The organism is Edaphobacter bradus (assembly GCF_025685645.1).
In the GTDB taxonomy this organism is placed as follows: Bacteria; Acidobacteriota; Terriglobia; order Terriglobales; family Acidobacteriaceae; genus Edaphobacter; species Edaphobacter bradus.
Genome location: NZ_JAGSYF010000001.1, coordinates 458,839 through 574,181, shown reverse-complemented (window position 1 = coordinate 574,181; position 115,343 = coordinate 458,839). Strand labels below are relative to the sequence as shown.

Below are 115,343 nucleotides of genomic sequence, written 5' to 3'. Positions count from 1 at the left end.
GCCAACTCCAACATCCGCTCAATCGGCTGCCGCCACGAATGCATTGCCAGATCGAACAACCCCCAGTGGATCGGCATCATCAGCCCCTTGCCTCCCAGCGCCTCAAACGCCCGCACCGCGTTGTCCGGCCCCAGATGGATCGCCTCCCACAGCTCGTTGAACGCCCCGATCTCCAACATCGTCAGGTCAAATGGCCCATACGCTACCCCGATCTCCTTAAACCCCGGCCACCATCCTGAGTCGGCGCCGAAATAGATTTTGTGCGTCGGACCCTTCAGCACAAACGACGACCACAGCGTCTCGAACCGGTTGAACATGCTCCGCCCCGAGAAGTGCCGTGAAGGCACAGCGGTAATCTCCAGCGACGTGTCGCCTACACACTCGGTCCAGTCGAGCTCCGTGATCCGCTTTCGCTTCACCCCATACTGCTCCAGAATCTCGCCCACCCCCAGGGACGTCACCCACTCCGTCTCTTTCATCGACACCATTCCCGCCAGCGTCCTAATCGTCGACTCGCCCAGGTGGTCGTAGTGATCGTGCGAGACCAGCACGACATCAATTTGCGGCAGTTCCTCCAGCTTCAGGGGTGCCGCAAAGAACCGCTTCGGTCCTGCCCACCGCACCGGACTTGCCCTCTCGTCCCACACCGGGTCAATCAGCACCCGAACCCCATCGATCTCCACCAGCAGCGACGAGTGTCCTATCCACGTCACACGGAGCCCGCTCTCCGGCACCGTGTCATACTTCGCAACATCCGTTCGGAACGGCCCCAGCTGCCGCCTCGGAGTCTTCTCTTCCTTGCTGCTTAGGTAGAGAGGAAGCACCTTAAAGATCGTGCTCCACTCGCCCACTGTCGTTGGGACGGGATTCAGAAACCTCCGCCCCTCCCGCTCGGCGCGCCGCAGCATCGTTCCCGCTTGCTCAAGCTCCGAAGCCGCCGTTGGCCCCATCCCTCACCTCCGCGTCACGGCAGATGCGTGCCACGGGCAAATGATAAATGGATCGGTCAACGGCGGCTGAGCAACTCCCGCGAGCTCCTCCGCCGGCTCGCGCAGCCTTACGCCTCGAACCCCTCCCGCCTGGCGTCATCCGCGTCCTCTGCCAAGTCGACTATCAGCGCGAAGAACTCCTTCGACTGCCCAATAAACAGCCCATCTGCCGACAGCGCCTTCACGGCCCCCATCGCAGCTCCCTTCGTCTCGGTCGGCCGAATGATTGAGCATACCGGGAACTTAGTCTTATTCAAAAACACTGTTGGCTCGGGCATGATCAGGTTCGTCTGCAGGTCTTCGTTACCCTTAAATTTGCTGAGGTCCGGGAAATCCACCGTCTTCCCGCTCACCGGGTCGAGCACACCTGTCAGCGGAGGCGAATTTCCCGCCTTGTCGTGCCAGGTCTGGAAGTGCGCCGTCTCCGTCGGCCCGATACTCAGCAGAATACGCAGCACCTCCGGCGAACTCACACGCTGCGCTAGCGACGGATACAGGCTCGTCCCGCCCTGCTCAATAAAGGCAAAGTGAAAGCCGGCAGTATTGGCGATGAATTGCGTCAGATCGGTGACGCCGTTCGGCGAGGAGGCGTCCAGTTGCGCTTCGCTGTCATTTCTCGGAATGGCAGTGTGCTTGCCCGTTCCGATCACGCCGATTGCGTTAGGAAACGAATCGCCGAAATCAGGATTTTGGGTGCGGCTGCGATATCTGGTCCACCACGACGTGTCAACTGTCAGCTCCATCAGGTTTGTGAGCCGCCCAATTTGCTGCGCGCCGGTGGCCTTGCTGCTGGGCAATGTGCGGAATTGATCGAGATTCACAGTGTCCGCGCCCTTTGATTTGAGGAACGCATTGATGAACGCAGCATGGCTGAATTCATCCTCCGTATTGTCGTGAATGTACTGAGGCATGTCCCCATCAAGATTCATGAGGGCTTTGATGTAAGCAGGGTTTCCGCCTGTGAGCCCTGTGATTTGTGGCGGTTCATTCGTCTGATCGCCACCGAGTTCCGCGTACTGCGACCACAGATCGGTTTCAAGGATCTCTGCGGCAGCCAGAAACCGCAGGATGGCAGCATCTCCCCGGCTCAGACTTCCGCTTTTCTCCTCCTGGCCCGCAAGCAGCGCGGCAGGTGCCAGCGCTCCTGCCGCCCCGACGACTCCCATCCCCTTCAGGAAGGATCGGCGCGCCACCCTCCCCTGCACCTCCGTTGTCTTACCTTGACGCGTTGACGATACGCCTGTAGCTGCGTGCTGTTCACTTCTCATGACTGACTCCATTCGGTTGATGTTGCGTTGGCATCGAGTTTCGGAGATAGGCCCGATTTACAAACCAAACGCTACGCCGCGGCGGCCGCCGCATGTGTCATGGGCACGAAATACTATTGTCAAAACATTTCATTGTCAAAGATGTGTAAAGACACTGCCCCGCAAAGCAATGCCCATTCACGTCTTACTTGTTCCCACATAATCGCAAACAAGCAGAGTACGATCGTCATCCTGCCTGACCGACCATCGCTCTACGGCGGCAAGAATCAGGTCCGCAATCTCTGCCGGACTCATCCCCGCGCTCTCTCGTACAAGCGAGCACAGCCGCACCGGGCCAAACTGCTCCTCACGCCCGTCCTCTGCCTCGACGATCCCGTCGGTGTACAGCACCAGCCGATCGCCGGGAGCCAGTGGATGCACTACGCTCGAATAGCTTGCCGAATCGAACGCCGCCAGCATCAGCCCGTTCTCGACAACCTCCCTTACCTCACCATCGCGCAACAGCAGCAGAGGAGGATGCGCCGCAGCTGCGTACCGCAACTCCCCGGCGCGCGCATCAAGATACACATACGCCGCTGTTACAAACTGACTTTGCGTATTACCGCAAAGCGTCGCATTCATGCCAGTCAGCAACTGTGCCGGATTCGCGGCGTTAGCTCTCTGCGAGGTCGCCGCCATCTTCACCATTGACGCGATCAGCGCCGCCGGTACACCATGACCCGAAACATCGGCGATTAGAAGCCCTGCCTCAGTCTCATCCGTAACCACAAAATCGTAAAAATCGCCGGCCACTGATGTCATAGGAACATAACGCGCCGCCACTTTAAAATTCGGTGAGTAAGGAAACGCCTGCGGCATAATCGAGAGCTGAATGCTCCAAGCTACCTCAAGCTCTTTCTGGATCTCGCCCAGTTCCTGCTCCTGCTGAATCGTCCTGCGCGCAGCCACATACCCGAGCGTCCCCAGGAAGAGCGCAAAACCATACGGTTCAAGCCTCGATGCAACCCATAAACGTCCCGCGATATTGTCCCAGAGTGCTAGGCACACAAAGATCACCAGACCGCGACGCACAATCACGAAATCTCTATCCGCCTTATGCCGTATTGACCAGACCAGAAGCATCAGCAATCCCGCGACGATCACTATGTTGTTAACATCCTGGAATATCTGCCGTGGTCCGTACACTAACGTTCCCACCACCAGGCAAGCCATCACTGATGTCATCGCGAACGCGATCTGCTTCCCCCACCGTCCGATAAAGCCGGCCGCTTGAAAAAAGAAAAATGCCGGAACAGCCACGACGAAACTCATTGTGGCTCGCAAATCAAGAAAGAGCTTCGAATGCGGAACAATCAATGCCAGCAATCCGGACCACAGCCACAGCCTGTTTCCATAGAGCAACGCAAATACCGCTAGCCAAAGCAATAGAGCGTCCGCCTTGCGCCGGATCACGCAAAGAGCTGCCGCGATGATACTCACCGTCACAAAGGCTGCTCCAAGAAACAGGATCGCCTCATCACGATGAAAAATATGCAGCACCTGGCTGGCCGTCATCTGCGGATCAGTCGCACTCATGCGACACGATGCTACATCATGCGCCTCTCCGCGCCAGACTATCCCCTCGTCAGCGTCACCTCATCGGCATAGAAGGCGCCGATCTCCCTCGCGTACCGCTCTCCCACCACGCGCCGCTTCAACTTCATGCTCGGAGTCAGCGTGCCATCCTCCACGCTCCACTCCTCCGGCACAATGTGTATCCGCTTGATGCTCTCAAAGTGCGCCAGGCCCGCGTTCACCTTGTCCACAATCTCCTGATACGCCTTTACCACCCGCGCATCCTTCACCAGCGCCTCGCGGTCGTCCGTGGCAATCCCCTGCCCCCTTGCCCATCCTTCCAGCGCCGCAAAGTTTGGAGAGATCAGCACACTGGCAAACTTGTGCTTATCTCCCACCATCGCCGCCTGCCCGATCATCACATTCGCCTTCAGCTTATTTTCGATGGGCTGTGGCGCAATAAACTTCCCGCCGCTCGTCTTCAGCAGCTCCTTCTTCCTGTCCGTAATCGAGATAAACCCATCGGCATCCACGTGCCCGATGTCGCCCGTCTTGAACCATCCATCGACCGTGAAGGTCTCCCTCGTCACATCGTCCTTCTTCCAGTACCCCACAAAGATGGATGGCCCCTTCACCTCCAGTTCGCCATCCTCGGCAAACCGGCACTGAACATTCGGCAGCGCCTTGCCCACTGTGCCGATCCTGTGCGCGTCCGGATAGTTCAGGGCGATCACCGGAGAGGTCTCCGTCAGCCCATAGCCCTCAAAGATTCGGACCCCCACATCTGCAAACCATCCCGCCGTATCCATCCCCAACGGCGCCCCGCCCGAGATGAACACCTTCACCTTTCCCCCAAATGCCTCGCGAATCTTCCCAAACACCAGCTTGCTCGCCAGCTTCCAGGCCAGACCGCCCGGTTCCTTGCCAGTCAGCGTCTCCGCACGGTGGTCCTTGCCCACACCCAGCGCCCACTGCAGAACCCGCGACTTCACCGGCGACGACACCGACTTCCCCTCCACTGCCTGCCGGATCTTCTCGTACACCCGCGGCACCGCCACAAAGATCGTCGGCTTCACCGCCTTCATCGCCTCGGGCAGCCGGTCGAACTTCGAGCAGTACGCCAGCCTAACTGACTGGCACAAGAGCGCATAGTCCAGGTGCCGCGCTGTTACATGCGACAGCGGCAGAAAAGAGATGCAGCTATCCCGGTCATCAAACCCCAAAGGCCCGGTCGAATAGTTCACGTTGCTCGCCAGATTCCCATGCGTCAGCATCACGCCCTTCGGCTCGCCCGTCGTGCCCGAAGTGTAGATGATCGTCGCCAGGTCCACCGCTTGAGGCGCCCTCACCATCGCATCGAACTCCGAGTCGCGTTGCTGCTTCTCCGCCGCCTTCTCCATCAGCCTGCCGAAGCTCTTCGCCCCGCTGAACTCCCCGGCATCCATCACAACTACGTGTTCCAGCTCCGGCAGTTCGCCCGCCGCGATGACCTTCTCATACATCTCGCGCGAAGAGACTACCGCCACCTTCGCCCCCGAGTCCTTCAGCATGTACCCAATCTGCTCTGGCGTCAGCGTCGGATACAGCGGCACATCCACCCCGCCAATCCCGAGCACTGCGAAGTCCGTCACCTGCCACTCCCACCTGTTCTCTGCAAGAATCGCCACCCGGTCACCCTTGCCCACTCCCCATTCGCGTAGCACATCGGCCAGAGCCCGCACCCTGCCATACAAGTCTGTGGAAGAGATCGTCTGCCACTGCCCAGCGGCGTCCTGCCCCATCATCACTGTCTGGTCGCCGCGTCCCGTAGCCCGCACCAGAACATCATTCACCGTCTGCAGATCGAACATGCCTCACCCTTCATCCTTGCGCCAGAAACACCAAGTCATCTCGACGGAGGCAACGCTTTGCCGCCGCAGAGGAGAGTCTCTGAATTTTGCTCGAAGTAACACGACCTCTGAAGGAGGCCAGGCAACTCCCTAAACACCAATCCCGTTTAGCAGCACATCGATCACCTGCGCCGCCGTTGCCTTCGAATCATAGACCCGCCCTGTAAATACCGCTGAGCTCAGCAGCTCATCGATTGCTCCAAACATGCAGTGCGCCACCACGCCGTCGGAAACGTCGCGCCGGAAGATTCCGTCCTGCTGCCCCCTCCTCACCACTTCACGTACCAGTTGGATGTACCGCACCAGATGATGGTGCGAAAACTCGGCGATGAACTTCGCGCTCTGCCGGATCTCCGTCTGCATCAGGATCGCCATGTTCCGGTTCAGCGAATGGCTCTCCAGGTGCACCTGCGCGATGTACTCCAACTGCTCTCTCGGCCCTGTCAGCGTCTTGAACTGCTCGTCAACCTGCCTGTGAAAGCGGTCGAACGTCGCATCGATGGCGGTCCGCAACACATCGTCCTTGCTCTTGAAGTAGAGATAGATGGTTCCGTCGGCCACTCCTGCCCGCTTGGCGATCGCACTCACCGGCGAGTTAAAGTACCCTCGCTCGGCGATCACGTCCACCGCCGCATCCAGGATGCGCTGATACTTCTCGCTCCCCGGCCCGGTCGCCGGCACCTTTGCGTCTTTTGCCACCGTTGTCATCGTTGTTCGCTTCAGTTCGGGCCCCGCAAATCGGAAGTCTCCGTAAAATCTCCAGCCACGCCACTCTAATGAAACGACCCGGCTTTGCCAAGAATGAATTGCTATTCACTTCTTCTGCATCTTTATACGCTTGTGGCATCTCCTCCGGCGGTCTCCAACAACCTCCCCGGCATCTCTGGGAACTCCTCACACCAAAAAGATACCCCTGGAAAGATCCCAGGGGCGATCCTACATAAACAGCCACATGGTTGGGATCAGGCTTGAGGCTTCGGGGTCAGCCGAACAAATGCCTGAGCACTTGCTGGCCAGTTAGCCAGCATCGCCTTGCCAAGGCTGCTGTCCGAGCGCGCTACGTGCGACTCAATCAGAGCCTTCAGGCTCGCCTGCGACTCTGCATCAACGCTGCTAAAGTTTTCTGCATCAAGAAAATCGTCATGATACTTCTTGTCCGAAATGAGACTTCCATCGGCGTCATACACCCAGGCGAGTCCGCCAGTCATGCCAGCGCCAAAGTTGATTCCGGTCTTACCCAGAATCACCGCGACACCGCCTGTCATGTACTCGCAGCCGTGGTCGCCAACACCCTCAACGATCGCCGTTGCCCCAGAGTTACGAACAGCAAACCGCTCGCCAGCCCGTCCCGCAGCAAAGAGCTGGCCGGACGTCGCGCCATAGAGCGCAACATTACCCAGGATTACGTGCTGCCCGCTGTCCTTCGCTGCAAGGCCGCAGGGACGAATCACAATCTCGCCCCCAGAAAGTCCCTTGCCGACAAAGTCGTTGGCCTGCCCGTCGAGCACGAGCTTCATCCCTTCGACCATGAAGGCGCCAAAGGACTGTCCAGCGACGCCGCTCAAGTTGAACGTCACGTCCGCCGGGAGATCGGTCTGTGCCCTGCGCAGAGCGATCTCTCCTGCCAGCCGCGTCCCCACGGAACGGTCTCGGTTCGCGATCGTCGAGGTAATTACGTACGATGCGCCGTTCTCGGCGGCCTCAATGGCCGGTGCAACCCACTGCTCGTCCAGCGGAGGCCCGGCGACAGGCTGGTCGTTGCGGCCCCCCATCCACCGGCGATCGCCTTCGATCTGCGCCAGCATCGGCTGCAGGTCGAGGTTGCCGTCGAACCGCACCTGCTCGAGCAGGTCCGAGCGCCCCACCGCCGCCTCAATCGAAGGCAGGCCGTAGCGGGCGAGCAGATGTTGCAGATCGGCCGAGAGCTGCTCAAAGAACCGGACGACATGCTCCGGTTTGCCGCGGAACTTGGCCCGCAGCTCAGGCTTCTGCGTCGCAATTCCCGTCGGACAAGTGTTCAGGTGGCACTGCCGGGCCATGTCACAGCCCAGCACAACCAGCACTGCCGTGCCGAAGGCGTACTCGTCGGCGCCGAGGAGCGCAGCGATCAACACATCGCGAGCCGTCGCCAGGCCGCCATCGGTGCGCAGACGAACCCGCCCGCGCATGCCGTTCTGGATCAGGACCTGCTGCGCCTCGGCGAGTCCAAGCTCCCACGGATTGCCGGCGTACTTGATGCTCGAAAGCGCCGCCGCGCCTGTGCCGCCGGTGTTTCCAGCGATCACGACGTAGTCCGCATAGGCCTTGGCCACGCCCGCCGCAACCGTGCCGACACCACAGCCGGAGACCAGCTTCACACCGACTGCCGCCTTTGGGTTGACGCGCTTGAGGTCGTAGATCAACTGCGCCAGGTCTTCGATCGAGTAGATATCGTGGTGCGGCGGAGGCGAGATCAGCGAGACACCGGGCTGCGCGTGACGAAGCCGCGCAATGAGGCCGCTCACCTTGTGGCCTGGAAGCTGTCCGCCCTCGCCGGGCTTGGCTCCCTGCGCCACCTTGATCTCGATCTCCTCGGCATGTGCCAGATACTCCGCGGTCACACCGAAGCGACCTGAGGCAATCTGCTTAATCTTGTTGTTAAGCGAGACATGCACCGCCGGAGCCTCTACAACAGGTTCCGCAACCGCAGCCCCTGCCTTGGCGCTCGCCCCAAAGCTCAGGTCATCGGAGGGTCCGGGCTTGGCTGCATCGACGGAATGGACCCGATACACAGCCGAGTCCTCACCGCCCTCGCCCGTGTTCGAACGCGCGCCGAGCATGTTCATCGCAGCCGTAATGGTCTGATGTGCCTCCGGGCTCAGTGAGCCCAGCGACATCGCGCTGGCGACGAAGCGCTTGCAAAGGCTCGAAGGCGATTCAACATCGCTCAAGGCAAGCTCAGGCCCCGCAGGGCGAATCTCGAGAAGATCGCGCAGAACCGACGGATCGCGCGCGATCATATCGCGGGTGAAGATTGCGAACGCACCCGCAGGATCGGCCGGCTGCGGAACGTTGCGCGCGCTGCCAACCACCGACTGCAGCGCCTTGACCGTCGGCGGCTGCCAGGCGTGAGGCTCCGAGACATCGGCCTTGCGGAAGCGAACCCATCCGTAGTCCGGCAGATCTGTCGTGGCCGCTTCACCGGCCTCGGTCGGCTGCCATGCGTGCCGTAGTTGACGCTCCACCTCGGCGAAGCCGATGCCCGACAACGGCGCCGGGGTTTCGGGGAAGCACCGCTCAACAACACTCGAATGCAGACCGAGAATGTCAAAGAGATGCGCGCCACGATAACTGTCGACCACCGAGATGCCCATCTTCGACATCACCTTGGCCAGGCCAGCGTTGAGCGACTTCAGCATCTTGCTCTCGCACGCAACCGGGTCTGCATCAGCAGGAGCAAGGCCCTTACCCGTCTCAAGTGCCAGCCACGGGCAGACTGCGCCAGCTCCATAGCCGATCAGCACTGCAGCGTGATGAATATCGCGGCAGTCGCCTGCCTCAACCGCAAGCCCGGCGAGCGTACGCAGGCCGGCCGCCACAAGGGCCTGGTGAACCGCGCCCGTCGCCATTGCCATCGGAACCGGCAACTTCTCGCTGCTCGCGGAGCGGTCCGTCAGCAGAAGGATTCTGGCACCGTTGCGCACTAGCTCGATCGTCTGCATGCAGATGTCATCGAGTGCCTGTGTCAGCGAAGTCTCCGGCTTGAAGACGCAGTGCAGTTCTTCAAGGTGCAACTCAGCCTCGTGCGGATACTCGCGGCGCCGGAGGGCCTCCACCTGTCCCAGCGACAGGAATGGCGATGGCAGCGAGACTCCGGGCAGCGGAGCGTTCTTGTCCAGCATGTGAGGCCAGGGGCCGAGGCGCGTGTGCAACGACACCACGCAGGATTCGCGCAGGGAGTCGATTGGCGGATTGGTCACCTGAGCGAATCGCTGTCTGAAGTAGGCATAGACCGGCCGCGGCGAACGAGCCAGAAAGGCCAGTGGGGTATCGTCGCCCATCGACCAGACAGCGTCCTTGCCTTCAGTTGCCATGGGCTGCAGGATCATCTTCACGTCTTCGCGTGTGTATCCGAAACCACGCTGCAGAGCCGCCAGGGCAACGGCATCGCTCGCGGCTTCCACAGGAGCAGGAGTGAGCGGTGTGTCCTCAACCAGCTTGGCGTAGGTCGCGCCTGCATCGAAGAGCTCGTGAAGCGCCTCGTCCTCGTAGATCTTGTGTTGCTCCAGATCGACCACGAGCATCTGGCCTGGCCCGAGCCGGCCGCTGTGCGTCACCTCTTCGGGGTCGAGATCGACGAGTCCAGCCTCCGATCCAGCTACGACCAGTCCGCCCCTCGTCACCGCAAAGCGGCAAGGACGCAGGCCATTGCGGTCGAGCACGGCGCCGATGAGCTTGCCGTTGCTGAAGGCAATCGCCGCAGGGCCATCCCACGGTTCGGCGCAATCGGAGTGGTAGCGCAGGAAGGGAGATGCGTGCGGCCCCGATGAAGCAGGAGGCAGCAGCATCCGAATCGCTTCGGCGAGCGTCCTTCCGTTCTGCGACAGCAGCTCGATCGCCTCATCGAGGCTGGTGGAGTCCGTGCCTCCGTGCGTCAGCACGGGCTTGCACTCGACCGGCAGCGTGGAGTCACGCGCCTCCATGCGGGCGCGGTTGCCCCAGACTGTATTGATCTCGCCATTGTGCCCAAGCGTTCTGCCGGGCTGCGCGCGATGCCAGGTTGGCAGAGTGTTGGTCGCGTAGCGCTGATGAAACACCGCGAAGGGCGTTACGAACCCTGCCGACGCGAGGTCGGGATAAAAGTTGGCGAGAAACTCGCCGGTGCACATTGCCTTGTAAACGAGGGTCTGTGTCGACATCGAGCAGACGTAGCCAGTCACATCTCCACGCTCGTGCGACCGCTCAAACTGCTTGCGCGCCAGGTAGAGCCGGCGTTCCATCGTGCCGGGCTCCGCACTCTCCGCGTCGACCACCAGAACCTGACGGATATTCGGCATCGTCGCATGTGCCATCTCACCGAGATACTCGGTGCGTACAGGAACATCGCGCCAGGAGAGCACCTTTAAATCCTGAGAGATCAGACAGCGCTCCAGCAAAGCCTCCGCACGCGTCTCTTCCTTCGGGATGAAGAGCATGCCCACACCCAGCAGCTGCTTCTCATCGATTGCGAGGTTCGCTTCCTTTGCCAATAGAGCCCGCGGAACCGCCGTAAGCACACCAACGCCATCGCTGCTCTTTCCGTCGGCCGCAGTCGCACCACGGTGGGCGAGCCGCCCCAGGGCAGTCAGTGCCTGCTCTAGAATCTTGTGTGTCGGCACCGCCTCAATCGAGGCCACAAATCCCACACCGCAGGAGTCGTGGTCAAAGCGTTCATCAATCAAAGAAGATGGAGCCTTTGACGAGACACGCGTAGCTGCGCCGATGGGCGGAAAAACGTTAGGAGACCGTTCCATGTTTAACTATACGTCCAGCAGCCGGGAGTACCTGCCAGATACACCTTCCTTGTGATGGCGACCGTAAGGATTGACGAACGCGCTATGCATAATTATACATATCTCATGTATATTTATACATAGACTTTGACTCTTCCGATGTCAGCGTCTCTATTGGACGTTTAACGATTTACTGGATAAAACACACTCATGAAACAACAACGCCATAACGTCATCAGAGAACTGCTGGTCAAAACAGCAATCGCCAGTCAGGATGAGTTGCGCCGAAAGCTTGCGGGTCGTGGGTTCCATGTTACACAAGCAACCTTGTCCAGGGATATACATGAATTGAGATTGTCGAAGGGACCGAATGGGTATTCACTCCCGAGCGAAGAGGGGGATTCGGATGATGCAATGCCGGAGATTCGCGACGTTCTCAAGAACTTTGGCCTTGAAGTGCGCCAGTCGATGAATCTTCTTGTCGTGATTACGACGACTGGCGGCGCGCAGCCGATTGCCGCGGGGATTGACTACGAGGACTGGCCCGAGGTGGTCGGCACAATTGCCGGGGACGACACCGTGCTCGTGATCTGCCCGGATCCAGATAAGGCGAACCTACTGAAGGAGCGGATTGAAGGGTACATTGGCTAATACAGACACAATCGAAGCAAAGGAATCTCGCAAGGGCCATCCGCCGGATGCTCAAGTGTCACGGCCTCCTCGAGTTGCAGTTGCAGGCGTCAGCGGCTATTCCGGTGGCGAACTGGCGCGCCTTCTTCTGCGCCATCCGGGTCTCACAGAAACGGCTCCGACCTTCTTCGGCCGCGAAGGCGAATCAGCAACGTTGACCTATCTCGAAGACATCCATCCGTCGCTGGCAGCGGGGGGGCAAGATGCGTTCTGCAAGGTTCATCCGTTCAACTGGGACCACGTCGCCGATGCTGGGATTGAAGTTCTGTTTATGGCGACGCCGCACGAGCAGTCGCGTGAATGGGCGCCGGAGGCTCTTGCGCGCGGTCTGAAGGTCATCGACCTGAGTGGAGCATGGCGGCTGCACGAGTCATCCAACCGCGCCGTATACAAGCTGCACGACAAAGATCCGATTGTGGCCGAAAAGCTGCAGGCCGAGGCCGTTTACGGCTGCCCTGAACTGCATCGTGATGCGATTAAGACCGCTCGCCTGGTGGCGAACCCGGGTTGCTATTCCACCTCGATCATCCTCGGGTTGGCCCCGCTGGTGCAGGCCGGACTGATTGATTTGGAATGCGGCATCGTCTGCGATTCGAAGTCTGGCGTGAGTGGGGCCGGTAAGGCTCCAACCTCGAAGACACATTTCATGTATGCCGCAGACAATCTCTCCGCATATGCAGTCTTCGGTCATCGTCACACGGGAGAGTTGCTCGAACAGCTTCATTTGAGTTCTGAACAGATCCAGTTCACGCCGCACCTTCTGCCCATACCGCGCGGGATACTTTCCACGATCTACGTGCGTCTCAAGCAGAAGACCGAGGCGGCTGAGATCAACACCGTGTTCCGTACCTTTTATCAGCACAGCCCTCTCGTCAGGCTCCATTCGTCGCCACGGCTGCCGCAGATTCAATATGTCGTACGTACAAACTTCTGCGACGTCGGCTTTGAACTCTCCAGCGATGGCAGACGATTGGTCGTCGTCTCCTGCCTGGACAACTTATTGAAGGGCGCTGCCGGCCAGGCAGTGCAGAACCTGAACCTTATGTGCGGATGGAGAGAGCAGGAGGGCTTGCTGTGATATTTGTTGTCAAGCTAGGCGGTGCAGCCATTGAGGATGCTGCTCTGCTTCACGCGTGCGGAAAGGCAATCGCCGATCTTGTGGCCGATGGCAACCAGGTGGCTGTCGTGCACGGCGGTGGAGTTCAGTTGACGCGCACGCTCGCGCAACTCGGAAAGAAGAGCGAGTTTGTCTCGGGGTTGCGAATCACGGACGCGGAGACCCGCGACGCGGCCCTGATGGTCCTCGCGGGCCGCGTTAATAAATCGCTGGTCGCAGCAATTGGCTCGCACGGGCAGGCTGCCGTCGGACTCTCCGGCGGAGATGGCCACGTTTTCCGCGCAAGGAAGAAGAAGACGACCCCCGATCTCGGCTTTGTCGGCGAGATCGCGGCGGCTGATCCGCGGTGGCTGGAGGCAATCTGGAAGATGAATGCCGTGCCCGTCATCTCTTCGATCGCGCTGGGTTTCGACGGAGAGTACTACAACATCAACGCCGACGAGATGGCCGCGGCATGTGCTGTCAGCACCAAGGCCGATACACTGGTCTTCCTGACGGATGTTCCTGGAGTCAAAGGCGCTGACGGAAGCGTCATGCGGTGGCTGACTCTCGCGCAGATCCCGGCTCTCGAGAAGGAGCAGGTCATCTCCGGTGGGATGCTGCCGAAGCTGAAGGCATGCCGCGACGCGCTAATGTGCGGAGTCAAACGAGTTCGCATTCTTCCTGCAGGATCTGCGCCGCAACTGCCAGACCTCTGCTCGACGCGCGTCAACGATGGAACGGAGGTCATGGTCGCATGAAGCTTGCATCGATTCAGGCAGCGGAGAAGAAGCTGCTTCTTCACACCTACGAACGTAACCCCTACCTCTTCGTGAGTGGTAAGGGAGTGTACCTTCAGGATGAAAATGGACAGGAGTACCTTGACCTGTTGAGCGGCATCGGCGTTTCGGCGCTCGGATACAGTCATCCAGCGATCGAGAAGGCAATTCTCGATCAGAGCAAGCGGCTGCTGCATACCTCGAACCTCTTCTATCACGAGGGCACTGCTGATCTTGCTCTGCGGCTGACCGAGATCAGCGGTCTCGACCGCGTCTTCTTCTGCAACAGCGGAACTGAGGCATGGGAGGCCGCACTGAAGCTGGCGCGCGCGCACGCAACACGCCTCCGTAACAATGGCAAACGCATCGGAACGAAGTTCCTTGCGCTGGAGCACAGCTTTCATGGCCGCACGATGGGCTCGGTGGCGACGACACACAAGGAGAAGTACCGAGTGCCGTTTGCTCCAGTGATGCCCGATGTTGAGTTCGTCCGCTTCAACGACGTCGACGATCTCAGGAAGAAGTTTTCCAGGGACGTATGCGCGATCTGCATCGAGCCGGTCCAGGGAGAGGGCGGCATCCATCCCGTCTCGCAGGAGTTTTTTGCGGCAGCCCGTGAGCTCTGCAACTCCACCGGAGCGCTTCTCCTGGCCGATGAGATTCAAAGCGGCCTCGGACGCACAGGAAAGTGGTTCGCATACCAACACTACGGCCTGCAGCCGGACGTCACAACCCTTGCAAAGCCCATCGCAGGCGGAATTCCCATGGGGGCGATGATGTGCACGGATGAGGCAGCACTTGCATTTACACCGGGCATCCACGGGACTACCTTTGGTGGAGGGCCGCTTGCCTGCGCAGTCGCCACGGCTGTGCTCGACACGATGCAGCGCGAGGATATGCTCACGCACATTCGCGAGGTTGGCGACTTCTTCATGGCGGAGCTTCATAAGCTGGCTTCGCGACATGAGTGCATCGTGGGTGTACGCGGAATGGGTCTTATGATCGGCGTCGAACTATCGTCGGCGGAACTGGCGCAGAAAATCGCTGCGCAGATGATGGAGAACAAGATCATTGTCAACAGAACCAGCGAGACGGTTCTGCGTTTTCTGCCTCCTTACATTGTTGAACATAAGCACGTCGAGATCGCTGTCCGAGCGCTCGATGAGCTTCTAAAAGTTCGCACGGCGTATGCTAGCGCATCGCCAGCAGGAGAAAACTCACATGGGTAGCAAGACAGTAGTGATGACCGCAAAGCTTGGCGAGAGCGCCGGCGAAGAGACGCCTCGAAAGGCTACCGCGACTCTGGGGATTCAATCAGACACCGCCTTCAACGAAGCGGCGAAGCGCCTGAACGGCCGGGACTTCTGCTCGATTGCCGACCTGACTGTGCAGGAGATGGCGGCCATCATGGAGCTGGCGCACGCCGTCAAGACCCATCCAGAAGACTTCAGACACGCGCTGGACGCCAAGCAGATGGTGATGTTCTTTGAGAAGGCCTCGCTTCGGACTCGTCTGACGTTTGAGGCGGCGATCAACACCCTCGGCGGCAACGCTATCTTCGTTGACCAGACGCAGTCTCCTCTCGGAGAGCGCGAGTCGCTGTCGGACATGGCGCGCAACCTTGAGCGATGGATGAGCGTCATCGTACTGCGCACGTACTCTCACGAGACCATCACGGAGATGGCGGCATGCTCGCAGGTTCCCGTGATCAATGCCCTGTCGGACTTCGAGCATCCCTGTCAGGCAATCGCCGACTTCTTCACCCTAGAGGAACGCTTCGGCTCGGCTGAAGGGCTGCGTTTCGCCTATGTGGGCGACGGCAACAATGTCTGCCACTCATTGATGCTGACGGCAGCGCAGCTTGGCGCTCACTGCACCGTGGCTTCGCCGAAGGGCTTCGCGCCCAAACTCGAGATCATCCACAAGGCGATCGAGATCGCTGAGCAGACGGGCGGCAGCATCACCCTTCTGCACGATCCGATCAAGGCCGTGACTGGCGCGGACGCTGTCTATACGGACGTCTGCACCAGCATGGGCTTCGAGCACGAGGCAACCAAACGCGCTCCGATATTTAAGCCGTATCAGGTCAACGAGGCGTTGATGGCGCACGCTCAGCCTGATGCGGTCTTCATGCACTGCCTTCCGGCTCACCGCAACGCCGAAGTCACCGATGCTGTTCTTGATGGCGCGCAGTCGGTGGTCTTCGATCAAGCGGAGAACCGTTTGCATGCACAGAAGGCTCTGCTGTTGATGCTGCTCGGCGGCGCAAAGCGAATCTCTAACAGCAAGCGCGGGACCCAGGCGAAGAAGCGTCCGTCACTCGCCTGAGCTACCTTAACGATTTTGGCTTCTAACAAAGAAAAGGATTGATTATGGCAGAGAAAGTTGTACTTGCATACTCCGGTGGACTCGATACCTCGATCATCATTCCATGGCTCAACGAGAACTATGGCTACGACGTCATCGCCTTCATCGCAGATGTTGGACAGGGCGAGGACATCGACGCCGTCGTCGCCAAGGCCTATGCCACTGGCGCGAAGAAGGCGATCGTCAAGGACCTGCGCGAGGAGTTCCTTCGCGAATATGTCTTCCCCACTGTCCGCGCTGGCGCTGTGTATGAGCACAAGTACCTGCTCGGCACCTCGATCGCTCGGCCGGTGATCGCCAAGCACCAGGTCGAGGTCGCGCTCGCTGAGGGAGCAACGGCGCTCGCACACGGCTGCACCGGCAAGGGCAACGACCAGGTCCGCTTCGAGCATGCGTTTCAGGCGCTTGCTCCCCACCTGAAGGTAATCGCTCCGTGGCGTGAGTGGACGCTGAAGTCGCGCGAGGATTGCCTGGACTATGCGGAGGCGCATGGCATCCCGGTCGAGGCGAGCCGCACCAAGATTCACTCGCGTGACCGCAACCTATGGCACGTCTCGCACGAGGGCGGCGAGCTCGAGGGCACGGACAAGCCCGTCGATCCGACGACGTGGCGCATGAGCAAGTCCCCACAGGACGCTCCCGACCGCGAGGAATTCGTCGAGATCGGCTTCGAGGCGGGAGTTCCGGTCTCGGTCGATGGCCAGAAGCTGCCCCCGGTGCAGCTTGTCGAACTGCTCAACGAGATCGGCGGACGCAACGCGATTGGCCGCATCGACATCGTTGAGAACCGCTTCGTCGGCATGAAGTCGCGCGGAGCGTATGAGACTCCGGGCGGCACGCTCATCCTCGAGGCGCTGCGCCAGCTCGAGGCATTGACACTCGACCGCGAGACGGAGCACTTCAAGGAGTCCCTCGCCCTCAAGTACGCCGAGCTTGTTTACTTCGGTCTCTGGTTCACGCCGCTCCGCGACGCTCTCGACGCGTTCTTCGCCAAGACAGAAGAGAACGTCACTGGCTCGGTGAAGCTGGCTCTCTACAAAGGCAACATCTCCGTTGTCAGCCGCACGAGCGACGTCTCGCTATACTCGGCCGACCTCTCGTCCTTCACGATGGGCGCGAGCTACGACCAGAAGGACGCCGAGGGCTTCATCAAAATCCTCGGCCTCCCCGCGCGCGTCCGCGCCCAGGTGCTTGGGCAGAAGGCGAAGCACAAGGAGCTTGCCAAGTGAGCAAGATGTGGTCCGGGCGGTTCCGCGAACCGCTCGACCCTCGCTTTGAGGCCTGGCAGCGTTCGTTTCCCTTCGATGTGCGGCTCCTCCCCCAGGAGGTAGCCGCCTCGAAGGCGCACGCGCGCATGATCGCCGCGGCGGGCATCCTGAGTGACGCCGAGCTTGCTGCGATGCTCGACGGCCTCGACAGAGTGATTCCATCTGCGACAGAGGCAGCAAGGTCCACTGCCGGCGAGGCTCTCTCTACTGACGCCGCTATTGTGGCTCTCAACCCACAGGCCGAAGATATCCACCACTTCGTCGAGCTCACGCTCACGAAGCTCATCGGCGATCTCGCTCTGAAGCTGCACACTGGACGCAGCCGCAACGAGCAGATTGCGACCGACATGCGCCTCTTTGTGCGCGACGCCATCGACGAAACGCTTGGCGGCTTGATCGAATGGCGCAAGGCGCTGATCGAGCAAGCGCGCGTTGCGGACAATTCTGTGATGCCTTCCTACACGCATCTGCAACGGGCCGAGCCGGTGCTGGTCGCGCACTGGCTACTGGCGTACGTTTCAATGCTCGAGCGAGACTTCAGCCGCCTGCTGGATTGCCGCAAGCGCATGAATCTCTGCCCGCTCGGCTCAGGAGCGATTGCCGGAGCGACGCTGGCTCTTGATCGCAATATTGCGGCTGAGGCCCTCAGCTTCGAAGCGCCCACGCCAAACAGCATGGACGCGACCAGCGATCGCGACTTCGCCATCGAGTTTACCCAGGCACTGGCGACGCTCGGACTGCACATCTCGCGCTTCGCCGAAGAGCTGACGCTCCACTCGACGGCAGAGTTCGGCTTCCTCGATCTGCCCGAGCGCTTCTCGACGGGCTCGAGCGCCATGCCGCAGAAGAAGAACCCCGATTTGACGGAGTTGATCCGCGGCAAATCGGGTCGTCTGCAGGGCACAGCGATCACGCTGGCCACGATCCTCAAGGGACTCCCGCTTGCCTACAACAAGGACCTACAGGAGGGCCAGGAACCGGTTTTCGACGCCGCCGATACGATCAGCGGCATCCTCGCGGTTCTGCCCGACTTTACGCAGGCTCTGCGCTTCCGCCTCGACGCGATGAACGCTGCCGCTCAGAAGGGCTACCTGAACGCCATGGCTGCCGCCACTTACCTGACGCACAAGGGAGTTCCCTTCCGCAAGGCGCACGAGAAGATCGGCCAGGCCGTGCGTCTGGGGCTTGAGTCTGGCCGCGAACTCAACGAACTGACGCTCGATGAGCTGCGCGGCTTCGGCGATGAGTTCGAAGCGGACTTCTTCGACGCCGTTACGTTGGAAGCCACGCTGGACTGCCACGACGTTATCGGCGGCACGGCGCGCAGTCGCGTCAAGAGTGCCATCGAAGATGCCTCCCGACGCGTTGTGTCCGACGCAGCCGTGCTTGCATCTAAAAAGTCTGCGAAACTACCGGTGGAGCGTACTGTCAGTGTCTAACTCTTCCCTGATGCCTGTAAGCGAATCGACCTCATCCTCGCGGCCGCGTGTGGGCGGGGCCACGGTTCGCAAGGCTAGGCTGCCTGATGCGGTGAACATCTTCGAGCTGGTCAACTCGCTCTCAAGCGACGGTACGCTGCTGCGCCGGAGCTACGCTGAGATATGCGAGAACGTCCGTGACTTTACCATCGCAGAGAGTGAGAGCGGCGTCTTTCTGGGTTGCGGCGCGCTGCATCTGTATGGACCGCACCTAGCCGAAGTTCGCTCCATCGTCGTCAAGCCCGAAGCCAAGGGACAGGGAGCGGGCGGTAGGGTGCTGCGTGCGCTGATCGAGGAAGCCGAGGAGCAGGGTGTCACCTGCGTCTGCCTCTTCACACGCATCCCGGACTTCTTCTTCCATTTCGGCTTTCGCGTCGTCGATCGGACAACGCTGCCCGACAAGATCTACAAAGACTGCCAGACCTGCCCTCGGCTGTACGCGTGCGATGAGGTCGCTATGGCCCGCGGGCCAGTCCCCAAGATTGCGGTCCTCGGCCCAAGCAAGTTTCCCAGGCCCGAACTGGTGAAGCTGCAGGCAGGCTCAATCGCGGCCGCGCCTGTTCCGCCTGCCGATGAGCACAGAAAATAATGTTCGATCCTGACTTGCAATCACCCACAATCAGGCCTTAACAAGACTTGATGCCAAGCAGAGCGTCATGAAGGCGCCTTTTGTCCGATGTTAGAACAAGAGGCGCCTTTCCAGCCGGTTATCGATCCTAAATCACGACAGATCTGAGACTTTAGTTCGCCCACAGCGCATACTCGTAGTCAGGAGATGTTGGATGGACGCGTTGACGCTTCATCGGATTCACTTCGCCTTCACGATCACCTATCACTATCTCTTCCCGCAATTGACGATGGGGCTGGCGCTGCTGATTGTGGTGCTGAAGATCATGGCTCTTCGCGCGCACGATGAGCGGTATGACGACTCGGCGCGGTTCTGGGCGCGGATATTCGCCTTGAACTTTGTCATTGGCGTGGTCACCGGGATTCCGATGGAGTTTCAGTTCGGCACGAACTGGTCGGAGTTCTCGCGGCGAACCGGTGGAGTGATTGGGCAGCCGCTGGCGATGGAGGGGGTCTTCTCATTCTTCCTCGAGTCGGCGTTCCTCGGGCTGCTGCTGTTCGGAGAGAAACGCCTCTCGCGGCTGGCGCACCTGGGCGCGGCGGTGATGGTGTTTCTTGGCTCATGGATCTCGGGCTTCTTCATTATCGTGACGGACGCCTGGATGCAGCATCCCGTGGCGTACCGGTTGCTGCCGAACGGCACCTTCGAGGTATCGAGCTTCTGGGGTCTGGTGATGAATCCGTGGGCGTGGATCCAGTACGCGCATAACATGTCGGGCGCTGTCATTACAGGAGCCTTCGTGATGGCCGCGACCGGCGCGCTGTACCTGCTGCAGGGTCACAACGTCGAGTACGGCCGCATCTTCGTCAAGGTGGGTGTCATCGCAGGCGTTGCCTCCTGCGTCGCGCAGATCTTCCCGACAGGCGATCTGCATGGCAAGTACATGGCGAAGCATCAGCCCGCGGCCATCGCTGGCATGGAGGGTCTGTTCCACACAGTGAAAGGCGCGCCGATTGTTCTGATGGGACAACCCGATATCGAGCGGCAGCGGATCGACAATCCATTGGCCGTCAACAATGTTCTGAGCTTCCTGATCTACGGCACGACTGCGGCGGAGGTAAAGGGACTGGACCAGTTCCCTGTCGATCGGTGGCCCTCTGCCCTGCCACTCTTGTTCTACAGCTACCACATCATGGCGGGACTGGGGACCTATTTCGTTGCGCTGATGGTCGTGGCTGCAGCCTTGCTGTGGAAGGGGAGACTTTATACCGCGCGATGGATGCTGTGGCCTATTCTGCTGAGTTTTCCGCTGCCCTACATCGCCAACACCGCAGGCTGGATGACCGCTGAGCTTGGCCGCCAGCCCTGGCTGGTATACGGGCTGATGCGGACGTCGGAGGGGTACTCGAAGCACGTGGGAGCGGGAACAAGTCTATTTACTCTGCTCGGATTTCTGGGAATGTACTCGGTGCTGTCGATCCTCTGGATCGTGATGGTGTACACGGCGATCCAGAAGGGCCCGAAGGCTCCAGCGACTGACACCAGCTCGGATGGACATACGCTAACGACTGCCTGAAAGGAGAATCGATGGGAGCACTGTGGTTCTGGATTGTGGCTGGAATGCTGACGGTGTACGTGGTGCTCGACGGCTTCGACCTCGGGGTGGGAATCGTGTATCCACTGGTAGCGCGGACCGAGCAGGACAAGCAGAAGGCAATGCACGCGATCGGGCCGGTGTGGGACGGCAACGAGGTGTGGCTGATCGCAGGCGGCGGCACACTCTTCTTCTCCTTTCCCCTCTTGTACGCCTCGTCGTTCAGCGGGTTCTATCTGCCGCTGACGATGGTGCTCTGGCTGCTGATGCTGCGGGGGCTGAGCATCGAGTTGCGAGGGCATGCGCATGACAATGTCATCAGGACCTTCTGCGACGGAACCTTCTTCCTTTCCAGTGCGCTGCTCGCCATCTTCTACGGAGCAGCCCTGGCGAACGTTGTGCGCGGAGTGCCTCTCGGCGCCGACGATTCCTTCTTCCTGCCTCTATGGACGGACTGGAGGACCGGTCCGCATCCGGGAATTCTGGACTGGTATACCGTGCTCGGTGGCGTGCTGGCGTTACTTGCTCTCGCGCTGCATGGCCTTCTGTACCTGGCTCTGAAGGCGGAGGGTGAGCTAAACCGCAACGCGAAGCGATGGGCGAAGCTTCTGTTGCCTGTCGTCGGAATCATCACGCTGCTGAGTGTTCCAGCGACGGTCGTGGCGCGGCCAGATTCGTTGAACAACTATCGCGAGCATGGACTGGCATGGTTGGCGCCTCTCGTTGTGATCGCCGGTCTGGCGATGGTTGCAATATCGATAACGAAGCACTGGGAGTTTCGTGCGTTCATAGGATCGAGCGCCTATCTCGCGGCGATGATGGCAGGAGCCGCGGCAGGGCTGTATCCGGTGCTGCTTCCTGCAGTTGGTGGCGAGGGCAAGGACATCACGATCGCGCGCGCTCTCTCAGGGGAACATACGCTTCACGTGGGGCTGGTGTGGTGGACGTTCGGAATCCTCCTGGCGCTGACGTATACGGCGATTGTGTACTGGCTGTTCCGGGGCAAGGTGCCGGAGCACGCACAGGGATACGGCGGCCACTAGAGGGAACCGGCGTTCCTCACTCACTCTTCTGCTCGACGAACGAATCGAGCGACCAGCTGTTCTGGCGGCGCAGAAAGAGCAGCGCGGAGAAGACCAACGCGTAAAAAAGTTGGATCCCCGCTGCGTTCCAGTCCCGCGCCAGCGCCGAACCGAACGTCAGCACGAGGATCAGCAGGCTCGCACCGACCAGTGCCGCCCGCGTACGCAGGCCAATCAACAGCAGCAGGCCGAGCAGTGCCTCGACGGTAGGCAGAATCAGCCCAAACGCGCGAACGCTCCACTCGGGCAGCGGAGTCTTCGCGAACTGCTCCATCAGCTTTCCGGCAAACACGGCTGGCCCCGCAATCCATCGGCTCAGTCCGTGCATCAACAGATTCATGCCTGCCACGGCGCGCAGTAACGCATAAGCGAGCCTCTGGTCGCTGTTCTCCCTCTCGAATGGCATCCTCATCTCCTGCAGGTTAGACGTGCTCTCACTCTGCGACGCTACACAGAAACTGTTGTTCAACGTCACGCTATCCTCTCTCTATGGCCTCTCTGTCTTCTGCTCCGTTTCTGCATCTCTCCAACGTCAACGTTACCCGAGGCGACAACATCGTTCTGCATGACATCAACCTCTCGGTCAACGCCGGCGAGCATATCGCCATCCTCGGCCCTAACGGCTGCGGCAAGTCGACTCTCATCAAAACCATCACCTGCGAGTGTTATCCGATCGTCCAGTCTGAGACGAGAGTGAGCATCTTCGGCCGCGAGCGCTGGGATCTCACCGAGCTGAAGAAGCGGCTCGGCGTCGTCTCTCCGGAGCTGCCGGGCCGTCACACCTTAGCTACTACCGGGCGTGACGCCGTTCTTACTGGATTCTTCTCCAGTTCCACGCTCTGGCCCAACCTTACGGTCACCGACGCGATGCAGGCACGCGCCGACGAGGTGCTTGAGCTTATCGATGCCGTTCCGCTGCGCGACAAGCCGGTCGGCCAGATGTCCGCCGGGCAGCAGCGCCGCATCATGATCGGCCGCGCCCTTGTCGGCTCATCGAGTGCCTTTGGGAGCGACCGGCAGATGCTGTTGCTTGACGAGCCTTCGAACGCACTCGACCTTGCAGCGCAGCAAGATCTTCGCGATCTGCTCCGGAGCCTTGCGCGACAAGGAACCGGCATCCTGCTTATCACGCATCACGTCTCCGACATCATCCCTGAGATCGACCGCATCCTGATGATGAAGGAGGGGCGCATCGTTGCCGACGGCCCCAAGTCCGAGTTGCTGACTGCTTCGCGGCTGAGTGATCTCTTCGCAACTGAGGTTCAACTGACTCACAGAGACGGCTTCCATCACGCCTGGTAGCGGGGCTACATACCCTTGAGGATGGAGCCTACGATGCCGCCTACGACTCCGGCTTCAGTATTTTGCTCGACGCGCTCAACCTTCAGGTACTCCTGGAGTTGATGGGCGAGTCGCTGGATGGGAAGGGTCTGGAGCCAGACGCGACCTGGGCCGGTGAGTGCGGCGAGGAAGATGCCGTCGCCGCCGAAGATCATGTTGCGGATGCCGGGGACGCGCTGAATCTGAAATGTGACGTTGGCGTGGAAGGCTCCGACGTGGCCGGGATGGACGCGGAGGGTCTCGCCGGGGGCGAGGTCTTTGACGATGACTTCGCCGGAGAGTTCGAGCCAGGCCATCCCCTGCCCGGAGATTTTCTGGAGGCGAAAGCCGTCGCCGCCGAAGATACCCGCGCCGAGGGACTGCTGGAAGCCGAGGCCGAGCTCGATGTCTGCGGTGGCGCAGAGGAAGCCGTGGCGGTGGACGAGGTACTCGTGCCCCTGTGCGACTTCGACCGGGACGATGTGGCCGGGGACGCGGGTGGCGAAGGCGACCTCGCCGGGTGCTCCGTAGGCTCGGTACTCGGTCATGAAGAGCGAGCCTCCGCCGGCGACCCGCTTGAGGGCTCCGAGGAAGCCTCCGCCGCCGGCGTGCTGGGTGTGGGTGGTCATCTGGATGGACTGGCTCATCCAGGAGAGTTCGCCGGCCTCGGAGATGATGGCGTCGTTGTGGTCGAGGGCAAACTCAAGGACGGGCATGGTGGTGCCGACGATGCGATGTTGCATGTTCTCCCCTTAGTGCGACGAAGGCAGTATAGCGTGGACTCCCCCACTCTATCTTTCTGCGCAAAGTATTCAAAGTAGATACTTTAGGTCTGGACTTCGCGCGCAATTCCATTGCCAAATCTTAAAAGTCAAGGAAATCGGGCACGGTGGCGTGCAAAGTCTTCCAAGCAAATGGCTTAATTCCTAACCTCCTCGCGCACTTTTCGTGCATTCATTGTAGAAGCAAAAAGCCCGGCTGGTCGCCGGGCTTCTAAGGTTGCTCCTGATTTAAGGTTATCAGGGGTGTCAAGACTGGCGTGTGGAAATCAGGTGCGCTTGTGTCACCTCGTGAGCCAGAGAAAGTTCTATTTGTCTGAACTTGCTTTCTTGCAATTCATGGGATGTTTTTTGCAAGGCCATGTCGCTTTGGCAAACGCGATTGCGTCTTCATATCGTGCAGCCGCATCGGATTCGGCGGCCACGCGCTCCTCTAGTGCGAGCGCTGCAATGGCGGGTACCCATAATCCGGTGGCTTTGGATCCATTTCGGGCAAGTCGGGATTTGGCGCCTCATATTAACGTGCGAATGCCCTAATTATCATTAGTGATGGCCTTTCCAGTCGTCTTCCGGTATCGAACCTTATGCCACTGGCGCTTCGACGTGAAAGTCTCGAAGACTTATCTTAGGTTGGGTTGCTTCTTTTTCTGTGTGTTGCTTCTCGGCAAGAGCGCATGCCCGCAAAGCGGCCAGGTGCTGCAATCTCCATCCGGAAGTCAGACGGTTACGCAACCAGCGGGAACAAGCCTCAACGTCACTGGCGCCTTCGCGGCAAGTCTTGTATGCAATCAGGCAGGAGCGGTGGATGCGAGGTCGTGCTATGGCGCTTATGGCGACCTGGCTTCCAGCGGTGGATGCTCTACCACGGCTGATTCAACGATGCTTTCCTGCTCCGGAGAGAGTTTCAAGGCTACAGATGTTGGCAAAGAGATCTACGTTCAGCGTACGGGCCCGTCTCGCGCGACACTAACAGCTTCTATTGCGACCTTCATCGACTCAAAACATATTGTTCTTTCGAGACCTGCGGCGACGAACACTTCCAGCGCGATGATCATTTGGGCACATGACGATACGCGCGCGTTGCAGAACGCCTATGCGGCTGCCGTAAGATCCGGGAAGTCGCTCTACATCCCTCCCGGCAAATATCTGCATCATGGCCTGAACTGGACAAACAACTCCATCAAGATCTACGGAGAAGGCTACGGTGCGACGATGCTTTATGCCATTGATGTAACGAATCCCGGAGCCACGACCATCGGAGCGCAGACGACAGGTATAGATCTCTCGGGCTCCGGTTACAACCAGGTGTCGGATCTTGGTTTTGTTGGAGGGTATAGCGGTTTTGTTGACATGGCTCCCGTGGTGAACGTGCTGGGCGCGCGCGTGGGCGCCACAGACGCCGCGTTTGCGATCGCTCACATCTTCGACAACGACTTCTTTCTGAGCTTTGGCGCCTATGACGTGGCGCTCTACGGGTACGAACAGACCGACTTCAAGGATTGCCAATTCGAGAGTCAGGGTCCGGGGAATCTAGGCCTGCTATATTTGTCGGCAGCGAATACGCCGGGGTTGAAATCTCCGTATGCGGTTGCAGTCCCCGCTCCGACTTCGATGACGAAGCTGAGCGTTAATGGCGCTCGGAGCGCGTTTTCCGGCTCCGGGAAAGCGGTGGTCTTCGATCAGGGCGCAACGGAATCGAACTACACGATCGCTATCCGGGATGCCTATGCAAACATTTCTGACGGCGGGACGTTTCTCTCCGATACAGGTGTTGGGGCACTGCGCCATATTGAGTTGGATCAGGTTTATGTCGAAACGGGAAAATGCCAGAACTGCAAGGCCATCGATATAAAAGCTCCGGCCTGGAATTGGCAGATCAGGAACGTTCAAATCTATAACGATCATGGGTATACGGTATCCCCTTTCAACTTTGCTCGGGGGCTGCTTGATTCTGAAGTGATGATCGATGCCACCGGCCAGGCTGGAGGGTTCTCCAACCCGGAGCTTAACGCTTCGTCGTGTGCGGGATCAGTACTTCACCTGGGACAAGAGCAGCCGAGCGCAAGTTGCACCGACAGCGCGATGATGACGAGTGTCAATGGCACCTCCCGCAAGTGACCCGTGCAAAAACATGGAGGCGCCCACCGTTCGCCAAAGTGCGCGAAGGATGGGGCGCCCGACCATTGGGTCTATCTGAGTGCCGGACTTCAGGCTACGTCGCGCCAGTCCAGGATGACTTTGCCAGAGTTTCCGGAGCGCATGGCGTCGAAGCCCGCTTCGTAGTCGCGCCAGTTCAGGCGGTGGGTGATGACTCCGGAGATGTCGAGGCCACTTTGTAGCATGACCGTCATCTTGTACCAGGTCTCGTACATCTCGCGGCCGTAGATTCCGCGGATGGTGAGCTGGTTGAAGACGACCTGGTTCCAGTTGATGGAGATGTCTTCGGAGGGGATGCCGAGCATGGCGATCTTGGCGCCGTGGCTCATGTTGGCGAGCATCTCGCGGAAGGCGGCGGGGTTGCCGGACATCTCGAGGCCGACGTCGAAGCCTTCCTGCATGTTGAGTTGCTTCTGGATCTCTTTGAGCGGGGTGGCGCGGGGATCGACGGCGAGGGTGACGCCGACTTTGGTGGCGAGGTCGCGGCGGTACTGGTTAGGGTCGGAGATTACGACGAAGCGCGCGCCGGCGTGGCGGGCGACGGCAGCGGCCATGATGCCGATGGGGCCGGCTCCGGTGGTGAGGACGTCTTCGCCGAGGACGGGGAAGGCGAGCGCGGTGTGGACGGCGTTGCCGAGGGGGTCGAAGATGGCGGCGATCTCGAGGTTGATGCCGGGGGCGTGGCTCCAGATGTTTGTGACAGGGATGACGATGTACTCGGCGAAGGCACCGTCGCGGTTGACTCCGACGCCGAGAGTGTGGGCGCAGAGGTGGCGGCGGCCGGCGAGGCAGTTGCGGCAGCGTCCGCAGACGACGTGGCCTTCTCCGCTGACGAGCTGGCCGATGGCGAGATCGGTGACGTTGGAGCCGAAGGCTACTACCTCACCGACGAACTCGTGGCCGATGACGAGGCCCTGGCGGATGGTGGAGCGGGCCCAGGCGTCCCAGTCGTAGATGTGGAGGTCGGTGCCGCAGATGCCGGTGTAGAGGACACGGATTTTGACGTCGTTGATTCCGATTTCGGGCTCGGGTACGTCCTCGAGCCAGAGGCCGCGCTCGGTGCGGCTTTTTACAAGTGCCTTCAAGGGGAGTGCCTTTCCGGCTTGCGCGGTGTCGAGATCAGCATTTCGCGCGAGCCGTTAGTTATTTTATCTGCAATACGGCTGACGGATCTTTAGTTCGAATGCGGCGGCTGGCAGGATTGGGCGAGGAGGGTGCGGACCTCGTCGTCGGTGGTCTGGCGAAAGTCCTGGTAGAAGAGGCCGACGGCAGCGAAGGGCTCGGGGGTATGGATGCAGAGAACCTGGTTGCCTTCGCTCCGGAGATCGTCGCAAGTGGACGCTGCGGCGACAGGGACGGCGATGATGACCTGACTCGCGACGGGTCGAAGAGCGCGGACGGCGGCGCGCATGGTGGCTCCGGTGGCAAGGCCGTCGTCGATGAGGACGACGGTTTTGCCTTCGATGGCGCGAGGAGGCTGGCCGGCGCGGTATTGCTGCTCGCGGCGCTGGAGTTCAAGACGCTCGCGCTCGATGGCCTCGTCGATTGCGGAGGCGGGGATGTTGAGCTCGTGAATGACGTCGTGATTGAAGACGCAGGTTCCGTCACCAGTGAGCGCGCCCATGGCGAGTTCTTCGTGGCCGGGAGCCCCGAGTTTGCGGACGAGAAAGATGTCGAGGGGAAGGTTGAGTTCGCGGGCGACCTCATAGGCTACGGGGACACCGCCACGTGGGAGCGCGAGGAGGAGCGTGTTGGGCTGGCCACGGAGGTGCGCGAGCTTGTGGGCTAACTGGCGGCCGGCGTCTCTGCGATCTTCGAAGAGCATCGCTTCCCTCTCGGCTACGCAGCTATTGGAGCAGCTTTTGCATGATCTCGTGAAGTGCCACTGTGGCCTCTTCGGCGCTGAGTGAAGGGTCGAGGCGAATGGGCGCTCCGATGCGAACGGTGTTGAGACCGGCGTGGAACCAGCGGCGTTTGCGGGAGACGAGGTCGTCGAGACCTTTAATGGCTATGGGAAGGACGGCGGTGTTGGATTCGTACGCGAGCAGGCCGATGCCGGAGCGGAATGGTAGCAGGGTTGCGTTGAGGGATTGACGACCTTCAGGAAAGATCAGGACATGGTAACCACAGTCGAGGGCTTCGCCCATGTGCGCGAAGCTGCGGCGAAAGCCGGCCTGACGCGGTATAGGGAAGATGTTGAAGAGCGCGGTGAGGGCCAGGTATTGCAGCGGGGCGAGGACGTTCTGCCACCAGTGCGGCTGGTTGCGCGCATGACGCCAGTCTTCGAGCATCTCGCCCGCTGCAGCGATCGCTACGCGTTGACGAATTTTGAGCGGGAGGCCATAAAGGACGAGCGCAGCGTCGAAGAATGTGACGTGGTTAGAGATCAACAGCATTGGTTGCGTGGGGAGGCTTGCGGTTTGCGGACGCTCAACACCGGGATTGAGGAGTAGCCAGACCAGCGGCCGGATGATTAGTTCGAGAAAGAGGATGCGGATGGCGGCGATGGCGCGCGACCAGGGCCAGCGTGGGTAGAGGAATTCGCTGGGCTGTGGGGGCTGCGGGATCTGAGATGGTTTTGGTGTGGCGCCTGTGGCGATTGCTTCCTGGATTTGCGGAGTTGAGGGTACGGTTGTTGCAGCGCGGAGCTGGCCGAGAGTTTCGATGCTAAGGAATGCTTCGTCGCTGAGGGCGATGCCGAAGCGCTGCTCAATGGCGGTTTGGAGCTGCAGGCGGCCGAGGCTGTCGAGGTGGAGGTCTTCGGCGAGCGTGGCGGTGTCGTCTGTCTTTGTGGCTGGAGCGGAGGCAATGGAGGCGACGAGAGCGAGGAGTGGATCGGCTGTTGTTGGGTTTTCGGTGAGCGAAGTCTGTGAGGCGATCTGGCGGGCAGTCCAGTCTGCGACGGCTCTGCGGCGAACCTTGCCGGTGGAGGTGCGGGGGAGATCGGCGGCTGGCCAGAGATACCAGTGGCGGATTCGTTGAAAGTCGGCGAGATCGCGGTTGGCAGAGGCTACGGCCTGTTCGGCTGCGGCGTGGCCCTGGGGGACGACGAGGACCGCTACGGGTTGCTGTGCCGCGGGCACTACGGCGCAGGCAGAGATCTGCGGCTGGCGGAGGAGTGCCGTCTCAAGGTCTTCGGGATGGATGTTGAGGCCTGCGGGGGTGACGATGGTCTCGCTTTTTCGGCCGACGAAACGGAGCTGGCCCTCTTCATCGAGAGAGGCGAGGTCGCCGGTGGCGAGCCACGGGTCACTGCGCTGCTGGATGGCGCCTTGCTGCCACGTGGAGGTGGCGACCACCTCACCGCGGACAGAGACCTCGCCGTCGGAGCCGATGCGAACCTCGCGGCCGGGGAGAGGCTTGCCGAGGGTGCCCTTGCCGATCTTGAAGGGGTGGTTGAGCGTGATGAGCGCGGTGGTCTCAGTCATGCCGTAGCCCTGAATGACGGCGAAGCCGAGGGTGCTCCAGAAACGCTCGAGGTCGGGTGGGAGCGAGGCTCCGCCGCAGATGCAGGCCCAGAACTTCCAACCGAAGAGGCGGTGAACTCTGCGGAAGCGCAGGAGGCGCTTCCAGATGGGAAGGTCTTGTGAGGAGGTGAGTTGCTGGTCCAGGTCGGGCTGCAGCAGAAGCAGGTGCGCACGCAGGAGTTCCAGCATGCGTGGGACGGCGGCGAGGACGCTGATGCGCTCGCGCTGGATGGCACGGATGAGACGCTCGGCCTCGAGGCGTGATTCGAAGTGCACTCCCGCGGCGAGCAGCGGCGGTAGCCAGAGTCCCATGAACTGACCGAAGACGTGGCTGAGCGGAAGCGTATGCAGGAAGCGGAGCGGATGGAATGGGCGCTCGTAGCGGCGGTATTTTGCGATCTCGCTCTCGATGGGCTCAACGCTGGCGAGGACGTTGCCGTGGGTGTGGACGACTCCCTTAGGTTCGGAGGTTGTGCCAGAGGTGAAGACGATCTGCAATGGGGTTTCGCGGGTAAGGATTACGGCGGTAGTGGGCGGGAGGGGTTTTGGCGGGATGTTGGAGGCGAGGCCTTCGAGGCTGAGCGTTGGCGAACTGGTGATGAGTTGTCTGAGTAGATCAGTGTCGCCGGTGATGAGGCTTGGATTTGTTTCGGCGATGACTCGCTGGGCGAACTCAGGTGAGCCGGCTGCATCGAGTGGGACGACGATGACTCCGCGCAGGATGCAGCCGAAGAACACAGCGATCCACTCGGCGGAGTTTTGTCCCCAGAGGACGACTCGCTCACCGCTGCCTATCGTGCGGCGGTCGAGTTCGGTGGCGAATCGTTCCGCGAGGTCGAGGAGCTGGCGGTAGCTTGTTCTTGTCGCGCGATTGCCAGAGTAGCGGACGACGGCCGTCTGAGAACCGCTGGCGCGCCAATCGTCAACAAGGCTGGCAATGTGGGGCCGCATGCGTTATTTGCTTATACTACGGCGACCAACTACCTCCGGCCCAGAAAGTGACTCGACGCTGTACATTGGCTTCGCCATGAAAAAGTTCATTAACCGTCCGGAAGACGTCGTGGAAGAAATGCTGCAAGGGCTGGCCGTGCTACAACCAGGTGCGGCCCGCTTGCCGGGACATAAGGCCATGGTCCGCGGGGATGTGGGGCTAATTCGTAACCAACAGGTTGCGATAGTCTCTGGCGGGGGGAGCGGCCATGAGCCGGCACATGCAGGCTACATCGGTGTGGGCATGCTGAGTGCCGCTGTGGTCGGAGACGTCTTCACCTCGCCAAGCAGCGACTCCATCTTTGCCGCCATCAAGGCGGTTTCGGGAAAGTCCGGCGTGCTGCTGGTGGTCAAGAACTATACCGGCGACCGGCTGAACTTCGGTCTGGCGGCCGAAATGGCGCGTTCTGAAGGCATTTCGGTCGAAATGGTCGTCGTGGATGATGACGTTGCCCTGAAAGGAACGGGGCAGGCCACGGGTGCGCGCGGTCTCGCCGGCACTGTTTTCATTCACAAGCTGGTGGGGGCTGCCGCGGCCGAAGGCAAGAGCCTGGCCGACGTAGCGGCAACGGGCAAAGCGGCGGTCGAGTCTCTGGCGACCATGGGCGTTTCGTTTTCGGCGGGAACTTCGCCCGCAGTTGGAAAGCCCAGCTTCGAACTCGGCGAGCGTGAGATGGAGCTTGGCCTCGGTATTCACGGAGAACCCGGAGTGAAGCGGACGGAGCTGCAGCCCGCGGATACGCTAACAGAGAAGTTGCTGACCGAAATTCTGAAGCACGGGAAGTTTGGCGACGAGAAGCGCGTGGCTGTGATGGTGAACAATCTGGGGGCAGTCACTGAGATGGAGCTGGCGATTGTGGCCTGCCACGCAGTGCCCTTTCTTGAGAGCAACGGGCTTACGGTGGAGCGAATATATGCCGGAACATTCCTCTCATCCCTTGATATGGCGGGGGTCTCGATCTCCGTTCTCGGTGTCAACGATGAGTGGCTGCGCTGGCTCGACGCAGCTACAACGGCTCCTGCATGGCCAAACGTGTTGAAACAACGGCCAGGCAAACCGGAATCGAGAATCGCAGGGGAGGTCAGCGCGAACGTGAGCTCGTCGACCGGCAAGGGCGCGCAATCGGAGGCAGGCAAAAAAGCAAAGCAGGCCATCGAGGCCGCATGCAAGGCGCTGATCAACGGCGAAAGTGAGCTTACTGAGATGGACCGCGTTACGGGCGACGGCGACCTAGGCGCCAGCATGGAGCGTGCGGCCAAAGCCGTGCAAGGCTCGGTGGGGTCGTACCCTTTGGACGATGTTCCCGCTACGCTCAAAGCGCTCGGTCATACCCTCCGGCGCGAGTTGGGCGGATCATCAGGACCGCTCTATGGGGTGCTTTTCCTGCGTTGCGGCAGCGTTCTGGAGAGCTCCGGCGCGACCAGATTGGCGCCATGGACCGAAGCGCTCGATCAGGGCTGCCGGGCCATCAGCGAACTGGGCGGCGCGAAGCCAGGCGATCGAACCATGCTGGATGCGCTCGATCCATTCGTGAAGGCACTAAAGAAGAGTCCGGATCGGAAGGCGTCGCGCGAATCAGTTTTGGCCGCGGTCGAAGCGGCGGAGCGCGGGGTCGAGGCGACGGCCCAAATGAAACCACGTCTAGGGCGGTCTAGTTATCTCGGGGACCGGGTGCTCGGCTATCCCGATCCAGGAGCGAAGGCGATCACCATCTGGCTGCGCTCCGCTTGCGAGGCACTCTTTCCACGCTAAGCGACTTGCTCGAACCCATTTGCAGGAAGTTCTGTTTGAGGCGATTTCAATTGATCAGACAGCTTGCGGAGCGCTCGTCATCCGGTAACAGTGAGAGCTCGTCCGCTAAGCTAATTTGCGTCCTGGAGAAATGATCGATCAGATCGTACGATGGTTTCCTGTTCGGCGCATCATCAACATCAGGAGCCCTCCTACAACCACAAGGGTTACCATTCCTGCGATACTCACGACGCGAAAGGATTCCGACAGAGTACTTTCCAACAACAGGGTTATAGCTGCAGCAGTAAATCAAAAGCAGATCCACAGCATTGCTGATCTTCTTCTGTGACGCATCCAGCAGTGCAAAACGCAGATCGCGAGGCGTGTACTCGATCCCGGATATGTATTTCGAAAGTCGGCCGTCTGGCGTGGCAAACATGATGACACTCGAATGTGCGAACTGATCAAGCTTTCCGTCCGGACCAGGTACCCGGACGTATTGGAATCCCGTTGATACGGATATGGCTTCGATGCTGGCCGGCGAGCCGGTCAGGAAATGTGTGGCCTCTCGGTCTCCTGATTGCCGATCGGCCGCTCGCTCTGGTACTTCTCGAGGTTCCGCAAGCTCTCCGGGAGAATTGGGGAAGAGGTAATGAGACTTTCTGCCAGTTCAGTAGAACCGTTCATTGTGGCAATCCTCTCGTTGGTTGGGATCTATATCGAAAATGGAACCAACGACTCCTCGGCCGACTTTTAGATGCTCGTTCTCGCCTGGGGACCGATCGTGTCCATGTCTATGAGATAACGTAGAATCGCGATCGGCTATGCATTTCTTGCTATTAAATTCTCGCGCTAAGCAATCGGAGGTTCCGTCGAGCTGATGAATGTCAAGTGCGCCTGAGAAATGACTACTGACCATGCGGTATTTCGGAGCTATGAAGCTCCATCTCACCCCTCATCTGGCAACTTGTCCTATAGCTCCCATATCTGATCAGTTCGTCCCATCCTCGACTATATCGCCGGTATCGATCTGGCCCTTGGACATGGGTGTCCTGCGCTCACCCAAGACACGGACAAACTGTTTGAAGTAGGAGGGCACGCCCTGAGATGGATAGTTGGGACCGTCGGTTACATTGTAATGCAAGTGAGGGAAGAGTGAATCACCAGAAAAGCCGACCTTGCCGATGAGCTGTTCGGCACGCACATGATCTCCAACCCTGACTCGAATCGAATTTGGCTGCATGTGGAGTAGCCAACTGACTCGTCCGTCAGCATGCTGTATTTTCACGTGATTGCCGAACCCCATTGGATCCTTCGCCTCTTCTAGTGAAGGAGATTGAGCATCTCCAGTGCTGGTGAATGTATTTTCCGGAAGATCGGAGACCATCTCGATCACCAAACCGTCCGCCGGTGCAAATATCGGTTCTCCGTAGGAAAGCCAGTTCTCCTTACGATTTGGATCACCCTTGAACAGTAGGCCTGCGCTCGTGGTCGTCATGAAATCGTACGCGTAGAGATTCGCGGATACTGCCGAGCCGGGATCGACCGCGTATCTTGCCACCAGGTTGTAGCGCCGATGGTGGGAATAAAAATCGTGACCATCGTGAACCAGGACCAAACCGTGGAGTGGAAGCGAAAATGCAACCGGATTGTATGACCTGGGTCGCACATCCACGGAGACCAGTTCATCCGTCGTGATCGCTGCAGGTGGAGCAGCATGTCCTTGCTCCATAAACAACAATTCAAAGTGCATTCGGCTGACATCAACTGCCGCATCGAAGGCGTAAAACGGCTGGAATACGTCCAAAACATTGCCCGGCTGCAATAGGCGTTCTCCAATCATATCGAGAGCAGGAGGCCTTCCATTCTCATTAAGTTCACGCTCGAGTTCGAGATGGTCGCCACTGTCGAATACCTGGAGTTTGATTGAGACAAGGTTGTATGTCTTTGTCCCAACATTCTTAATAAACAAATCGAAGTTGATGAGTTGCTGGCCGTTGCGCCGCTCGATAAAGGGTCGATCAGGCCTTCTGACGATCTGGATTCCTGAACGCCGTTGGAAATCGGTTTTGTTGTCTCTCACTGCTACTGACTGTCGTTGCCTTGCCGCCGCATCGTTAGCGTGGAACACAGTGGCAATCCAAATACACGCCATGATCGAAGATCTGAAGGTTTGTCTCACTCGGAAAAGTCTACGGCAAGAGCCCTTGAATCCTATCCATCGACCCGACAGGGTAAGTTAGCCTGTGAGCAAAAGGTTGGCTGCTGGTCTTAGGCGTGCTGCAGGCTTATGGCGAAAGGTCGCGCTTGAACCTGACGCCAGAGCAATGTCCTTCAACGCCAGAAGCAGACCATGGAAATGACAGAGTATGGAAAGGGTGGGAAGCCATAAAGCCGGCTTCCCACCCTTCCCACACTCTGTGGAAATCCCTTCGGGATTACCACATTACCACGGCCTCGACGGCGAGAGATGTGTTTAGAAACAGAGACAAAAACTATCCAAAACCCTCAAATTAAACCCTCGACTCCGCAAGGGACTTGTAACGGATGTCCCCGGTCCAAAGTGTAACGGATGTTCCGGTACACTCAGGCCAATGAAACTTCCTGCCGTTCTCCTTGATGGGCAGATCATTGATCGAGGCGTACCGATGATGCATGATCCCATCCTTATCGAACTCCCAATTTACGTTTGGATTGCCCGATGTTTTGTGCCAGTGAGAAGTTAGTGTAGCGTGATTCTCTCTGAGTTCAGATAGCCGCCGTCGGGGGTGTGGAGAAGTGGGAAGCGCGTAGCGGTTTCCACTTCTCCATGCCCCTTGCTTGTTGAGGTCATCCATGCCTCCGGTGCTGGTGGTCGATAGCCCAACGAGGAGTGCGGTCCTGCCCAAAACGCGGAATCCGCGACTTTCAAAGAAACGGGTCTCCGCTTAGTGTGGGGTTCTGTGGGGTTGAGTTTTTGGAGGGAGCTTGTAAGTGCTTTAATTTATGGCTCCTGAGGTAGGACTCGAACCTACAACCCTTCGGTTAACAGCCGAATGCTCTGCCATTGAGCTACTCAGGAGTGTCGTGGAGCACGTTTGGAAACGCGCTGCGCTGCATTATTTATAACAAATGCGCTTGGCCCGGTCAAAGGGGCTGCGGGAGGGTGCAGGGGCCCGATACAGCGATATGTTGCGGAAGAGTCAGCTTGAAAGGAAGACTCCCGCTACGGGTACAGCAGCACTGCGATGTTGTAGCCGGTGAAGGAACCTGTGTCGTCGTCGGCGCATGCTCCTATCAGAGCCTGATGATATTTCCCGGTGCCGATTCGGGATTCTAGTTCGTCTGGGAGACGATCAAGCTTATCGGCGGTGAAGCGCATGATGAACCAGGGCTTGCGCTGACCGGCGTATCCGGAGGACATGCTGCAGGTCTTGCGGGCGTCGTCGACACTGACTGTCTTACTGTCGGTTTCATTGATGACTTGAAGGCCGGTGTGGGCGAGGAGGTCGGCTACGGAGGACTCCTGCTCGGTGAAAGAGAGGGATTCGACCGTGTTGGCGAAGTCCTCGACGGCGTAGAACTGGTGGTTGCGGACGACGACAGCGATGCCTACAACCTCGACTTCGGGATCAAGGAGGTTCGCGCGGTGGCCGGGGGAGTGCATCCAGAGATCGTGGATGATGGAGGAGTCGGCGGCTTCGGCTACGTTCTCGGTGATGAGAGAGAAGTGCGCGCCGGCTGCGGCTCCGCGCTCGGCGAGGTCGGGCTCGCCGGGAAACTGGTGGGAGATGCCGTCGTGGTCGGCCATCTCGTTAGCGTGAAAGAGTGCTGCCTGGGCGAGGACGGGATCAAACTGTAGCTGATGCAGGCCGCGGGCGACGCGGTCCTGATTTGCCGAGGCAAGGAGGAACTGCTCGGCCACGTTGGTGGGGTTGCCGGTGGTCTTGACCGCGAGCCCTGGCGTCATAAAGGCGGCCAGGAAAGTCATGAATCCAAGAGTGGTTCTGAATATCTTGTTGTGGCCCATAGAAATCTTTTCCCCGGTTTCCCACAGGGGGTACATCGGCGACAGCTACCTGCGATGTTAGGCAGCAGTACAGCCGCGGTTAATCCCACGTTTGGGGGAGTCGGGAATCAGGCAGAGGAACAGCAGGTTCTGGAGTTTGTAGCTAGGTTTTGAGAGCCGGCAGGTTGCTGCGATATCGGAGGATGAGCGAAAAGAGCTTGCGCGCAGCCCAATAGCGGGGGATGTATCGAGCGGGCTCAGATAGAGAGCGGAAGAGCCAACCAAGGTAAAGTCTGTCAGCCCAGACAGGGATGTGGACCTGATCGCCGCTCAGGAAGGCAATGGCAGCGCCGATGCAATGGATCGCGGGGAGATAGGACAGGTTGCGCTTGAGATATAGGCCTAGCCGCTCCTGCGTGCCTCCGCCAACAGTGACGATGACGTGTTGCGGGCGAATGCGGTTGATCCGGTCGAGCAGAGCAGTATCTTCAATCTCTGGCCCGTACATAGGAGCCATGTATATGTTGTCTTCCGGGATGACGATTCCCTGCTCCGCGAGCCAGTCGAGATTGCGCCTGGCGCTGGCTGGGCTGGCCATGATCCACAGCGTGTTGCCGGGCTGGCGGACGTCGGGCTGGAGGAGGAGTTCGCGAAGATACTCGAGGCCGGAGAGACGGCAGATGCTTTCGGCCTGCAGGCGGTTCCAGATGAGAACCATGAAGGCAGAGTCGGTGATGGCGAGGTCGGCGTTGAGCAAGGCCTCGCGGTAGCCGGGGTTGTGCTCGATGTCCTTGAGAGCGGGAGCCGCCGGAACGACGAGGAGACCGCCATCACGCAACTTCGCAATGGCGGCCTGAGCCGATCCGTCAAAAAAATCGACGCCGAGAATGCGGTGGTAGCCAGTGGCTCCGGCGTTGTCGGGCATCGCTACTTGCTGGCTCCGACAAGCATCTCGCTCTCGATCCAGGCGTAGGTCTTGGCGAGACCTTCGCGAAGGCTGATGGAAGGTGCCCAGTCAAGCTTCTGCTGGATGAGGGTGTTATCGCTGTTGCGGCCATTGACTCCCTTGGGAGCGCCGAGGTTGTAGTTGCGCTTGAGCTTGATGCCGGCGATCTCCTCGGCGATGTCGACAAGTTGATTGATTGTGACGAGTTCGTCGGAACCGAGATTGAGAGGCTCGTGGATGTCGCTCTCAAAGATCATCTGCGTGCCCTTGGTGCAGTCGTCGATATACATGAAGGAGCGCGTCTGTTTGCCATCACCCCAGATCTCGATCTCATGCTTCCCTGAGTGCTTGGCCTCGATGACTTTGCGGCAGATGGCGGCAGGGGCCTTCTCGCGACCGCCAGTCCAGGTGCCGAGGGGGCCGTAGACATTGTGATAACGTGCGACGCGGGTCTGAACGCCGTAGTCCTCTTCGAAGTGGCGGCACATGCGTTCGCTGAAGAGCTTCTCCCAGCCGTAGCCATCTTCGGGGAGCGCGGGGTAGGCGTCTTCTTCCTTGAGGGCCACCACGTCGGGGTTGGTCTGCTTCTCGCCGTTGTAGACGCAGGCGGAGGAGGAGTAGAAGAAGCGCTCGACGCCCTTGTCGCGCGCGGCCATGAGCATGTGGGTGTTGGTGAGAACGCTCAACATGCAGAGGGCCTTGTTGTTTTCGATGAAGCCCATTCCGCCCATGTCGGCGGCGAGCTGAAAGACTGCGGTGACTCCCTCAGCGGCCTTGTGGCAATTGTCCTTGTCCTTGAGGTCGAGGACGAGATTTTCTACGTCTGTGGTGACCTGATACCAATCATCAAGGGGCTTGATATCAACTGCCCGAACGACATCGACTCCGTTCGCCAGCAATTGCTTAACGAGATGGCCCCCGATAAAACCACCTGCACCGCAGACTACCGCTTTCTCTTTTCTGAGTTCCACGAATTGGGCTCCTTTTGCTTTGCTTCCGTCGAGATGGCGCGCATTGCCCGTCATCCTTCGACGGTGTTCTGGGAAGGTCTTGGGTAAGTATAGCCGCGGGCAGAGTCCGTTGGGAGTGGCGGTAAAGTGGTAGCAATCAGATGCAACATCCAGAAAGGATCACGGCAGGGAGTGCGCACTGGATACGGGATGGCAAACGCCAGATATGATGTAGGGATTCTGAGTAGTTTGAGTCCGTGTCGGTGCAAACCTGCAAGAACAGGCGTTGATGGAATGGATTTCGTTGTGCGGATAAAGCAGCAGCCTCTGGCGGCGATTGGTGTGGGATTGCTGGTGGTGTTTGCGGTTTGTGCGGTGTTTGCGCCGTGGCTAGCTCCGCACGATCCGGCGCAGATTGCTTTGAAGGCCAGGTTGATGGGACCGAGTGCGGCGCACTGGTTTGGAACCGATGAACTGGGGAGGGACATTCTCTCGCGTGTGGTGTACGGGGCCAGGATCTCGCTGGTGGTGGCAGTGAGTGTGGTAGGGCTGTCGCTGGCGGTCGGGCTGGTGGCGGGGTGTGCGGCTGGGTTCTATGGCGGGTGGGTCGATACGGTGATCAATGTGTACGTGATGAATGCGTTTCTGGCGCTGCCGGGAATTCTGCTGGCGATTGCATTTGTCGCGTTCATGGGGCCTGGGCTGGGGAATGTGATTGTGGCGCTCGCGATCTCGGGGTGGGTGGGATATGCGAGGCTGGTGCGCGGACAGGTGATGGCGGTGAAGGAGCGGGAGTTCGTCGAGGCGGCACGGGCGCTGGGGGCGTCGGATATGCGGGTTATCGTGCGGCATATTCTGCCGAACATTGTGCAACCGCTGATTGTGCAGGCGGCGATTGGGATGGCCGCGGCGGTTCTCGCGGAGGCTACTCTGAGCTTTCTGGGGCTGGGGGTTCCTCCGCCTGCCGCGAGTTGGGGGGCGATGCTGAATGATGCCAGGTCGCACCTGTTCGACTCGCCACACCTTGTGTTCTTTCCGGCGATGGCGGTGATGCTCTGCGTGCTGTCGTTCAACTTTATTGGTGATGCACTGCGGGATTATCTGGACCCAAGGACGCGGTTGCGAGCCGGGCTTTAGTGTGACTGGAGTATGCTTGGCGCTGGTGTTTCGACGGGGGTGACTGTGCGCAAGAGGCTGCTTGAGGTGAAGGACGACGCGAGTGTAGCGGCTGGTGGTGATTGGCTTGATCTCGAGAAGATCGCACAGGTGGAGCTAACGTCGGAGGACGCCGCGTTTCCAATTGAGCATGCGCTGGGCAAGACGGTGACGACTGGGTGGAGAGCGGCGGGGACCGGGCCGCAGGTGATTCGGGTGCTATTTGACAAGCCGCAGGCGGTTCGGCGAATTCAGGTTCACTTTGTGGACCGGGTCGCGGAGCGGACACAGGAGTTTGCGGTCTTTGCTCAGACGGGCGATGCGCTGCGCGAAGTGAAGCGGCAGCAGTGGAACTTTTCGCCGCATGGGGCGACCGAGGAACTAGAAGATTACAAGGTGGAACTCGATGGTGTTACTGCGCTGGAGCTCAGGATCGATCCAGACAGAAGTCATGATCCTAAGCTGGGCCAGCATGTGGCTTCGCTGCAGCGGCTTCGTCTGGCTTGACGCTATGTTGATCGGAGTGATCTCGGACACGCATGGGCTGCTTCGGCCCGAGGCCCGCGTGGCGCTGGCGGAGTGCGAGCATATCCTGCATGCGGGGGACGTGGGGGATGCCGCGATTCTGGACGCGTTGCGGGAGATCGCTCCGGTGACGGCGATTCGCGGGAATGTGGACGTGTCTGGGGCTTGTAGGGAGCTACCGGCTACAGAGATGGTTTCGTTGGGTGGGGTTGTGTTCTATTTGGTCCACTCGGTGGATTGGCTGGATCTTGATCCGGTGGCGGCGGGAGTGCAGGTGGTCGTGAGCGGGCACTCGCACAGGCCTTCGGTGAGCGGGAAGGGCGGGGTGGTTTATTTGAATCCGGGGAGTGCGGGGCCTCGGCGGTTTAGGTTGCCGGTTTCTGTGGCGTTGGTGACGTTGGGAGATGAAGTGCAAGCAAGAGTGATTGAACTCTCGGTCGGCTGAGTCCGTAGAATCCCGGCATGTTAAAGAAACTTCTTCTTATGCCGCTGCTTCTCGCGTCCTGGCAGGTGCAAGCGCAGGATATGGCGATTGTGGGAGCTAAGGTTTATACCTCACCCGAAGCGCAACCGACCAGCAACACAACCATCATCATCCGCAATGGAAGAATCGCCGCGGTTGGCGAACACGCCCCGATTCCGGCAGCGATAACCAAGATATCGTGCGCAACGTGCATCGTTTTTGCAGGCTTCTGGAACACTCACGTCCACTTTACCGAACAGAAGTGGGTGGACGCTTCCAGTCAGCCGGCTGAAAAACTCACGCAACAGTTGCAACAGATGCTCACGCTTTCGGGTTTCACGACCGTGGTCGATACCGCTTCGATCCCGGATAATACGATTGCTCTGCGTCATCGAATCGAAGCCGGCGAGGTGCTGGGGCCGCACATTTACACGGCAGGAGCCGGACTATTTCCGCCGCATGCCCTTCCGTACTACGTGAAGGATATGCCGCCAGCAGTTCTGGCTCATCTGCCTCAGCCAAATACGCCGGCCGAAGCTGTAACGGAGGTCCAGAAAAACATTGCGGCCGGTACGGATATTGTCAAACTTTTTGCCGGCTCCATTGTTTCCAACACCCATATCGTCCCCATGCCGCTTCCTATCGCTGAGGCGGCAGTCGCAGCAGGTCATGAACACGGGCAGCTCGTCTTCGCCCACCCTTCGAATCTCGAGGGAACTCGCGTAGCAATGCAAAGCGGAGTTGACCTCCTAGCTCATGCTCCGGAGGCCGTCGACGGGATCGACGACGTTTTCATTGGCCAGATTGTCGCTCATCACATGGCGATGATTCCCACTCTCAAACTTTTTTCGGGCGATTCAGATATTGCTCGTATCAGGACGATTGTCGCCAGGTTTCATCAACTCGGAGGAAAGCTTATGTTTAGCACCGACACGGGCTTTCTGACTGACTATGACGTGAAGGAGGAATATCGGCAGCTTGCGCTTGCCGGGTTGAACTACCGGGATGTTCTCGCGATGCTGACAACGGCTCCGGCTGAGAGATTTCATGTCAGCGATCAGAAGGGCCGCATCGTAGTTGGGATGGCGGGTGACGTGACGGTGTTGTCGGCTGATCCTGCCTCAGATCCGCTGGCATTTACGCGTGTTCTCTATGCGATCCGTGGCGGAAGAATTATCGCGAGTGCTCCGTGATGTGCTTTTTTGACCCCGAACTGCTACTTCGTGTCGAAGTGGACGGTGGAGAGGATGGATTCCAGGCGCTGGCGGACGGCGTCGAGCTCGGCCTTTGATATCTCGCGGACTCCGCTGACTTCGCCTCCGCAGAAGGTGTTGATGACGAGGTCGAAGCGGTAGCAGGTATTGTTGCGAAGTGTGGTGTAGATCTCGTCGCGGGCCTCGACGCAGATCTTGCCGTGCTCGTCGTAGCCATGGTTGAAGGTGAGACTGCCTATCTGCTGTGTGGTGACAGTGCGCGGGGTTTGTCCAGAGGCCTGGAGGCGGCAGTCGTGGTCGTTGGAGCGTGGGGTGACGCTGAAATAGAAGAGCGCTCCGGAAAAGGTGGAGGTGGGGTGAGGATTGAAGGAGATGGTGGCGACTCCGCGCATGCGGGTGTTACTCGCTGCAGTGTGGGCGTCGTTGGCGAATGTGCTGACCTCGGCGTCGCGGCGAGTGAGGGTCCAGCCGACGGGGCTCTGGAAGGTGACTCCGTAGCGGGAATCGTGGAAGGTGCTGGCGGGCGGGGAGGTTGGCTCGGGGGCAGAGAGAGGAATGGCGGCTTTAGTCTGCGCATGTACGAGTGGAGCTGCGAGAGAGGCCAGCAGGAGAGACGCGATTCGGACGAGGGAAAAGTTCATGCTCTTGGCTTTTGATTGTAGCTAGTTGCTGCGAATGCGCGGATTGGCGATGGTGTAGGCGATGTCCGTAAGTAAATTGACGAGGACGTAGGTGAGTCCAACGGCAAGGATGCAACCCTGAACGAGGGCGTAGTCGCGGTTGTAGATCGCGGAGATTGTGAGGCGGCCGATACCGGGCCAGCTGAAGATGGTCTCGGTGACGATGGCTCCGGCGAGAAGCGAGCCGAACTGCAGGCCGATGACCGTAAGGACGGGAACGAGCGCGTTGCGCAGGGCGTGGCGGTAGACGACGGCGTTCTCGCTGAGGCCCTTGGCGCGGGCGGTGCGGATGTAGTCCTGCGAGAGCTCTTCGAGCATGGCGGTGCGAACCATGCGGGTGAGGATGGCGGCGAGTGAGAGGCCGAGGGTAATGGCCGGGAGGATGAGGTGGAGTAGGAAATCGAGCGCGCCTCCGGTGCCTGCGGTGGAGACGGGGAGCCAGCCGAGGCTGATGGAGAAAATCAGGATAAGGATGGGGCCGAGGGCGAAGTTGGGAAATGAAAGTCCGACGAGGGAGACGACGCCGAGGGTGCGGTCTGGCCAGCGGTTGCGATGGAGCGCCGACCAGATGCCTGAGGGGATCGCGGTGATGATGGCGATGATGAGGGCCGCAATCGTGAGGGCCAGGGTGTAGGGGTAGCGCTGCAGAATCAGGTGCGTGACGGAGTCGTGGAGGCGCAGGGATTGGCCAAGGTCACCGTGGAGGATGCCGCGCCAATAGTGGGCATACTGCTGGGAGAGCGGGGCGTCAAGGCCGTAGGAGTGGCGCAGGGCGGAGATGTCGGAGGCGGTGGCGCCTTCGCCGAGCATCTGGACGATGGGGTCGCCAGGGACGAGGTGGATGAGCAGGAAGACGACAGAGACGACTACCCAGAGGACAGGGAGAGTGAGGAGGATGCGGCGGAGCGGGCGCGCGAGGACCGCGCGGGAGATCGTCATATGGCCGCTTCCCTGCTTGCCGCCTCGGCGGTGTTCGGCGGCGTAGTGACGGGTTCTACTTTGACGCGGCTGATGCGGTGGCCTGTCATCTCGACGACGGTGTAGCGGCGGCCGTCGTAGATGACGCTCTCGCCCGAGGAGGGAATGTGGCCGAGATGGGCGAGGAGGAAGCCGGCGAGGGTCTCGACGCCAGCTTCGCGCGGGAAGGCCCAGTGAAGCTGCGTGGTGAGATCGCGAAGGGACGTACTGCCGTCGAGCGTCATGACTCCGGTGGCAGTCGGGAGTGCAGAGCGGACGTCGAACTCGTCATCGAGCTCTCCGACGATCTGCTCAAGGATGTCTTCGGCGGTGATGAGGCCCGTTGTGGAGCCAAACTCGTCGACGACGATGGCGACCTGGCGGCGGTACTGCTGGAACTCCTGCAAGAGCTCCATGGCCAGCTTCGTCTCAGGAACGAGGGTCACGGAGCGCATGACCTGGCGAAGCGTAAGGCCGGAGGATCCTTTACCGCCGAGCGAGAGCGCGACGGAGCGGAGGTGCATAAGGCGGGAGATGTCCTTGGAGTAGACGACGCCGATGATGTTGTCGCGGCCGGTGCTGGGACCGTTTCCCGAGGGATCGTAGACGGGGACGCGGGAGTGCTGCTCCTCGACGATACGGGCGCTGGCCTGTTCGATGTCCATGTCGGCGGGGAGAGAGAATATCTTGCCGCGGGGAGTCATGATCTCGCGCACGACGAGGTGGTTGAGCTCGATGGCGCGGTGGATGATCTCCTCCTGAAAGGCAGGCAGGAGGCCCATGCGACGGGTTGCAGTGGCGATGAGCTTGAGCTCCTCGGGCGAGTGGACGGCCCCTTCGCCCCGCAGCGGCGCACGGAAGAGGTGCAGAACCACGGCGGCAGAGGCGTTCATGAGCTTGACGACGGGGCGGGTGATGCGGATAAAGACGTCCATGGGTCCGGCGACGGCGAGAGCTATGCGCTCGGCGCGCTGGAGGGCCAGTGACTTGGGAACGAGTTCCCCGAGAAGAACCTCGAAGTAGGTGATGAGCCCGAACGCGAGGATGACAGCGAGGGTGTGGGCGTAAAGGACCCCGTGCTCCGGCAGTACTCGGAACCAGGAGGTAGCGACGCGGAGAATGACGTCGGCGACAGCAGGCTCGCCGACCCAGCCGAGGGCGAGGGCGGCGAGGGTGACGCCGAGCTGTACGGCGGGAAGAAACTCGTCAATGGTGTGCTTGAGCTTAAGGGCCGTGCGGGCTCCGGGACGGCCGAGGGAGATGAGCTGCTGGATGCGCGTCTCGCGGACACTGACGATGGCGAACTCCGCCGCGACAAAGAAACTGTTGGCCAGAATGAAAAAGGCCACCATAATGACGCGGAAGAGAACCCACTCGAGCATTACAGCCAGTGTAATGGGTGCGCGCGTGAAGAGGTGCGCTGATGCTTCTGGCCAAAGGATAGAAGCATCAGCGGGCGCGAGTGGTTTCCACGATTACTTCTGGAGACCGTAGCGATCGGCGGCGTGCCTGCGGGAGAGGTTCGGTCCGAGGGCGACACGAGCGGCGTCGAACTTCTGCCAGTCAGCGATGTCGGGCAGCGCTGGGATGGTGATGAGCTCGTGCTGATCGAGGCCTGCGAGCGAGGCGTCGACCATCTCTTCGGCGGTCATGACAATCTCTCCGGGAAGATGTTGCACGGGAAGACCGGCACGGTCCCAGAACTCGGTGCTGGTGGCTCCGGGGAGGACAGCCTGGACCTGTATGCCCTTGTCGCCTACCTCCTTGTGGAGAGATTGGGTGAGATTGACGACGTATGCCTTGGTGCCGCTGTAGGTGCCGTTGAGCAGCTCCGGTGCGAGGGCGACGATGGAGGCGATGTTGATGATGAGGCCGTTGGAGCGCTCGATAAAGCCTGGAAGAGCGGCTGCGGTGAGGCGGGTAAGCGCAGTCACGTTGAGTTGGATCATGTTCTCGAGCTCGTCGATCTTCGAGTCGATGAGTTTCGAGGTGGCTCCGAAGCCTGCGTTGTTGACGAGAGCGGTGATGGTCTTGTCGGAGCGTAGACGCTCCTCTACGCGAAGGACGTCGGACTTGAGGGTCAGATCCGCGGGAAGGATGTCAACCTTTCGGCCGGTCTTCGACGTGAGGCGGGCGGCGAGCTCGGACAGGCGCTTCTGATCACGAGCGACGAGTAGCAGGTCATAACCGCGACTGGCGAGACGATCGGCGTAGACTGCGCCGATACCTGTGGAGGCGCCGGTGATGAGTGCTGTGCCTTTGGAGAGCTGAGTGTTCATGTGAGACCTCACTGGAGCGAATTTTTGAACCCAAAAGGTGGTTCGCTCAGTTAGAGTAGACCGGTTGGTTATCGGATTCAGAAAATGCTTTGTGGGATTTTTGGCTCCCAGTCAGGGCTATTTCTTCAGCAGGACGTCGAACGCGAAGTGAAAGAAGGTTTCGAGCGGCTGGTTGCTCTTTTCGGCCTTGGTGCGGACGAGAGCGCCCTCCCAACTGTTGAGAAGGAAGGATGCGAGTTCGTCGGGGTTTGCTGTTTGTGCCAGATCGCCGCGATCAATAGCCGAGCGGAGTAGATCTGCGATCGACTGCTGCCAGGAGTTGAAGGACCTGCTGAGAAGAGTTTGAAGCAAATCACTCTGGCCGGCGATTTCGATGCTTAGATTTCCGAGCAGGCAGCCATTGTTGGGGCCTGTGTATCCGCAGAGGCACTTCATCTCCTCAAAGTAGCTGCGGAGGCGTGTGAGGGGTGGAAACTTAGTGTCGCTGAAGATGCTTTCGGTCCGGCGACTCTCCTCGGCGACGTAGCGCTGAAGGACTTCTTCGGCGAAGGCTTCTTTACTGCGGAAATAGTGGTAGAAAGAGCCCTTGGGGACTCCGGCTAGGTCAAGGATCTCCTTGACCCCGGTGCTAGCGTATCCAGTGGCGTAGATGCGCTGTAGCCCGACGTCGATCAGATGTTCGCGCGTATTTGGTTTCGTCCGGGAATGTTGTGTCGTCATGGATGAGTTTCGATTAGACTGGTCGATTTCATCGACCGGTGCACCTACGTTTACTAAGCAAAGACAACGGCCCGGCGAATAGAGATCGCCGGGCCGTTTGTCTGCAAAAGATCTACTTACGCGAGGACCTTGATGACGGACTTGTCGATGGTGTCCTTGGGGACGTAGCCGACGATCTGCTCGGCGACTTTGCCCTCCTTGAAGATCAGCAAAGCAGGGATGCCGCGGATGCCATAGCGCATGGGGGTTGCCGTGTTGGCGTCAACGTCCATCTTCATGACCTTGAGCTTGCCCTGATAGTGGCTAGCAACCTCATCGACTACCGGCGCGAGAGCGCGACAGGGGCCGCACCATGCTGCCCAAAAATCCACGAGTACGGGTTGCTCCGACTGTAGGACGTTCTTTTCAAAGTTGGCGTCGTTGACTTCCGTGACGAACTGACCTGCCATTTTTTACCTTCCCTCCCAGAATGCTCTCTGTCTTGCCACGCGAATCGGTGCAGGGCAATCTTCACAATAATAGATGCACGGAGGATTTGATAGTTTCATGCCTGTCGAATGCTGTTGAAAAGAAGCAGAATCGAGGGGGTCGAAAGTGGCGCCCAAAAGAGGAAACGCCCGGACCTCTCTATAGCGAGAGGTCAACGGGCGGCGTAGCAGCCCTCCCCAGAACTGCCCACATGGGCTAAGTTACTGAGGAAAATGGAAAACGTAAAGAAATCTTAGGTAACTTTACAGGACGGTTACCATGTTTGCAGGTTTGTATCTAAGTGCTTTAGGGTGTGGCAGGTAAGGCAGGGTCCTGAAGTGCTCCTGTAGAGATTGCCGTCTCCAGTATCTCCAGGGTGAAATCTCCGGCGGCGGCGCGAATCAGATCAGGCACAGCGGCGGCCGATGGTCCGTCGGCTGCGATGACGAGGACGGAGGGACCGGCTCCGCTGAGGGCGACCCCGAGAACACCGGGGGCGGTGGAAAGCGGCAGAAGTCGCGGTAGAAGTGGACAGGCATGCATCCGGTAGGGCTGGTGGATGCGGTCCTGCATGGCTACGTGGAGGAGATCGCCGCGGTTGAGAGCGAAGGCAGAGACGAGCAGCGCCGTCGCCTGAATGTTGGCGACGGCGTCAGCGCGGGAGTAGTGCTCCGGGAGTAGAGCGCGGGCCTTGTGGGTGGAGAGGCTTGTCGAAGGGAGCGCAAGCAGAAGGCTCCAGTTGAGGTTATTCCCGTATGTTGCTGTATATACTTTATTTTCGCTTGACGACGATACTGTCATGCCACCGTGGAAGCATGCGGCGACGTTGTCAGGGTGGCCCTCGCGGCGGCAGGCCTCTTCGAGGATCTGCCGGCCTGTCCAGTCAAGGTTGCCAAAGTGATTGGCCAGGAAAACTCCCGCGAGGAGAGCGGCTGCGCTCGAGCCACAGCCCATGCCGAGGGGGATCTCGTTGTGGAGGCTGAGATGGAGGCGTGGAGCGAGCTTGCCGGCGCAGGCGAGGACGTCGACGTAGGTGGTTAGGATGAGGTTGTTCTCGACGACAGAGCATTGCGCAGCGTCCCGCCCGGTGGCATCGATCAAGAAGGCGTTCTCGGTGGAGATAACTGCGTCGATGGTGAGGTAGAGGGCAAGGGCAAGGCCGAGGGAGTCAAAGCCAGGACCCAGATTGGCGGAGGTCGCCGGCAGACGAAGGTGCAGAGGCGCAGGTTGGGTCGTCATGCGAGCTGGGGTGCCTTCATGTGGGACTCGAGTTCGCGGAAGACGACGTTCGTGTCGGCTTCGAGGACGATGGGAGGCTTGCGCAGAGCGGCATGTTGGGCCTGCTGGGCAGCGGTGAGTTGGGTCTGTTCGGCTTCAGTGAAGAGCTCGTTGCGGTGGTAATGGATGGTGTAGTCGGAGTCTTTGAGGGTGTGGCCGGTGAGGATGAGGACGGCGCGCTCTTCCCTGCCCACCTTGCCCTGGGCGACCAGCTTCTTGAGGCCGGCAAGTGTGACCGCGCTGGCGGGCTCACAGCCAACGCCTTCGGCTCCAATCTCGGCCTTGGCGAGTGCGATCTCCTGCTCGGAGACCTGCTCGCACCAGCCGCCGGTAGTGCGAAGGGCGCGGAGGGCCTTCTTCCAGGAGGCAGGGTTCCCGATGCGGATGGCGGAGGCGCGCGTGTTGGCCTTGACGGGAATCAGCTCCTTGCCGCCGTTCTCTTCGATGGTGCGGTAAAGCGGGTTGGCGCCCTCGGCTTGAATGATGCTGATTTTCGGAAGGCGATGAATGAGGCCGAGGTGGTGAATCTCGGTGAAGCCCTTGGCAAGCGCGGAACTGTTGGCGAGGTTGCCGCCGGGGACGATGATGTGCTCAGGGACCTGCCACTCAAGCTGTTCGAGGAGCTCGAAGGCAGGGGTCTTCTGGCCTTCGAGACGGTAGGGGTTTACGGAGTTGAGCAGGTAGATGGGGAAGCGAGTGACGAGGTCGGTGAGCACCTGAACGCAGCCGTCGAAGTCGGTCTTGAGCTGGATGGTGAGGGCTCCGTAGTCCATAGACTGGGAGAGCTTGCCCCAGGCGATCTTTCCCTCGGGGATGAAGACAATACTGCGCAGGCCGGCGCGGGCGGCGTAGGCGGCCATGGCGGCTGAAGTATTTCCGGTAGACGCGCAGGCGACCCACTCGAAGCCGCGCTCGGCGGCGACGGAGAGGGCGGCGGTCATGCCGGTGTCTTTGAAGGAGCCGGTGGGGTTCATGCCCTGGTGCTTGGCGAGGATCCAGTCGATGCTGATGGCTTTGGCGCAGCGAGGAAGATCGTAAAGCGGAGTGTTGCCCTCGCGAAGGGTGACGACCCTTTCCGGGTTGTCGACGATGGGGAGAAGGTCGCGGAAGCGCCAGACGCCGGACTGGTCCTCGGGCAGGGTGGAGGTGCGGCGCTCCTGCCAGAGCCAGCGGAGCGCGCTCGCGTTGGGAAGCTTGCTGTCGGACGCAGGAGTGTCTCCGTTGGGAATGGAGGACCAGGGGTAAATGACGTCGTACAGACCATTGCAGGCGGGGCAGCGGAATATGCTGTTTACAGCGCTGCCGTCAATCCTGGCACCGCAATCAATGCATCGGAGCTGATGTGTCGCGACTTTCATGGTTTCAGCTAGGGTATCGTAAAGCGCGGCGCAGGCCCAAAGTCGCATGGATTGTGCTTTGGCTTGGATTGACGTGGCTGGGGAGCGCAGGTGTGGACTGGGGACAGCAGAAGGAGATTCGTGTAGCTGCGGCGGCCGATCTGCAGCCGGTCATGCCGGTGCTGGCCAGCCAGTACGAAAAGGCCACAGGGGTGAAGCTGGTGGTGAGCTTCGGGTCGTCGTCCACGCTGGCCGAGCAGATTCTGAATGGGGCCCCGGTGGACATCTTCCTGAGCGCGGACTTTTCAAATCCGGAGAAGATCGTTGCGGCGGGGCTGGCGGATGGGCAGGCTCCGACACAATATGCGAAGGGGACCCTGGTGCTGTGGGCTCGCAAGGACTCGCCGCTGCAGCCTCTGTCGATCGACAGCCTGACAGACAAGCGGGTGACAAGAATTGCGATCGCCAATCCGCTGCATGCGCCGTATGGTCTGGCCGCCGAGAGGGCTTTGAAGAGCATGAAGATGTACGAGACGGTGGCTCCCCATCTTGTGGTGGCAGAAAACATCGCGCAGGCAGCACAGTTTGTGGAGTCGGGGAACGCGCAACTTGGGCTGATCTCGCTGACCGGAGCGAGCTCCGCGCACTTCAAGGAGGTGGGAAGCTTCGTTCGTGTGCCAACGGTGTACCCGCCGATTCTGCAGTGCGCGGTGGTGATGGCGAAATCAGAAAAGAAGGCGGCGGCACACTCGTTTCTCAACTGGCTGCTCTCCTCGGAGGTGCAGGGCCAATTTGAGAAGCTTGGACTGGGCGCGGTGAAGTAAGCGCACGTCGAACACTGCGCACGCGGGCCAACGAGTGTATAGACTGGCGCAATATGGATCTTGAGGCGCTGTGGTTGACGCTGCGACTGGCTGCGAGCACGACCGCGATTCTGCTGCTCGTGGGGCTGCCGCTGGCGTGGTGGATCGCGTCAGGCAGAGGGATGGCGCGTGCGGTAGTGCAGGCAGTAGTGGCGCTGCCGTTGGTGCTGCCGCCGACGGTGTTGGGCTTCTACCTGCTGGTGATGCTGGGGCCGCTGACGTGGCCGGGAAGGGTGCTGATCCACGTCTTCGGACATCCGCTGGCATTCAGCTTTGGTGGATTGCTGGTGGGGTCGGTGCTCTACAGTCTGCCGTTTGCTGTGCAGCCTCTGGTGGCAGGGTTTGGTGCGGTAGAAAAGGGCTATATCGAGGCGGCGGCGGGGCTGGGTGCGTCGCCGATGCGGGTTTTTGTGTCGGTGGTGCTGCCGACGGCGGGCGCTTCTCTGCTGACAAGCGCGGTGCTGACGTTTACCCATACTGTGGGTGAGTTCGGCGTGGTGCTGATGCTGGGCGGGAACATACCGGGGCTGACGCGGACGCTTTCGATCTCGCTGTACGACCTGGTGCAGGACGGCAATTATGCCGCGGCAAACCGGACGGCGCTGGTGCTGGTGGGGTTTGCGACGGCGGCACTGCTGGCGATCTATCTTCTGCCGAGCGTGAGGAAGGTAGATGGAAGGCAGGTTGACGTTGTCCGATAGCCTGCTGATGGTGAAGCTCAATCACAGGGTGGGCACGGTGCGGCTCGATGTGGGGTTTGCCCTGACACAGCCGTGGACGGTGCTGTTTGGGCCTTCCGGCAGCGGGAAGACAACCGTGCTGAGGGCGATTGCTGGATTTGTACGTCCGGATGAGGGGCGGGTCGCGCAGGATAACGTGGTGTTAATGGATTCCGCGTCTGGTGTGTTTGTTCCTGCTCATCTGCGTCCGGTGCGCAGCGCGGCACAGACGGCGTGCTTGTTTCCGCACATGACGGTGCTGCGGAATGTTTTGTATGGGAGCGGCTGGAATTCAAAGCCTGCGGATGAGTCGCAGCTCGCGGAAGAGGTGTTGGCACTGTTTCGGGTGGATCGACTATCGGCGAGACTGCCGCGCGAGCTGAGCGGGGGCGAAAGACAAAGGGTTTCGGTCGCACGAGCGGCGGTCTCGGCGGTGACGTACCTCGGACATGGGAATGGACTGCTACTGCTGGATGAACCGTTCTCTGGGCTGGATGTTGCGTTGCGAGATGAACTGCTTTCAAGCTTGCGAGAGTGGCTGGTTCGATGGAAGATTCCCGTGCTCTCGGTGACGCACGATGTGGGCGAAGCATTTCAGCTTGGGGCCGAGGTGATCAAGATCGCCGATGGCGCGGTGGTACGGCAGGGGCCAGTGGGTGCGGTCCTCTCCGAGGAGAGGCGGCGGTTGCTGGAACAGCTTGGCAGTTGATGGCTACTGACCGACCTGGACTGGTTCCTGCTCTAGGGTGATACCGAAACGTTGCGAGACCTGGGTGCGGATGGTGTCGCGGAGGGTTGCGATATCCGCGGCGGTAGCGTTGCCCCGGTTGATGAGCGCGAGAGTGTGGCGTGAGGAGATGCCGGCGTTGCCCAGAGTGAAGCCCTTAGGGAAGCCCGCGTGCTCGAGAAGCCACGCGGCAGGGAGTTTGATGTGGCCGTCGCTCGTGGGCCAGTGGGGAATTTTCTCGGGAGCGATGTTCAGCGTGGTCGCGATGCAGGTCAGGGTGGACTGCGGGACGACGGGATTCTTGAAGAAGGAGCCGGCGCCGCGGCAGTCGGATTCGCCCTCGACGAGAAGCATGCCCTTGCGGTGACGGATCTCGCGAACGGCGTGGTAGACCTCGATGGGCGTGGGTTGTGCGTTGCCGAAGTGGCGGGTGAGGTCGGCGTAGGTGAGGCGGGGTTTTGCCGCGGCGTCGAAGCGGAAGGTGACGGCGGTGACGATGTAGCGGTTGCGGTGGCTGCTATTGAAGATGCTCAGGCGATAGGCGAAGCCGCACTGGGCGTTGGGGAGATCGACGAAGGTGTTGGTCGTGAGGTCGAGAGCGCGAACGGAGAGGATGGTCTCGGCGACCTCCTGGCCATAGGCGCCGACGTTCTGGACGGGCGTTCCGCCGACGGAGCCGGGGATGCCGGCGAGGCATTCGATGCCGCTGATTCCCTGCTCACAGATAGCGAGGACGAAGGCGTTCCACTCAACGCCAGCGGCTACGGTGCAATTGATGTGGGAGCCGCTGCGCGATGGAGCGATGGGGCTTTGGAGCGCGACGTGTAGAACGAGGCCGTCGAAACCGGAGTCGCTTACGAGGAGGTTGCTGCCACCGCCGAGGACGAAGATGGGGAGGTTGTGCTCGCGGGCGAAGGCGATGGCCTCAAGGAGGGCAGGCTCGGAGGTAATCTCGGCGAAGTAGCGGGCCGGGCCGCCGATGCGGAAGGTGGTATAGGGGGCCAGCGGGATGCTTTGTTGGATGGCGATTGAGGAACTGTCCACGGGTTGAGGGTACAACATGCGGAACGTGAAGATGGCGTGGAGGCGCACGGGCCGGTACAATCGTAGAAGGCGCGGGATTGGGCCCGTGGCTGAAGAGTTTGGGGAGAGATTATGTATCCAGAGATTATGGTGATTCCGATGCGCGAGGAGCTGACTCGTGCGGGCTTGAAAGAGGTTCGTACGGCGGCTGAAGTGGAGACGGCGCTGGCGCAGCCTGGGACCACGATGGTAGTGGTGAACTCGATCTGCGGTTGCGCGGCGGGCAAGATGCGTCCTGGAGTGCGGCTGGCAATGCAGCATGCAAATACACCGGACCACTCGGTCACGGTGTTTGCAGGCCAGGACCGCGACGCCACGGAGAAGGCGCGCAGCTACTTTGCGGGGCACCCGCCCACCTCGCCGGCGATTGCGATTCTGCGTGACGGGCAGCTGGTGTACCTCATGCAGCGGTCGGCGATTGAGACCTCAACGGCTCCGGCGATCGCGCAGGAGTTGGCGCGGGCGTTCGATACCTACTGCACGAAGGCAACCGCTTAGAAGAACCTCGAAGATACTGAAGGCCTGAGATTGCCTGGCGCGATCTCAGGCCTTTCCGGTTTAAGTGACTCATATTGAAGGGCTGGCTGCCGATATAGGGGGTAGCCATGCCGACCCTACGTCCTGTCCTCGCCTTTCCTGCGCCCGCACGCCTCAACGAACCGCTGCCTACTGCAGCGGAGAGTCTGCGGTTCGAGATGGTTGGCGACGGCGATGCGATGCGAAAGCTTCGCGCACAGGTGGAACGTATCGGGCCGCACTTTCGCACTGTGCTGGTCCGCGGCGAGATCGGAACCGGCAAAGAGATGGTCGCAAGGGCGATGCACAGCAAAGGCGCAGGAGGGCCGTTTGTCGTGTGCCATGGGGCCTCGCTCGGAGACGCGGCGGTCAGCGCCGATAACGACTGGCTGCAGAGCCTGATGAGGTCTGCACGACGGGGCACGCTGTTCCTGGACGGGATTGAAGAGATGCCGCCTACGGCCCAGGCGCGATTGGTAGCCGTGCTCAGGAAGAGGTCGGGGCAGCAGCAGCGGATGATCGTCTCTGCGAGCGAAGACCTGCGCTCCCTGGCGGCGGCGAGGCGGTTTCGGCAGGATCTGTATCATCGCATCGCCATGGTGGAGGTCGCCCTTGTTCCGCTGCGCGAGCGCGTGGACGACATTCCATCGCTGGCCTGGCATTTTTTGCGACGGTTTACGGCGCTGTATGGGCGGCGTATCGAGGCGATCTCCGAGGACGCGATGGAGCGCATGATGGCTCATGCGTGGCCTGGAAATGTGCGCGAGATGGAGAATGTGATTCGCAATGGGGTGCTGCAAAGCGAGGGCACTGTGCTGAAGGAGCACGATCTGACCTCGCTACGGGAGCTGAAGATGGAGGCGTCTGTGCCGGTGACTGCGGTGCCGTCCCGTCTGCAGGATGTAGTGGAGCAGCATGTGCAGCTTGTGCTGAAGCGATGCGAGGGGAACAAGGTAAGGGCCGCAGAGTTTCTTGGGATCAGCCGGTCGACACTTTACAGGATGCTGGAGAGCAGTTCGTCACAAGGGTAAGACGGATAGGCAGCGATGTTTTTGAGGCACGATACACTGGCTGTCATGGTCACAATGCCGGGAAAGAAGCTTGCTGTTGTTGCTCTGGGTGGTTGTGCGTTGAGTTTCGGGATGGCCCTGTGGGCGCAGGCTCCGGCAACTGGGCCGGATTCGGTTGCGGCGCGGAGCAAGGCCCTTTCGGCGTTGTTTGCGGAGATTTGGGAGGACCGGCTGAAGCACTCGCCGGAGTTTGCGTCGACGCTCGGCGACAAGCGATACAACGATCAGCTCTCGGATTACTCTGTGGCCGAAGTGAATGCCAGGCTGGCGCGGGGGCGCGTCTTCATTCAGCAGCTGGGCGAAATCGACACGACGGGGCTGACCGAGCAGGAGAATCTCTCGAAGAGCCTGATGCTTCGCGATCTTACCGATCGGCAGGAGGCCGCACCGTTCAAAGAGTGGGAGATGCCGGTGAACCAGTTCAGCGGCTTCCATACGGAGCTGCCGCGGCTGGTGAACGAACTGCCGTTCGACTCGGTGAAGGACTATGACGATTATGTCGCCAGGCTGAAGCAGATTCCAAGGGTCTTCTCGCAGAACATGACGAATATGCGGCTCGGCGTGGACGATGGGCGAGTGCCGCCGGAGTATCTGCTGGAGAAGGTGCTGGCGCAGACGGAGACGCTTGCCAATCAGAAACCTGCGGACAGCCCGTTTGCGCAGCCGCTGAAGAAGTTTCCAAAGACGGTGAGCGCGGCGGACCAGAAGAGAATCACCGCCGATGTGATCGAGGAGATCGGCACGGATGTGCTGCCGGCGTATCAGCGGTTCGCGCGGTTCCTGAAGGCGCAGTACATTCCAGCGGGACGGAAGGACCCGGGGGTGTGGGAGCTGTCGGACGGCGATGCCTACTACGCGTTTCGCATACGGCAGAGCACGACGCTGAACAAGTCGGCTGCGGAAATTCACCAGGTCGGACTTGACGAGGTGAAGCGCGACGAGGCGGAGATGTTGGCGATCGCGAAGAAGCTTGGCTTTTCGGATCTAAAGAGTTTCAACGCGGCTTTGAAGACGAATGCGAAGTATCATCCGACGTCGGGGGAGGCGCTGCTCTACACCTACAAGAACTACATCGCTCAGATGCAACCGAAGCTGCCGCAACTTTTCGGTACCCTTCCCAAGGCGAAGCTGGAGGTTCTACCGGTACCGGAGTTCATCGCAAAGGACCAAGCGGCGGCGTACTACAACCAGGGGAGCGCGGATGGCAAGCGTCCCGGGCGCGTGTATGTGAATACGTACAACGCAACGGAGCGCTCGCTGACTTCGGTGGAGGCTGTGGCGTATCACGAAGGGATTCCAGGTCACCACCTGCAGATCTCGACTGCGCAGGAGTTGACCGGTCTGCCGGAGTTTCGCAAGCACGAGTACTACACGGCCTACACCGAGGGCTGGGGGCTCTACAGTGAGCGGCTGGGTAAGGAGATGGGCTTCTACCAGGACCCTTACAGCGACTACGGGAGGCTTGAGGCAGACATCTGGCGGGCGATCCGGCTTGTGGTCGATACAGGCGTGCACTCGCAGCACTGGACCCGGCAGCAGATGGTGGATTACTTCCACGAGCACTCGACGATCGATGAGACAAATATTCAGGCTGAGGTGGACCGCTACGTTGCGTGGCCAGGGCAGGCGCTGGGGTACAAGATGGGGCAGTTGAAGATTCTGGAGCTGCGGCAGAAAGCAGAGACGGCACTTGGACCGAAGTTCGACCTGAGGGCGTTTCACGACGTGGTGCTGGATTCGGGCGCACTGCCGATGGAAGTGCTGGAGCAGCAGGTCGATCGGTGGATTGCTTCTCGGAAGCAGTAAGTGTGTGCGAGTCTGGTAGCCTCTTTGCATGAGCGAAGAAACATATGAGGTGATGGCTTCCGCGCCAACGATGCCGGGGCTGCGGGTCGCCATTCTTGGCACAGGCAAGATGGGCGGCATCCTGCTACAGGCGTTTTTGAAGAACAACCTGTTTTCTTCGGAGCAACTCTTTGCTACGGTGCATCATGCTGAGCGCGCGCAGGCGCTCTCAGCGCAGTTCGGCATCGAGGTGACGACGGACAACCTTGCTGCGGCGCGCGAGGCCGACGTGATTCTGGTCGGCGTGAAGCCGGTGCAGGTCCCGACGCTGATCGAACATATCCGGCCGGCGCTGTCGCCGAAGAAGATGGTGCTATCATTCGCGGCTTCGGTGAAGACGCGGAGCATCGAGGATGCAGCCAAGTGTGACCTGGCGGTGGTTCGGGCGATGCCGAATACACCGGCGATGCTGGCGGCGGGCATTACGGCGCTATGCGCAGGCAGGTTCGTCTCGGCTGATCAGATGGCCGTGGCGCAGAAGATCTTCCAGACGGTCGGACGCACGGTCGTCGTCGACGAGAAGCACATGGACGCGGTGACAGGGCTCTCCGGCTCGGGGCCGGCGTTTCTTTACATCATCATCGAGGCACTGGCCGAGGCAGGAGTGAATGTGGGACTGCCGCGTGACGTAGCGACGCTGTTGGCGGCACAGACAACGTTGGGTTCGGCGCGGATGGTGCTGGAGACGGGATATCACCCGGCGCTGCTGAAGGACGCGGTGACAACTCCGGCGGGCTGCACGGTTGATGGAATTCTGGAGCTTGAGGAAGGTGGACTGCGTGTGACGCTGATCAAGGCTGTGAAGCGAGCGACGCAGCGGGCGAAAGAATTGGCCAGCGGTTAGGCCCGTGCATACTTCGGAGTGGAGTGAAGGCCCTCCAGCACGGAGGGCCTTTGGATGTCTGGAAGTAAAATGATGCTATGTCTACGAGTGCGGTTGCGGTGAAGCGTCCTTCGCGGGCGCTGGGCGGCTTTGCCTGGGGCGTGGTGGGTTACAACATCCTGGTGATTCTGTGGGGCGCGGTGGTACGGGCGACGGGCTCGGGCGCAGGCTGCGGGGACAGGTGGCCGCTGTGCAATGGGGATTTTTTCCCGCATCATCCTCGGCTGGCTACGGTCATCGAATTTGCGCACCGATCGATGACCGGGGTCTGCACGTTTCTGGTAATTGCTCTCGCTGTCTGGACCTTTTACGAGACGAAGCGCGGGGACAGGGCTCGGCGAGCCGTGATGGCCACGGCGTTCTTTCTGGTGACGGAGGCTCTGCTGGGTGCTGTGCTCGTGCTTGGAGGTTATGTTGAGCACAACATCTCCACGGCACGCGTAGTCATGCAGTCGGTACACTTCACGAATACGATGCTGTTGCTGGCGGCCCTGGGCCTGACGGCGTGGTGGCTGAGCGATGCAGGCCGCCGAGAAGGATCGTCACTGTCTGTCGGTCGGAACCTTACCTGGCCTGCGTGGACATCCGTGGTGGCGACCGTTGTTGTGGGAGCCACGGGTGCGGTCGCGGCGCTCGCTGACACGCTTTTCCCTTCTCCGTCTCTACAGGCTGCTTTGGCGTCCGACTTTGCGGCGGACTCCCCCCTTCTGGTGCGGATGCGGTGGATGCACCCGACGGCTGCGGTCATTGGCTTGTGCTGCGTCTTGTGGCTCGTGGCGCGAGTACGATCACCGCTGAGCCGGATTGTGGCAGGTCTGCTGGGACTGCAGTTTGTGCTTGGAGTGGGAGACGTCCTGGTGTTGGCGCCTGCGTGGATGCAGATTCTGCACCTGCTCGGAGCAGACCTCTACTGGTTAGCGCTTGTGGCCCTTGTGGCGCAGATCGTGTGGCCAGCTAAGGCGGAGGTACCAGGCACGCCGCAGAGCGGCGCTATCGAAACCCTTCGGCGAGCCTGATCATAACCTCAGTTGGGAACCAGTAAACGACCGTCTACCGAGGCGGGCCGTCTATTTCCCTTCGACCTTGTCCGCAGTCTTCTTAGTGGTATCCACGGTCGCGTCAGCCGCCTTCTTTGTGGCGCTTGTGGTCTTGTGATAGGCCTTCTTTGTTCCCTTCGTGGTCGCGTGATAGGCGCTCTTCGTCCCCTTCTCCACGTCCTTCCCGGTGTCTTTGACGACCTCTTTGGTATCAGTTCCTGCCTGCTTGGCGTCCTTCCCAACGGTGCTTTGTGCAAATGCAAGGCTGGAGGCCCCGGCCATCAGAGACACGGTCAATACAAGAACAGCTGGCTTCAGAATACGCATTGTCTAAATTTCCTCCTGAAAACTGGTTGTGCTGCATGCCAGTTTATCGTAGATGGACTTAGACGGGCGCCTAACCAGATCTTGAGCGGCTTCTCCAGCGAGTTCGCTGATGTATATTGGCGAAGCTTTCGGGAGATTGCCTCCGCCTGACGCGTTAGCGACACAGGCGACCTCAAATCAAAGGGTGCGGCGGCAGCTCGACAGCCACATTCCGGATAACGTTTACCTGGCTTGGATGGCCGCAGCTTCTTTCTGATCCTTCTTGATTCAACAGAACAGCTGACGCAAGGAATTCATTGATGTATATTGGCAACGTTCGCAAATTCGCTTCCTGGCACGGTGGCGAAACAGACAATCTCAACCGAAGGGTGTGACGGCACTCCGTCGACGAGGACGGATAACGTTTACCAAGGTCATGGACGAATGCAGCTTCTCTCTGCGCTTTACCTGATGAACAGGCAGCTGACCCGCCTGTCGTCGGTCGATGTTGTGATTCTGCTTCTGTACTTCGCGCTGGTCGTGTTCATCGGCTTCTACGCGAAGGGTAAGGCGAATACCAGCGAGGACTTCTTCCTCGCCGGGCGCGAGATGACGGCGTGGATCGCCGGGCTGAGCTTTGTCTCGGCCAACCTTGGATCGCTAGAGCTTATGGGCTGGGCTGGGTCGGCCTATCAGTACGGGATTCTGGCGGCTCACTGGTACTGGATCGGCGCAATCCCCGCGATGCTCTTCCTCGGCATCGTGATGATGCCGTTCTACTACATCTCGAAGACGCACTCGGTACCTGGATATCTGCAACTCCGGTTCGGTGAGGGAGCGCGCGGGCTTTCGGCCATCTCGTTCGCGCTGATGACGATCCTGATGAGCGGCGTGAACATGTACGCCATGGCGCTGGTGATGAAGACCGTACTGGGGTGGAACATCAGCTTCAGCATCTGGGTGGGCGCGGCGACAGTCGCGCTGTACGTAATGCTGGGAGGGTTGCGGTCGGCCATCATCAACGAGGTGCTGCAGTTTGTGCTGATCTGGGCGGGCGCGGCGATGATCCCGATTCTTGGCCTGATCGAAGCAGGCGGATGGGGGAAGCTGAAGGCGCAGATCGCAACCAACGTCGGAAACAATTACACGCATATGTGGAGCACGCTAGGAAGCTTTAAGGACAACCCAATGGGCGTGCACTGGACAGGCATCGTCTTTGGGCTAGGATTCATCATCAGCTTCGGCTATTGGACCACTGACTTCCTTGTAGTCCAGCGTGTACTGAGCGCGCATAACCTGCGGGCGGCGAAGATGGCACCTGTGATCGGTGCGGCGTTCAAGATGGCCGTGCCGTTCATCGTGATCTTTCCCGGGCTGCTGGCATTGTCAGTGCTGAAGAACCCCGACGGCAGCCTGATGCACCTGGTACCCGAGAGCATGGCGGCGGCGACGGGACAGCACAGCTACAACGAGGTGCTTCCACTCATGTTGATCCGGTACTGCGGACCGGGACTGCTCGGGCTCGGCATTACGGCCCTGGTGGCAGGCTTCATGAGCGGCATGGCCGGTAATGTAAGCGCATTCTCGACCGTGTGGACGTACGACATCTACGGCGCATTCATCAACAAGAAGGCGGACGATAAGCATTACGTTCAGATGGGCCGCTTGTCGACGGTGATAGGCATGCTGGTCAGCATCGCGACCGCTTACCTGGTAATGAACGCGGCGAGCATCATGGACTACGTGCAGGCGTTGTTCAGCTTCTTCATCGCTCCGCTCTTCGGAACGGTGGTCCTGGGGATGCTGTGGAAGCGTGCGACGCATGCGGGAGGCTTCTGGGGACTGCTTGCGGGCACGGCCTCGTCGATTGGCATGTGGGGCTGGGTACAGAGCGACCCTGGAGCTCTGCGGTACATCGCGCTGAGCCCGAATGCGCAGAGCATGGCTGAGAACCTGTACCGCGCGCTCTGGAGCTGGATTATCTGCGTTGTGGTGACGGTGACGGTGAGCGTGATGACGAAGCCTGTGCCACAGGAGCAGCTTTCGGGCTTGGTCTACGGAGTGACCCCGATTCCGCACGATGGATCGAAGACGCTCTGGGAGAAGCCGATCTTCTGGGCATGCGTGGTGATTGTTGTGTTCTTTATTTTGAACCTGATGTTCTGGTAGGAGTGAGCATGGCGGAGAAGCGTGACATTGAAGCGGCTGAGTTGTCGATCTGGTTCTTCTGCGGGATTCTGCTGCTTGCTTACGGCGTGGTCCTGGTGATTACAGGCGTCCTGGAGCTGCACGATCCTCCTGCTACCGCGCTGGCTGAGCTGCACCCCACGCTGTGGTGGGGTGCCCTGATGACGGTGCTTGGCGCGTTTTACTCGATTCGGTTCTGGCCGAAACATAAGCTGTTCTAAACGGCGAAGACAATGCGTCGCTGCTCCGATAACGTGGCAGGCGCGAAACTTGCATCAACAACTGCCCTCGAGGGGCACAGAGAGGTTTTGGTAAGAGAGATGGCGAAGCAGATGACGTTAGGCGTAATCGTTGGCAACCGTGGATTCTTCCCCAGCCACCTGGCGACGAGCGGGCGGCTGGAGATGATCGCGGTATTGGAAGCGGCGGGGATAAAGCCCATTGTGCTGTCCCCGGAAGAGACGGCACATGGAGCGGTAGAAACCTATGAGGATGCCAAGAAATGCGCGGCCCTGTTCAAAAAGCACGCGGATGAGATCGACGGCATCATCATCACTTTACCGAACTTCGGCGAGGAGCGCGGCTTGGCCGATGCTTTGCGTCTTGCGGATCTGAGGGTTCCGGTGCTGATCCAGGCGACGCCGGATTCTGCAGGCAAGATGTCGATTGCATTCCGGCGCGACAGCTTCTGCGGGAAGATGTCGATCTGCAACAACCTGAAGCAGTACGGGATTCCTTACTCGCTGACGCAGCTGCACACGGAGGCCCCGGAGTCGGAGGAGTTCAAGGCGGATCTTGCGTGGTTCACTGCGGTTTGCCGCGTGGTGAAGGGCCTGAAGAACCTTCGGATTGGGGCGATTGGAGCCCGCCCGACTGCGTTCAACACGGTTCGCTACTCGGAGAAGCTGCTGGAGAAGTCGGGCATCACCGTGGAGACGCTGGACCTCAGCGAGGTCATGGGCCGCATCGAGCGCATGAAGGACCACGACGACGCAGCGCAGGCCAAGCTCGCGGCGATCAAGAAGTACATTCCGATTGGCGAGACTCCTGAGGCTGCGCTGATGAAGATGGCTAAGCTGGGCGCGGTCATTGACCACTGGATGGCCGCCAGCGCACTGACCATCAGCGCTGTCCAGTGCTGGACCTCCATCGAAGAGTATCTCGGAATTGTTCCCTGCACCGTGATGAGCATGATGAGCGAGAGCCTGATTCCGTCAGCCTGCGAGGTCGACGTGCTGGGCACGCTGAGCATGTATGCGCTGACTCTGGCGAGTGAGACCCCTTCGGCGCTGCTGGACTGGAACAACAACTACGGCGACAACCCGGACAAGGCCGTGTGCTTCCACTGCTCCAACCTGCCGAAGCACTTCTTCAAGCAAGGCGTGAAGATGGACTTTCAGCAGATCATCGCCGGGACGGTCGGCAAGGACAATACCTTCGGTACGCTCGATGGCACAGTGAAGGCCGGGCCGATGAGCTTCGCACGATTCTCGACCAACGACTTCACCGGGCAGATCGCCGGATACGTTGGCGAGGGCGCATTTACGGATGATCCGCTGAACACCTTTGGCGGTGCGGGTGTCGTTGAGATTCCGAAGATGCAGGAGTTGCTGCGGTACATCTGCGAGAACGGCTTTGAGCACCATGTGGCGGCGAACTTCTCAGCGACTGCGGCTCCCGTGTATGAGGCTGCGAGTAAGTACCTTGGCTGGAAGATGCACTGGCACAGGTAGCTCGCACGGGATGTAAGCTCAGTGGCTCTGCGGCGCAGTGGATGTCACGCCCATAGCGCGGCAGAGCCACCGACCCATTCCAAGTTGCGATTGTGGTCCACGCCCATCATCTTGCCGCGGCCCATGCGGATGAGCGGCAGCACAGGTGTCAGTTCCCCGCCCTCGGGCCAGACGTACATCAGACGAATCTCCATCTGCGTTGCTCCGTGCGGCGTGTGGATGACGGGCTCGAAGTAAACGCGCTCCTGGAGAATGTAATTATGCCGCTGGTCGTGCGGGATAGCGTCGACGTCGGCCTGCGTGGGGTCGAACTTGATTCCGAGCCCGGCAAATGAGTAGAGCGGCTTGAGCAGATAGTTCTCGGCATCCTCGGGCAACTTGCTGACCTCGTCGAGAAACCACGTCCTGGGCACGCTGCGATGCCTGAGATGAGGGATAGAGAACTTGCTGATCCGGAAGTACCAGTTGGGATGGCCGGCCCATTCGGCGTCGAGATCGTCTCGCAGATCGAACGGCAGGGTCACACTCTTACGTTCGAGTTCATCGACGATGCAGCGGTTATAGATGCGATGGACCTCGATCTCGCGCCCTCCGTTGCGATAGAAGAGCTTTCTGCCGCGCTTAATCAGCGAGAGGATATCGACCACCGCGATGCCCAACTCTCGCTGCGTCACCAGAAAATCGGGCAACGTCTTCTGGTGTATTGGATCGATCTCCAGAAGGATGACGTTCTCCGCGTCGTGTTCGGCAACAATCGAGTTGCGAAGCAGCTTCCAGTACGATTCGCCGTTGAAGCCGTTGAGATATATCCCTAGATCTTCTGGAAGAGCGTAGGACTCGACGTACTGTTGCGCGGCCAAAGGCTGATAGCCGTAGACCGAGGGAAAGGCCTGCAACTCCACGAGCTTCGGCTCGAGTTCGCCGCTCGTGCTGCGGACGAGGCCGAAGTCGACTTGCAGGAACATTGGAAGCCTCGACTCGTTCGCGACCTTATATTGCGGAGGGATGGAGGCATCCGAGGCGCGAAGATACTGCGGATCGTCAACGAGCTGCAAGACAAGTTCACGGCCATACTGCGCCATCTGATCCAGGAGCGTCTTCGGAAGAAAGCACGGAGTTTCGCAGACACGAAAGCCGACGTGACTGCCACAGCGCTTGTCGAGCGCGTCGAGGAAGTGCCGATACTTCTCCGGCGTGTAGTTGCGGTTGAACTCCTCACGCAGGGCCGGAATCATGCTCAGGCCTCGATAAGGAAGCGACCGTCTGCCATGATCTGCCGGCCGTCCACCCAGATATTAAACCGCGTCCCCACGACGTCGATGTGCGTACTGGAGTACCAGTCCGCGCCGGTGTGCGCGCCATATGGATTTCCGAAGGCGATGTGCACGCCGGGGAACTTCTCGTCCTGCAGAATCTTCCCGACGAGGTGGGTCAGCTCGATGTTCGTGCCGATGGCGAACTCGCCAACGCGGTCACTGTTCTCATCGGTGTGGGTGTACTGCCAGAACTCCGCCTCCAACTCCTTGTTGTCGCTGAAGACTTCGGTGATGCGGTTGTTCTTGATGTGGATGGTCAGGGGATGGCTTGCGAGGTCCTGATACTTTTCACACAGATAGTCTCCGACGACGCCGTCGACGACGCAGATCCCGTTGACTTCTCCGGGAGTCGTGAAGACCTCGCCCCCGGGAAGATTGCCCCACTTGTCCGGGCTGATGATGCCGCTGGTCTTGAGCCAGCGGTAGTTCGGGTTCAGCCGTGCCGTGAAATCGCTACCCGCGGGGTTCGTTGCCCTGATCTCTTTCGCCCGGCTGACGATGTCGATGACATTCCGGCTGAGCGCGTCGACACGGTTGTAGTCCGCGCGCATGCCTTCCAGCATGATCTGGCGATTGATGTTAACCATATGGGCGTGGCGAATCCTGCGCCGGTTGACGATGTCGGTCATCTGCATGCGCGACTTCAGTTCCCTTTGCTGCACGCGGACGGCGAAGATGCTGACCTGACTGGTTTCCATATCGCTTGCGATCTCTTCCGGCAACCCGGTGAGAGGGCGAGGCGCAAGGTCTTCCAGAACAAACGCTTTGAATTGGGAGCCAACCTTGGCGAGTTCGTGTGCAAGGCTGGCTGCGATCTCAAGGCACTCTTGGTCGGTAATGAGCGTGACCTTCTCAGACGGCTGAATGCGCAGGCAAGTGTTAACCGCGTTATATGCGCCGGGGGAGAGTTCAGGATCAAATGCGGTCTTCGTGAGATCGGTGAGAACAGGTTGATTCAAGTACAGTCCCTTCTTAGCTAAGACTACTATGCGAGTGCAGGAGTAGGCTCGCAGACCCCGACCCGAGTCTCGGAGACCATGTAATCCACAACCTTCTTCAAGTCGCCAGTTTCTTCATACACCTTGAGTTGGCGGTCGGCTCCGGTACCCATCTTAAGCATTTCGTGTATGTAGTCAATTTCTTCGCGAGAGCCGAGCTCATCAACGACATCGTCGATTAAGTTCAGGTATTCCGGCATCAAATCGCGTAACGGAACCTCTTCTTCTTTTCCGAAATCGATGAGCTTACCGTCGAGGCCGTAGCGGGCTGCGCGGAACTTGTTTTCCATCAGCAATGCGCGTCCGTAGATACGGTAGCTCTTGTTGGACGCGTGCAGCTTGTACAGCATCGCAACTGTTGCCTGAATGAGGGCCGCGATGGCCATCGTCTCGTCGAGCCGCATGGGGATATCGCACACACGCACTTCAAGCGTGTTGAAGTGTGGATGAGGACGGATGTCCCACCATATCTTCTTGCCGTTGTCGATGCAGCCTGTCTTGACCAGCAGGTTCACGAACGTCTCATAGTCAGCCCAGTTGGCGAAGACGTCGGGGATGCCCGTGCGCGGAAAGCGCTCAAAGACCTTGGAGCGATATGACTTGAATCCCGTCGGCTGGCCCTCCCAGAATGGTGAGTTTGTGGAGAGAGCAAGAATGTGAGGCAGAAAGTACCGCATCGAATTCATGATGTGGATCGCGGTGTTCCGGTCCTCGATGCCGACGTGCACATGGAGCCCGAACACAAGATTGGCACGGGCAACCATCTGAAGCTCCTGGAGCACCTTATGGTAGCGCTCGTCCGGGTAGATCTCCTGGACCTTCCAGTCGGCGAAGGGATGCGTACTGCCGGCGGCAAGCAGCAGGCCGTTCTGACTGGCGAGCGTAATCATCGCGCGCCGCAGGTTGCGGATGTCCTCGCGCGCCTCCTTGATGCCGCAGCAGACCCTGGTTCCCACTTCGATAACGGACTGGTGCATTTCTGGCTTGACCGATTCGTGCAACACGCGCTTGGCCTTGGGAAGAATCTCCGATTGAATGTGCGACCGGAGATCACGTGTCTCCGGATCGATCGTCTGGTACTCCTCTTCAATTCCGATGCTGAGGCTTGGCCGGTTCATCCGTTCACCCCCTGGTCTTCTTCTTTGGTTCTGAGATATTTGTAGAGCTAGTCTGCGTGGCGCCCGCCGATTCATCGGATTGACCGCTCAGAAATGTACTCCAGCGATACGTATAAGGCTGACCTGCGTGCTCCTTCGCTTTGCGAACGGCGAGTTCTGCCACTGCATTTACGATCCAGTCAAAGTTCTTCTGTCCAACGGAATTGACATCCGCGTCCGGCGCGGGATTCATGAAGTCGATGGCATAGGGGATGCCGCCTTCGCAGGCGAACTCGACGGTGTTGAGGTCGTAACCAAGGGCGCGGCAGAGGATCAGCGCATCCCGCTCCACGCGCTGCAGCAGCTTGGCATCGACCGGCGGCGGATTCTTCACATAGCGCTCGTGGAAGGGAGCCGACGGATCGTAGTGCATGATGTGCACCTTCTCCTGGCCGACAACGTAGCAGCGAAAGTACTCCTTAAACTTCACGGCGCGCTGCAACGTCATACAGAGATCGCGGGTCTGGTCATAGGCGTGGAAGAACTCTTCAGGCGAGTCCACCTTGTAAACGTCCCGCCAGCCGCCGCCGTCGAAGGGTTTCAGAAATGCGGGGAAACCTACATAGCTGAAGATGCTCTCCCACGGCAATGGAAATTGCAGATTGCGCATGGACTGATCAGTAGTCCCCGCCGGATGCTGCTTGTGCGGCAAGAGCACCGTTTTGGGGATCGCGACTCCCAGTTTGGTACCAAGCGCGAAGTTGAAGAACTTGTCGTCCGCGCTCCACCAGAACGGATTGTTGATGATCGTCGTGCCCGACAACGCCGCGTTCTTGAGATAGCCGCGATAGAAGGGGATGTCATGGGAGATGCGGTCGACGATGACATCGTAGGGAGAAGGCTCCGCCATACGGACCTCTCCAATGGACGCAAGCTCTGCGTGGATTCCTGGCTCCCCCATGGAGTTGATCTTGTCGACCAACGCTGGAGGGAACGTACTCTCCATCCCGAAGATGACCCCGATCTTTTTCACGGCTACTCCTTTGTCCGCAAGAGTGACACGTATCCGTCCCCCGGGCATTTTGCGAGAAAACAGCGCGGCTCTTGTGACCGGAACTGCATTGTAGGTGAAGGAGGCAGAATTTGCAGAAAAACCTGGATCGAGTTCTCATTCGCTCCGGATGAACCGGTAGCTCATTCCAGATAAACCCTTATCATTGAACGCCACCACGGCCAATCGTGGTCGGCATGATCGCCCCAGACATAGAGCTCATGAGGAATGCCTCGGCTCCCCAGGACCTCGGCCATCCGCTGATTATCGCCAAGGCATATGTCCCATTCGCCCGTAGCCAGAATGGTGCGCATGTGGTTGTAGCGCCAGCCGTCGGTGCAGTTCGATAGATAGTCGGGTGGATTATTGAAGTAAGCGTCATCGCTATACCAGCCATCGAGAAACTGTTTGATGTCGTACGCGCCTCCCATCGTGACGCAGCCGTTGACCTTGTCAGGATGGCGGAAGGCGAGGTTGAGCGCATGGTAGCCACCAAAGCTGCAGCCAGTCGTGATGGTGCGGGGTGAGGAGTTCATGCGCCACGTCAACGGCAGGACATCGTTGAGAAGGTAGCGCTCGTACTGGAGGTGGCGCTGTACTCGCCAATAGGGGTGCGCGCCTTTGTTGTACCAGCTCTCGCTGTCCACGCTGTCGACGCAAAAGAATTGGAGATGCCCGGCGTCGATGCGGTCGGCGACGGAGGCGATCATCTGGTTGTCTTCATATTCGAAGAAGCGCCCCTGAGACGTTGGAAAGACAAGAACTTTTGCGCCGCCATGGCCGAAGACGAGCATCTCCATGTCGCGCTGAAGATCATTTGACCACCAGCGATGATATTCGCGGTTCAATATTGTCGCGCCTTTCCATTGCAGGGTGGGGGCTTGGTACTCTAAAGATCAGACATTATTACAGAATGAATACGGATTCGGTCAGACCTGAAGATCAGAACGCGCTCGCGGCCACAACAGTAATCCTTGAGTCGCGCCTGCAAAAGCATCTGCAGTTTGCCTCGCAGTATATGGAGGAGAAGCATGACCTGATCGCCTATCTGCCTCCAATGTATGAAGCCGAGCAAGAACGCCGCTATCCTGTTCTATTTATGCAGGATGGCCAGAATCTGTTCGACCCGAAGACCGCGTTTATCCCGGGAAACCACTGGCGCATGGGAGAGACCGCCGACGAGTTGATTGCCGCGGACGCCATCGAGCCTCTGATCATTGTGGGCATTTATAACACTGGCAAGCGCCGCATTGACGAGTACACGCCTACGGAAGACACACGGCTTGGGGGTGGACAGGCAGATGCTTACGGCCGAATGCTGACCGAGGAGCTAAGGCCTTTTATCGAAAGGACTTATCGCACACGACCTGGAGCCGGCAACTATGGGATTGGCGGGTCGTCGCTGGGAGGGCTGGTTTCGCTCTACCTTGGGTTGCGCTATCCCACGATCTTTGGCAGGCTCGCTGTGATGTCGCCCTCGGTATGGTGGCAGAATCGCGCCATTCTGAAGTCGGTAGCCGGAATCGATAGGAAGCCGGACCTTCGAATCTGGCTGGATGTGGGCACATGCGAGAGTAGGCGAGCTGTTCCGAACGCGCGCGCTCTTGAACGAGGATTGATCAGAAAGGGATGGCAGCTCGGTCAGGACCTTGCTTACACCGAGGCGCAAGGCGCGGAGCACAATGAACTGGCCTGGGCTCAACGTGTGGCTCCGATGCTGAGGTTTCTCTTTCCGCCAGAGTAGGGAAAATGGCTGTTCCCTGCCCTGCGGACGTAAGACTACTTATCCTTGGCGGTGGAGATTTCCTGCTGTCTGTGAGTGGGGATTTGGCAGGTGTTCATCTCGGCAAAGACCAGGAACTGCTGTAATCTCATAGACCTGTATGACTGTGACGAAGAAGACCGCTACAAAAACCTCGAAGCGCGTTGCGACTGGAAAGTCTCCGGAACATGCTGAGAACCTGTTTTTTAACCGGGATGAGTCATGGCTGAAGTTCAACGAGAGGGTGCTCGAAGAGGCGAATGATCCCACAAATCCGCTGATGGAGCGGGTCAAGTTTCTGGCTATTACGGCGAGCAATCTCGACGAGTTTGTCGAGATTCGTGTGGCTGGCATTCTGCAGCGGATCGAAGACAGCTACAGCCAGCCACATCAACTCGATGAGGGAGGCCTGACCGCGCAACAGAGGCTCGACCGGTTGAGCCAGCAGATAGCGAGCTTTGTTGAGGCCCAGTACCGATGCTGGAATGAGAGTCTGCTTCCTGCGATGGCGGCAGAGAAGATTCGAGTGCTGCGCTGGAGCGAGTTGAGCGAGCAGGCTCGCCATCAGGCCCTGGAGTTCTATGCCTCCGAGGTCGATCCCCTGTTGACGCCCGTAACAATCGATCCTTCCCATCCGTTTCCGCATGTCTTGAACAAGGCGCTGTGCATTGCTCTGCTACTCAAGCGGAAACGCCGGACCAATGGCAAGCAAGTGGCTTCGATTCTGGGCGTCGTGACGATACCGCGCGCGCTGCCAAGGCTGATTCCGCTATGCGCCGACGATGGGTATAGTGACTTTATCCTGCTGCACGAGCTGATCGAGTCTCAGGTCGAGAGGATGTTCCGGGGCTATGAGGTGCTCTCGCGGTCGGCCTTCCGCGTAACGCGCAACAGCAACCTGTACATGCAGGAGGAAGAGTCACGTTCAGTGCTGGAAAGCGTGCGTTCGGAGCTCTACAACCGCCGCAAGGGCGACGCCGTGCGGCTGGAGGTTGAGAGTTCTGCGACCGATGAGATCGTTGAGCGGCTGCGGACGAACTTCGAACTCGAGCCAAAGCAGGTCTTTCGTACCGATGGGCCAGTGAATCTGTCGCGGCTGATGAACCTGTATGCCGAGGTAAAGCGGCCCGCGCTGAAGTATCCGCCATTTGGAGCACGCGAGTTCAGGCTGAGCGCGAAGTCTACTGATATCTTTCATGAACTGCGGCAAAGAGACGTTCTATTACATCATCCCTTCGATTCGTACGCTGCAGTGGAGGGTTTCATTGAGGCGGGCGCGCAGGACCCTAATGTCATCTCGATGAAGCAGACGCTCTACCGCACAAGCAAGGACTCGCCGATCTTCCGCGCGCTGATTGAAGCAGGCCAGAGCAAGGATGTGACGGTCGTTGTAGAGCTGATGGCGCGTTTTGACGAAGACTCGAACATCCGCTGGGCGCGCGAGTTGGAAGAAGCGGGCGTGGGTGTCTATCACGGTATCTTTGGCTTCAAGACGCACTGCAAACTGTCTCTGCTGGTGCGACGCGATCCCGATGGCGTCGTACGGCGCTACGCCCATCTGGGGACGGGTAACTATAACCCCGTGACGGCGCGCTTTTACACGGACGTGAGCCTGCTGACCTCGCGACCGGATATGACTGCCGCCGTGCAGAAAGTCTTCAACTACCTGACAGCAGAGACCGAGGCGGAGTCGCTCAAGCCACTGCTGGTGGCTCCGCTGACTCTGGCGAAGGAGACGCTGGCGATGATTGAGCGTGAGACAGCACACGCCCGCGCAGGACGGCCGGCAGCGATCATTGCGAAGGTGAACGGACTCATCGACCCGAAGACGGTGGAGGCGCTGTACGCCGCCTCACAGGCGGGCGTGGAGATCGACCTCATCGTGCGAGGCATGTGCCTGCTGCGTCCCGGAGTCCCTGGTCTCAGCGAAAGGATCCGAGTGCGCAGCATCGTCGGAAGGTTCCTTGAGCACAGTCGCATCTTCTGCTTCGCCAATGGCGGCCATGAGGACATCTACTGCGGTAGCGCCGACTGGATGCCACGTAACCTGCTGGAGCGGTGCGAGGCGGTCTTCCCTGTTACTCAGCCTGACCTGAAGAGGCGGCTACGCGAGGAGATCCTCGCGGCGTACCTCGCGGACAATACCAAGGCGCGGTTGTTGCAGCCTGATGGCAGCTATGTGCGGGCTCCGCAGTCAGGCGAGCCCTTTAACGCTCAGGAATATCTGATGCGCATCGCCGAGGGTTGCAACGAAAAGATTCCTGAGGTCATGCCGGCGACCGTTTAGCTTGGCGCCGTTTCGCGAACATGCAAGAGGCCGCGGCCTCTGGTTTTGTGGCGCAGGAACTATTGCACGGTGAAGGTGACGGTTGAGGTATGCACGAGATTGCCAGAGGTGGCCGTGACATTGACGGTGTAAGTCCCCGGAGTTGCATTAGTGACAGTGCCTCCACCAGAGCCCGAGCCCGTAGAGCTGCTACTGCTCGATCCGCAACCAGAGACGCTGATTGCAGCTACGGAAAGTAGTACTGCAAGCAGTGCTCCCCAACGCCTGCGGCGCGGCGCGATGAGGAGGAGTGCGCAAGCGAGGGTGGCTCCCGAACCTGCGACGTACCACGGAGCCCGACCACGGAGCGGAGGCCCATTGGAAGAGCTAAGCGTACTGCCCGTCCTGGCCTGGCTCACAAATGCCGTAAGGACGAAACTCGTGGTCACCGCAGATGTAGAGCCGATGGTTACAGATGAGGGAGTGAAGGTGTAGGTCCCAGAGAGCGGGCTGTCTGCGCTGGCGCTGAGGGTGATGGTGCCGGTGAAGCCGTTGGCAGGCGTCAGGGTAAACGTGACTCCGTTTGCCGTCGAACCTGACCTGGCCGAAGCAGAAGCGGTGCAGGGGGTGAGGGCGAAGTCCTTTTGGCTGGAAGAGACTATATCGAGAGAGAGCGGTCCCTTCGAGCCCGCGTAGTTCGAGTCGCCGGAGTAGACCGCGTTGATGGTGTTGCCGCCGGAGCTAAGCGTCGAGGTATCGAGCGTATAGGTAGCAGTGCCGCCAGAGAGAGTAGCAGAACCCAGGACGGTCGAGGCGGTGCCGCTCGGGCCAAGATCGACGATCTGAACAGTACCAGTGGGAGTGCTGCCACTGCCGGCGACAGTGATGGTCAGAGCGATCTTGCCCTGAAGGCCGCATGACGCGCTGGTGGTCGAGACAGTCGTGGTCGAGATTGCTGTCCCGATGGAGCCGTTGACGCCCGTCGGCGAGGCAAGACTCCACTTATTGACGAAGTTGGCTACGTCAAGGCTTCCCCATCCTGTAGCAAGATCGTAGCCTGTCGTCGCGTTGTAACCGATGCTGCCGCCGTTGGGACAATCGGGCGTGCCGGCTGTGCAGGGGCTGTCATTGTTGCCGCTATTGATGTCGTGAAAGGCATTGTTGTAGTAGGTGCTGTTGGCAAGGCCGTAGATCTGAGGATTTACATTGCCCAGGCCAGTCGTTGCGTTGAGCTTCTGCTCAAGCAGAGCGAGGATACCGGCAAATGCGGGCGTGGCGACCGACGTGCCGCCTACGACATTGAGGTTGCTGGAAGAGTTGCGGAAGCCGTTGGTGCACGATCCCTTCGAGCAGAAGAGATAACCATCGTGGCTGGCCGCTGAATCAAGGGAGATATCCGGCACGTCACGGGAGAGGTCGGACGGAACACCGGTACCGACCTGCCACGCGGGCTTGCTGAAGTAAGCGCTGGCTCCTCCACCACCGGCGCCAAGACCGGAGGAATTCGACTCGTTCCAGACTGTCTCCGGGATGTAACCGGTTGCAGAGCCAGAGTAGCTGCCGTTGCTGCTGTTCCAGTAGGTGCCTGTTCCCTCGTTGAACATGGTGCCGCCAATACCGGTCACAAACGGAGAGCTGGCGGGAAAGTCGACTGCCAGTCCCTGCGTCGCTGTCGAAAGGGCAGAGTCGCAGTCTGTCGCGCCGGAGTCTCCTCCGGGCCCTACAACTGTGATGCCCATGGTGTTGGCCATTTGAAGGGATTTGTTGATTGAAGCAAGAGTGGACTGCCCCCACGAAGCCTCGCAGCTGCCATAGCTGATGCTGATGATGGGAGCGACCTTGTTTGAAATGGCATAGAGAAGCGCGTCAATAACGGAGGCACTTTGGCTCGCCCCTACAGTCACAAAACTAATCGAGGCATTCGGAGCAACTGCGCCAGACCACTCAACGTCGAGTTGAGCCTCGTCGATGTCGCTCGCGACGGTACCGGCAACGTATCCCGTAGCCTTAACAATCGTCGGCGAGTTGGAGGAGAGACCAGACGCAGCGCGAAAGGCATCAACATCAGAGGTACTGATGTCAGTCTGTCCCACGACTGCGATTGACACTCCAGCTCCGTTGATCGAGTTCGGATTTATGTCGTAGATCGTGTAGAAGTCACCGGGAGCTATGTAGTGGTTGCCAGTAATGGATGACGTGTAATTTGGGCGCACATGCGCACGCGGCTTGAGCTTGAAGTCGTGCAGCCCAGTGACGCCCATCACGACGTCTGAGATAGCGGCCGGCAGCGACGGGTCGGCGACATTGGCAATGTGTTGCTCGCCGTTGAGAGAGTACGCGTGAATGCGGGTGCCGAGGGCCTGCTCGATCTGCCCGACTGTGCCGGAGAACGTGATCATCGTCCCGGTGCGCCCAACGCTGGTGATGGTAAGGCCCTTGCCAGTGAGCCACGAGGAAATCTTGGCGAGGTCGGAGCTAGACAGCCCAAAGCGCGCGGCGAACTGCTCCGGCGAGAGCCACTGGTGGTAGTGTGGCGAGCTGGGATTCTGCTGGTCGATGAGAAGCTGGTTGAGCTCGGCCTGCTGCGCGTCGGTCATGTTGAAGTGCAGCGTGACTGAGTCGAGCCTGCGATCCGCGGGAGCCTCGCCAAGATCGGTTGCCAGCCGCGCCCGGGCAGGGATTGTGTGCTCAATCGTGCGACGGCTGTTGTCATTGACTGTCGCGATACGGTTATTGACGGCCGCTTCAAGCGGAAAGGCCGAAAGACCAATAGCGAAGAGAGCGGGGAGGATAAGCCTGACTACGAAAGGGCTTCGCATGAACATTTTGCCTTTATACCTGTGCCCAACGAGGATTGTCTTCCGGGGGAACGGCACCAGCCTCCAGGCGTCCGCTGCGAGGTTGAATTCCACCGGTATAGACGGCACACGGGAAAAAAGGTTGCGGCCGGAGCATGCGAACCAACTGATTCGCAGTCCCGACCGTAAGTATCTCCGATTTTGCTGGACTTGCTCAATCCACCGTCACTGGATTGTCACTTGATATTGGTAGGTGTGTCGAACCGTATTGACGCCGTCGCTCCCCGCAGCCGTAATGGTGTAGATCTGCGTGCCGAGCGGAGTCCCCGGGTCGGTTATCGTGGTGCCGCCGGAACCGCTTGACTTCACGCGGCCGCAGCCGATCGAACTGGAGAGGCACACCGTCGCAAGAAGCAGCATGACTCCGGGAAGCATTCGGCGGCGGCGAGGCGTCACAAACCAGACCAGAACAGCCAGGGTCGAGCCGGCGAACGCGTTCCATCCGCCAAACGGCCCGGAGTGCCCCGGCCCCCTGTGCGACGTCTGGACGACCGGAGCCGTCGTGACGATCGTCAGGGTTGTACTGCCCCCGCCCGTCAGGATGACCGGGTTGAAGGAGCACGTCGTCTCAGAGCTTGAGGGCGGTGTGCATCCAAGGCTGACGCTCCCATTGAAGCCACCCACAAGTCCGGCGAGAATGACGGCCTGGCCAGTCTGACCGGGCTGCAGCGTCAGGGTCTGCGGAACCATGGAAAGAGTGAAGTCGGAGAGCATCAACGAGTACGGCAGGGCGGTTGCGCTCGAAAAGTTCGCGTCCCCGTTGTAGATGGCGTAGACGCTATGCGTGCCCGCCTGGAGCCCAGTCGTTGAGAAGATGGCGATCGACTGATTGGGGCCGTTAGGTGTAACTGCCGATGGCACTCCGAGCTGAACGACCGACCCGTTGAAGGTATCGTAGAACGTGACCGTGCCGGTGGGGCCGACCGTATTGGTGACCGTGGTGTAGACCGTTGCGGTGAAGACTACATTGACGCCGGCGAGTGTCTTGGAGGAGTTCGCAGTCAAAGAGACCGTCGCGGGCAGAAGCGTGGGAGTGACAGCCTGAGGAGTCGAGGTACTGCCCTTCCAGTTGGCATCACCGCTGTAAGTCGCGACAATGTTGTGCTGAACGTTGCCTGAGAGTGTCTGGGAGGTGGCCGCCTGGTTCGTTCCGACGGGGACCGTGGCGAGTGTCTTTCCAGTGGAGGTGTCGACAAACGTGATGCTGCCGGAGAAGGTGTATGTCCCGGTGCCGTTGCCGTTGTTGTTGACCGTCGCCGTAATGGTGACGGGCTGTCCGGCCTGGGGAGCGGCGGGAGAAAGACTGATGGTTGTAGTGGTGTTGCCCTTCGCGGTCGTGAAGGTAAGATTTTGAGGAGCTTGGCACTGGAAGTTCTGATTGCCGGCGCAGGTGACTTGAACAGTATAGGGTGTCGTGCTGGGAGTGGGTGCGTTGACGTTGATATTTGCTGTAGCCGTGTTGCCACCCGGATTCGGCGAAAGAGTAGCAGTGTAAAGAGCACCAGTAATGCCTTCGATCTGGGCGGATACCGTTCCACTAGGAGCTGCTCCCGAGTTGGGCAAAGAGACCGTAGCCGTTACAGTCGCAGTGCTGCCGTAGGGAACGTTGGAAGCGGGAGAGATGGTCGCCGCCACTGTGGCGGTTACAGTAGTGACTGTAACGCTGGTTGTTCCAGAGCTGGCGGCATAGTTGCTATCGCCGGAATAACCTGCCGTGATGAGGTAGGTCCCAACGTTGAGATTGCCTACCGTCAGCGTTGCTGTACCGTTGGTGAGCGCCGCTGTGCCGATCGTTCCCTGGGAGGCAGTGCTGAAGGTGACAGTGCCGGTCGGTCCCGTGCTGGCTGAGGTTGAGGCAGAGACGGTCGCGGTCAGCGTGACCGACGTCCCATAACCGACGGAGCTACCGTTGCTGCTGGAAGTCAGCGTGGTCGTCGTACCATTCACGCCGCGCGGGTAGACCTTGATGAGCGTCTGCAGGTTGACCGTGCCGAGCCCGGTGGCAGGCTCCCACGTACCTGCAGGCGCATCGTCAGGCTGCGTGTAGAGATCAGGCGTCTTAGCCAGTGCGTAGAGCGTGCTGTTGATGTTGCCCTGACGGCCTCCACTCTGCTGCAGGATGGTCACCATCGCATTGGCGAAGTCGGCCAGCGAGCTTGTGGTGAGGTCGGGCTCGTCACGCGATCCGTCCGTTGGCAGGCCTGCGGCGCTCTGCCAGGATGGGCGGGGGTCGATAGCCGCAAAGGTTGCGGTCGTGGGAGCGATCGTCAGCGCAGTCACCTCGCTGAGGCTCGCAGGAAAGCTGCCCGAGCCACGTGCTCCGCAGGAACTGGTCGCCAGCACAGTGATGCCCTGTGCACTCGCCTGCCGAAAGAGCGCGCGATAGTTGTCGTAGTCCGCCTGGGTGAGATCGATCGAACAGGCGCTTGTAGAGATGGCAAGGATCGGCGAGGAGTTATCGTCGATGGCCGAGGCCGCCGCGGAGAGCGCATCGGCGCTGGACGCTCCAACAGCAAGTACCGTCGCCTTCCCCATGACGCCGACCGAGGAGACAGATGTCGTCGCCACCGATGGGATGCTGCTCAACCCGGAGACTCCAGCAACCAGCGAAGCCACTGCACGGGGCATCGTGGGGGTGTCTGAGTTTGCGTAGTACGACGCTCCAGAGATGGCGTAGTTGCGCAGGGACACAGCAAAGGCACGCTGGACCTGCGCCGCGGTGCCGCTGAGGACGAGCCAGGTCTTTGCGGGCGAGACAGACTCAACCGTGAGGCCCTGCGACTGGAACCATGATGTGGCGGTGGCAATCTGGTCTTCGGTGGCTCCATAGCTGGCGGCGAACTGCTGTGGAGTAAGCCACTGGTGATACGACGGCGAGGACGACGTAATCTGCGCGGCAAGAAGCTGGTCGAGCGCGGCGGTGCGATCCGCCGAAGGATTCAGCCGGAGAGTCAACCGCAACGGCTGCGAGACCGGAACGGGGCCGGCATCGACGGCGGAATCAGCCGCCGAAAGCCTGATCTCCGGTGCCGCAACAACGACACGCGGTGTCTGCGAGGCAGCAGGCACAGAGAGCGCAAGGAGACAGACCGACGCAAAGACGAACGGCGAAGCTATGCGGAGTCTGCCGCGCAGAGAATGGGGAGTCAACATAAGGTATCGCTTCGATGGTTACAAAGCGACCTTCAAAAGACAACGAAAAACACCAGCGGAGAGGGTATCTCGGCTGGTGCTTTTGTGGGATGTTCTACAGCTTAGGTAGCAGGTAAGGGTTGCTGCTTAGAAGGCGTACTTCCCTGCCCGGATGACGTGCTGTGCCACCTGGCGGCGCAGCGCGATGGTGTCAGCCGGATCGTGCTTGGCGAGGCGGCGAAGGATGGCGAGCTGCGTGCGCAGCATGTCGCCCTCAGCCACCGTCGCAATCACCTTGCGCGCCGCGAGTTCGACTCTCTCCATCGCGCCCGAAGCATAGATACGCGCCAGGGCGACGGGGATCTCGGCCGTCCCCTTGCCGGAGAGCTTCTCCGCACGCAGGATGGCCGATTCCATGGCGAAGACCTCGATGATCATGTCGGCGATGGCGGACATCACCTCCTGCTCGTCGGCGAGCTTCTGCATATACTTCTGCGTCGCCGAACCGGCGGCGAACAGAGCGAGCTTTTTGGCGCTGGCTAGCAGGTTGTACTCCTCGGCCAGCGGGCCCTCGCGGTCTTCCTTCGCGACGGGGCCGGACATGACCTCGTCCATCAGCTGCTTGATGGCAGGCATCAGGGCGAGCTTGCCGTTCATCGCCGACTTCATCAGCCAGCCGGTGATGATCAGCCGGTTGATCTCGTTGGTGCCTTCAAAGATGCGGTTGATGCGCGAGTCGCGATAAGCGCGCTCCGCCGGATACTCCTCGACGTAGCCGTAGCCGGCGTAGATCTGCAGCACCTCGTCGACGACGCGGTCGAGCATCTCCGAGTCCCACACCTTACAGATAGAGCACTCGACGGCGTAGTCCTCGATGGCCTTCTGGATGGCGGCGGTGTCGTGCTTATCGACCTTCGCCAGCGCGGCGTCAATCATCCCTACGGCGCGGTACGAGAGCGCTTCTCCGACAAAGACCCCCACGGCGCAGTCGGCGAGCTTCTCCTGGATAAGGCCAAACTCGGAGATGGACTTGCCGAAGGCCTTGCGCTCCTTGGCGTAGCGGATGCCGTTGCCAAGGCACATGCGCGCGGCTCCAACGGCGGCGTTGCCGAGCTTGTAGCGGCCGACGTTGAGGATGTTGAACGCGATGTGGTGGCCCTTGCCTACTTCGCCGAGCAGGTTAGACGCGGGGATCTTGCAATCGGCGAGAATGAGCGGGCAGGTGGAGCTGCCACGGATGCCGAGCTTGTGCTCCTCCTTGCCGACGGTGAAGCCGGGAGTTCCCTTCTCAACGAGGAAGGCAGTCAAGCGCTCTTTGCCCGCGTCCTTGCCTTCCTTGACCTCGCACTTGGCGAAGATGGTGAAGATGTCAGCGAAGCCTGCGTTGGTGATCCACATCTTTTCGCCGTTGACAGTGTAGGTACTGCCGTCTTCCGACAGAACGGCGCGCGTTCTTGCATTGACAGCGTCAGACCCGGAAGTGGACTCAGAGAGCGCGTAGGCACCGACAAACTCGCCGCTGGCAAGCTTGGGCAGGTACTTCTTCTTCTGCTCGACTGTGCCGTACCAGACGATGGGCAGCGTCCCGATGCCGACGTGCGCCGAGAAGGCGACGGAGAAGCTGCCCTGCTTGGCGATGTTGTCGGCGATGATGGCCGAGGTGACCTTGTCCATCTCAAGCCCGCCGTACTCCTCGGGGATGTCGACCGAGGTGAGGCCAAGCTCGCTGGCCTCCTTGATGAGCCGACGCGTGACGGAGAAGTCCTTGGCCTCGATCTGGTCGGAGACGGGGACGATCTCGTTAAGCGCGAAGTCGGCCGTGGTCTGGGCGATCTGGCGGTGTTCCTCGGTGAAGTCCTCGGGGAAGAAGCAGTCGGCAGGAGTGGGGTTGGAGATGAGGAAGCTTCCGCCGGGGATGATCTTCTTGTCGGTGGAGGTGGGGGCGGTCATTGTGGACATTTGGATTACCTCTCTTGGGTTGTTACAAGAACGAGAAGCGGTTATTGACCTACACCAAGTATGAGAAGCAGTAGGCTATCGATAACAATCAAAGCTGCTCCGACCGCGTTCCTCTTGGTAATTAAGGATTCAGATGTGTTCCGCGATCGTGAAGTCGCTATTCCTAATCCAATCAGCACAAAAAAACACAATGCCAAGGTTAGGAAGATGTCATCACGAAAGCGATCCCACAACTCCAGGTTCAATTTGTAGAAAGTGATAGCGAGAGTCAGGACAATCACATTCATTGCGACAAATATTCGCGCTGCAACTCGTACCTTTTTCTCCATAGACTCGGTAGCAATCGACAACATAGCTAGTTCACCGCCTCGAAGATTCCCGCCGCCCCCATCCCTCCACCAACGCACATCGTCACCATGCCGTACTTTGCATTTCGCCGAGGCATCTCGCGAAGCAGCGTTGCGGTGAGCTTGGCTCCGGTGCAGCCGAGCGGGTGGCCGAGCGCGATGGCTCCTCCGTTAACGTTGAGCTTGGCGGGATCGATGCCGAGCACCTTGATAACAGCGAGCGACTGCGCGGCAAAGGCCTCGTTGAGCTCGATGACGTCGATCTGATCGAGGGTGAGCCCAGCCTGTTTGAGAGCCTTAGGGATTGCGTAGACGGGGCCGATGCCCATCTCCTCAGGGTCGCAGCCAGCGTAGGCGAAGGCGATGAACCTAGCCATCGGCTTGATCCCCAGCGCCTTCGCGCGCTCGGCAGACATGACGACTGCAGCAGCAGCACCGTCTGAAGTTTGCGAGGAGTTCCCCGCCGTCACCGTGCCCTTTGCATGGAAGACCGGCTTCAGCTTCGCCAGCGCCTCAAAGGAAGTATCGGCTCGCGGCCCCTCATCAATCTTGAAGATCGATTCCACAGGCTTGGCCTTGCCTTTTCCGTCCGGCGTTGTATTTATAACCGTAACAGGAACTATCTCGTCGGCGAACTTGCAGGCAGCAATCGCGGCGAGGGCCTTCTGGTGGCTCTGGTAGGAGAACTCATCCATGGCCTCGCGGGTAATGCCGTAGTGGGTTGCCACGCGTTCCGCTGTGAGGCCCATCGACATGTAGGAGCCCGGGTAGTTGTCGACGAGCCACGGGTTGACCGAGATCTTGTTGCCTCCCATCGGCACATAAGACATGCTCTCCGTGCCTCCGGCGACAATCACATCCGCGCTGCCGCCTCGAATGCGGTCAGCGGCCAGGGCAATCGATTGCAGGCCGGAGGCGCAGTAGCGATTGACGGTCATGGCGGAGGCGGTGACGGGAAGCCCGGCGCGGAAGCTGGCGACACGGGCGACGTTCATTCCCTGCTCCGCCTCGGGCATCGCGCAGCCCAGGATGACGTCCTCGATCTCGGACTTGTCGAGCTGGGGGATGCGCGCTAATGCTCCATTAATCGCCGTGGCGGCGAGGTCGTCGGGGCGAGTGGTGCGAAGGGTGCCGCGCGGGGCCTTGCCTACAGGGGTGCGGACTGCAGAGGCGATGATCACTTCGTTCATGACAGCTAGCTCCTAGCTTTAGCTTCTAGCTCCTAGCTGGAAGCGATGGTGCCTGTTCTAAGTTCGTTTTAGCTAAAAGCTAGGAGCTGATAGCTAAAAGCTGCCTCTAGTTCCTCAGCGGCTTGCCGGTCTTGAGCGTGAAGGCGATGCGCTCCTGCGTCTTCTTCTCGCCGCAGAGGGAGACAAACGCCTCGCGCTCAAGATCGAGCAGATATTGTTCGCTGACTAGCGTGCCGGGGTTCACTCTTCCCCCGGAGAGAATGTAGGCGGCCCAGTTGGCGACCTTCACGTCGTGGTCGGAGATGAACTGGCCTTCGCGCATCGTCCACACGGCGAGCTTCAGCGTCGCGAGGACGGACTCACCCGGTGCGGGGATATCGGTGCGCGGGACGGGTGCGGTGTACCCTGCATCCGCCAAAGCTCTTGCGCGCTGCTTAGCATCCGTAAGCAGGCGGTCGCGGTTCACGGTGATATTGTCCGAAGGGCGCAGGAAGCCCAGGCCGCGCGCCTCTGCCGCGCTGGTTGAAACCGAGGCCTTTGCAATCGTCTCAAAGTTCTTCTTGATGGCCTCGAAGATCTCGACTCCCTCGCCGCGCGCATCAGGCCGAATGCTCGATCCGGCTTCGATCGAGCGAAGCACCATCTCCTTACAGCCACCTCCGCCGGGGATAAGCCCCACGCCCGCCTCAACCAGCCCCATATAAAGCTCGGCATGAGGCTGACGAGCCGCGGCATGCAGGCTGATCTCGACGCCGCCGCCGAGGCACATCCCGTAGGGCGCAACGACGACTGGGCGCGAGCAGAACTTGATGGCCTGCGTCATATTCTGGAAGGCGCGGACGGCACTCTCCACCTCGTCCCACTCCTGCTCCTGAATTGCCATAAGGAGTTGCATGAGGTTGGCTCCGACGGAGAAGTTGGCCGAATCGCCCGTGATGACGAAGGCCTCGAAATCGGCAATTTGCTGGCTCGTGGGCTTGAGGGTCTGGGTGATAAGCGAGACGATGTCGTCGCCGAGCGCATTCATCTTCGAGTGCAGCTCAATCGCCGCAACGCCGTTGCCAAGATCGACGACCGAGGCTCCCGGATTCTTCTTCACCACACCCTTTGCCTTCTTGATGACGGCGAGCGAGCTCACGCCCCCAGCGACAGGAACAGGCTTGTACGCGCCCGTGATGACGTCGAAGTACTGGCGTCCGCTCGGGGTTGTGGGGTCATCCTTATACCAGGTTGGCCCTTTGCCGTTGCCTCCGTGCGAGGCGAGCAGCTTCTCGACGTTGGGTGAGATGGCCACACCCGCGGCGCGCATTTTGTCGGTCGTTTCGCGAACTCCAGCGGCGTCGAACAACTCGAACGGACCAAGCTCCCAGTTGAAGCCCGTCTTCATCGCCTGATCGATCTCGACGATGTTGTCCGCCGGCTCGGTCCCCGTGGCCGAGATGCGGTTCGCCGCGTAGTTGAACAACTCCGTCAGCAGCGGCCAGTAGAAGCGCGCAGCCTTGTCCGCACTCCCATCGCCGTTCATAAGTTGCTGCACGCGCGCCCCGGTCGACTCGACGTTCTTGGCCATCTCAAGCGCCGGGAACTTCGGCCGAGTGGCGGGCCGGTACTCCAGTGTGTTGAGGTCAAGCGCAAGACGCACGTCGCGGCCCTCGGCGTCCTTGCCTTCCTTCTTGTAGAAGCCTTGCCCAGCCTTGTCGCCGATCCACTTTCGCTCAAGCATCGTGTTGATGAAGGCTGGCAGCTTTACGTCCGTTCGCTCGTCATGGATGCTCGCCGCCTTCGCCTCGAAGTTGCGTGCCACATGCGCCAGTACATCGATTCCGACCAGGTCGCCGAGCCGGAACGTCCCGGTCTTCGGCCATCCCAGCGCCGAACCGGTGAGGGCGTCTACTTCTTCAATCGTCAGCCCCTGCTCCTGCATCAGGCGAATCGCATTCGCAAGCGAGAAGGTGCCGATGCGGTTGGCGATGAAGTTCGGCGTGTCGCGAGAACGAACGATGGTCTTGCCTAGACGCTGATCGCAGAAGTGAGAGATCGCCGCGACGGCCCCCGCATCGGACTCTGGCGTCGGGATAATCTCAAGCAGGCGCATGTAGCGCGGCGGGTTGAAGAAGTGGGTTCCGAAGAAAACGGCCCGGGTCTCCGGCTTGAGTCCAGACGCGACGCTTGCGATAGGCAGGCCGCTTGTGTTGGTTGTGAGGATCGCTCCCGCACTGAGGTGCTTTTCAACTTTGCCGAGAAGTGCGTGCTTGATGTCGAGGTTCTCGGCGACCGCCTCGATGATCCAGTCGCAGCCGGCCAGCAGCGCAAGGTCGTCCTCGAAGTTGCCGATAATGATAAGCCGCGCAGAATCCGCCGCATAGAAGGCCGCGGGCTTCGACTTCTTCAGGCCCTCCAAGGCCGCGAGCACAATCTTGTTGCGCTCAGCCTTCGATACGTCAGCCGCAGTGCCCGGCGGAACGATATCAAGCAGAACAACAGGCAGGCCGGCGTTAGCAATGTGCGCGGCGATGCGCGAACCCATGGTTCCGGCGCCGAGAACGGCTACCTTGCGGATGTTACGGTTTGGCGCGGAGGTGGTGCTGTTCGGCATGCTGCGGGCTCCCATCGGGCGAAAGTCTCAGACGGGAGTGAAGCATAATGAATGGTCATTCATTTCGTCAAGCCATAGAGTGAAACGCCAGTGAAATCTTCGTTCTGAGCCCACGGAATGAGCACTCTATCGGGCAAAAAGATATGATGCGACGGTGCGGACGAAAGGGTGAATAGCCCCCAGTTTCCGCCTGCGAAAAGGTGACATTGACGAATGAATGGTCTGACACGACGGAAGTTCTGCGCCCTGGCTGCCGGAGCCGCGGCTTGTTTTGACGAAACGATCCGGGCTGACGTGCCGTCTGACCAGTCACCCTATGCGCTCGTTGCTGCAACAGATCGCAGCCGCATTCTCGCTGCAGCAGACAAATCTCTCGCAGAGCAGCCTGTCACGGTGACCGCTGCACACAGCGAGCGCAGTCCCGGAGGCCTGCATGACTTCTATTCTGAGGGCGACTACTGGTGGCCCGACCCGAAGAATCCCGGCGGCCCTTATATCCGCCGCGACGGATTCTCGAATCCTGCAAACTTCAACGCGCATCGCGAGGCGATGGTTCGGCTCAGCCTGATCGTACCTGCTCTCACAGCCGCATGGCTGCTGACGAAGCAGCCGAAGTATGCCGATCACGCTGGCCATCACCTGCGCGCGTGGTTCGTCGATCCGGCGACGAAGATGAACGCGAACCTCGAGCACGCTCAGGCCATCTTCGGCGTAAATAAGGGACGAGGCATCGGGATTATCGATACGCTGCACTTAGTCGAGGTGGCACGAGCGGCGACGTTGCTGACTGCCACCAATGCCATCGAAGGAGGCCAGAGTGTCAAAGACTGGTTCGCGCAGTATCTCGAATGGATGCGAACCTCGAAGAACGGCCAGGAGGAATGCGACGCCAAAAACAATCACGGAACCTGCTGGGTTCTCCAGGCAGGCGAATTCGCCCGCTTCACCGGCAATACAGAGGTCATGAAGTTGTGCCGCGAGCGCTTTCGCACCACGCTGCTGCCCAACCAGGTTGCGCCCGACGGCAGCCTTCCAATGGAGTTGGCGCGCACGAAGCCATACAGCTACTCGCTCTTTGACATGGACGTGTTGTGCGGGCTGGCTCAGAGTCTGTCGACGGAGAGGGAGAGCCTCTGGGCCTTCTCCACTTCCGACGGCCGGAGTTTGAAGAAGATGATGGCGTTCATGGTCCCATACATCAAGGACAAGAACATCTGGCCCTACGCCCACGACGTCGAGCACTGGGACGACTTCCCTGTCCGCAACCCGGCCCTGCTCTTCGCCGGTCTCGTGTACGGCCAGCAGGACTACATCGCTTTGTGGAAGAGGCTGAACCCCGACCCCACCGTTCCGGAGGTCATCCGGAACTTCCCGATCCGACAGCCGCTGTTGTGGATGCCGAGAGAGCAGAGCCGGGGTTCAGTTGCTTAGTGCTTGCTGCTAGCGAGCCGGTTCATCTCGTAACCAGCCATCAGAAAGCCGCCCACACCGTACACGTAGCTTGCTGTTGGTTTGAACTTGCCGGGCTGGCCGTCGATAGGCTGGATGGAGCCAAGGCGGCCGTCGGCGTAGACGTGTGTCAGCATGCCCTTCCACGAATTCTCGACGACTGGCAGATACGTCTTGCGGTCCAGGATGTGCTCATTGATTCCGTAGGCGATCGCGTAGGTAAAGAACGCCGAACCTGAGACCTCCGGTAGCTCATAGGAGTCGGGATCGAGCAGACCGGAGCGCCAGAGGCCGTCCTTGCTCTGGATCGCCGTTAACTTCTCGACCATCTGGCGGTACTGCTCGACGTACTTCGGGCGGCTCGGATAGTCCTTCGGCATGATCTCCAGCACCTTCACCAGAGCGCCAAGCACCCAGCCGTTGCCGCGAGACCAGAAGATCGGCTGCCCGTTCGCCTGCTTCTGCGTAAAGTAGCGCGCGTCGCGGAAGTAGAGGTGATTCTGCTTGTCGTAGAGGCTGCCTGAGGTGATCCACCATTCTCGGTCCATCGCATCGAGGTACTTGCGGTCGCCCGTTGCAACGTACATCCGCGAAAGCACGGGCGGTGCCATAAACAGCGCGTCGCACCACCACCACAGCAGCTTGTCCGGATCGTCGGGCCGAACGACAAGACGGTCAATTATCTCTTTGGTGTTTGCCATCCTCACCGCCTTGCGGGCCGCCTTAGGATCAGCGAGGTAGAGGTCGAGATATGCCTGTCCCAGTGCCTGATCGTCGGCGTGGGGAAAGCGTGTATCAATCAGCTGCCAGTTCGACTTTTCTGCGAAGGAGAGAACGGCGTCGCGGTACTTCGGATCGCCAGTTGCCTTCGAGGCCGCAAGCAGACCGTCGTAGAGGGCAGCAAAGGTCCACTGCCGGTTGAAGCTTGGCTCAGCAACACTGAGTTCCCAGTCGCCGACCCTCTTGATCGCCGCCTGAATCGCTTTGGGATTGATATTGGACGAGAGATCAGTTGCCAGCGGACCAGGATCGTCCGGTTGGTCTCCGGCCGCCTGCGCGTCTACTGAGGCGGGCTTCGACGCCACAGGCGAAGCGGCCGCTTGCCCAAAGACCCGTGTGGCGCCTGAGCCGATGCTGAACGCCGCTAAAAGAGCAAACATCGCCACACGAGTCGCGTGGCAGACAAGTCGCTGGCGGAGACTGGCACTGCCAGTTAAGACATCAACAGCAGAAAACATAGCGAATTAATTCCTTTGATTTAGATCAACACCTTGGTTCATCACGAGCGCGACAGCGCTTCGCAGCCGTGCCGTATTGCCCTCAAACGAGGGGCGCAGCCTGGGTGGCCTGGAGATCGCGTTGCGCTTCAACTCAGCCTCCACCTTGGGGCCAAACATGTGCCACGCGCTTGTAATGTCGCCTACGATGACGATCTCGCTCGGAGCCAGCGCCGAGGCAATCATGCGAAGCCCACGGCCGAGATACAGCGACATCTTTTCGAGCGAAGCTATCGCATTCCGGTCGTCCGCCTGCGCCATCTTGACGAGCGTCGCAAAGTTCGGCGCTCCGTGCCCGCTCATCTCCTGGTAATAACGCAGGCCCGCGGTGTTTGATGCCACTGTTTCCCAGCAGCCTCGCCCTCCACATCCACAGAGACGCCCATCGTGCTCCATCTCCACATGGCCAAACTCGCCAGCCATTCCGTTGGCGCCTCGCAGCAGCCGCCCATTGGAGAAGATGCCGGTTCCGATACCCTCCGAGACGTTGACGACGACCAGATCATTGACGCCATCACTGTCGCCGAACCATACCTCAGAGAGCGCACAGGCATTGGCAACATTGTCCATCTCCACGCGCAACCCCGTCGCGCGCTGAATCTTCGATTTGATGCTCAGAACGGGCCAGTGCACGTTCGGCGCAAAGACCAGTTTCTGCATCTCCGGATCGGCGCGGCCCGGGAGGCTGATTCCGATGCCGTCAAAGGATCTATCGGAGTGGTTCGCCATCAGCTTCTTTATCGCCGCAATGATTGGGACGATTGCCTTGTTCGGGTCCGCAGGCAGGACGACAACATTCTGGGCGACGATCCTGCCGCCGAGATCGGTGACCGCGACGGTTGTCTGCGCAGGGTGAATATCGAGCGCGATTACAGCCCGCTGGTGGTTCAGTTCAAGAAACGTCGGCCTGCGTCCACGTGGCAGCCGTCCCGTAGATCCCTCGAGCACCCAGCGCTCACGAATCAGGTCCTCAACGATGAGCGAGATGGTGCTCCGCTGCAGCCCCGAAACGCGCGCGAGATCGGCACGTGAGATGGGCTGTCGCGTACGAATCAGATTAAAGACAAGGTTCCGGTTGATCTGGCGAGGCGTCTTGTTAGACGCACTTTGTTTTCGCGTAAACGTGAACGGATGTGATGGAGGAGTCGGCATGATTAGGCTTCCCACTTACCAGGTGCTGCAGAGGCGGACCAAACTATCGGCCTTGCGCCAGATCGCGATACATCTTCCCCGTTCCTTGACGTTTTCGAGGACGAGCCTTTATATCACTCAAGCCTGGACATTTTGTAGAGGCTATGAATTATATCTACCGCCTCACGCACTCCGATCGGCTTCTCCTTCACCTCCAACAACATCGTGAAAAATCGGGAGAGCGCCGAACCCTAGCGAATACTCTCCACATTGTTACTCTTCCGAAGCAGGTAAACGGAATCATGAGCAAGTCTGTCCCGTAAATACTCCCGTCATAGTTGGAAAAATAGCGGATATAGCGACCTCAACACCGGTCCTCAACTGGTTGGCGTTTTCACGCGCCAACTGACAAGGGCCGCCCCTGACTTCAGAAGAAAGTCAGGCGTCGGCCCTTCAGCGTTATCGGAACAGGCTAAAAGCTGATCCGCGCACCCAGTTGGATCAAACGAGGACTGGCAGCCGACAAGATCTTGCCGTTATTCCCAGAGGACAGGTTTGCCGTTGGTGGGTTGAGACTGACCATGTTGAACGCGTTGGTGGCATCAGCGCGGAACTGCAAACCGATTCCTCGTTCAAAGTGGAAGTCGCGGGAGATCCCAAGATCGATGTCCCGGTAGCCCGGCGCTCGCAGGTAGTCGCGCGGCGTGTTGCCGTCGGCTCCCCCCGGACCAATCCCTCCGGCTACACTAGGGCCGTTGGCGATGAAGGCTGCGGTATTGAACCACGCCTGCGTAGAAACAGTGCGGGACCTGTGGGAATCGAGGAACGCGTTTACACCAGGGACGAGGTTGGGACGGTCGTTGTTGTAGCCGGTGGCATTCTTATTCGCGCCCGTGGTTATGTTGACTGGCTGACCGCTGTTGAGGCTCACGATGGGTGAGATCGACCAACCGTTGGCCAGCAACCTGGGTAGAAAGCTCGAACCCCTGTAATAATCGAGCTTCCAGATGCCGGAGATGCTGACCATGTTCCGGCGGTCCTGGTCAGATGGGCCCCGCTCTTCGTTTAGATAAGTATAGTCCTGTGCGGTAGGCGCCAGACCGATTGCGCTTGGATTCGAGCTCCAGATCGAGTGACTCCATACATAAAACCCGTTGAGCAGCAGATTGTGCGTCAGCGGTTTGTGCACTGAAAACTGCAGAGAGTGGTAGTTCGCAGTCTCGCTCGATTGGATGAGAATCACCTGGCCAAGCGTCGCGCCGTTAGCATTATTCGCACCGAAATATGGGCGGCGGGCATTGATGCTCGCCTGCGACGTACTGGCTCCCGGAGCCCACACCGGATTATTCGCGTCCGGTGCAGTCGGAACATGACGCACCAGATTACCCACATACGCGGTCTGCATACTAATCCCAAGGGGCAGTTGCTGCTCAACGGCGACATTGAACTGATAGGACACAGGCCACTTATACTTTGGGTCGATCGCTTCTACGGCTGCTGCAGGAAGAAAGCGCGGACTCGATGGGCTATAGGTATAGGGAAAGGGATCCCCACTGGGAAAGGATGCCTTATTCCCATAGACGTTGGAGAGTGAGGTAATGGAGTTGAAGGTCTGACGGATCGCAAACGGTTGGGCGTTCGCGGGCTGGTTCCATTCGTTGGCAGAGACGCTGCCATAGAAGATGCCGCCGGCAGCGCGGACCGCTGTCTTCCCATCGCCAAACGGATCCAGGGCCAGACCCACGCGCGGTGAGAAGTGCGTACTGCGGTTCGGTGCGATGCCACGCGGTATGCCGGTGTCACCAGGAAAGAGGACCCCGCGCGGCGCGCTGGGAACCACGGTCGATTGAACGCCCGGAACAAACGCGGTGGTGAGGTTCTGAGACTCGACGGGTGATTGCTCCAGGTCATACCGCAAACCCAGGTTCGCCGTAAGCCTTGGTGTGACTCGATAGCTGTCCTGCACGAAGCCCGCGTAATACCAGGTATTCAGCAATCCATGGTAAGGAGTGTCCTGTTCCATGTTAGCGACCTGGCCGGTGATGAAGTCTGACAGCGCGTTCCCTGTGGTCGTTGGAGCGGTGGAGAGAAAGTTGAAGACTCCGAAGCTATACAGATTGCCGACGATCGCATCTTTTTCGAGCGATATTTCGGCTCCAAAATTAAAGCTGTGTCTGCCTTTGGTCAGGCTCACTACGTCGCGAAGAGCATAGAAACTGGTGGTGCTGACCGGGCCGGCCAAGGCCCCGCCGGCGTTGAAGTAACCCGAAACGCTCAATTGTGGAAGAGCTTTCGGCCCCTGGATCGTAAAGCTCGATCCAAGGTCCCCGAGCGAGACCGTCGGCGTGTTTACGCGGCCTCCGGCCACCCGCGTAAAGGTGAACCAGGCCTGGTTTGCAGTTGTCCCGCTAAAGGTATGAACGTCGCTGATGTTCGCGACCTGCTGTTTTGCAAACGATTGATTCACCGAATACACGATTGCCGCGCTGGTGGTGGCGCCGCCAAAGGCGTTCTGAGTGGTATCGAGATAGAAGTAGCTCGCCGACAGGTGATCGTTTTGTCCCAAAGCCTGATCGAATTTTCCTAGATACTCATCCTGGTTCGTCGGGCTGCTAAATACTCCGACATAACCACCTGGCGCGGTGTCGGTCGGTGCATTGGGCAAAGGGATGTACGTCTTAATGAGGTTCGCCGCCGTCGAATCCAGCGCGCTTTGCGGGATACACCTGCTTTTCGCAACCACGCAGTTAGATGAGCTGTTTGTACCCACCCACGGAGTCTTGGTGCCGGGTTGGTTCGGAATGATTGGCGTCTTAGTGTGCGTCGCAGGGTTGTAGATATAGGACTGCGTAAAGTCGCCCAGACGCTCCAGCGCCGTGGGCACGACTGCCCCAGTGAGTTGCTGTCCGACCGTTTGCCGCAGACCGCCATAGCTGAAGAAGAAGAACGCTTTATCGCGCACGATCGGACCACCAACCGTGGCGCCAAAATTATTCCGATGAAAGGGCGTCTTTGGAGCGCCTTTGGGGGTACCCCACGGTGTGTCGTTCAAATTGGTGTTGCGAAAGAACTCAAACACAGAACCATGAAACTTGTTCGTTCCCGAACGCGTGACGGCGGTGACGACGCCGCCCGACATGCGGCCATACTGGGACGCGAAGTTGTTGGTTTCTACTCGGAACTCTTCCAGCGCGTCAGGGTTAGGCAGTGGGTTGCCGTAATTGCGCAATCCGGTCATGTTGATGCCGCCGTCCAGGTAAAAGCTCACCATGGGGACGCCACCGTCGACGCCACCATTGATGATGACCTGCGTCGAGGGAACACCAATCACAAAATTTGGAGTGTTTTGGCTGTTGCTCGCACTATTGGATTGCACGCCGGGCGTTAGGGATATCTCCGCATAAGCGCTTCGGGTCGTTAATGGCAGGCTATTGATCTCTGCGGGCGAGACCGTTCGGCCAAGCTCCGCGGTGCTGGTGTTCACCAGAGGCGGAGCAGCGGTGACTTCCACGGTCTGCGTCGCTTCGCCAACGGCCAGCGTGACATTCAGCGCCTGTGTCTGGTCGACAGTGATCACCAGATTCTGCTGCACAAACTTCTTGAAGCCCTGCGAATCCACGGTAACGGTGTATCCGCCGACCGGAAGATACTGGATGTTGTATGTGCCGTCACTACCTGTCTTGGTCGCCCGAGTAAACCCTGTTGCGACGTTGGTCGCCCTGACGTCGGCGTTCGGCACCACCGCGCCTGTATCGTCTTTCACCGTACCGGTGATGGAACCTGTAATCTGCTGCGCATCGGACGACGAAACACATGCGATCAACAAAGCCACTACGAACAACCAAGGCTCCAGCCCGAGACGATTCTTCCGATTGCAAGTCATTTGGTCCTCCCCAAAGACCTTCTGTTGTAAGAGCGAACTTTCTCTTTACTATGATTCTCGATACGAGAATTAGTGCGGGCATCGAACCTACGGTGCGTGTCAGATCTGATTCTTTTCGCGGAGCGCCTGCGACGTTAAACCATTGCTTCGAGCTTGGTCAAGCGAATTGTGATGAGCAGGCGGCGTCAGCGGTAAACCCGGGACTCAAGGCCACGCGGCTCTGAAGGCCACACTGCGCCACCTGGATCTGTCGGCTCGCTGAACCGCAGGCCCTCATCATCCTTTCCCTCCCTCCAGCGTCCAATAAGAACCGGGATCGCATGCTTCGGTATAGTTAGAATTCTGGCGTTCTCACTCTGGAGGTAGTTCCGTGCGAGTTCGAAGTAAAGTTGCGGTTGTCGTCACACTCGCGATGGCTCTGTGCTGTATTGCAAAGGCACAGGACCTGGCGAGCTTTGAGAAGCGAACTGCGGTCAAAGTTCTGCCTAACGGCCTCACACTCATCGTCTGCGAGCGTCCCGAAGCTCCCGTCTTCAGCTTCTATACCCTGGTCGATGCAGGCTCAGCCGACGACCCGCAGGGCGACAGCGGACTCGCTCACATGTTCGAGCACATGGCCTTCAAGGGCTCCACCGAGATTGGCACCACCGATTACCCGGCCGAAAAGGTCGCGCTCGCCAAGGTTGAGGTCGCCTACGCCGCCTACGACGCCGAATACCGCAAGCGCGTCGGCCAGGACCCCGCAAAGCTCGCGCAGCTCAAGAAGGCGTTCGAAGACGCGCAGGCAGCCGCGCAGGAGTATGTCATCCCCAACCAGTTCTCCGAGATCGCCGAGGCAAACGGGGCCGTCAACATTAACGCCTCCACCAGCGAAGACTCTACCCAATATTTCTGGAGCATGCCCTCCAACCGCCTCGAGCTCTGGGCGTACCTCGAAAGCCAGCGCATTGCGCGTCCTGTCCAGCGTGAGTTCTATAAGGAGCGCGACGTCGTGCAGGAGGAGCGCCGCATGCGCATCGACTCCTCGCCCATCGGCCGCATGGTCGAGCAGTTCCTCGCCACCGCCTACGTTGCCCATCCCTACGGACGCAGCGGCGTCGGCTGGGAGAGCGAGCTCAGCCAGATCAACGCCACCGAAGCCGAGGCCTTCCACAAGAAGTACTACGTTCCCTCCAACATCGTCATCGCCGTCGTCGGCGACCTCAAAGCCTCCGAGACCATGCCAGTCCTCGAGAAGTACTTCGCTCCCATTCCCGACGGACCGAAGCCTGAGCCGATGACCACCGTTGAACCGCCACAGTTCGCTGAACGAACCGTTGTTATCCGCGAGGCCACGCAGCCCTTCTACATCGAGGGCTACCACCGCCCCGACTACCGTGACCCCGACGACGCCGTCTACGACGCCATCACCGACGTCTTCTCGAACGGCCGCACGGCCCGCCTCTACCGCTCGCTCGTCCGCGACCAGCGCATCGCCGCTACAGCCGAGGGCTTCAGCGGCTTCCCCGGCTACAAGTATCCCGGCCTCTTCGCCTTCTATGCCGTGCCCCTCCCCGGCCACACGCCTGACGAGATGCGCACAGCGATCCACAAAGAGCTTGACCGCCTGAAGAACGAGGACGTCACCGACGAAGAGCTCACTCGCTTCAAAACGCGCGCGCGCGCCGATCTGCTCCGCGGCCTGGGTGACAACGAAGGTCTCGCCCATCAACTGGCCGAGTACCAGACACGCTTCGGCGACTGGCGGCAGCTCTTCCGCGAGCTGGACAAAATCGATGCCGTCACCAAGTCCGACATCCGGCGGATAGCCAATAAAGTCTTCGTCGAGAGCAACCGCACCAGCGCGGCCATCGAGTTCGTCGCTCCGCAGAAGCCAGCCACCAGCACGGGAGGTGCTCAGTGAAGCGTTCTTCAATTCAAGTTATCGCGCTGCTGAGCGCAACTGTCGCAGGCCCCATGGCTGTCGCGCAGGCAACAGCCACGCCCACAGCGCCTGTGCCCACTCACTCCGCTGCGCAGGCACAACCGTGGAAGAAAATCCCCATCCCGCCGCTGCACGCCTTCAAACCCCAGCAGCCAAAACGCATCGTGCTCTCCAACGGACTCGTCCTCTTCCTCCAGGAAGACCACGAACTCCCCTTTATCAACGGGAGCATCCTTATCCGCGGAGGCAGCCGCGACGAGCCCGCCTCCAAGATCGGCCTCGTCAACCTCTACGGCCAGACCTGGCGCACCAGCGGAACGGCAACCATCGGCGGCGACAAGCTCGACGATCAGCTTGAGGACAAGGCCGCGCACATTGAGACCAGCGGCAGCGTCGCCTCCACCTCCGTCACCTGGTCCAGCCTCAAAGGCGACTTCGACTCTGTCTTCTCCTCCACGATGGATCTTCTTCTCCATCCTGCCTTCAAGGCCGACAAGCTCAGCCTGGCCAAGCGCCAGATGGACACCGGCATCGCACGACGCAATGACGACGCCAGCGGCATTGCTATCCGCGAAGCCATCAAACTCGTCTACGGCCCCACCAGCCCTTACGCCCGGCAGGCCGAGTACGCCACCGTCGGTGCCGTCACTCTCGACGACCTCAAGGCATGGCACGACCGCACCGTCGTCCCCAACAACATGATCGTCTCTGTCTCCGGCGACTTTGACTCCCGCGCCATGGAGGCCAGGCTTCGCACGGCCTTTGAGGCTCTTCCACGCGGCGAGGCCTTTCAGTCCGAAAAGTTCACCTTCACCGATCCCAAGCCTGGCGTCAACTTTGTGGAAAAGGATGACGTCAATCAGTCCAACGTCCTTATCGTCGGCCTCGGCACAGAGCGCAGCAATCCTGATTTCTACGCCCTCAGCGTCATGAACGAGGTCTTCTCCGGAGGCTTCGGTTCACGCGTCGTGCAGAACGTCCGTACCAAACTCGGCCTCGCCTATGAGGTTAGCGGCAGCTTCGGGGCCTCTTACGATCACCCCGGCATCTTCTACGTCATCGCCGCCACCAAGAGCGTCAGCACAGTCGCGGCAGCCAAGGCCATGATGGAAGAAGTCGACCGCCTCAAGACCATCCCGCCCACGCCGGGCGAGCTAGCAAAAGCGAAGGATCAACTCCTCAACTCCTTCATCTTCCGTTACGACTCACCCGACAAGATTCTTGGTGAGCAGGTCACGCTCGACTTCTACGGCTACCCACCCGATTTTCTCGAGAAGTACAAGACCGGCATCGAAAAGGTCACCGCCGCCGACGTCTCGCGCGTAGCCAACAAGTACGTCAATCAATCAAAGCTCGGAATCGTCGTAGTCGGCAACGAAGGAGAAATCACTCCCAAACTCGATGCCCTGGGTAAGGTAACGACTCTCGACGTCACCATCCCGCCGCCACCCGGCAAACAGGGAGACTAAGGTCTTCCTCATCCTGAGCGAAGTCGCAAGGACCGGCAGCTTGGCCTTTGCGAACCTTCGCGTTACCTTAGCGCCCTTTGCGTTCGCCGTTGCGTTTGCAGTAGCTTTTGCATTTGTCGTTGGCGGGGTGGCCACCCTTCCAATCTCAATTAACCACAAACGCTCGGGTGCCCCATCCTTCGCGATTTTGCGAAGGGTCGGAATGTAAACTGCTCGGGTAGATGGCCCACATCTGGCCGCACCACCACGATCGGGTGCCCCATCTTCGGCGCGACTTCACCGCGCCTAAGGTGGGCAATCGCGCAAAGCGCGATCCCCTTTCCTCACTCACCCCTATTCTGGATAAAATCCAGCCATTCCGTTCGGCTCAAAGAATAAAGCGTCAAACAATTAAGATGAACGCTCAGTGAAAACGGGCAAACCTAAGAGACTGAATACATCGAGACCATTTCAAGAACCCCAAAGACCCTCGCGGGACTACAGTGATTCTCTTCCCTGCTCACAACATATCTCCGCTGCCGGACTCCGTTTAGGGTAGAAATTGGCATCAATTGGATAGGTGACCGCCATGATCAGGAGTCTCACTTCCGAATTGGCAATCGCCATTCTTCTCTGTGCTCCTATCCTGAGAGCGCAGGACCAGAGCGCCGGCACGACTCCCAGTCACGCAGGTCCGCCCGGTAAGGGCATCGACTATCTCTTCAACTACCTCAACATGGCCGGAACGACGAAGGCGAGCGACTTCAAGCCTATGACCCAGCATGAGAGAAACCGGCTCTACCTTAAAACCATGGTGAATCCGCTGGGCTACGCAAAGGCGGGACTGTCTGCTGGGCTCGATCAATGGGAGGACAAGCCCGAAGAATGGGAACAGGGCGCGTCTGGTTACGGCAGACGGTTTGGCAACATCATCGGACAGTATTCCATCCAACGCACGGTCACCTTCGGTCTCTCCAGCGCCTTGCACGAAGACAATCGCTACTTCAACTCAGGCAAGAGCGGTGTATGGCCACGCACCGGATATGCGCTCTCCAGCGGCATCCTTGCCCGCCGTGACGACGGCACCCGACACATCTCCATCTCTCAACTGGGAGGAGTAGCCGCCGGAGCGTTTCTCGCTCGCCTCTGGCAACCCCCAAGCACAGACTCCGCAGGAGACGGCGCTGTAAGCTTCGGAATCAGTATGGCCAGCAACATCGGATTCAGCGCGGCAAAGGAATTCCTCCCGGACATCGGAAGGGCCATCGCCAAAAAGCGCCAGAAGCCTTCAGCCGCCCAGTCCCCCGGGCATGATTAAGGCGCGGAGTCCAGTCCGCCTGGATTTCCACACCCAACCCTTGACACCCCTGCTAACCTTAAACGTAGAGATACAGAAGCGAAGCCCGGCTTAGCCGGGCTTCTGCATTTAACATTAACCGCAACCGAAGTCCAGACCTAAACAATTTGCTTTGAATACTTTGCACAAAATAAGGCGGGGGAGAGGTACCTTCTGAACATCAGAAGAAACTGGCGAAAAGAACGAGCCGAAACACCCATGAGAAGATAGCCAAAAGATGAACACCAAAGGATTCGCCATCGCCATCATGGCCGCCGGCAAAGGCACGCGGCTCAAGAGCAAGAGGCCCAAGGTTCTCCATGAGATTGGAGGCCAGGCACTTCTGCTCCACGTCATCGCCGCCGCCAAGACGCTCGTGCCCGCCGATCAGATCTACTGCATCATCGGCCACGAGGCCGACCGCGTGAAAGCGACCGTCGAATCCACCGGAATCCGCTTCGTCCTTCAGGAGGAGCAGCTAGGAACCGGTCACGCCCTCCAGATGGTCAAGGCATACTTCGCGCTCTCAGGAGAGCCCGTCCCGCAGAACCTGCTCGTCCTCTCCGGCGATGTGCCGCTCATCAAGCCCGAGACCATCGCCTCCATCGCTCAGCTTCACCTCGCCGAACGCGCGGCGATGACCATCCTCACCGCCGTCCCCAAAGATCCCAATGGCTATGGCCGTGTCCTGCGCCGCACGCCCGACGGCCCCGAGGTCACCGCCATCGTCGAGCAGAAATCGCTTAAGCCCGACCAACTCAGCGCCCCCGAGATCAACTCCGGGATCTACTGCTTCGAGACCTCCGCGCTATTCTCCAAGCTCGACCTGCTCTCCACCGACAACGCCCACCGCGAGTTCTACCTTACAGACGTCGCCGCCATGCTCGTCGCCGACGGCCGCCGCGTCGTCGCAGTCAAAGCGCAAAGCGTCGACGAGGTTCTCGGAGCCAACACCATCGCCGAGATGATGCACCTCGACGCCGCCATGCGCCTCGAAACCGCCAGCCGCCTCATGGCCTCCGGCGTCACTATCTTTCGCCCCGAGACCTGCATCATCGATGCCCAGGTCACCGTGGAACCCGACACCATCATCGAGCCCTTCGTCCAACTTCTCGGTGCCACAAAGATCGGCTCCGACTGCCGCATCCGCTCCTACTCCGTCATCCAGAACTCAGTCGTCGCCGACAACGTGACGATCCGCAACGGCTGCATTCTCGATGGAGCCGAGGTCTCCAACGGAGCCATACTCGGCCCCTACTCGCACCTCCGCCCCGAGAGCCGCATCGGCGAAGGCGCACACATCGGCAACTTCGTCGAGACCAAGAAGGTCACCATCGGCAAAGGCTCCAAGGCCAACCACCTCAACTACCTCGGCGACGCCGTCATCGGCGCCGGAACCAACATCGGTGCCGGAGCCATCACCTGCAACTACGACGGCGTGCACAAGCACCAGACCACCATCGGCGACGGTGTCTTCGTGGGCTCCGACTCCACGCTTGTCGCCCCGGTGACACTAGCCAGCGGTTCCTACATAGCCGCCGGAAGCTGCATCACCGAAGACGTTCCCGAAGGCGCACTCGCCTTAGGCCGCAGCCGCCAGACCACCAAGCCTGGATGGGTCGCGACAAAAAAGGCAAAGCAGGAAGCTAAAAAGGCTGTTGAGGAGACGCAGAGGTAAACCTCACTTTTCCTTGACTACTTCCGCAAGAACATCGTCCGCGGTCGTACGATCTCCATGAGCGTGGCTGACCTTTCGGTACAGAATCACGCCGTGTGAATCGATGACGAAGGTAGAAGGATAGGAAGTCTCGTGCGGTGCGTCCCATCGCAGACCATATTGATTGGTGAACTTGTAGTCGGGATCGATCACCAGATGGAAGTTGGCGGGAAGTTCGCCCTGCTTAGCTTGGAACTCTTTTGCTCGCTCACCCAGTTCAGCAGGCGGCCCCGGATAGACCAGCAGAACCTGCGTATTGTTCTCAGCGAACCGCCCGGCATTCACTTGAAAGTCATGTGCCTGACGCTGGCAGTATGGGCATTGATAGCCAGGGTAGCCTCGAAGGACCACCAGAACAACCTTGCCGTTTGCAGTAAGTTCTGAGAGACGAATTGCCCGCCCTTCCGGCGTAGACAAAGTAAAATCCGGCGCTGTACCTCCGACATCGGGAGTCTTGGCCGCAAGCAAACTGGGTTTAAACATCGTTGCTGCAAATACAAATAGCAGCACAATAAGACTTCGATTGATAGCCCAGGGCCCGCGCTGCCGTAGATTCTCTATCTTTATCTGCACACACACTCTCGATTCTTCCCTTGTGAGGAACTTGAAATTCACCTGATGCTGCTCATGAGACGCGAAAAAATATTTGCGGTCACAGGAAATCTAATCGCCAGGCAGCCGTCTCCAGCCCCTCAAAAGGAGAACACTCAAACTAACGTCTCGCTCTGCCCCGCCGATAAGAGAAACGGCGCGACCTGCGCCGAGGAGTCTCAGGTCAATGTCACAAGAACGAATCCTGGTAGTCGACGACGAGCCCGCCGTTCGCAGCATCATTGCGGCCATGCTCCAGCGCAGCGGCTACTCCCCCGTGCTCGCCAATGGCGCCGAAGAGGCCCTGATCCGTCTGCGCGAAGACCCAGCCTACGACCTCGTTCTATCCGACATCATGATGCCCGGCATCGACGGCATCTCACTCCTGGACCGCATCTCCGCCGATCACCCCGGCACTCCCGTCATCCTCATCACCGCTGTACACGACATCCACGTGGCCACTAACGCCTTCCGCCGTGGCGCAGTCGACTACCTGCTAAAACCCTTCGAACGTGCTCAGCTTGAGAGCGTCGTCTTTCGCGCAATCGAGCATGGCCGCTTGCGCCAGCAGCACAACGCCTATCGCCAGAACCTCGAAGACGCCGTCTCCGCTCGTACCGCTCAGCTTCGCGCAGCCATGCACGAGCTGGAGCGCAGCTACGATATCACCCTTGAGGCCATGGGCGACGCCCTCGACCTCCGCGACGAGGAGACCGAGGGCCACTCCCGCCGCGTTACAGCGTACACAATCGCCCTGGCCCGCGCCCTTGGGGTCAATTCCGATCATCTCAGCATCATCGCCCGAGGCGCCTTCCTGCACGACATCGGCAAGATCGCCACACCCGACGCTATCCTCCACAAGCCCGGCCGCCTCACCGCCGCTGAGATGGCCATCATGCGCGAGCACTGCCGCAGCGGCTACGAGATGGTGAGCAAGATTCCCTTTCTCCGCGACTCCGCCGAGATCGTCTACTCTCACCAGGAGCGCTTTGATGGCACCGGCTACCCTCGGGGGCTCCGTGGCTCCGAGATCCCCCTTGGCGCGCGCATCTTCGCCATCGCCGACACGCTTGACGCCATGACCTCCGACCGCCCCTATCGTAAGGGCACCACCTTCGCAGCGGCCCAGCAGGAGATCGCCCGCTGCTCTGGAACCCAGTTCGACCCCGCAATCGTCGAGGTCTTCCTTCGGGTGCCGCCCGAATCCTGGGCTGAGCTCCGTGGCGAGGTTGACAAAGCCTCAGTCTCCGCCCTGCCCACTCTGATCCGACCCACAGTTGCGCACGCCAAACCCTTCGGTCTAGCATCACTTACGCCGGAAGCACTGAAGGGAGCCGCCCATGCCACCGCTGACCCAGCCCGAGATCGATAGCCTTTTGAAATCGCAACCCGGATGGAAGTACGAGGGAGGCAAGCTTGTTCGTGACTGGACCTTCCCCGACTTTGTCGCCGCCATAACCTTCGTCAACCGGGTGGCCGAAATGGCGGAGGCCGCTGGCCATCACCCCGACATCGACATCCGCTACAACAACGTCCGTCTAGGCCTTGTCTCCCATGACGCCGGTGGAATCACGAGCCGCGATGCCGCCATGGCCTCTCAGCTCGATACGAAATTCCCCCTTTCCTAGTCGACAAGCCTACAACCTGTCTGCCGAACTGGTTTCGCGTCAACGCACAGGAATGACCTCGCCTACATTCAAGCCGCAATCAGCATTTTTATATGACAGAACGTATTTTCTTATACCCATCCTCCATATTGTGGTATATTCATAACTACGGGGCGCGTGTATCCGCTCCGGACAGTTCTTCAGTCCGGGACTATCCCTCGACTGACACGAGTTGCGTCACTGGCCTCCCGGCACGGACAAATTACCGTTCGTGCCGCCTTTTTTTGCCTTTGCCAGTCCTCACAACCCACCCATCAAGCCGAAAACACTGGTTTTAGCGCATCGAGCCGTTTAGGATGATTCCATGAAGCGCCTTCTGGGATGCGTTGCGTTGGGATTGGTCACCGTGGTGGCCTCAGGCCAGTGGACGAATCCGGCAAACGATGTGCCTGCCTACCACACTGCTCCCCCCAAAAAGCAACTGCCCGCGATTCTAAGCGGCGAACAGCTTACCGGGGAATACTTCTCCCACCCCTACCAGGTCACGGCATACAAGATGGCGGCTAATATCCCTGACGTTCTCTATCAGGAGCCATGCTACTGCCACTGCGATCGTGCCTTGGGACACAACAGCCTGCACAGTTGCTTCGAAGGCACCCACGGAGCCGCCTGCTCTACCTGCATGCGCGAAGTCGTATATGCGTACCAGCAGACGAAGAAAGGCCAGACCTCAGCACAGATTCGAGCCGGCATCGAGCGCGGCGAGTGGCAGATGGTCGACCTGACTGCCGCCGCCCTCTAAATCAGATCGCAGAGTCGGGCACCCAGATCAGCGTATGCTCAGAACATGACCTGGGTCTTCTGGGCGTTTCTCTCCGCGATCTTCGCCGGCGCGACAGCCCTCCTCGCTAAGGTAGGAATAGCAGGAATCGATTCCAACCTCGCGACCGCGATACGGACCACTGTGATCGTCCTCTTTACTTGGGCGATTGCACTTAGCCTGGAGAGGCACCACGGGCTGGCTGAGATCGGCCGTCGTAGCTGGCTGTTTCTCATCCTCTCAGGAGTCTGCACCGGACTCTCCTGGCTCTGCTACTTCCGTGCGCTGCAGCTTGGACCAGCCTCAAGCGTTGCTCCTATCGACAAGCTGAGCGTCGTCTTCGTGCTCCTCGGCGCCTGGCTCTTCCTCGGCGAACGGCTCACTCCGGTGAAGATCGGGGGCGCATCTCTGATCGTGGTCGGCGCAGTGGTTCTTGTATTCGCCTGAGTGGCTGGTCCTTCAGCGTATACTTGAGACAGTTCTTTGCACAGCCCAAGACATTGTTGGTGCCAGCTCCAAATGGGGGCGTCACGGCTTCGACGGGATTGCTTGCGGCAGAGAGGCATGCCGGGGTGTGGACACCCGTAATCGCTCACAAAACTATAAGTGCCAACAACAATCTGGCTCTTGCTGCTTAATTAACTAAGTAGCCGATCGCTCAAGCTTCGCCTACGGGCCTGTACCGATCGTCGCACAGTAGGCTGGTCTTCCCTGCTCCGTCTGCGCGGGTCGGACGAGATCAATCAGACTGGTCGTCGTCGCATCTTTGTCCGTTCTAAGCGCCGATGACGAGACAAAATGAACAGGAAAAAGCATGAAGGCTCTCTGTTGAAAGTTTTTTCGGACGCGGGTTCGACTCCCGCCGCCTCCACCACATACGCGTTTTCCTTTCATTTGCATTGAACGACAAGGCGTCACTCGCGAATATAGGAAGCGCAGTTCTCAAGCTTCACGCCATCCGCTTCGCGAAGCAGGAAAAAGCGCATCGAGCGACGTGCAAGTGACTAAAAAATAGCCAGTTACCAACCGTTTGTTTTCAACGATAACTCCTTTCAGGGCGAAATCCCTCGGTGCCCTACCATCGCGCACCTTGCGACGGGCGAGAAGGAAGCTGGATCAACTTACCCGCCATTAGCACACCCAAGCCCTTTCATCCTTGTACCCTCCTCTCCCTAGTAATTCTGCTAGTTTCAGTTTCATCAATTGGCCGATAGCCTGAACTTGAAATCTGAGAACCGAGGGGAGTACCTTGCTGCCATGTGGTCAGGCCCCCACCAACCACTGAGAGAGGTTTTATTATGAAGCGAACCGCATTATGTGCTCTAGTGAGCTTTGCGATGACCCTGCCAGCAGTTGCTCAAAACAAGATCGACGATCGCTTGGGTGACTCGGCCGAAGTTCTGAAACAAATCCTCCTTAAGCCAGACGAAATTCCTCAGGTCTTTCTCGACAGATCGGTCTGCGTCCTCGTCTTCCCCTCCGTCAAGAAGATCGCAGTAGGCATTGGCGGGACTTACGGCCGCGGAGTGATTGTCTGCCGGACCGGAACAGACATGACCGGCCCCTGGTCCGCACCTGCAATGTACAAGATCGACGTCGGCAGTCTTGGGGTGCAGCTCGGCAGCTCTTCCACCGACTACGTATTGCTCGTCGAAACCAAGACCGGCGCAGAAAAGGTCCTCTCCGGCAAGATGAAGCTTGGTGCTGACGCAAGTGCCGTTGCCGGCCCTACTGGCGCTAAGGCAGTGGGCGCCAACGACCCCAAAGTCGATGTCCTCACCTACTCAAGGGCCAAGGGACTGTTCGCCGGCGCGTCCTTGGGCAGTGCATCGCTCGACACCGATGACGACGCGAACAAGAACGTCTATGGCAAAGACATCACAGCAAATCAGATCGTCCGCGAGGGCGGAGTCACCACGACACCCGCCGGAAAACCCCTGGTGAATGTCCTCGAGAAGCATTCGCCGAAGCACAAAGGCTGACTTGCGATTCGTCCAATATTCTGGCTTTGGCAGCGATTCGATACCTTGGCTTCACGCTGCTAAATCCCGCTCAATCAGGACTTCCAGCTTCCCCTTGCGTGCTGCACTCTTGAGAGTTTCATAATCGCGTTCCGTTTGATCGACATAGGCGACTGAGAAGGCCGCAATAGCTTTATCGAAAATGTCGCCTTTGCCCAGATAACGCTGATCACTGCGGGTTCCCCGGAGCGAGCGTGGCTGCCAGTGTCGAGCCGGATTGCCGCGTCAAATTCCTTGTGACCAGAGCCAGCACCAGAAAAGTTTGGCGCTGCAAGCGTTTTCGATTCTCATGCGAGATCCGCATGTCATTTTCGTCGATGAAGATATCCATCCCGAACTGCCTCATTCGTTATGACCATGTGAACTTGGACGCTGCCGGGAGCGCCTTCTTCCTGCGAATGAGCGAACTGCCCTTGAAATCCCAATGCAGCCAGCGCACCAAGCGATCCTAGCGTCCCTATATGATTCTTCATCATTGCCTCCTAGAGGCAGACCAATCTTATTTCTTGAGGTCTTGACCGCAAACTTTTCTCCGCCCGGTGTGTTGGGGTAAGTCTTTTCTAGCTATCTAACTAATTGTCCCGAAATAGCGAAACTAGGAAAAACACTAGAGCCCGGAGATCTCGGGGTGTTGGATTCACACGAACAGGCGGTTGCGGGAAAGTGCGCAAAGGATCGCAAAGGACACAGCTCACCACTAATTCCCATGCAGCCCGTTGGGGAGTACCGTGTGGCTGATCACCCCCTAGCACTTTTGCCAGTTACACAGGTGCCTTTGCTCTGAGGAGAATAATCTTAACGCGAATGCACCATAGGCGTGCTTCAGCGCGGCCGGGCTTTCCGGTCAGTACATGATTGGCATATTGACACACGAAGCATATAGAAGAATGACACTTATACGGACAATAGAGCGGCTTTTCTTGGCGGTAGGCCTTACCCTACTCGCTGTTTACCTCGGTATCCGAATCCATGGTGAACTGTCGTCCCGTCTGGCCGTTCTGGCTTTCCAGGCAGCACAGAGTTCAGCGCCTGCGCCGGAAGAGAGGTCGGATGGGCAAACCATCTCCGGGGTAGACGTTAGCCTCTGGTCGGAAAAGAGAATCGCGGCATTTAAACAGAGCTTAACTCAGCACTTTGATCCGCCCAAGGTGCTGCTGCGCATCTCGAAGATCCATCTTGAGGTACCAGTTTTTGAGGGAACTGACGATTTGACGTTGAACCGCGGCGTGGGACGGATCACAGGTACCGCTCGCGTGGGAATGAATGGAAACATCGGCATCGCCGGCCACAGGGATGGTTTCTTCCGGGGATTGAAGGACATCCAGACTGGGGACACGGTGGATTTGGTCATGCCAGACAGAACAGAAAAATTTGCAGTCGACAAGATTCAGATAGTCGATCCAAACAATGTGAGTGTACTGCAATCCGGCCCCATATCTTCATTGACTCTTGTTACCTGTTATCCCTTCTATTTCATCGGCAGTGCCCCCCGGCGGTATATCGTTCACGCGTCTCTTATCGGCTCTGAGCCGTCAGGCATCGGAACCGGCAAGCAATTTATTTCTATATCCAGCAGTGACAGCCATCAGGAGAGGACAGAATGAAAAGGACCATATCAGCAACCATATGCAGATTGTTTGTGGCGAGCGCAGTTTGCTTGCCCCTTGCTGTTACGGGGCACGCACAAGTCCAAACAACAACTACCACGGCCAGTGGATCACCTACACACCAGGTGACTGTTGAGCGAGGAACAGTCGCGCTCGTGGATGGGAACGATCTATTCGTGAAAATGGAGGACGGGTCGCTTCGCCACTTTCCAAACGTACCGGAAAGCGCCCGGATCACGGTAGGCGGCCAGCAACTCGGAATCCACGATCTGAAACCAGGCATGAAGCTAGAACGAACCATAACGACAACCAGCACTCCTCAGACAGTTACAACCGTACAGACCGTCACAGGGAAAGTATGGCAAGTGCAACCGCCGTCGCACGTGATTTTGACTCTGGAAGACGGGACGAATCAATCATTCAGGATCCCTAAAGACCAGAAGTTCAACATTGACGGCACGATGGTCGATGCGTGGGGCTTGAAAAAAGGCATGAGGGTTTCGGCGACTAAAGTCGTTGAAACTCCGGTCAACGTAGTTACACAAGCGAAGAACGTGACTGGCGAAATGCCTCCTCCGCCACCTCCCCCGGATCAGCCGATCCTGGTCGTCGTAGTTCGCCATCCAGCTCCGCAAGTTGCTGAGGCTGCGCCAGAGCCGGCTCCGCAGCAGTTGCCCAAGACTGGAAGTCTGCTACCGTTGGTTGGATTGCTGGGAATATTTTGCACCGGTGTGTCGCTGAGCATCCGACGGTTGAGCCGGTCTTGATAACGAACTGTAATTCAAGAGGCTCAACTTGGCAGCAGTCGTGGGCTGTGCGCAGGCTTATCTTGTGACACGAAATCTGCCCAAACTGGCGCACCTTGCGTCCAGCACCAGGGCACCGGCAGGCGCGCGGCCAAAGCCAATTGATCCAAAGGGGGGATATTTGCAGAACACACAACTTCACTCTAAGGTCTGGCGGGAGCCTTGACTCTCAGCGCATGCTCTTCGCAAGAGAAAGCGGAAACTATCGAATGGTCGCACTCCGGATTGGGGAAGTTGTAACCGTGAAGTGACAGCCAGTCGGCCTTTTGACACCGACTAGTGGAAGTCCTAGTAGATGCGCCATATTCAAATCTCTAGTTTACTTACGACAATGGTGCTCAATCACTACACTTAGCGTCGAACCATTGCTTCAGGAAAGGCAAGCTGCGCATGACCGGGCAGCTCAGCTCGTCTGGATCAATAAAATCAATGCCCACCACCGGCACGATGATGCGGAAGAGCATGCCGCGGACAAACTTTGTCCGCACCGGATGCTCTTTATGTGCCTGTCTCCTCCTGCTTGGCATTCTGTGTTGTGACTCCGCACCTGCGCAACCGGGCATTCCCAGCCCTGCACAGAATGCCAAACCGGAGGTTCCCCAAGATACTCTTGGACGCACTACTCCTCGAGGCGCTGTTCTAGGCTTCCTGAGCGCTGCGGGAAAGAACGACAACGAAACCGCAGCACGCTACCTGAATACCCGTCTGAAGGGCGAGCCAGCCGCAGAACTTGCTCGCCAACTCTTCGTTGTCCTAAACCGCCGACTGCCTGCAAACCTCAACCAGCTGAGCAATCGGCCTGAAGGCTCTCAGGCGGATCCACTACACCCGAACCTGGAGTTGATAGGAACCATCCCAAGCAGCGAAGGCAATGTCGAAATTCTCCTTGAACGTCTGGATCGCAAAGAGGCCGGATCGTTATGGCTTTTTTCGCGCGGAACTCTCGACTCAATCCCCGGTCTCTACAAAGAGATCAATACCCAATCTGTCGAGAAGATTCTCCCTGAATTCCTGACGAAAAGGAAAGTTGGCCCTATCCCACTGTTTCAGTTGCTCGCCATATTCGTGGGTATGCCTTCTCTCTACTTGCTCACTGGTCTGCTCAACCGGGTGTTGAGCCATATTGTCGGCCTGTTACGCCGGCGTCTGCGGAAAAAACCAGATTTGCCAGATCCGGACGTATTGCCAAGACCGATCCGCCTCCTTGTGCTGGTGTTCGTCATACGCTGGACCCTCTCCCATTTCAGTTTCCCGCTGCTGCAGAGGCAGTTCTGGTCCATCGCTGCGACGGTAATCACAATTGCAGCTATTGTTTGGCTATTCATTATTCTGAACGGCTGGGTCGAACAGCTGATCCACCATCGACTCATGCGCCACAGATACACGGGGGCCTCTGCGATCTTGCGTCTCGGGCGCAGAATGGTCGATATACTAGCCATCTTCGTCGGCGTGCTCACCGGCCTCTACTACTTTGGCCTGAACCCTACAGCGGCGTTGGCTGGGCTAGGCGTAGGCGGTATCGCCGTTGCCCTTGCCGCGCAGAAGACCTTGGAAAATTTGATAGGGGGCACCTCGATCATACTCGACCGTGTCGTGCGGGTAGGAGACATGGTGAAGATAGGAGACGCGTTCGGCGCGGTGGAGGACGTTGGCCTGCGTTCAACGCGAATCCGGACCCTTGACCGGACAGTAGTCAGCGTGCCCAACGGACAAATAGCAAACGCCAGCCTCGAGAACATCACCATGCGCGACAAGTTCTGGTTCCACCAAAACCTGAACCTGCACAAAGAAACCACTGGTTCCCAGATGCGCTCCTTCGTTGAAGGTGTGACGAACCTGCTGGCTCAGAATCCCGCGGTGGAGCGTGATTCGTTCCGTGTGAGCTTCCTCTGTCTGGGCACATTTTCTCTCGATGTCGAGCTCTTTGCTTACGTCTTTGCTCGTGGTTGGCCTCACTTCCTTCAGATTCAGGAGGAGCTTCTGCTTCAGATTATGGAGCTTCTCCAATCGGCCGGAATCCAGATGGCGGTACAGCCACATGCTGTCAGCCTTCCGGCGCCAACTACCTCCGACGGAGACAGGCCGCAGGCATTGGCCACAAATCCGAACCCATGACAACTCGACGCACGGCGAGACGATGGCTCGCAGTGCTCGTCAAACCCCGAAAAGACAACGGAGCCCGGACTCTAACGCGGACACCGAGTTACCCCGTACTAGCACACTGGGATTACGATCTCCGGCCCGCTTTGGTTAATGCGCCCAAGAGCTAAGAACCCGTCGCTTGGCATTTGTCTCGACACTGCGCTTAGCGGGAAACCGGCGGAGAAATGAATCGGCGTCCTGCGAGTGCATCGACGATGGCGGGAACAAGATCTATTGCGATTCGGGATTTGACCACATAACCGAGCGCACCTTCGGTTAGGCATGCGTGAACAAATTCAACCCTCTCGTGCACAGTGAGAAAAACGAATTTTGCTGCGGACCCAGCCAGTCGCAGCTCATGGGCCGCCTCAATCCCGCTGAGTCCAGGCATGGATATGTCCAGCACTATAATGTCAGGCTGTAGCCGCCCAGCCTCGGAAATCAGGTCCGGGCCAGTACCGACATCCCCTATGATTTCGAAGTGTGGCTGCAGCAAGGCTTTGACCCGTTCTATCATCGGGCCGTGATCGTCGGCCAGCAAGATACGGGGCCGCTTCAAGACGTACCTACCTTCTGCAGAAATTGGCTGGGGCCTTGTCCGGCAATCCCAAACTCCGCTGGACCACAGACGCCATCTTCCTGCTAGTCACTGATAACTCGATCTGCTGTGGAAGAGTCCCGACCGGATTCGGCATAAACTCTTTCCTCAGTGAAACTTCAACCCCTCCACCAGCTCCTCCGGTGACGCATCTGCATTCGTTCGGCGACGACCGGTGCCTTGTTCAATCGGCAGCATGGGCTCTCAGCGCACCGACAAAGGAGCGTGCTCTTAAGAATGGATGTTATTGAATGATCCGTCGCGCTGCCACTAGGAGAACTTATAGTCGATCAGACCGAAATGAGCTGTTGCTTTAGTGCCAAGAGCACGAGGTCAGCGTTACTTTTGAGGTTGTATGACCTCATGATGTGATACTTGTGGAACATCACTGTCTTTTCACTGACATGAAGAATGCCGCCGACTTCTTTCATGGGGCGCCCCTCAGCGAGCAACTGTAGTACTTCACGCTGACGCGGAGTCAAATCCTTTGAGAATTGCAGAGCACGGGCCTCACGCACTGCCCAGTTCTCCGGTTTGAGCCTGGGAGTAACGTAGGACTTGCCTCGCAAAACCTCCGTTATCGCAGTCAACAGTTCCGATGCTGCAGAATGCTTGAGGACGTATCCTACAGGTCCCAGGCTAAGCGCGGCGGCTGCCAGATTGAGGTCATCTTTCATCGTTAGGAAAACGATCTTCACTTTTGGGACCAATTGTCTGAGCCTCTCGGCCGCGTCCAAACCATTCATGAGAGGCATACATACGTCCAGGATAACAACGTCTGGTTTCAGGTCCAGAGCGGCGGCCACCAGCGCTCGACCATCTGAGACAACCCCGACAACATCGTGGCCTTTCTCTTCTAATAGAGATCGAAGACCTTCTATCACCATCTTATGGTCATCTGCGAGGAGAATTCGTGGGCGTGCTATCGATTGGTTGAAGTCTTGCATATGCAATCCTCCTGGTGCTGCAGTCACGGGGCTGCGGTCACGGTTGCCCTATAACTCATATGGTTTGCCTTTACCGCCAATGGAACCAAAACATGAATCTCTGTACCCTCTCCAGGTTGCGAGCGGATTTCAAATCGTCCTCCCAACAGCCGCAAGCGTTCCTGCATACTCCTTATGCCGAGACCGGTTCTCGCCCGCGACAAGTCAAACCCTCTTCCCTTATCTGCGATGGACAACCAGATCGCTTGTTCCGTTCCCTCGAGCCGTACTTCGGCTCTGGATACGCCGCTGTGGCGTTTCATATTGCGGAGACCTTCCTGGGTGACGCGAAACAAGCACAGCCCGATATCGGGTGGGACAGAACGTGGAATATTTTCATGCGTGAAATCAACTTGGATGCCATGTTGTTCCGCAAACTCTCCGCACAAAGAACTCACTCCAAGGACCAAACCGAGGCTTTCCAGCGTGGAGGAGTGCAGGCGATGGGACAAGGAGTGCAAATCGGCTCCGATCTCGCTGGCTCGATTCCAAAGTTCATGCAGCCGCTGGCTGGCCTCAATGGGTGAATCCGAAACTGTCTGTGCTGCCCTTTCCAAATCTATTGCCAATACCGCGAGTCGCTGATTGAAATCATCATGCAGTTCCCGGGCAAGTCGGCTGCGCTCCTTCTCCTGCAGATCGATCAGCCTGCCACTCAATTCCAGGCGTTCCTCCTCAGCCTGCTTGCGGTTCGTGATCTCGCTGCGTGTGATGACCGCTCCTCCCTCCGAGGTTTTGAGAGGAGTCACGGACGTCAGGAACCATTGCCGTCCGTGGGGCGACTGCTGCGACCACTCGATCTCGAATTGTGGCTGCTCCCCCTGCAGTACAGCATTGATTCCAGTCAGGATCTCGCCGGCAACCGGGTTGCTGGCATTCATGCGCTGATAGATTTCCAGGCAGTTTGCACCTACATGGAACTCCGCTTCGGAGACCATTCCCGGACAAGCCTCCCGCTCCACTTGCGAGTTGGTACCGAGGATATTGCCGCTGCGATCGACCACCGCAACGTCGCTGCTGAGAGAGGCCAGAATAGCGCTTTTCAGCAGTTCGCTGGTCAGGAGCGCTTCGTCCGCTCGCTTGCGCACCAATGCGTTCGCGAAGGTTTGTCCAAGCATTTTGCACTGCTCGACAATCTCTTCCGACCACTGACGTTCCCGCTGGCTTACAAACGCGAGAACACCCAGTACTGACACTCTGGCCTTCAGAGGGACAAATACGCTTGCTCGTTCACCACGCCCCCGCAACGATTCGCGCTCCCCGGCAGACATCTCGATGCACTGATCGAAATCGGAGATAACCAGTGTCTCGTTTTTCGATAGTTTCGCCACAAGATACGGAAGGTCTTCACTTTTTAAGGAGTAGCTCAGCATGGCACTGCTCTGCACGCTACGGCTGTGGGTAATCTGAAGCTCCCTGCCATCCTTCTTAAACTCAAGCATGCTAATCCTGTCGATTGCCAGAGATCCGACTACGCGAGTCAATGCTGAATCGATTCCCAAATCAACCTTGTCCGCCGGCAGATCAATAAAATAAGTGGATAGTTCAGAGATCAGCCTTTCGAAGTTCATCTCAAGCTCTAGTTCGGTTTCAGCCAACCTGCGGCGCCTTCGTTCGATCAACAGATAGCCGCTTAACAGAGTCAATACAAACGTGACCAACGACGTTGGTATGACGAGCCACTTGTGTTTTTCCCATAATGTGGGTTCACGGTATAAAACAACGCTGCCCAATGGCAGATTACGCTCGCTTATCCCCCAGCGCTTCAACGCTTGCCAATCGAACATGTAAACACTCGTACCTTGGACGATGGGGATGTTTTGCGGCCCTGTTCCTTGCAGTATCTTGATTGTGTCTTCGGCGGCGACACGGCCTTGAGCAGCAAAACTACTCAAATACCCGCCTACTACACCGTGACCAAGAAGCGTATCGGCGAGTCCGAAAGTTGGTGCATTTGCGGCTCCGGCTACCATCGGAGCCGATTGTGTTGCGTTAAAGAAATGCATCCCTTGAGAATCCCGCTCTATTGAGGTGTACAGGATGATTGTGTTATCTGGCAGCTGCCTCACGCGACTCTTAAGAGATGGCATGTCCAGACGTGTCAGGTCAATGATGTCAAGCTTGCTTTGAAAGGCGCGCAGACTCGTCTTTACTAGATTCTCGAGGTGCATGTCATACGACGTCGTGCCCCCGACAACGGCCACGTGCTGAGTTCGAGGCCGCAAGCGAAGCGCCACTTCAATTGTCTTCTCCGGCTCTAAGACCATCCAGGCGCCTGTGAACCTGGAATCGAGCACAGGATTATCAGCTTGTTCCTTGCTGCTCCCACAAAAGACAATAGGCGTATCCGGGAAGAATTGTTTCCGCGACCTAGCGAGGAACTTGATGGGCGATGGACCGAGAGCAAGGATCACGTCTGGCTTGTGATTGCGGTATCTGTGGGCATACCATTCGTGAAGCTCATTTTGAGAACCTTTATCCAAAATCAGAGTCGTCTCAAGATATTCACTGTAAAACTGTACTTCGTAAGGCAATCTTTCCATCACTGCTGCACGGATCTCTTCGTCAACTAAGGAGACGGCAGGAGCAGAGAGGCCGACCTCGGTGATCACGAGGACTCGTCGAGCTTTTGAGACCATGTCCTCCGAGGCCGATGACAGGTGGAGGGAGCACACAGCGACGACCATAGCGAGCATAAGGTACGCTCGTCTGTAGCGTTTCAAGCGGTCGTCCTTTGCTGCAGTGTTCCTCAGCACAGCAAACCCCACTTATTTCAGTGGGCATATATAACCCTGTTTTTGTCACTGACGACGGGTGCGAACCGTCTGGGGCTTTTCGCGGTACGTAGACAAGTTACTTCGGACAGCCTCATGTTCCAGGCTGCACTTTCACAGCAGGATCATGTAGCAGGCTTTAGATCGCGCGATTGCCCCATCGTTTCCATGCGCCAGAATCTGCACGAGCCTGGACCCTAAACAGTTAGATGGTACTACTCTGCTTCATTTTTCGCCTTGGAGATGAGAACCCCATGCCCCATATCCGCGCCAAATCCTTTCGAATGAGAGAATCCTTCGGCTTTGAGGCGCAGGCTGCGTTGCCGGGAATTCGTCCCATTCCGCCAAATCTCAAATGTCACCTCGAACGAACTCTTTGCGACTCCATATCTCAGAGGCAGCTTGCCATTCGAGAAATGATCTTTCGACGGTGAAACATAGTAGGTCCTTAACATACCGTTCCGAAAATGCGATCTCTGCCACTGGTAAGGGAGGAGTGAGAACAAGTGACAAGGCCGCCAGCAGAAAAAGCAAGGCAGCAAGAAGCAGCAGCCCCTCCTCGATGTTCAAAGGCAGGGGAATGATCCAGGCGATGAGAATGCCCAGCAACGGGACCAAGACAAAATTCCCGATAAGCGCGTTCATCAGGAGCCGTCTGTTGTGGACACTTGACACAGCTCTGAGACCGTCACCTCCAGTCCGATGGACAACATTACGCTAACCAGAAACAAGATCGTGCAAGCCAAGAAGGAATCGAGACCTTTCAAAGGGCGTTCTCGGCGTGCATGGACGCACGCGGCTATTCCGTAAAGTGACCAGCAACCGTTGACCTCACGTATCTCGATCTCGGAAGCGTCGAAGGAGGTGTATTGTAGCAACAAGTGGAACATCGAAAGAGGCATCAAACTAGACATGGATCATTAAGTTGCTTGTTTTCAATATGATGTCTGGTTCAACTCCTCCACCAAAATTCTTCTCTCTGCTTCAGAAAATATTAAGGTTTGCTCCCTAGTCTCTTCTTCATGGTCACTCTGAGGAAAGGGATACAGTCGCTCAGCGTTATCTCGTGCGCGCTCTGCTGCATATCCTCCGCGATTGGAAATGCGCAAGCCACACCCGGTAACACAGAGCCTGCATCGCAACCCATTAGCATCACCCTTGCTGAAGCAATCCGCCGGGCCCAACAGAATGAGCCCGTTTTCGTGACCGCATTGGCAGAGCAGCGTTCCGCCACAATCGACCGCTATCTGACCAAAGCCGCTATGCTTCCGTCCGTCACCTACCACAATCAGCTGCTTTATACGCAGCCGAATGGTGGGGTGATCAACAATCAGTCCTCTCCCGTCTTTATAGCGAACAACACGGTTCACGAATACATAAGTCAGGCTTCCATCAATGAGACCCTGAGCGTCAAGCAGGTTGCCGACGTCCGCGCTGCGGCAGCAAAATCCGCACGCGCTGACGCCGAGCTCGAATTGTCACGCAGAGGATTGGTCGGAGCGGTCGTCAATCTCTATTACTCCGTTCAGAGTACCGACAAAAGGCAAACTCTGTTCGAAGAGGCTCTGCGTGAGTCACAATCCTTCACAGACCAGACCCAAAAGCGAGAGGCCGCACGCGAGGTGGCACACGCCGATGTTGTGAAGGCCCAGCTGCAGCAGCAGCAGAGACTGCGAGATCTCCTCGACGGCCGCGTCGCTGCCGAAAAAGCTCGCCTCGAGCTCGCCGTACTTCTCTTCCCAGACCCGCGAACTCCATATACGACGCTGCCCCCCGACCAACTCGCCCCCATGCCCACGCGAGAGGAAGTCAATGCAGTCGCATCAACAAACAACCCCGAAGTCAAGAGCGCGCTCGCATCTCTGCAACAGAGCGACGCTGAAGTGCTCGGCGCAAAGGCAGCGTACCTCCCGGATCTCGCGCTCAACTTCACATACGGTATTGACGCACCGCAGTTTGCCAAGCGAGGACCTGACGGCATAAACAACCTCGGCTACTCCATCTCTGGCACAATCGATATTCCGGTGTGGGACTGGTTCTCGACGCAGAAGCGGATCAAGCAGAGTAAGATTCGGAACCAGGCAGCGCACGTAATGTTGACCTCAGCCCAGCGCAGACTGATCGCCACCCTGGATGAGTCCTACTCAGAAGCAGCCACCGCGCGCGAACAACTCGACTTGCTCGACCAGAGCGTTCGGACAGCAACCGAAAGCCTTCGCCTGACAAACCTCCGGTACACCGCCGGCGAAGCGACTGCACTCGAGGTCGTTGATGCACAGAGCTCATTGATCTCCGCTCAGGTCGCTCAGGCGGATGGAATGGTACGTTATAACGCCGCACTCTCCAATCTCAAACTACTCTCGGGCAACTTGTGAGAAAACATATGAACCCTACCCTCATCCAAGCTCGTCGGCCTCGAATCAGCGCATTATTCCTCTGTGGTACGTGCCTCTTCCCTCTCGCGATCGGCTGCAAACACGCTGACACGGAAGCCACAACCCTGGTGACCGTACAGGCCCAGAAGCCCGAGTCCGGCGCTATCGCTGAGCACATCGTGACCGACGCTACTCTGTCGCCGTTCGCTCAGGCTGCCATCTCCCCCAAGATCACAGCGCCTATTCGGAAGTTCTATGTTCAGCGCGGGTCGCACGTAAAAGAGGGACAGCTGCTGGCTGAACTCGAGAGCAGCGATCTCACAGCCACCGCGCTGGATAATCAAGGCCAATACGAAGCGGCGCAAGCGTCGTTTAATACTCAGACCAAGGCCCAGGTTCCCGAAGACTTCGCCAAGGCACAGCTTGATGTCGCGCAGGCAAAGGCACAGGTTCAGTTGAGTGAATCCATCGCAACCGCAAGGAAAAAACTTTACACTGAGGGCGCAATTCCCGGTCGGGACTACGACACCGCCGCCGCCGCACTCGTACAGGCAAAAGCAGCCTATGATGTGGCAGTCAACCACCTCAATTCTCTGCAGAACGTAAGCCGCGAGGCTGCGCTGAATCAGGCACAAGGACAACTCACCTCCGCCAAAGGAAAGTTTCTTAACGCGGAGGCGCAAGTCTCTTACTCAAGGATCCACAGTCCGATCAACGGCGTGGTGACAGATCGCCCCCTCTTCCCCGGAGAGACAGTAGCTTCAGGCAGTACCCTTCTGACTGTGATGGATACCTCTAACCTCCTCGCGAAGGTTCATCTCGCCCAGGGAATCGCGCAACAACTCAAAGTCGGTGACGACGCGGAGATCAACATTCCCGGAGTGAATGAGCCCGTCGCATCAAAGGTCTTCCTTATCAGCCCTGCACTTGATCCCGGCAGCACGACAGTGGAAGTCTGGCTGAAAGTCGATAACAAAGCGGGCCTGTATAAGGCTGGAACGCCCGTTCACGCATCGATCACCGGCAGAACAGTTCCAAAGACTCTTAAGCTCCCCATGACCTCCATTCTTACAGCACAGGATGGCGGCAAATACGTAATGATTGTCGGTGGGGATGGAGCAGCCCATCGCAAGCCTGTCTCTCTTGGAATCAACGACGGTGATGACGTGCAGGTCGTCACTGGAGTGTCTAATGACGATACCGTCATCGTCTCAGGAGCATACGGACTGGACGAAGGTACCAAAGTAAAGGTCGGCGCTGCCGAAGAGGATGCAAAGTAATGCTGATCACCGAACGCGTTACTCAAACAACGAAGACATTCTGGCTCGTCCGTTTCCGCGGAGCGATCTTCTTCTTTCTGGTGGTCCTCTCATTGGCGGGCATCTACGCGTCGCGTCAGGTCCCCATCTCCGTCTTTCCGGAGACGAACTTTCCGCGCGTCGTCATCGGCGTTGACAACGGAGTCATGCCCGTTGAACAGATGCAGGTCCTGATTACCAAGCCAATTGAAGACGCAGTCAATGCCGTGCCTGGTCTGCTGACGGTTCGCTCAACAACAAGCCGTGGCTCCGCCGAGGTAAGCCTCTTCTTCGACTGGAACGCCGACATGTTCCACACGTTACAGTTGGTAGACGCCGCATTGAGCAAGATCAGGCAGGAGCTGCCAGCCACGGCGGCTGTCACGACCAACCGCCTCACCTTCGCCACCTTCCCTATTCTTGGCTACAGCCTTACCTCGGACACACTCTCACAGACGCAGCTTTGGGAGCTGGCAACCTACGACCTCAAGCCACTACTGAACCGCGTGGGAGG

92 protein-coding genes, 1 tRNA gene, 1 other RNA gene and 2 pseudogenes (2 of these 96 only partly in view) are annotated in these 115,343 nt (G+C 59.0%); 47 read left to right on the top strand and 49 right to left on the bottom strand.

Annotated elements, in window-relative coordinates:
- The 6 genes from OHL16_RS02375 to OHL16_RS02350 all read right to left on the bottom strand — a co-directional run.
- Positions 1-950, bottom strand: the 5' portion of a protein-coding gene (locus OHL16_RS02375; protein ID WP_263365467.1) for an MBL fold metallo-hydrolase. 94 nt of this gene lie to the left of the window's left edge; the window shows 950 of its 1,044 coding nt (coding positions 1-950); the start codon lies at positions 948-950; its stop codon lies beyond the left edge, outside the window.
- Positions 951-1,057: 107 nt separating this feature from the next.
- Positions 1,058-2,182, bottom strand: a complete 1,125-nt coding sequence (locus tag OHL16_RS02370; RefSeq protein WP_263365466.1) for a ferritin-like domain-containing protein — start codon at positions 2,180-2,182, stop codon at positions 1,058-1,060.
- 252 nt (positions 2,183-2,434) lie between these two features.
- Positions 2,435-3,811, bottom strand: coding sequence for a PP2C family protein-serine/threonine phosphatase (locus tag OHL16_RS02365; RefSeq protein WP_263365465.1), 1,377 nt, complete (start codon positions 3,809-3,811; stop codon positions 2,435-2,437).
- A 59-nt stretch (positions 3,812-3,870) separates the two neighbouring features.
- A complete protein-coding gene (locus tag OHL16_RS02360) occupies positions 3,871-5,661 on the bottom strand; it encodes an AMP-dependent synthetase/ligase (protein WP_263365464.1) in 1,791 nt (596 codons plus the stop codon).
- 129 nt (positions 5,662-5,790) lie between these two features.
- Positions 5,791-6,408 carry a TetR/AcrR family transcriptional regulator gene (locus OHL16_RS02355; RefSeq protein ID WP_263365463.1) on the bottom strand — a complete coding sequence of 206 codons (618 nt, stop codon included), beginning with the start codon at positions 6,406-6,408 and terminating at the stop codon, positions 5,791-5,793.
- Positions 6,409-6,662: 254 nt separating this feature from the next.
- A complete protein-coding gene (locus OHL16_RS02350) occupies positions 6,663-11,120 on the bottom strand; it encodes a glutamate synthase-related protein (RefSeq protein ID WP_449506056.1) in 4,458 nt (1,485 codons plus the stop codon).
- A gap of 261 nt (positions 11,121-11,381) precedes the next feature.
- Between OHL16_RS02350 and OHL16_RS02345 the strand changes: the two genes are divergently transcribed.
- The 10 genes from OHL16_RS02345 to cydB all read left to right on the top strand — a co-directional run bounded on the left by OHL16_RS02345 (position 11,382) and on the right by cydB (position 22,054).
- Positions 11,382-11,822 carry an arginine repressor gene (locus tag OHL16_RS02345; protein ID WP_263365461.1) on the top strand — a complete coding sequence of 147 codons (441 nt, stop codon included), beginning with the start codon at positions 11,382-11,384 and terminating at the stop codon, positions 11,820-11,822.
- Between the two features lie 55 nt (positions 11,823-11,877).
- Positions 11,878-12,939, top strand: coding sequence for an N-acetyl-gamma-glutamyl-phosphate reductase (gene argC, locus OHL16_RS02340; protein WP_263366216.1), 1,062 nt, complete (start codon positions 11,878-11,880; stop codon positions 12,937-12,939).
- On the top strand, positions 12,936-13,718 hold the full coding sequence (argB, locus tag OHL16_RS02335) for an acetylglutamate kinase (RefSeq protein WP_263365460.1): 783 nt from the start codon (positions 12,936-12,938) through the stop codon (positions 13,716-13,718). The genes argC and argB overlap by 4 nt, the downstream gene beginning before the upstream one ends.
- Positions 13,715-14,965: an aspartate aminotransferase family protein gene (locus OHL16_RS02330; protein WP_263365459.1), complete on the top strand. Its 1,251-nt coding sequence runs from the start codon at positions 13,715-13,717 to the stop codon at positions 14,963-14,965. The genes argB and OHL16_RS02330 overlap by 4 nt, the downstream gene beginning before the upstream one ends.
- Complete coding sequence (gene argF, locus OHL16_RS02325; RefSeq protein ID WP_263365458.1) at positions 14,958-16,064, top strand: ornithine carbamoyltransferase; 1,107 nt, start codon at positions 14,958-14,960, stop codon at positions 16,062-16,064. The genes OHL16_RS02330 and argF overlap by 8 nt, the downstream gene beginning before the upstream one ends.
- A gap of 44 nt (positions 16,065-16,108) precedes the next feature.
- Positions 16,109-17,332 carry an argininosuccinate synthase gene (locus tag OHL16_RS02320; protein WP_263365457.1) on the top strand — a complete coding sequence of 408 codons (1,224 nt, stop codon included), beginning with the start codon at positions 16,109-16,111 and terminating at the stop codon, positions 17,330-17,332.
- Between the two features lie 5 nt (positions 17,333-17,337).
- On the top strand, positions 17,338-18,810 hold the full coding sequence (gene argH, locus OHL16_RS02315) for an argininosuccinate lyase (protein WP_263366215.1): 1,473 nt from the start codon (positions 17,338-17,340) through the stop codon (positions 18,808-18,810).
- 10 nt (positions 18,811-18,820) lie between these two features.
- Complete coding sequence (locus OHL16_RS02310) at positions 18,821-19,438, top strand: GNAT family N-acetyltransferase (RefSeq protein WP_263366214.1); 618 nt, start codon at positions 18,821-18,823, stop codon at positions 19,436-19,438.
- A 193-nt stretch (positions 19,439-19,631) separates the two neighbouring features.
- On the top strand, positions 19,632-20,993 hold the full coding sequence (locus OHL16_RS02305) for a cytochrome ubiquinol oxidase subunit I (protein WP_263365456.1): 1,362 nt from the start codon (positions 19,632-19,634) through the stop codon (positions 20,991-20,993).
- 11 nt (positions 20,994-21,004) lie between these two features.
- Positions 21,005-22,054, top strand: a complete 1,050-nt coding sequence (gene cydB, locus OHL16_RS02300; RefSeq protein WP_263365455.1) for a cytochrome d ubiquinol oxidase subunit II — start codon at positions 21,005-21,007, stop codon at positions 22,052-22,054.
- 16 nt (positions 22,055-22,070) lie between these two features.
- Here the strand turns inward: cydB and OHL16_RS02295 are convergent, their stop codons facing one another.
- Positions 22,071-22,499, bottom strand: a complete 429-nt coding sequence (locus OHL16_RS02295) for a MauE/DoxX family redox-associated membrane protein (protein WP_263365454.1) — start codon at positions 22,497-22,499, stop codon at positions 22,071-22,073.
- 83 nt (positions 22,500-22,582) lie between these two features.
- Between OHL16_RS02295 and OHL16_RS02290 the strand changes: the two genes are divergently transcribed.
- A complete protein-coding gene (locus tag OHL16_RS02290; protein WP_263365453.1) occupies positions 22,583-23,395 on the top strand; it encodes an ABC transporter ATP-binding protein in 813 nt (270 codons plus the stop codon).
- 5 nt (positions 23,396-23,400) lie between these two features.
- Here OHL16_RS02290 and OHL16_RS02285 read toward each other — a convergent pair whose 3' ends face one another.
- Positions 23,401-24,156, bottom strand: a complete 756-nt coding sequence (locus OHL16_RS02285; RefSeq protein ID WP_263365452.1) for a TIGR00266 family protein — start codon at positions 24,154-24,156, stop codon at positions 23,401-23,403.
- Between the two features lie 1,083 nt (positions 24,157-25,239).
- On the opposite strand from OHL16_RS02285, the gene OHL16_RS02280 reads away from it, so the two are divergent.
- Positions 25,240-26,310 (top strand): glycosyl hydrolase family 28-related protein, encoded by a 1,071-nt coding sequence (locus OHL16_RS02280; RefSeq protein ID WP_263365451.1) that lies wholly within the window; start codon positions 25,240-25,242, stop codon positions 26,308-26,310.
- Positions 26,311-26,399: 89 nt separating this feature from the next.
- On the opposite strand, the gene tdh is transcribed toward OHL16_RS02280, so the two are convergent.
- From tdh to OHL16_RS02265, 3 genes are all read right to left on the bottom strand, one after another.
- Entirely contained in the window at positions 26,400-27,434 is a 1,035-nt protein-coding gene (tdh, locus tag OHL16_RS02275) for an L-threonine 3-dehydrogenase (protein WP_263365450.1), read from the bottom strand.
- A gap of 89 nt (positions 27,435-27,523) precedes the next feature.
- Positions 27,524-28,174 carry a phosphoribosyltransferase gene (locus OHL16_RS02270; protein ID WP_263365449.1) on the bottom strand — a complete coding sequence of 217 codons (651 nt, stop codon included), beginning with the start codon at positions 28,172-28,174 and terminating at the stop codon, positions 27,524-27,526.
- Positions 28,175-28,196: 22 nt separating this feature from the next.
- Positions 28,197-30,767 (bottom strand): AMP-binding protein, encoded by a 2,571-nt coding sequence (locus OHL16_RS02265; protein WP_263365448.1) that lies wholly within the window; start codon positions 30,765-30,767, stop codon positions 28,197-28,199.
- A 76-nt stretch (positions 30,768-30,843) separates the two neighbouring features.
- Between OHL16_RS02265 and dhaL the strand changes: the two genes are divergently transcribed.
- Entirely contained in the window at positions 30,844-32,559 is a 1,716-nt protein-coding gene (gene dhaL, locus OHL16_RS02260; protein WP_263365447.1) for a dihydroxyacetone kinase subunit DhaL, read from the top strand.
- Positions 32,560-32,605: 46 nt separating this feature from the next.
- Here dhaL and OHL16_RS02255 read toward each other — a convergent pair whose 3' ends face one another.
- From OHL16_RS02255 to OHL16_RS02220, 8 genes and pseudogenes are all read right to left on the bottom strand, one after another.
- On the bottom strand, positions 32,606-32,977 hold the full coding sequence (locus tag OHL16_RS02255) for a hypothetical protein (protein ID WP_263365446.1): 372 nt from the start codon (positions 32,975-32,977) through the stop codon (positions 32,606-32,608).
- A gap of 552 nt (positions 32,978-33,529) precedes the next feature.
- Positions 33,530-34,669: a M23 family metallopeptidase gene (locus OHL16_RS02250; protein WP_263365445.1), complete on the bottom strand. Its 1,140-nt coding sequence runs from the start codon at positions 34,667-34,669 to the stop codon at positions 33,530-33,532.
- A 382-nt stretch (positions 34,670-35,051) separates the two neighbouring features.
- Positions 35,052-35,204: pseudogene (locus tag OHL16_RS02245) on the bottom strand (hypothetical protein); the annotation flags it as partial.
- Positions 35,205-35,260: 56 nt separating this feature from the next.
- Positions 35,261-35,416, bottom strand: a pseudogene (locus OHL16_RS02240) (IS3-like element ISCARN86 family transposase); the annotation flags it as partial.
- A gap of 108 nt (positions 35,417-35,524) precedes the next feature.
- A tRNA-Asn gene (locus tag OHL16_RS02235) sits at positions 35,525-35,599 on the bottom strand.
- Between the two features lie 144 nt (positions 35,600-35,743).
- Positions 35,744-36,508, bottom strand: coding sequence for a CAP domain-containing protein (locus OHL16_RS02230; protein WP_263365444.1), 765 nt, complete (start codon positions 36,506-36,508; stop codon positions 35,744-35,746).
- A gap of 181 nt (positions 36,509-36,689) precedes the next feature.
- The gene (locus OHL16_RS02225) at positions 36,690-37,451 is read right to left on the bottom strand and encodes a WecB/TagA/CpsF family glycosyltransferase (RefSeq protein WP_263365443.1); all 762 of its coding nucleotides are present in this window, start codon (positions 37,449-37,451) and stop codon (positions 36,690-36,692) included.
- Between the two features lie 2 nt (positions 37,452-37,453).
- A complete protein-coding gene (locus OHL16_RS02220; RefSeq protein ID WP_263365442.1) occupies positions 37,454-38,443 on the bottom strand; it encodes an NAD-dependent epimerase/dehydratase family protein in 990 nt (329 codons plus the stop codon).
- Positions 38,444-38,716: 273 nt separating this feature from the next.
- Here OHL16_RS02220 and OHL16_RS02215 point away from each other — a divergent pair, with 273 nt between their 5' ends.
- Genes OHL16_RS02215 through OHL16_RS02200 form a run of 4 tightly spaced genes read left to right on the top strand, consistent with a single transcriptional unit; the run spans position 38,717 to position 41,758 of the window.
- Positions 38,717-39,559 (top strand): ABC transporter permease, encoded by an 843-nt coding sequence (locus tag OHL16_RS02215; protein ID WP_263365441.1) that lies wholly within the window; start codon positions 38,717-38,719, stop codon positions 39,557-39,559.
- Positions 39,560-39,571: 12 nt separating this feature from the next.
- Positions 39,572-40,084: an anaphase-promoting complex subunit 10 family protein gene (locus tag OHL16_RS02210; RefSeq protein WP_263365440.1), complete on the top strand. Its 513-nt coding sequence runs from the start codon at positions 39,572-39,574 to the stop codon at positions 40,082-40,084.
- Entirely contained in the window at positions 40,029-40,547 is a 519-nt protein-coding gene (locus tag OHL16_RS02205) for a metallophosphoesterase family protein (protein ID WP_317891019.1), read from the top strand. The genes OHL16_RS02210 and OHL16_RS02205 overlap by 56 nt, the downstream gene beginning before the upstream one ends.
- A 38-nt stretch (positions 40,548-40,585) precedes the next feature.
- Positions 40,586-41,758 carry an amidohydrolase family protein gene (locus OHL16_RS02200; protein ID WP_263365439.1) on the top strand — a complete coding sequence of 391 codons (1,173 nt, stop codon included), beginning with the start codon at positions 40,586-40,588 and terminating at the stop codon, positions 41,756-41,758.
- 23 nt (positions 41,759-41,781) lie between these two features.
- Here OHL16_RS02200 and OHL16_RS02195 read toward each other — a convergent pair whose 3' ends face one another.
- The 8 genes from OHL16_RS02195 to thrC all read right to left on the bottom strand — a co-directional run bounded on the left by OHL16_RS02195 (position 41,782) and on the right by thrC (position 49,519).
- A complete protein-coding gene (locus tag OHL16_RS02195) occupies positions 41,782-42,420 on the bottom strand; it encodes a hypothetical protein (RefSeq protein WP_263365438.1) in 639 nt (212 codons plus the stop codon).
- A 21-nt stretch (positions 42,421-42,441) separates the two neighbouring features.
- The gene (locus tag OHL16_RS02190) at positions 42,442-43,398 is read right to left on the bottom strand and encodes an ABC transporter permease (protein ID WP_263365437.1); all 957 of its coding nucleotides are present in this window, start codon (positions 43,396-43,398) and stop codon (positions 42,442-42,444) included.
- Complete coding sequence (locus OHL16_RS02185; protein ID WP_263365436.1) at positions 43,395-44,798, bottom strand: hemolysin family protein; 1,404 nt, start codon at positions 44,796-44,798, stop codon at positions 43,395-43,397. The genes OHL16_RS02190 and OHL16_RS02185 overlap by 4 nt, the downstream gene beginning before the upstream one ends.
- Before the next feature lie 93 nt (positions 44,799-44,891).
- Positions 44,892-45,695, bottom strand: coding sequence for an SDR family NAD(P)-dependent oxidoreductase (locus tag OHL16_RS02180; RefSeq protein ID WP_263365435.1), 804 nt, complete (start codon positions 45,693-45,695; stop codon positions 44,892-44,894).
- Between the two features lie 117 nt (positions 45,696-45,812).
- Entirely contained in the window at positions 45,813-46,415 is a 603-nt protein-coding gene (locus OHL16_RS02175; protein ID WP_263365434.1) for a TetR/AcrR family transcriptional regulator, read from the bottom strand.
- A gap of 116 nt (positions 46,416-46,531) precedes the next feature.
- On the bottom strand, positions 46,532-46,864 hold the full coding sequence (trxA, locus tag OHL16_RS02170; protein ID WP_263365433.1) for a thioredoxin: 333 nt from the start codon (positions 46,862-46,864) through the stop codon (positions 46,532-46,534).
- A 325-nt stretch (positions 46,865-47,189) separates the two neighbouring features.
- Positions 47,190-48,122 carry a homoserine kinase gene (gene thrB, locus OHL16_RS02165; protein ID WP_263365432.1) on the bottom strand — a complete coding sequence of 311 codons (933 nt, stop codon included), beginning with the start codon at positions 48,120-48,122 and terminating at the stop codon, positions 47,190-47,192.
- Positions 48,119-49,519: a threonine synthase gene (thrC, locus tag OHL16_RS02160; RefSeq protein ID WP_263365431.1), complete on the bottom strand. Its 1,401-nt coding sequence runs from the start codon at positions 49,517-49,519 to the stop codon at positions 48,119-48,121. Before thrC ends, thrB begins: the two co-directional genes overlap by 4 nt.
- Between thrC and modA the strand changes: the two genes are divergently transcribed.
- From modA to OHL16_RS02145, 3 genes are read left to right on the top strand one after another with little or no spacing between them, the layout of a single operon-like run.
- A complete protein-coding gene (modA, locus tag OHL16_RS02155; RefSeq protein WP_263365430.1) occupies positions 49,504-50,322 on the top strand; it encodes a molybdate ABC transporter substrate-binding protein in 819 nt (272 codons plus the stop codon). The genes thrC and modA overlap by 16 nt on opposite strands.
- Before the next feature lie 53 nt (positions 50,323-50,375).
- On the top strand, positions 50,376-51,062 hold the full coding sequence (modB, locus tag OHL16_RS02150) for a molybdate ABC transporter permease subunit (RefSeq protein ID WP_263365429.1): 687 nt from the start codon (positions 50,376-50,378) through the stop codon (positions 51,060-51,062).
- Positions 51,034-51,789, top strand: coding sequence for an ATP-binding cassette domain-containing protein (locus OHL16_RS02145; protein ID WP_263365428.1), 756 nt, complete (start codon positions 51,034-51,036; stop codon positions 51,787-51,789). The genes modB and OHL16_RS02145 overlap by 29 nt, the downstream gene beginning before the upstream one ends.
- A gap of 3 nt (positions 51,790-51,792) precedes the next feature.
- Here OHL16_RS02145 and OHL16_RS02140 read toward each other — a convergent pair whose 3' ends face one another.
- Positions 51,793-52,851: a UDP-N-acetylmuramate dehydrogenase gene (locus OHL16_RS02140; RefSeq protein ID WP_317891018.1), complete on the bottom strand. Its 1,059-nt coding sequence runs from the start codon at positions 52,849-52,851 to the stop codon at positions 51,793-51,795.
- Positions 52,852-52,962: 111 nt separating this feature from the next.
- Here OHL16_RS02140 and OHL16_RS02135 point away from each other — a divergent pair, with 111 nt between their 5' ends.
- From OHL16_RS02135 to OHL16_RS02115, 5 genes are all read left to right on the top strand, one after another.
- Entirely contained in the window at positions 52,963-53,388 is a 426-nt protein-coding gene (locus OHL16_RS02135) for a BrxA/BrxB family bacilliredoxin (RefSeq protein WP_263365427.1), read from the top strand.
- 107 nt (positions 53,389-53,495) lie between these two features.
- Positions 53,496-54,437 carry a sigma 54-interacting transcriptional regulator gene (locus OHL16_RS02130; protein WP_263365426.1) on the top strand — a complete coding sequence of 314 codons (942 nt, stop codon included), beginning with the start codon at positions 53,496-53,498 and terminating at the stop codon, positions 54,435-54,437.
- Positions 54,438-54,548: 111 nt separating this feature from the next.
- Positions 54,549-56,282 (top strand): DUF885 domain-containing protein, encoded by a 1,734-nt coding sequence (locus tag OHL16_RS02125; RefSeq protein ID WP_263365425.1) that lies wholly within the window; start codon positions 54,549-54,551, stop codon positions 56,280-56,282.
- Positions 56,283-56,310: 28 nt separating this feature from the next.
- Positions 56,311-57,165, top strand: coding sequence for a pyrroline-5-carboxylate reductase (proC, locus tag OHL16_RS02120; protein ID WP_263365424.1), 855 nt, complete (start codon positions 56,311-56,313; stop codon positions 57,163-57,165).
- A gap of 77 nt (positions 57,166-57,242) precedes the next feature.
- Complete coding sequence (locus tag OHL16_RS02115) at positions 57,243-58,220, top strand: COX15/CtaA family protein (RefSeq protein ID WP_263365423.1); 978 nt, start codon at positions 57,243-57,245, stop codon at positions 58,218-58,220.
- A gap of 51 nt (positions 58,221-58,271) precedes the next feature.
- Here OHL16_RS02115 and OHL16_RS02110 read toward each other — a convergent pair whose 3' ends face one another.
- On the bottom strand, positions 58,272-58,568 hold the full coding sequence (locus OHL16_RS02110; RefSeq protein ID WP_263365422.1) for a hypothetical protein: 297 nt from the start codon (positions 58,566-58,568) through the stop codon (positions 58,272-58,274).
- Between the two features lie 423 nt (positions 58,569-58,991).
- Here OHL16_RS02110 and OHL16_RS02105 point away from each other — a divergent pair, with 423 nt between their 5' ends.
- The 3 genes from OHL16_RS02105 to OHL16_RS02095 all read left to right on the top strand — a co-directional run bounded on the left by OHL16_RS02105 (position 58,992) and on the right by OHL16_RS02095 (position 62,467).
- Positions 58,992-60,716: a sodium:solute symporter family protein gene (locus OHL16_RS02105; protein ID WP_263365421.1), complete on the top strand. Its 1,725-nt coding sequence runs from the start codon at positions 58,992-58,994 to the stop codon at positions 60,714-60,716.
- An 8-nt stretch (positions 60,717-60,724) separates the two neighbouring features.
- Entirely contained in the window at positions 60,725-60,955 is a 231-nt protein-coding gene (locus tag OHL16_RS02100; RefSeq protein ID WP_263365420.1) for a hypothetical protein, read from the top strand.
- A 99-nt stretch (positions 60,956-61,054) separates the two neighbouring features.
- On the top strand, positions 61,055-62,467 hold the full coding sequence (locus OHL16_RS02095; protein WP_263365419.1) for an L-fucose/L-arabinose isomerase family protein: 1,413 nt from the start codon (positions 61,055-61,057) through the stop codon (positions 62,465-62,467).
- A gap of 44 nt (positions 62,468-62,511) precedes the next feature.
- On the opposite strand, the gene OHL16_RS02090 is transcribed toward OHL16_RS02095, so the two are convergent.
- The 5 genes from OHL16_RS02090 to OHL16_RS02070 form a co-directional block, all read right to left on the bottom strand.
- A complete protein-coding gene (locus OHL16_RS02090) occupies positions 62,512-63,702 on the bottom strand; it encodes a hypothetical protein (RefSeq protein ID WP_263365418.1) in 1,191 nt (396 codons plus the stop codon).
- A 2-nt stretch (positions 63,703-63,704) separates the two neighbouring features.
- On the bottom strand, positions 63,705-64,742 hold the full coding sequence (locus OHL16_RS02085) for an aminopeptidase (protein ID WP_263365417.1): 1,038 nt from the start codon (positions 64,740-64,742) through the stop codon (positions 63,705-63,707).
- 26 nt (positions 64,743-64,768) lie between these two features.
- Positions 64,769-65,899, bottom strand: coding sequence for a carboxylate-amine ligase (locus OHL16_RS02080; protein ID WP_263365416.1), 1,131 nt, complete (start codon positions 65,897-65,899; stop codon positions 64,769-64,771).
- Positions 65,900-65,903: 4 nt separating this feature from the next.
- The gene (locus OHL16_RS02075) at positions 65,904-66,911 is read right to left on the bottom strand and encodes an ATP-grasp domain-containing protein (RefSeq protein WP_263365415.1); all 1,008 of its coding nucleotides are present in this window, start codon (positions 66,909-66,911) and stop codon (positions 65,904-65,906) included.
- 161 nt (positions 66,912-67,072) lie between these two features.
- Positions 67,073-67,777, bottom strand: coding sequence for an esterase family protein (locus OHL16_RS02070; protein WP_263365414.1), 705 nt, complete (start codon positions 67,775-67,777; stop codon positions 67,073-67,075).
- A 65-nt stretch (positions 67,778-67,842) separates the two neighbouring features.
- Here OHL16_RS02070 and OHL16_RS02065 point away from each other — a divergent pair, with 65 nt between their 5' ends.
- Positions 67,843-68,673, top strand: a complete 831-nt coding sequence (locus tag OHL16_RS02065; protein WP_263365413.1) for an alpha/beta hydrolase — start codon at positions 67,843-67,845, stop codon at positions 68,671-68,673.
- Between the two features lie 139 nt (positions 68,674-68,812).
- Entirely contained in the window at positions 68,813-70,978 is a 2,166-nt protein-coding gene (gene ppk1 / locus OHL16_RS02060) for a polyphosphate kinase 1 (protein ID WP_263365412.1), read from the top strand.
- A 59-nt stretch (positions 70,979-71,037) separates the two neighbouring features.
- Here ppk1 and OHL16_RS02055 read toward each other — a convergent pair whose 3' ends face one another.
- From OHL16_RS02055 to OHL16_RS02035, 5 genes are all read right to left on the bottom strand, one after another.
- Positions 71,038-73,776, bottom strand: a complete 2,739-nt coding sequence (locus OHL16_RS02055; protein WP_263365411.1) for a protease pro-enzyme activation domain-containing protein — start codon at positions 73,774-73,776, stop codon at positions 71,038-71,040.
- 204 nt (positions 73,777-73,980) lie between these two features.
- Entirely contained in the window at positions 73,981-76,968 is a 2,988-nt protein-coding gene (locus OHL16_RS02050) for an Ig-like domain repeat protein (RefSeq protein ID WP_263365410.1), read from the bottom strand.
- A gap of 126 nt (positions 76,969-77,094) precedes the next feature.
- Positions 77,095-78,906: an acyl-CoA dehydrogenase family protein gene (locus tag OHL16_RS02045; RefSeq protein WP_263365409.1), complete on the bottom strand. Its 1,812-nt coding sequence runs from the start codon at positions 78,904-78,906 to the stop codon at positions 77,095-77,097.
- Positions 78,907-79,261: 355 nt separating this feature from the next.
- On the bottom strand, positions 79,262-80,443 hold the full coding sequence (locus OHL16_RS02040) for an acetyl-CoA C-acyltransferase (RefSeq protein ID WP_263365408.1): 1,182 nt from the start codon (positions 80,441-80,443) through the stop codon (positions 79,262-79,264).
- Between the two features lie 106 nt (positions 80,444-80,549).
- Positions 80,550-83,039, bottom strand: coding sequence for a 3-hydroxyacyl-CoA dehydrogenase/enoyl-CoA hydratase family protein (locus tag OHL16_RS02035; protein WP_263365407.1), 2,490 nt, complete (start codon positions 83,037-83,039; stop codon positions 80,550-80,552).
- A gap of 213 nt (positions 83,040-83,252) precedes the next feature.
- Here OHL16_RS02035 and OHL16_RS02030 point away from each other — a divergent pair, with 213 nt between their 5' ends.
- Positions 83,253-84,470, top strand: coding sequence for an alginate lyase family protein (locus OHL16_RS02030; protein ID WP_263365406.1), 1,218 nt, complete (start codon positions 83,253-83,255; stop codon positions 84,468-84,470).
- Here OHL16_RS02030 and OHL16_RS02025 read toward each other — a convergent pair.
- From OHL16_RS02025 to OHL16_RS02015, 3 genes are all read right to left on the bottom strand, one after another.
- The gene (locus OHL16_RS02025) at positions 84,467-85,726 is read right to left on the bottom strand and encodes a glycoside hydrolase family 88/105 protein (protein WP_263365405.1); all 1,260 of its coding nucleotides are present in this window, start codon (positions 85,724-85,726) and stop codon (positions 84,467-84,469) included. The two genes, OHL16_RS02030 and OHL16_RS02025, sit on opposite strands and share 4 nt — an antisense overlap.
- A 6-nt stretch (positions 85,727-85,732) precedes the next feature.
- Positions 85,733-86,917, bottom strand: a complete 1,185-nt coding sequence (locus OHL16_RS02020) for an ROK family protein (RefSeq protein ID WP_263365404.1) — start codon at positions 86,915-86,917, stop codon at positions 85,733-85,735.
- A 451-nt stretch (positions 86,918-87,368) separates the two neighbouring features.
- Complete coding sequence (locus OHL16_RS02015) at positions 87,369-90,779, bottom strand: carboxypeptidase-like regulatory domain-containing protein (protein ID WP_263365403.1); 3,411 nt, start codon at positions 90,777-90,779, stop codon at positions 87,369-87,371.
- Between the two features lie 370 nt (positions 90,780-91,149).
- On the opposite strand from OHL16_RS02015, the gene OHL16_RS02010 reads away from it, so the two are divergent.
- The 4 genes from OHL16_RS02010 to glmU all read left to right on the top strand — a co-directional run bounded on the left by OHL16_RS02010 (position 91,150) and on the right by glmU (position 97,165).
- Positions 91,150-92,682: a M16 family metallopeptidase gene (locus tag OHL16_RS02010; RefSeq protein WP_263365402.1), complete on the top strand. Its 1,533-nt coding sequence runs from the start codon at positions 91,150-91,152 to the stop codon at positions 92,680-92,682.
- Positions 92,679-94,172 carry a M16 family metallopeptidase gene (locus OHL16_RS02005; protein WP_263365401.1) on the top strand — a complete coding sequence of 498 codons (1,494 nt, stop codon included), beginning with the start codon at positions 92,679-92,681 and terminating at the stop codon, positions 94,170-94,172. Before OHL16_RS02010 ends, OHL16_RS02005 begins: the two co-directional genes overlap by 4 nt.
- A 592-nt stretch (positions 94,173-94,764) precedes the next feature.
- Complete coding sequence (locus OHL16_RS02000) at positions 94,765-95,469, top strand: hypothetical protein (protein WP_263365400.1); 705 nt, start codon at positions 94,765-94,767, stop codon at positions 95,467-95,469.
- 256 nt (positions 95,470-95,725) lie between these two features.
- A complete protein-coding gene (glmU, locus tag OHL16_RS01995) occupies positions 95,726-97,165 on the top strand; it encodes a bifunctional UDP-N-acetylglucosamine diphosphorylase/glucosamine-1-phosphate N-acetyltransferase GlmU (protein ID WP_263365399.1) in 1,440 nt (479 codons plus the stop codon).
- 3 nt (positions 97,166-97,168) lie between these two features.
- Here the strand turns inward: glmU and OHL16_RS01990 are convergent, their stop codons facing one another.
- Entirely contained in the window at positions 97,169-97,819 is a 651-nt protein-coding gene (locus tag OHL16_RS01990; protein ID WP_263365398.1) for a peroxiredoxin family protein, read from the bottom strand.
- A 163-nt stretch (positions 97,820-97,982) separates the two neighbouring features.
- Here OHL16_RS01990 and OHL16_RS01985 point away from each other — a divergent pair, with 163 nt between their 5' ends.
- The 6 genes from OHL16_RS01985 (at position 97,983) to OHL16_RS01960 (ending at position 102,204) form a co-directional block, all read left to right on the top strand.
- Entirely contained in the window at positions 97,983-99,167 is a 1,185-nt protein-coding gene (locus tag OHL16_RS01985; protein ID WP_263365397.1) for an HD-GYP domain-containing protein, read from the top strand.
- Positions 99,136-99,423 (top strand): 4a-hydroxytetrahydrobiopterin dehydratase, encoded by a 288-nt coding sequence (locus OHL16_RS01980; protein ID WP_263365396.1) that lies wholly within the window; start codon positions 99,136-99,138, stop codon positions 99,421-99,423. The genes OHL16_RS01985 and OHL16_RS01980 overlap by 32 nt, the downstream gene beginning before the upstream one ends.
- Positions 99,424-99,766: 343 nt before the next feature.
- Positions 99,767-100,204, top strand: coding sequence for a CYCXC family (seleno)protein (locus OHL16_RS01975; RefSeq protein ID WP_263365395.1), 438 nt, complete (start codon positions 99,767-99,769; stop codon positions 100,202-100,204).
- A 45-nt stretch (positions 100,205-100,249) separates the two neighbouring features.
- A complete protein-coding gene (locus OHL16_RS01970; RefSeq protein WP_263365394.1) occupies positions 100,250-100,669 on the top strand; it encodes an EamA family transporter in 420 nt (139 codons plus the stop codon).
- Between the two features lie 74 nt (positions 100,670-100,743).
- Positions 100,744-101,096: a transfer-messenger RNA gene (gene ssrA / locus OHL16_RS01965) on the top strand.
- A 463-nt stretch (positions 101,097-101,559) separates the two neighbouring features.
- The gene (locus OHL16_RS01960; protein WP_263365393.1) at positions 101,560-102,204 is read left to right on the top strand and encodes a lipid-binding SYLF domain-containing protein; all 645 of its coding nucleotides are present in this window, start codon (positions 101,560-101,562) and stop codon (positions 102,202-102,204) included.
- A gap of 51 nt (positions 102,205-102,255) precedes the next feature.
- Here the strand turns inward: OHL16_RS01960 and OHL16_RS20160 are convergent, their stop codons facing one another.
- Positions 102,256-102,402 carry a DUF2252 family protein gene (locus OHL16_RS20160; protein WP_396127146.1) on the bottom strand — a complete coding sequence of 49 codons (147 nt, stop codon included), beginning with the start codon at positions 102,400-102,402 and terminating at the stop codon, positions 102,256-102,258.
- A 10-nt stretch (positions 102,403-102,412) separates the two neighbouring features.
- Positions 102,413-102,574: a hypothetical protein gene (locus OHL16_RS01955; protein ID WP_263365392.1), complete on the bottom strand. Its 162-nt coding sequence runs from the start codon at positions 102,572-102,574 to the stop codon at positions 102,413-102,415.
- Positions 102,575-103,163: 589 nt separating this feature from the next.
- On the opposite strand from OHL16_RS01955, the gene OHL16_RS01950 reads away from it, so the two are divergent.
- The 3 genes from OHL16_RS01950 to OHL16_RS01940 all read left to right on the top strand — a co-directional run bounded on the left by OHL16_RS01950 (position 103,164) and on the right by OHL16_RS01940 (position 106,771).
- Positions 103,164-103,847: a class D sortase gene (locus tag OHL16_RS01950; protein ID WP_263365391.1), complete on the top strand. Its 684-nt coding sequence runs from the start codon at positions 103,164-103,166 to the stop codon at positions 103,845-103,847.
- A gap of 179 nt (positions 103,848-104,026) precedes the next feature.
- Positions 104,027-104,617: a hypothetical protein gene (locus OHL16_RS01945; protein WP_263365390.1), complete on the top strand. Its 591-nt coding sequence runs from the start codon at positions 104,027-104,029 to the stop codon at positions 104,615-104,617.
- 468 nt (positions 104,618-105,085) lie between these two features.
- On the top strand, positions 105,086-106,771 hold the full coding sequence (locus tag OHL16_RS01940; RefSeq protein ID WP_263365389.1) for a mechanosensitive ion channel family protein: 1,686 nt from the start codon (positions 105,086-105,088) through the stop codon (positions 106,769-106,771).
- Positions 106,772-106,961: 190 nt separating this feature from the next.
- Here the strand turns inward: OHL16_RS01940 and OHL16_RS01935 are convergent, their stop codons facing one another.
- From OHL16_RS01935 to OHL16_RS01920, 4 genes are all read right to left on the bottom strand, one after another.
- Positions 106,962-107,357, bottom strand: a complete 396-nt coding sequence (locus OHL16_RS01935) for a response regulator (protein WP_263365388.1) — start codon at positions 107,355-107,357, stop codon at positions 106,962-106,964.
- Positions 107,358-107,686: 329 nt separating this feature from the next.
- Entirely contained in the window at positions 107,687-108,343 is a 657-nt protein-coding gene (locus OHL16_RS01930) for a response regulator (protein WP_263365387.1), read from the bottom strand.
- Positions 108,344-108,366: 23 nt separating this feature from the next.
- The gene (locus OHL16_RS01925) at positions 108,367-110,994 is read right to left on the bottom strand and encodes a histidine kinase (RefSeq protein WP_263365386.1); all 2,628 of its coding nucleotides are present in this window, start codon (positions 110,992-110,994) and stop codon (positions 108,367-108,369) included.
- Positions 110,995-111,507: 513 nt separating this feature from the next.
- Complete coding sequence (locus tag OHL16_RS01920) at positions 111,508-111,801, bottom strand: hypothetical protein (protein ID WP_263365385.1); 294 nt, start codon at positions 111,799-111,801, stop codon at positions 111,508-111,510.
- 377 nt (positions 111,802-112,178) lie between these two features.
- On the opposite strand from OHL16_RS01920, the gene OHL16_RS01915 reads away from it, so the two are divergent.
- The 3 genes from OHL16_RS01915 to OHL16_RS01905 all read left to right on the top strand — a co-directional run.
- The gene (locus tag OHL16_RS01915; protein ID WP_396127145.1) at positions 112,179-113,531 is read left to right on the top strand and encodes a TolC family protein; all 1,353 of its coding nucleotides are present in this window, start codon (positions 112,179-112,181) and stop codon (positions 113,529-113,531) included.
- A 128-nt stretch (positions 113,532-113,659) separates the two neighbouring features.
- Positions 113,660-114,811 carry an efflux RND transporter periplasmic adaptor subunit gene (locus OHL16_RS01910; RefSeq protein WP_263365384.1) on the top strand — a complete coding sequence of 384 codons (1,152 nt, stop codon included), beginning with the start codon at positions 113,660-113,662 and terminating at the stop codon, positions 114,809-114,811.
- Positions 114,811-115,343 carry the 5' end (the start) of an efflux RND transporter permease subunit gene (locus OHL16_RS01905; RefSeq protein WP_263365383.1) on the top strand. 2,587 nt of this gene lie beyond the right edge of the window, so 533 of the gene's 3,120 nt are visible here — the first part of the coding sequence; it begins with the start codon at positions 114,811-114,813; its stop codon lies beyond the right edge, outside the window. Before OHL16_RS01910 ends, OHL16_RS01905 begins: the two co-directional genes overlap by 1 nt.

Coding starts and splice junctions, on each gene's coding strand:
- OHL16_RS02360 (WP_263365464.1), bottom strand. CDS start 5,661: ATGTTCGATCTGCAGACGGTGAATGATGTTCTGGTGCGGGCTACGGGA.
- OHL16_RS02065 (WP_263365413.1), top strand. CDS start 67,843: ATGAATACGGATTCGGTCAGACCTGAAGATCAGAACGCGCTCGCGGCC.
- OHL16_RS02090 (WP_263365418.1), bottom strand. CDS start 63,702: ATGATTCCGGCCCTGCGTGAGGAGTTCAACCGCAACTACACGCCGGAG.
- thrC (WP_263365431.1), bottom strand. CDS start 49,519: ATGAAAGTCGCGACACATCAGCTCCGATGCATTGATTGCGGTGCCAGG.
- OHL16_RS02345 (WP_263365461.1), top strand. CDS start 11,382: ATGAAACAACAACGCCATAACGTCATCAGAGAACTGCTGGTCAAAACA.
- OHL16_RS02135 (WP_263365427.1), top strand. CDS start 52,963: ATGTATCCAGAGATTATGGTGATTCCGATGCGCGAGGAGCTGACTCGT.
- OHL16_RS02035 (WP_263365407.1), bottom strand. CDS start 83,039: ATGCCGAACAGCACCACCTCCGCGCCAAACCGTAACATCCGCAAGGTA.
- OHL16_RS02355 (WP_263365463.1), bottom strand. CDS start 6,408: ATGACAACGGTGGCAAAAGACGCAAAGGTGCCGGCGACCGGGCCGGGG.
- OHL16_RS02050 (WP_263365410.1), bottom strand. CDS start 76,968: ATGTTGACTCCCCATTCTCTGCGCGGCAGACTCCGCATAGCTTCGCCG.
- OHL16_RS01930 (WP_263365387.1), bottom strand. CDS start 108,343: ATGCAAGACTTCAACCAATCGATAGCACGCCCACGAATTCTCCTCGCA.
- OHL16_RS02190 (WP_263365437.1), bottom strand. CDS start 43,398: ATGACGATCTCCCGCGCGGTCCTCGCGCGCCCGCTCCGCCGCATCCTC.
- OHL16_RS01940 (WP_263365389.1), top strand. CDS start 105,086: ATGCCCACCACCGGCACGATGATGCGGAAGAGCATGCCGCGGACAAAC.
- OHL16_RS02040 (WP_263365408.1), bottom strand. CDS start 80,443: ATGAACGAAGTGATCATCGCCTCTGCAGTCCGCACCCCTGTAGGCAAG.
- glmU (WP_263365399.1), top strand. CDS start 95,726: ATGAACACCAAAGGATTCGCCATCGCCATCATGGCCGCCGGCAAAGGC.
- OHL16_RS01915 (WP_396127145.1), top strand. CDS start 112,179: ATGGTCACTCTGAGGAAAGGGATACAGTCGCTCAGCGTTATCTCGTGC.
- thrB (WP_263365432.1), bottom strand. CDS start 48,122: ATGACGACCCAACCTGCGCCTCTGCACCTTCGTCTGCCGGCGACCTCC.
- OHL16_RS02030 (WP_263365406.1), top strand. CDS start 83,253: ATGAATGGTCTGACACGACGGAAGTTCTGCGCCCTGGCTGCCGGAGCC.
- OHL16_RS01985 (WP_263365397.1), top strand. CDS start 97,983: ATGTCACAAGAACGAATCCTGGTAGTCGACGACGAGCCCGCCGTTCGC.
- OHL16_RS02080 (WP_263365416.1), bottom strand. CDS start 65,899: ATGAACCGGCCAAGCCTCAGCATCGGAATTGAAGAGGAGTACCAGACG.
- OHL16_RS02185 (WP_263365436.1), bottom strand. CDS start 44,798: ATGCTCGAGTGGGTTCTCTTCCGCGTCATTATGGTGGCCTTTTTCATT.
- OHL16_RS02295 (WP_263365454.1), bottom strand. CDS start 22,499: ATGCCATTCGAGAGGGAGAACAGCGACCAGAGGCTCGCTTATGCGTTA.
- modB (WP_263365429.1), top strand. CDS start 50,376: ATGGATCTTGAGGCGCTGTGGTTGACGCTGCGACTGGCTGCGAGCACG.
- OHL16_RS02180 (WP_263365435.1), bottom strand. CDS start 45,695: ATGAACACTCAGCTCTCCAAAGGCACAGCACTCATCACCGGCGCCTCC.
- OHL16_RS01960 (WP_263365393.1), top strand. CDS start 101,560: ATGACCCTGCCAGCAGTTGCTCAAAACAAGATCGACGATCGCTTGGGT.
- OHL16_RS02365 (WP_263365465.1), bottom strand. CDS start 3,811: ATGACGGCCAGCCAGGTGCTGCATATTTTTCATCGTGATGAGGCGATC.
- OHL16_RS02265 (WP_263365448.1), bottom strand. CDS start 30,767: ATGCGGCCCCACATTGCCAGCCTTGTTGACGATTGGCGCGCCAGCGGT.
- OHL16_RS02145 (WP_263365428.1), top strand. CDS start 51,034: ATGGAAGGCAGGTTGACGTTGTCCGATAGCCTGCTGATGGTGAAGCTC.
- OHL16_RS02280 (WP_263365451.1), top strand. CDS start 25,240: ATGATCATTTGGGCACATGACGATACGCGCGCGTTGCAGAACGCCTAT.
- OHL16_RS02105 (WP_263365421.1), top strand. CDS start 58,992: ATGCAGCTTCTCTCTGCGCTTTACCTGATGAACAGGCAGCTGACCCGC.
- OHL16_RS02195 (WP_263365438.1), bottom strand. CDS start 42,420: ATGAACTTTTCCCTCGTCCGAATCGCGTCTCTCCTGCTGGCCTCTCTC.
- OHL16_RS02115 (WP_263365423.1), top strand. CDS start 57,243: ATGTCTACGAGTGCGGTTGCGGTGAAGCGTCCTTCGCGGGCGCTGGGC.
- OHL16_RS02125 (WP_263365425.1), top strand. CDS start 54,549: ATGGCCCTGTGGGCGCAGGCTCCGGCAACTGGGCCGGATTCGGTTGCG.
- OHL16_RS02175 (WP_263365434.1), bottom strand. CDS start 46,415: ATGACGACACAACATTCCCGGACGAAACCAAATACGCGCGAACATCTG.
- OHL16_RS02290 (WP_263365453.1), top strand. CDS start 22,583: ATGGCCTCTCTGTCTTCTGCTCCGTTTCTGCATCTCTCCAACGTCAAC.
- OHL16_RS02205 (WP_317891019.1), top strand. CDS start 40,029: ATGATCCTAAGCTGGGCCAGCATGTGGCTTCGCTGCAGCGGCTTCGTC.
- OHL16_RS02130 (WP_263365426.1), top strand. CDS start 53,496: ATGCCGACCCTACGTCCTGTCCTCGCCTTTCCTGCGCCCGCACGCCTC.
- OHL16_RS02255 (WP_263365446.1), bottom strand. CDS start 32,977: ATGTTTGCCACGCCAGACGGCCGACTTTCGAAATACATATCCGGGATC.
- OHL16_RS01975 (WP_263365395.1), top strand. CDS start 99,767: ATGAAGCGCCTTCTGGGATGCGTTGCGTTGGGATTGGTCACCGTGGTG.
- OHL16_RS02055 (WP_263365411.1), bottom strand. CDS start 73,776: ATGCGAAGCCCTTTCGTAGTCAGGCTTATCCTCCCCGCTCTCTTCGCT.
- OHL16_RS02230 (WP_263365444.1), bottom strand. CDS start 36,508: ATGACTTTCCTGGCCGCCTTTATGACGCCAGGGCTCGCGGTCAAGACC.
- OHL16_RS01980 (WP_263365396.1), top strand. CDS start 99,136: ATGCCACCGCTGACCCAGCCCGAGATCGATAGCCTTTTGAAATCGCAA.
- OHL16_RS02285 (WP_263365452.1), bottom strand. CDS start 24,156: ATGCAACATCGCATCGTCGGCACCACCATGCCCGTCCTTGAGTTTGCC.
- OHL16_RS02330 (WP_263365459.1), top strand. CDS start 13,715: ATGAAGCTTGCATCGATTCAGGCAGCGGAGAAGAAGCTGCTTCTTCAC.
- argH (WP_263366215.1), top strand. CDS start 17,338: ATGTGGTCCGGGCGGTTCCGCGAACCGCTCGACCCTCGCTTTGAGGCC.
- trxA (WP_263365433.1), bottom strand. CDS start 46,864: ATGGCAGGTCAGTTCGTCACGGAAGTCAACGACGCCAACTTTGAAAAG.
- OHL16_RS01920 (WP_263365385.1), bottom strand. CDS start 111,801: ATGAACGCGCTTATCGGGAATTTTGTCTTGGTCCCGTTGCTGGGCATT.
- OHL16_RS02200 (WP_263365439.1), top strand. CDS start 40,586: ATGCCGCTGCTTCTCGCGTCCTGGCAGGTGCAAGCGCAGGATATGGCG.
- cydB (WP_263365455.1), top strand. CDS start 21,005: ATGGGAGCACTGTGGTTCTGGATTGTGGCTGGAATGCTGACGGTGTAC.
- OHL16_RS02020 (WP_263365404.1), bottom strand. CDS start 86,917: ATGCCGACTCCTCCATCACATCCGTTCACGTTTACGCGAAAACAAAGT.
- OHL16_RS02025 (WP_263365405.1), bottom strand. CDS start 85,726: ATGTTTTCTGCTGTTGATGTCTTAACTGGCAGTGCCAGTCTCCGCCAG.
- OHL16_RS02015 (WP_263365403.1), bottom strand. CDS start 90,779: ATGACTTGCAATCGGAAGAATCGTCTCGGGCTGGAGCCTTGGTTGTTC.
- OHL16_RS02305 (WP_263365456.1), top strand. CDS start 19,632: ATGGACGCGTTGACGCTTCATCGGATTCACTTCGCCTTCACGATCACC.
- OHL16_RS01970 (WP_263365394.1), top strand. CDS start 100,250: ATGACCTGGGTCTTCTGGGCGTTTCTCTCCGCGATCTTCGCCGGCGCG.
- OHL16_RS02045 (WP_263365409.1), bottom strand. CDS start 78,906: ATGTCCACAATGACCGCCCCCACCTCCACCGACAAGAAGATCATCCCC.
- OHL16_RS02100 (WP_263365420.1), top strand. CDS start 60,725: ATGGCGGAGAAGCGTGACATTGAAGCGGCTGAGTTGTCGATCTGGTTC.
- OHL16_RS01955 (WP_263365392.1), bottom strand. CDS start 102,574: ATGGATATCTTCATCGACGAAAATGACATGCGGATCTCGCATGAGAAT.
- proC (WP_263365424.1), top strand. CDS start 56,311: ATGAGCGAAGAAACATATGAGGTGATGGCTTCCGCGCCAACGATGCCG.
- OHL16_RS02110 (WP_263365422.1), bottom strand. CDS start 58,568: ATGCGTATTCTGAAGCCAGCTGTTCTTGTATTGACCGTGTCTCTGATG.
- OHL16_RS02270 (WP_263365449.1), bottom strand. CDS start 28,174: ATGCTCTTCGAAGATCGCAGAGACGCCGGCCGCCAGTTAGCCCACAAG.
- OHL16_RS02310 (WP_263366214.1), top strand. CDS start 18,821: ATGCCTGTAAGCGAATCGACCTCATCCTCGCGGCCGCGTGTGGGCGGG.
- OHL16_RS02095 (WP_263365419.1), top strand. CDS start 61,055: ATGGCGAAGCAGATGACGTTAGGCGTAATCGTTGGCAACCGTGGATTC.
- OHL16_RS02225 (WP_263365443.1), bottom strand. CDS start 37,451: ATGCCCGACAACGCCGGAGCCACTGGCTACCACCGCATTCTCGGCGTC.
- OHL16_RS02210 (WP_263365440.1), top strand. CDS start 39,572: ATGCTTGGCGCTGGTGTTTCGACGGGGGTGACTGTGCGCAAGAGGCTG.
- ppk1 (WP_263365412.1), top strand. CDS start 68,813: ATGACTGTGACGAAGAAGACCGCTACAAAAACCTCGAAGCGCGTTGCG.
- dhaL (WP_263365447.1), top strand. CDS start 30,844: ATGAAAAAGTTCATTAACCGTCCGGAAGACGTCGTGGAAGAAATGCTG.
- OHL16_RS02320 (WP_263365457.1), top strand. CDS start 16,109: ATGGCAGAGAAAGTTGTACTTGCATACTCCGGTGGACTCGATACCTCG.
- OHL16_RS02215 (WP_263365441.1), top strand. CDS start 38,717: ATGGATTTCGTTGTGCGGATAAAGCAGCAGCCTCTGGCGGCGATTGGT.
- argF (WP_263365458.1), top strand. CDS start 14,958: ATGGGTAGCAAGACAGTAGTGATGACCGCAAAGCTTGGCGAGAGCGCC.